The 115,343-nt window shown below is 36.2% G+C and carries 114 protein-coding genes and 1 tRNA gene (2 of these 115 running past the window's edge); 43 read left to right on the forward strand and 72 right to left on the reverse strand.

Annotated elements, in window-relative coordinates:
- The 3 genes from BMX24_RS06295 to BMX24_RS21145 all read right to left on the reverse strand — a co-directional run.
- Window positions 1-128: the start of an Ohr family peroxiredoxin gene (locus BMX24_RS06295; RefSeq protein WP_089791196.1), read on the reverse strand. The gene continues 301 nt to the left of window position 1, outside the view; 128 of the gene's 429 nt are visible here — the first part of the coding sequence; it begins with the start codon at window positions 126-128; its stop codon lies beyond the left edge, outside the window.
- A gap of 193 nt (window positions 129-321) precedes the next feature.
- Entirely contained in the window at window positions 322-780 is a 459-nt protein-coding gene (locus BMX24_RS06300; RefSeq protein WP_089791197.1) for a PA2169 family four-helix-bundle protein, read from the reverse strand.
- 132 nt (window positions 781-912) lie between these two features.
- Window positions 913-1,197 carry a bacteriocin-like protein gene (locus BMX24_RS21145; RefSeq protein ID WP_089791198.1) on the reverse strand — a complete coding sequence of 95 codons (285 nt, stop codon included), beginning with the start codon at window positions 1,195-1,197 and terminating at the stop codon, window positions 913-915.
- 330 nt (window positions 1,198-1,527) lie between these two features.
- On the opposite strand from BMX24_RS21145, the gene BMX24_RS06310 reads away from it, so the two are divergent.
- Together BMX24_RS06310 and BMX24_RS21015 are read left to right on the forward strand one after the other, a co-directional pair.
- Window positions 1,528-2,337, forward strand: a complete 810-nt coding sequence (locus tag BMX24_RS06310) for a Cof-type HAD-IIB family hydrolase (protein WP_089791199.1) — start codon at window positions 1,528-1,530, stop codon at window positions 2,335-2,337.
- Window positions 2,338-2,486: 149 nt separating this feature from the next.
- On the forward strand, window positions 2,487-2,657 hold the full coding sequence (locus BMX24_RS21015) for a lmo0937 family membrane protein (RefSeq protein WP_139176765.1): 171 nt from the start codon (window positions 2,487-2,489) through the stop codon (window positions 2,655-2,657).
- A 332-nt stretch (window positions 2,658-2,989) separates the two neighbouring features.
- Here BMX24_RS21015 and BMX24_RS06315 read toward each other — a convergent pair whose 3' ends face one another.
- The 4 genes from BMX24_RS06315 to BMX24_RS06335 form a co-directional block, all read right to left on the reverse strand.
- Window positions 2,990-3,880, reverse strand: coding sequence for a helix-turn-helix domain-containing protein (locus BMX24_RS06315; protein ID WP_089791200.1), 891 nt, complete (start codon window positions 3,878-3,880; stop codon window positions 2,990-2,992).
- A gap of 8 nt (window positions 3,881-3,888) precedes the next feature.
- On the reverse strand, window positions 3,889-4,728 hold the full coding sequence (locus tag BMX24_RS06320; protein WP_089791201.1) for an alpha/beta fold hydrolase: 840 nt from the start codon (window positions 4,726-4,728) through the stop codon (window positions 3,889-3,891).
- A 37-nt stretch (window positions 4,729-4,765) separates the two neighbouring features.
- Window positions 4,766-5,590 carry an oxidoreductase gene (locus BMX24_RS06325; protein WP_089792780.1) on the reverse strand — a complete coding sequence of 275 codons (825 nt, stop codon included), beginning with the start codon at window positions 5,588-5,590 and terminating at the stop codon, window positions 4,766-4,768.
- Window positions 5,591-5,786: 196 nt separating this feature from the next.
- Complete coding sequence (locus tag BMX24_RS06335) at window positions 5,787-6,776, reverse strand: aldo/keto reductase (RefSeq protein ID WP_089791203.1); 990 nt, start codon at window positions 6,774-6,776, stop codon at window positions 5,787-5,789.
- Window positions 6,777-6,954: 178 nt separating this feature from the next.
- Between BMX24_RS06335 and BMX24_RS06340 the strand changes: the two genes are divergently transcribed.
- A complete protein-coding gene (locus BMX24_RS06340) occupies window positions 6,955-8,217 on the forward strand; it encodes an NAD(P)/FAD-dependent oxidoreductase (protein WP_089791204.1) in 1,263 nt (420 codons plus the stop codon).
- Between the two features lie 84 nt (window positions 8,218-8,301).
- Here the strand turns inward: BMX24_RS06340 and BMX24_RS06345 are convergent, their stop codons facing one another.
- Window positions 8,302-9,225 carry a DUF3078 domain-containing protein gene (locus BMX24_RS06345; RefSeq protein WP_089791205.1) on the reverse strand — a complete coding sequence of 308 codons (924 nt, stop codon included), beginning with the start codon at window positions 9,223-9,225 and terminating at the stop codon, window positions 8,302-8,304.
- Window positions 9,226-9,620: 395 nt separating this feature from the next.
- Between BMX24_RS06345 and BMX24_RS21150 the strand changes: the two genes are divergently transcribed.
- Window positions 9,621-9,782: a hypothetical protein gene (locus BMX24_RS21150; RefSeq protein WP_170835668.1), complete on the forward strand. Its 162-nt coding sequence runs from the start codon at window positions 9,621-9,623 to the stop codon at window positions 9,780-9,782.
- 335 nt (window positions 9,783-10,117) lie between these two features.
- Here BMX24_RS21150 and BMX24_RS06350 read toward each other — a convergent pair whose 3' ends face one another.
- Window positions 10,118-10,825: a DUF421 domain-containing protein gene (locus BMX24_RS06350; protein ID WP_089791206.1), complete on the reverse strand. Its 708-nt coding sequence runs from the start codon at window positions 10,823-10,825 to the stop codon at window positions 10,118-10,120.
- A 552-nt stretch (window positions 10,826-11,377) separates the two neighbouring features.
- On the opposite strand from BMX24_RS06350, the gene BMX24_RS06355 reads away from it, so the two are divergent.
- Window positions 11,378-12,391, forward strand: coding sequence for a hypothetical protein (locus tag BMX24_RS06355; protein WP_089791207.1), 1,014 nt, complete (start codon window positions 11,378-11,380; stop codon window positions 12,389-12,391).
- 102 nt (window positions 12,392-12,493) lie between these two features.
- On the opposite strand, the gene bioA is transcribed toward BMX24_RS06355, so the two are convergent.
- The 5 genes from bioA to BMX24_RS06380 all read right to left on the reverse strand — a co-directional run bounded on the left by bioA (window position 12,494) and on the right by BMX24_RS06380 (window position 17,292).
- Window positions 12,494-13,759: an adenosylmethionine--8-amino-7-oxononanoate transaminase gene (bioA, locus tag BMX24_RS06360; RefSeq protein ID WP_089791208.1), complete on the reverse strand. Its 1,266-nt coding sequence runs from the start codon at window positions 13,757-13,759 to the stop codon at window positions 12,494-12,496.
- 94 nt (window positions 13,760-13,853) lie between these two features.
- A complete protein-coding gene (gene bioB, locus BMX24_RS06365) occupies window positions 13,854-14,837 on the reverse strand; it encodes a biotin synthase BioB (protein WP_089791209.1) in 984 nt (327 codons plus the stop codon).
- A complete protein-coding gene (gene bioD, locus BMX24_RS06370; protein WP_089792782.1) occupies window positions 14,837-15,484 on the reverse strand; it encodes a dethiobiotin synthase in 648 nt (215 codons plus the stop codon). The genes bioB and bioD overlap by 1 nt, the downstream gene beginning before the upstream one ends.
- 82 nt (window positions 15,485-15,566) lie before the next feature.
- Entirely contained in the window at window positions 15,567-16,676 is a 1,110-nt protein-coding gene (locus BMX24_RS06375) for an aminotransferase class I/II-fold pyridoxal phosphate-dependent enzyme (protein ID WP_089791210.1), read from the reverse strand.
- Entirely contained in the window at window positions 16,669-17,292 is a 624-nt protein-coding gene (locus BMX24_RS06380) for a hypothetical protein (protein WP_089791211.1), read from the reverse strand. The genes BMX24_RS06375 and BMX24_RS06380 overlap by 8 nt, the downstream gene beginning before the upstream one ends.
- A 65-nt stretch (window positions 17,293-17,357) precedes the next feature.
- Between BMX24_RS06380 and BMX24_RS06385 the strand changes: the two genes are divergently transcribed.
- The 5 genes from BMX24_RS06385 to pdeM all read left to right on the forward strand — a co-directional run bounded on the left by BMX24_RS06385 (window position 17,358) and on the right by pdeM (window position 24,963).
- A complete protein-coding gene (locus tag BMX24_RS06385) occupies window positions 17,358-18,839 on the forward strand; it encodes an aminotransferase-like domain-containing protein (protein WP_089791212.1) in 1,482 nt (493 codons plus the stop codon).
- A gap of 101 nt (window positions 18,840-18,940) precedes the next feature.
- Window positions 18,941-19,966 (forward strand): ligase-associated DNA damage response exonuclease, encoded by a 1,026-nt coding sequence (locus BMX24_RS06390; protein WP_089792784.1) that lies wholly within the window; start codon window positions 18,941-18,943, stop codon window positions 19,964-19,966.
- Window positions 19,963-21,543 (forward strand): ATP-dependent DNA ligase, encoded by a 1,581-nt coding sequence (locus tag BMX24_RS06395; RefSeq protein WP_089791213.1) that lies wholly within the window; start codon window positions 19,963-19,965, stop codon window positions 21,541-21,543. Before BMX24_RS06390 ends, BMX24_RS06395 begins: the two co-directional genes overlap by 4 nt.
- A gap of 232 nt (window positions 21,544-21,775) precedes the next feature.
- Window positions 21,776-24,181: a ligase-associated DNA damage response DEXH box helicase gene (locus tag BMX24_RS06400; RefSeq protein WP_170835696.1), complete on the forward strand. Its 2,406-nt coding sequence runs from the start codon at window positions 21,776-21,778 to the stop codon at window positions 24,179-24,181.
- 137 nt (window positions 24,182-24,318) lie between these two features.
- A complete protein-coding gene (gene pdeM / locus BMX24_RS06405) occupies window positions 24,319-24,963 on the forward strand; it encodes a ligase-associated DNA damage response endonuclease PdeM (RefSeq protein ID WP_089791215.1) in 645 nt (214 codons plus the stop codon).
- Here pdeM and BMX24_RS06410 read toward each other — a convergent pair.
- The 3 genes from BMX24_RS06410 to BMX24_RS06420 form a co-directional block, all read right to left on the reverse strand.
- The gene (locus BMX24_RS06410; RefSeq protein ID WP_089791216.1) at window positions 24,960-25,481 is read right to left on the reverse strand and encodes a GNAT family N-acetyltransferase; all 522 of its coding nucleotides are present in this window, start codon (window positions 25,479-25,481) and stop codon (window positions 24,960-24,962) included. The two genes, pdeM and BMX24_RS06410, sit on opposite strands and share 4 nt — an antisense overlap.
- Window positions 25,482-25,591: 110 nt before the next feature.
- Window positions 25,592-26,173, reverse strand: coding sequence for a 5'-methylthioadenosine/S-adenosylhomocysteine nucleosidase family protein (locus BMX24_RS06415; RefSeq protein WP_089791217.1), 582 nt, complete (start codon window positions 26,171-26,173; stop codon window positions 25,592-25,594).
- 12 nt (window positions 26,174-26,185) lie between these two features.
- Complete coding sequence (locus tag BMX24_RS06420) at window positions 26,186-26,884, reverse strand: DsbA family oxidoreductase (protein ID WP_089791218.1); 699 nt, start codon at window positions 26,882-26,884, stop codon at window positions 26,186-26,188.
- 165 nt (window positions 26,885-27,049) lie between these two features.
- Between BMX24_RS06420 and BMX24_RS06425 the strand changes: the two genes are divergently transcribed.
- Window positions 27,050-27,781, forward strand: coding sequence for an MBL fold metallo-hydrolase (locus BMX24_RS06425; RefSeq protein WP_089791219.1), 732 nt, complete (start codon window positions 27,050-27,052; stop codon window positions 27,779-27,781).
- 16 nt (window positions 27,782-27,797) lie between these two features.
- Here the strand turns inward: BMX24_RS06425 and BMX24_RS06430 are convergent, their stop codons facing one another.
- Window positions 27,798-28,139, reverse strand: coding sequence for a helix-turn-helix transcriptional regulator (locus BMX24_RS06430; RefSeq protein WP_089791220.1), 342 nt, complete (start codon window positions 28,137-28,139; stop codon window positions 27,798-27,800).
- A 554-nt stretch (window positions 28,140-28,693) separates the two neighbouring features.
- Between BMX24_RS06430 and BMX24_RS06435 the strand changes: the two genes are divergently transcribed.
- On the forward strand, window positions 28,694-29,533 hold the full coding sequence (locus BMX24_RS06435; RefSeq protein ID WP_089791221.1) for an NAD(P)-dependent oxidoreductase: 840 nt from the start codon (window positions 28,694-28,696) through the stop codon (window positions 29,531-29,533).
- A gap of 6 nt (window positions 29,534-29,539) precedes the next feature.
- Here BMX24_RS06435 and BMX24_RS06440 read toward each other — a convergent pair whose 3' ends face one another.
- Window positions 29,540-30,166 carry a chloramphenicol acetyltransferase gene (locus BMX24_RS06440; RefSeq protein ID WP_089791222.1) on the reverse strand — a complete coding sequence of 209 codons (627 nt, stop codon included), beginning with the start codon at window positions 30,164-30,166 and terminating at the stop codon, window positions 29,540-29,542.
- Window positions 30,167-30,315: 149 nt separating this feature from the next.
- On the opposite strand from BMX24_RS06440, the gene BMX24_RS06445 reads away from it, so the two are divergent.
- The 5 genes from BMX24_RS06445 (at window position 30,316) to BMX24_RS06465 (ending at window position 32,743) form a co-directional block, all read left to right on the forward strand.
- Window positions 30,316-30,906, forward strand: coding sequence for a TetR/AcrR family transcriptional regulator (locus BMX24_RS06445; protein WP_089791223.1), 591 nt, complete (start codon window positions 30,316-30,318; stop codon window positions 30,904-30,906).
- A gap of 70 nt (window positions 30,907-30,976) precedes the next feature.
- On the forward strand, window positions 30,977-31,435 hold the full coding sequence (locus tag BMX24_RS06450) for a hypothetical protein (RefSeq protein WP_089791224.1): 459 nt from the start codon (window positions 30,977-30,979) through the stop codon (window positions 31,433-31,435).
- A 2-nt stretch (window positions 31,436-31,437) separates the two neighbouring features.
- Window positions 31,438-31,740 (forward strand): DUF3817 domain-containing protein, encoded by a 303-nt coding sequence (locus BMX24_RS06455; protein ID WP_089791225.1) that lies wholly within the window; start codon window positions 31,438-31,440, stop codon window positions 31,738-31,740.
- Window positions 31,737-32,108 (forward strand): rhodanese-like domain-containing protein, encoded by a 372-nt coding sequence (locus tag BMX24_RS06460; protein WP_089791226.1) that lies wholly within the window; start codon window positions 31,737-31,739, stop codon window positions 32,106-32,108. Before BMX24_RS06455 ends, BMX24_RS06460 begins: the two co-directional genes overlap by 4 nt.
- A 125-nt stretch (window positions 32,109-32,233) precedes the next feature.
- Window positions 32,234-32,743 carry a pyridoxamine 5'-phosphate oxidase family protein gene (locus tag BMX24_RS06465; protein ID WP_089791227.1) on the forward strand — a complete coding sequence of 170 codons (510 nt, stop codon included), beginning with the start codon at window positions 32,234-32,236 and terminating at the stop codon, window positions 32,741-32,743.
- A gap of 168 nt (window positions 32,744-32,911) precedes the next feature.
- Here BMX24_RS06465 and BMX24_RS06470 read toward each other — a convergent pair whose 3' ends face one another.
- The 8 genes from BMX24_RS06470 to BMX24_RS06510 form a co-directional block, all read right to left on the reverse strand.
- The gene (locus tag BMX24_RS06470) at window positions 32,912-33,223 is read right to left on the reverse strand and encodes a monooxygenase (RefSeq protein WP_089792786.1); all 312 of its coding nucleotides are present in this window, start codon (window positions 33,221-33,223) and stop codon (window positions 32,912-32,914) included.
- 125 nt (window positions 33,224-33,348) lie between these two features.
- On the reverse strand, window positions 33,349-34,008 hold the full coding sequence (locus BMX24_RS06475; RefSeq protein ID WP_089791228.1) for a DUF6766 family protein: 660 nt from the start codon (window positions 34,006-34,008) through the stop codon (window positions 33,349-33,351).
- 159 nt (window positions 34,009-34,167) lie between these two features.
- On the reverse strand, window positions 34,168-34,920 hold the full coding sequence (locus BMX24_RS06480) for an SDR family oxidoreductase (RefSeq protein ID WP_228404707.1): 753 nt from the start codon (window positions 34,918-34,920) through the stop codon (window positions 34,168-34,170).
- Window positions 34,921-34,975: 55 nt separating this feature from the next.
- Window positions 34,976-35,476, reverse strand: coding sequence for a CinA family protein (locus BMX24_RS06485; RefSeq protein ID WP_089791230.1), 501 nt, complete (start codon window positions 35,474-35,476; stop codon window positions 34,976-34,978).
- A 46-nt stretch (window positions 35,477-35,522) separates the two neighbouring features.
- Window positions 35,523-37,664 carry a catalase gene (locus BMX24_RS06490; RefSeq protein WP_089791231.1) on the reverse strand — a complete coding sequence of 714 codons (2,142 nt, stop codon included), beginning with the start codon at window positions 37,662-37,664 and terminating at the stop codon, window positions 35,523-35,525.
- Between the two features lie 272 nt (window positions 37,665-37,936).
- Complete coding sequence (locus BMX24_RS06495; RefSeq protein ID WP_228404709.1) at window positions 37,937-38,551, reverse strand: Crp/Fnr family transcriptional regulator; 615 nt, start codon at window positions 38,549-38,551, stop codon at window positions 37,937-37,939.
- 46 nt (window positions 38,552-38,597) lie between these two features.
- Window positions 38,598-39,194 (reverse strand): Crp/Fnr family transcriptional regulator, encoded by a 597-nt coding sequence (locus tag BMX24_RS06500; RefSeq protein ID WP_089791232.1) that lies wholly within the window; start codon window positions 39,192-39,194, stop codon window positions 38,598-38,600.
- A 617-nt stretch (window positions 39,195-39,811) separates the two neighbouring features.
- Complete coding sequence (locus BMX24_RS06510) at window positions 39,812-40,696, reverse strand: DMT family transporter (protein WP_089791234.1); 885 nt, start codon at window positions 40,694-40,696, stop codon at window positions 39,812-39,814.
- A gap of 94 nt (window positions 40,697-40,790) precedes the next feature.
- On the opposite strand from BMX24_RS06510, the gene BMX24_RS06515 reads away from it, so the two are divergent.
- On the forward strand, window positions 40,791-42,203 hold the full coding sequence (locus BMX24_RS06515; RefSeq protein ID WP_089791235.1) for an aminotransferase-like domain-containing protein: 1,413 nt from the start codon (window positions 40,791-40,793) through the stop codon (window positions 42,201-42,203).
- 82 nt (window positions 42,204-42,285) lie between these two features.
- Here BMX24_RS06515 and BMX24_RS06520 read toward each other — a convergent pair whose 3' ends face one another.
- The 4 genes from BMX24_RS06520 to BMX24_RS06535 are packed head-to-tail and all read right to left on the reverse strand — an operon-like array spanning window position 42,286 to window position 44,247.
- Entirely contained in the window at window positions 42,286-42,882 is a 597-nt protein-coding gene (locus BMX24_RS06520; RefSeq protein WP_089791236.1) for a Crp/Fnr family transcriptional regulator, read from the reverse strand.
- Window positions 42,882-43,259, reverse strand: coding sequence for a bacillithiol system redox-active protein YtxJ (gene ytxJ, locus BMX24_RS06525; RefSeq protein ID WP_089791237.1), 378 nt, complete (start codon window positions 43,257-43,259; stop codon window positions 42,882-42,884). The genes BMX24_RS06520 and ytxJ overlap by 1 nt, the downstream gene beginning before the upstream one ends.
- On the reverse strand, window positions 43,256-43,672 hold the full coding sequence (locus BMX24_RS06530) for a DUF1569 domain-containing protein (protein ID WP_089792790.1): 417 nt from the start codon (window positions 43,670-43,672) through the stop codon (window positions 43,256-43,258). Before BMX24_RS06530 ends, ytxJ begins: the two co-directional genes overlap by 4 nt.
- Before the next feature lie 38 nt (window positions 43,673-43,710).
- Window positions 43,711-44,247 carry a YfiT family bacillithiol transferase gene (locus BMX24_RS06535; RefSeq protein ID WP_089791238.1) on the reverse strand — a complete coding sequence of 179 codons (537 nt, stop codon included), beginning with the start codon at window positions 44,245-44,247 and terminating at the stop codon, window positions 43,711-43,713.
- A gap of 109 nt (window positions 44,248-44,356) precedes the next feature.
- On the opposite strand from BMX24_RS06535, the gene pncA reads away from it, so the two are divergent.
- Window positions 44,357-44,962, forward strand: a complete 606-nt coding sequence (pncA, locus tag BMX24_RS06540; RefSeq protein WP_089791239.1) for a bifunctional nicotinamidase/pyrazinamidase — start codon at window positions 44,357-44,359, stop codon at window positions 44,960-44,962.
- 256 nt (window positions 44,963-45,218) lie between these two features.
- Here pncA and BMX24_RS06545 read toward each other — a convergent pair whose 3' ends face one another.
- Complete coding sequence (locus BMX24_RS06545) at window positions 45,219-46,352, reverse strand: pseudouridine synthase (RefSeq protein ID WP_394332539.1); 1,134 nt, start codon at window positions 46,350-46,352, stop codon at window positions 45,219-45,221.
- A 148-nt stretch (window positions 46,353-46,500) separates the two neighbouring features.
- On the opposite strand from BMX24_RS06545, the gene aroB reads away from it, so the two are divergent.
- From aroB to BMX24_RS06575, 5 genes are all read left to right on the forward strand, one after another.
- Window positions 46,501-47,547, forward strand: coding sequence for a 3-dehydroquinate synthase (gene aroB / locus BMX24_RS06550; protein WP_089791240.1), 1,047 nt, complete (start codon window positions 46,501-46,503; stop codon window positions 47,545-47,547).
- 272 nt (window positions 47,548-47,819) lie between these two features.
- Complete coding sequence (locus BMX24_RS06555; RefSeq protein ID WP_089791241.1) at window positions 47,820-48,479, forward strand: porin family protein; 660 nt, start codon at window positions 47,820-47,822, stop codon at window positions 48,477-48,479.
- Between the two features lie 296 nt (window positions 48,480-48,775).
- Window positions 48,776-49,453, forward strand: coding sequence for a porin family protein (locus tag BMX24_RS06560; protein WP_089791242.1), 678 nt, complete (start codon window positions 48,776-48,778; stop codon window positions 49,451-49,453).
- Window positions 49,454-49,609: 156 nt separating this feature from the next.
- The gene (locus BMX24_RS06565; RefSeq protein WP_089791243.1) at window positions 49,610-50,194 is read left to right on the forward strand and encodes a porin family protein; all 585 of its coding nucleotides are present in this window, start codon (window positions 49,610-49,612) and stop codon (window positions 50,192-50,194) included.
- A 337-nt stretch (window positions 50,195-50,531) separates the two neighbouring features.
- Entirely contained in the window at window positions 50,532-51,251 is a 720-nt protein-coding gene (locus BMX24_RS06575; RefSeq protein WP_089791245.1) for a porin family protein, read from the forward strand.
- Window positions 51,252-51,334: 83 nt separating this feature from the next.
- On the opposite strand, the gene purF is transcribed toward BMX24_RS06575, so the two are convergent.
- From purF to BMX24_RS06600, 5 genes are all read right to left on the reverse strand, one after another.
- Window positions 51,335-52,834: an amidophosphoribosyltransferase gene (gene purF / locus BMX24_RS06580; protein WP_089792794.1), complete on the reverse strand. Its 1,500-nt coding sequence runs from the start codon at window positions 52,832-52,834 to the stop codon at window positions 51,335-51,337.
- 121 nt (window positions 52,835-52,955) lie between these two features.
- Window positions 52,956-53,675 carry a phosphoribosylaminoimidazolesuccinocarboxamide synthase gene (gene purC, locus BMX24_RS06585; RefSeq protein ID WP_089791246.1) on the reverse strand — a complete coding sequence of 240 codons (720 nt, stop codon included), beginning with the start codon at window positions 53,673-53,675 and terminating at the stop codon, window positions 52,956-52,958.
- Between the two features lie 21 nt (window positions 53,676-53,696).
- Window positions 53,697-54,392, reverse strand: a complete 696-nt coding sequence (locus tag BMX24_RS06590; protein WP_089791247.1) for a DUF3307 domain-containing protein — start codon at window positions 54,390-54,392, stop codon at window positions 53,697-53,699.
- Window positions 54,393-54,394: 2 nt separating this feature from the next.
- Entirely contained in the window at window positions 54,395-55,000 is a 606-nt protein-coding gene (locus BMX24_RS06595; RefSeq protein WP_089791248.1) for a SatD family protein, read from the reverse strand.
- A gap of 145 nt (window positions 55,001-55,145) precedes the next feature.
- On the reverse strand, window positions 55,146-57,008 hold the full coding sequence (locus tag BMX24_RS06600) for an endonuclease (protein ID WP_089791249.1): 1,863 nt from the start codon (window positions 57,006-57,008) through the stop codon (window positions 55,146-55,148).
- 194 nt (window positions 57,009-57,202) lie between these two features.
- Between BMX24_RS06600 and BMX24_RS06605 the strand changes: the two genes are divergently transcribed.
- The 7 genes from BMX24_RS06605 (at window position 57,203) to BMX24_RS06635 (ending at window position 64,504) form a co-directional block, all read left to right on the forward strand.
- Window positions 57,203-58,342: an acyl-CoA dehydrogenase family protein gene (locus BMX24_RS06605; RefSeq protein ID WP_089791250.1), complete on the forward strand. Its 1,140-nt coding sequence runs from the start codon at window positions 57,203-57,205 to the stop codon at window positions 58,340-58,342.
- Window positions 58,343-58,367: 25 nt separating this feature from the next.
- A complete protein-coding gene (locus tag BMX24_RS06610) occupies window positions 58,368-58,865 on the forward strand; it encodes a DinB family protein (RefSeq protein WP_089791251.1) in 498 nt (165 codons plus the stop codon).
- A 204-nt stretch (window positions 58,866-59,069) separates the two neighbouring features.
- Complete coding sequence (locus tag BMX24_RS06615; protein WP_089791252.1) at window positions 59,070-62,000, forward strand: zinc-dependent metalloprotease; 2,931 nt, start codon at window positions 59,070-59,072, stop codon at window positions 61,998-62,000.
- 601 nt (window positions 62,001-62,601) lie between these two features.
- Window positions 62,602-63,069: a pyrophosphohydrolase domain-containing protein gene (locus BMX24_RS06620; RefSeq protein WP_089791253.1), complete on the forward strand. Its 468-nt coding sequence runs from the start codon at window positions 62,602-62,604 to the stop codon at window positions 63,067-63,069.
- Window position 63,070: 1 nt separating this feature from the next.
- Window positions 63,071-63,637, forward strand: coding sequence for a TlpA family protein disulfide reductase (locus BMX24_RS06625; protein WP_089791254.1), 567 nt, complete (start codon window positions 63,071-63,073; stop codon window positions 63,635-63,637).
- Window positions 63,638-63,640: 3 nt separating this feature from the next.
- Window positions 63,641-64,249, forward strand: coding sequence for a DUF4230 domain-containing protein (locus BMX24_RS06630; RefSeq protein ID WP_089791255.1), 609 nt, complete (start codon window positions 63,641-63,643; stop codon window positions 64,247-64,249).
- A gap of 69 nt (window positions 64,250-64,318) precedes the next feature.
- Window positions 64,319-64,504 (forward strand): hypothetical protein, encoded by a 186-nt coding sequence (locus BMX24_RS06635; protein ID WP_089791256.1) that lies wholly within the window; start codon window positions 64,319-64,321, stop codon window positions 64,502-64,504.
- Between the two features lie 172 nt (window positions 64,505-64,676).
- On the opposite strand, the gene leuB is transcribed toward BMX24_RS06635, so the two are convergent.
- From leuB to BMX24_RS06660, 4 genes are all read right to left on the reverse strand, one after another.
- Window positions 64,677-65,801, reverse strand: coding sequence for a 3-isopropylmalate dehydrogenase (leuB, locus tag BMX24_RS06640; protein WP_089791257.1), 1,125 nt, complete (start codon window positions 65,799-65,801; stop codon window positions 64,677-64,679).
- Window positions 65,782-66,390, reverse strand: coding sequence for a 3-isopropylmalate dehydratase small subunit (gene leuD / locus BMX24_RS06645; RefSeq protein WP_089791258.1), 609 nt, complete (start codon window positions 66,388-66,390; stop codon window positions 65,782-65,784). The genes leuB and leuD overlap by 20 nt, the downstream gene beginning before the upstream one ends.
- A 314-nt stretch (window positions 66,391-66,704) precedes the next feature.
- Window positions 66,705-68,087 (reverse strand): 3-isopropylmalate dehydratase large subunit, encoded by a 1,383-nt coding sequence (leuC, locus tag BMX24_RS06655; RefSeq protein WP_089791260.1) that lies wholly within the window; start codon window positions 68,085-68,087, stop codon window positions 66,705-66,707.
- A gap of 29 nt (window positions 68,088-68,116) precedes the next feature.
- Window positions 68,117-69,280, reverse strand: coding sequence for a 2-isopropylmalate synthase (locus BMX24_RS06660; protein ID WP_089791261.1), 1,164 nt, complete (start codon window positions 69,278-69,280; stop codon window positions 68,117-68,119).
- A gap of 147 nt (window positions 69,281-69,427) precedes the next feature.
- Between BMX24_RS06660 and BMX24_RS06665 the strand changes: the two genes are divergently transcribed.
- The 8 genes from BMX24_RS06665 (at window position 69,428) to BMX24_RS06700 (ending at window position 78,827) form a co-directional block, all read left to right on the forward strand.
- Entirely contained in the window at window positions 69,428-70,972 is a 1,545-nt protein-coding gene (locus tag BMX24_RS06665) for a hypothetical protein (protein WP_089791262.1), read from the forward strand.
- A gap of 159 nt (window positions 70,973-71,131) precedes the next feature.
- Window positions 71,132-73,051 carry a threonine--tRNA ligase gene (gene thrS, locus BMX24_RS06670; RefSeq protein ID WP_089791263.1) on the forward strand — a complete coding sequence of 640 codons (1,920 nt, stop codon included), beginning with the start codon at window positions 71,132-71,134 and terminating at the stop codon, window positions 73,049-73,051.
- A gap of 167 nt (window positions 73,052-73,218) precedes the next feature.
- The gene (infC, locus tag BMX24_RS06675; RefSeq protein ID WP_089791264.1) at window positions 73,219-73,719 is read left to right on the forward strand and encodes a translation initiation factor IF-3; all 501 of its coding nucleotides are present in this window, start codon (window positions 73,219-73,221) and stop codon (window positions 73,717-73,719) included.
- Window positions 73,720-74,336: 617 nt separating this feature from the next.
- Window positions 74,337-75,158 carry an alpha/beta fold hydrolase gene (locus BMX24_RS06680; RefSeq protein ID WP_089791265.1) on the forward strand — a complete coding sequence of 274 codons (822 nt, stop codon included), beginning with the start codon at window positions 74,337-74,339 and terminating at the stop codon, window positions 75,156-75,158.
- A 463-nt stretch (window positions 75,159-75,621) separates the two neighbouring features.
- A complete protein-coding gene (gene rpmI / locus BMX24_RS06685) occupies window positions 75,622-75,819 on the forward strand; it encodes a 50S ribosomal protein L35 (protein ID WP_002979658.1) in 198 nt (65 codons plus the stop codon).
- A gap of 122 nt (window positions 75,820-75,941) precedes the next feature.
- A complete protein-coding gene (gene rplT, locus BMX24_RS06690; RefSeq protein WP_034694451.1) occupies window positions 75,942-76,286 on the forward strand; it encodes a 50S ribosomal protein L20 in 345 nt (114 codons plus the stop codon).
- A gap of 108 nt (window positions 76,287-76,394) precedes the next feature.
- A complete protein-coding gene (locus BMX24_RS06695) occupies window positions 76,395-77,567 on the forward strand; it encodes a M28 family peptidase (protein WP_089792796.1) in 1,173 nt (390 codons plus the stop codon).
- 90 nt (window positions 77,568-77,657) lie between these two features.
- The gene (locus tag BMX24_RS06700; protein ID WP_089791266.1) at window positions 77,658-78,827 is read left to right on the forward strand and encodes a M28 family peptidase; all 1,170 of its coding nucleotides are present in this window, start codon (window positions 77,658-77,660) and stop codon (window positions 78,825-78,827) included.
- A 63-nt stretch (window positions 78,828-78,890) separates the two neighbouring features.
- Here the strand turns inward: BMX24_RS06700 and hisIE are convergent, their stop codons facing one another.
- From hisIE to BMX24_RS06770, 14 genes are all read right to left on the reverse strand, one after another.
- Window positions 78,891-79,487: a bifunctional phosphoribosyl-AMP cyclohydrolase/phosphoribosyl-ATP diphosphatase HisIE gene (gene hisIE / locus BMX24_RS06705; RefSeq protein ID WP_089791267.1), complete on the reverse strand. Its 597-nt coding sequence runs from the start codon at window positions 79,485-79,487 to the stop codon at window positions 78,891-78,893.
- Entirely contained in the window at window positions 79,484-80,236 is a 753-nt protein-coding gene (hisF, locus tag BMX24_RS06710) for an imidazole glycerol phosphate synthase subunit HisF (protein ID WP_089791268.1), read from the reverse strand. The genes hisIE and hisF overlap by 4 nt, the downstream gene beginning before the upstream one ends.
- Complete coding sequence (hisA, locus tag BMX24_RS06715) at window positions 80,229-80,951, reverse strand: 1-(5-phosphoribosyl)-5-[(5-phosphoribosylamino)methylideneamino]imidazole-4-carboxamide isomerase (RefSeq protein ID WP_089791269.1); 723 nt, start codon at window positions 80,949-80,951, stop codon at window positions 80,229-80,231. The genes hisF and hisA overlap by 8 nt, the downstream gene beginning before the upstream one ends.
- A 2-nt stretch (window positions 80,952-80,953) precedes the next feature.
- A complete protein-coding gene (gene hisH, locus BMX24_RS06720) occupies window positions 80,954-81,532 on the reverse strand; it encodes an imidazole glycerol phosphate synthase subunit HisH (protein ID WP_089791270.1) in 579 nt (192 codons plus the stop codon).
- 1 nt (window position 81,533) lies between these two features.
- The gene (gene hisB / locus BMX24_RS06725; RefSeq protein WP_089791271.1) at window positions 81,534-82,628 is read right to left on the reverse strand and encodes a bifunctional histidinol-phosphatase/imidazoleglycerol-phosphate dehydratase HisB; all 1,095 of its coding nucleotides are present in this window, start codon (window positions 82,626-82,628) and stop codon (window positions 81,534-81,536) included.
- On the reverse strand, window positions 82,625-83,656 hold the full coding sequence (hisC, locus tag BMX24_RS06730; RefSeq protein ID WP_089791272.1) for a histidinol-phosphate transaminase: 1,032 nt from the start codon (window positions 83,654-83,656) through the stop codon (window positions 82,625-82,627). Before hisC ends, hisB begins: the two co-directional genes overlap by 4 nt.
- Window positions 83,653-84,936, reverse strand: a complete 1,284-nt coding sequence (gene hisD, locus BMX24_RS06735; RefSeq protein ID WP_089791273.1) for a histidinol dehydrogenase — start codon at window positions 84,934-84,936, stop codon at window positions 83,653-83,655. The genes hisC and hisD overlap by 4 nt, the downstream gene beginning before the upstream one ends.
- 1 nt (window position 84,937) lies before the next feature.
- On the reverse strand, window positions 84,938-85,795 hold the full coding sequence (hisG, locus tag BMX24_RS06740; RefSeq protein WP_089791274.1) for an ATP phosphoribosyltransferase: 858 nt from the start codon (window positions 85,793-85,795) through the stop codon (window positions 84,938-84,940).
- Between the two features lie 249 nt (window positions 85,796-86,044).
- Window positions 86,045-87,145: a glycosyltransferase family 4 protein gene (locus BMX24_RS06745; protein WP_089791275.1), complete on the reverse strand. Its 1,101-nt coding sequence runs from the start codon at window positions 87,143-87,145 to the stop codon at window positions 86,045-86,047.
- Window positions 87,142-87,918 carry a polysaccharide deacetylase family protein gene (locus tag BMX24_RS06750; RefSeq protein WP_089791276.1) on the reverse strand — a complete coding sequence of 259 codons (777 nt, stop codon included), beginning with the start codon at window positions 87,916-87,918 and terminating at the stop codon, window positions 87,142-87,144. The genes BMX24_RS06745 and BMX24_RS06750 overlap by 4 nt, the downstream gene beginning before the upstream one ends.
- 1 nt (window position 87,919) lies before the next feature.
- Window positions 87,920-88,849 (reverse strand): glycosyltransferase family 2 protein, encoded by a 930-nt coding sequence (locus tag BMX24_RS06755; RefSeq protein WP_089791277.1) that lies wholly within the window; start codon window positions 88,847-88,849, stop codon window positions 87,920-87,922.
- A 2-nt stretch (window positions 88,850-88,851) separates the two neighbouring features.
- Window positions 88,852-90,024, reverse strand: coding sequence for a glycosyltransferase family 87 protein (locus BMX24_RS06760; RefSeq protein WP_089791278.1), 1,173 nt, complete (start codon window positions 90,022-90,024; stop codon window positions 88,852-88,854).
- 31 nt (window positions 90,025-90,055) lie between these two features.
- Window positions 90,056-90,868 (reverse strand): 2,3,4,5-tetrahydropyridine-2,6-dicarboxylate N-succinyltransferase, encoded by an 813-nt coding sequence (locus tag BMX24_RS06765; RefSeq protein ID WP_089791279.1) that lies wholly within the window; start codon window positions 90,866-90,868, stop codon window positions 90,056-90,058.
- A 188-nt stretch (window positions 90,869-91,056) separates the two neighbouring features.
- A complete protein-coding gene (locus tag BMX24_RS06770) occupies window positions 91,057-91,596 on the reverse strand; it encodes a C40 family peptidase (protein ID WP_089792798.1) in 540 nt (179 codons plus the stop codon).
- A 193-nt stretch (window positions 91,597-91,789) separates the two neighbouring features.
- Between BMX24_RS06770 and BMX24_RS06775 the strand changes: the two genes are divergently transcribed.
- On the forward strand, window positions 91,790-92,434 hold the full coding sequence (locus BMX24_RS06775) for a hypothetical protein (protein ID WP_089791280.1): 645 nt from the start codon (window positions 91,790-91,792) through the stop codon (window positions 92,432-92,434).
- A gap of 140 nt (window positions 92,435-92,574) precedes the next feature.
- On the opposite strand, the gene BMX24_RS06780 is transcribed toward BMX24_RS06775, so the two are convergent.
- Window positions 92,575-92,949 carry a hypothetical protein gene (locus BMX24_RS06780; RefSeq protein WP_089791281.1) on the reverse strand — a complete coding sequence of 125 codons (375 nt, stop codon included), beginning with the start codon at window positions 92,947-92,949 and terminating at the stop codon, window positions 92,575-92,577.
- A gap of 209 nt (window positions 92,950-93,158) precedes the next feature.
- Between BMX24_RS06780 and BMX24_RS06785 the strand changes: the two genes are divergently transcribed.
- On the forward strand, window positions 93,159-93,533 hold the full coding sequence (locus BMX24_RS06785) for a DoxX family protein (RefSeq protein ID WP_089791282.1): 375 nt from the start codon (window positions 93,159-93,161) through the stop codon (window positions 93,531-93,533).
- Between the two features lie 15 nt (window positions 93,534-93,548).
- Here BMX24_RS06785 and BMX24_RS06790 read toward each other — a convergent pair whose 3' ends face one another.
- The 11 genes from BMX24_RS06790 to amaB all read right to left on the reverse strand — a co-directional run bounded on the left by BMX24_RS06790 (window position 93,549) and on the right by amaB (window position 105,968).
- The gene (locus BMX24_RS06790; protein ID WP_089791283.1) at window positions 93,549-93,941 is read right to left on the reverse strand and encodes a winged helix-turn-helix transcriptional regulator; all 393 of its coding nucleotides are present in this window, start codon (window positions 93,939-93,941) and stop codon (window positions 93,549-93,551) included.
- Between the two features lie 152 nt (window positions 93,942-94,093).
- Window positions 94,094-94,167 (reverse strand) — tRNA-Ala (locus tag BMX24_RS06795).
- Between the two features lie 191 nt (window positions 94,168-94,358).
- The gene (locus BMX24_RS06800; protein ID WP_089791284.1) at window positions 94,359-95,174 is read right to left on the reverse strand and encodes a hypothetical protein; all 816 of its coding nucleotides are present in this window, start codon (window positions 95,172-95,174) and stop codon (window positions 94,359-94,361) included.
- A 205-nt stretch (window positions 95,175-95,379) separates the two neighbouring features.
- Window positions 95,380-96,795 carry an efflux transporter outer membrane subunit gene (locus BMX24_RS06805; RefSeq protein ID WP_089791285.1) on the reverse strand — a complete coding sequence of 472 codons (1,416 nt, stop codon included), beginning with the start codon at window positions 96,793-96,795 and terminating at the stop codon, window positions 95,380-95,382.
- Between the two features lie 88 nt (window positions 96,796-96,883).
- A complete protein-coding gene (locus tag BMX24_RS06810) occupies window positions 96,884-100,030 on the reverse strand; it encodes an efflux RND transporter permease subunit (RefSeq protein WP_089791286.1) in 3,147 nt (1,048 codons plus the stop codon).
- A gap of 1 nt (window position 100,031) precedes the next feature.
- A complete protein-coding gene (locus tag BMX24_RS06815; RefSeq protein WP_089791287.1) occupies window positions 100,032-101,216 on the reverse strand; it encodes an efflux RND transporter periplasmic adaptor subunit in 1,185 nt (394 codons plus the stop codon).
- A gap of 1 nt (window position 101,217) precedes the next feature.
- Entirely contained in the window at window positions 101,218-101,673 is a 456-nt protein-coding gene (locus BMX24_RS06820; protein ID WP_089791288.1) for a transcriptional regulator, read from the reverse strand.
- Between the two features lie 117 nt (window positions 101,674-101,790).
- On the reverse strand, window positions 101,791-102,303 hold the full coding sequence (locus BMX24_RS06825) for a GNAT family N-acetyltransferase (RefSeq protein WP_089791289.1): 513 nt from the start codon (window positions 102,301-102,303) through the stop codon (window positions 101,791-101,793).
- A 393-nt stretch (window positions 102,304-102,696) separates the two neighbouring features.
- The gene (locus tag BMX24_RS06830) at window positions 102,697-102,927 is read right to left on the reverse strand and encodes a DUF2007 domain-containing protein (protein ID WP_089791290.1); all 231 of its coding nucleotides are present in this window, start codon (window positions 102,925-102,927) and stop codon (window positions 102,697-102,699) included.
- Window positions 102,928-102,989: 62 nt separating this feature from the next.
- Window positions 102,990-104,315, reverse strand: a complete 1,326-nt coding sequence (lat, locus tag BMX24_RS06835; RefSeq protein ID WP_089791291.1) for an L-lysine 6-transaminase — start codon at window positions 104,313-104,315, stop codon at window positions 102,990-102,992.
- A gap of 102 nt (window positions 104,316-104,417) precedes the next feature.
- Entirely contained in the window at window positions 104,418-105,968 is a 1,551-nt protein-coding gene (gene amaB / locus BMX24_RS06840; protein WP_089791292.1) for an L-piperidine-6-carboxylate dehydrogenase, read from the reverse strand.
- 137 nt (window positions 105,969-106,105) lie between these two features.
- Between amaB and BMX24_RS06845 the strand changes: the two genes are divergently transcribed.
- Window positions 106,106-106,303, forward strand: coding sequence for a hypothetical protein (locus tag BMX24_RS06845; protein WP_089791293.1), 198 nt, complete (start codon window positions 106,106-106,108; stop codon window positions 106,301-106,303).
- 177 nt (window positions 106,304-106,480) lie between these two features.
- Here BMX24_RS06845 and BMX24_RS06850 read toward each other — a convergent pair whose 3' ends face one another.
- The 5 genes from BMX24_RS06850 to BMX24_RS06870 form a co-directional block, all read right to left on the reverse strand.
- Window positions 106,481-106,669: a type II toxin-antitoxin system antitoxin gene (locus tag BMX24_RS06850; protein WP_089791294.1), complete on the reverse strand. Its 189-nt coding sequence runs from the start codon at window positions 106,667-106,669 to the stop codon at window positions 106,481-106,483.
- A gap of 228 nt (window positions 106,670-106,897) precedes the next feature.
- Window positions 106,898-107,764 (reverse strand): SPFH domain-containing protein, encoded by an 867-nt coding sequence (locus BMX24_RS06855; RefSeq protein ID WP_089791295.1) that lies wholly within the window; start codon window positions 107,762-107,764, stop codon window positions 106,898-106,900.
- Between the two features lie 176 nt (window positions 107,765-107,940).
- Entirely contained in the window at window positions 107,941-111,207 is a 3,267-nt protein-coding gene (gene ccsA / locus BMX24_RS06860; RefSeq protein WP_089791296.1) for a cytochrome c biogenesis protein CcsA, read from the reverse strand.
- 195 nt (window positions 111,208-111,402) lie between these two features.
- On the reverse strand, window positions 111,403-111,984 hold the full coding sequence (locus tag BMX24_RS06865) for a Crp/Fnr family transcriptional regulator (RefSeq protein ID WP_089791297.1): 582 nt from the start codon (window positions 111,982-111,984) through the stop codon (window positions 111,403-111,405).
- A 79-nt stretch (window positions 111,985-112,063) separates the two neighbouring features.
- Complete coding sequence (locus tag BMX24_RS06870; protein ID WP_228404713.1) at window positions 112,064-112,624, reverse strand: cysteine hydrolase family protein; 561 nt, start codon at window positions 112,622-112,624, stop codon at window positions 112,064-112,066.
- 238 nt (window positions 112,625-112,862) lie between these two features.
- Here BMX24_RS06870 and BMX24_RS06875 point away from each other — a divergent pair, with 238 nt between their 5' ends.
- Window positions 112,863-115,343: the 5' portion of an FtsK/SpoIIIE family DNA translocase gene (locus BMX24_RS06875; protein WP_089791299.1), read on the forward strand. It continues 63 nt past the right edge of the window; 2,481 of the gene's 2,544 nt are visible here — the first part of the coding sequence; it begins with the start codon at window positions 112,863-112,865; the stop codon falls past the right edge of the window.

The raw sequence follows: 115,343 nt of genomic DNA on the forward strand, positions 1-115,343 counted from the left end.
ATGGCTCCGGGAGCTGTAAGTTTCACGTTCAGTTTTCCGTCTGTACTTTTTGCTGAACCTCCTCGTCCTCCAATGGTAATGGTGGATCCTGTGTAAATTACTTTTTCGTTTTGAGTTGCATTTTCCATTGTCTTAAAAAATTTTAGTTAATATGTTTCTTGCTGATTTAGAGATACTTCTAAATTGCTCGACAAAGGTATTGGTACGATGCAACGATCCAAATGACAATGATGTTCAAACGGACAAACTAGACTCCGAAACAGACATTTTGTATGGTGAAGTCTTATTTAATTTGGTAAAGAATAATTGAGTTTTGTGTTTTTAATCTTTCTTTTTGTACTCTTCAATATTTTTAAACTGATGATAAGAATCTCTGATGTGTTTTAACTGATCGGCGACGGTTTTTGAACTTTCAGAGGAAAGATCTCCGCTGCTCAAGGCGTTTTCATAGGCTTCAATAGCTGCTTTTTCGCCAAAAACTACATTTCCTAAGGTAGATTCTACGTTGGCAGACATGAAAGAGTTTTTAATGTCAATCCAGGTTCTGTGCAGCGCTCCGGCTACGGACGGCGAATCCTGGGCATTGCCTCCTCTTTCTGTGATGAGGTTAATGAGTTCGTTCTTCATCACTTTCGAGAAAGAAATCATGCGGGCGTATTCGTCTTTTACATCAGGATAATTTTCCCAGATTTTTCCTTCTACTTTTGCAAAACCTTGAATCCTGTCGTTGGTAATGTGAAGCAGGTCATTCAAGACCGATATTTCTTGTTGATTTTCCATGATAAAATATTTTTGTGGGTGTTGAAAAATTTGTACAAGAATTATGCCTTCAGGTTAAAAATTTACATTATAAATTCATGAAAAAACCGCCCTGGAAAAGAGCGGTTAATCCTTATGTAGCATGTTGTTATCTTAGCAAGTAGATCCGCATGCAAGAACTTTGATTGTTACAACACCATTTATGACACACTGTACCTGGCATAATGTCGTTTCCACAACACCTCCAAGCCCCGCAACAGCACCACCTACAGTAGTTACCACACCGGTTCCAACACCATTTACTACACCGCCAAGACCAGTTACTGTGTTGCCTGCAACAGTTCCAACACCATTCACAACTCCTATGACGTTGTCAAGAATTCCGTTTCCATTGATTGTTTTCAATTCAGTTCTGTTCAATTTTTTTAAGTTTTTCATGATTTAAATATTTTGTGATTAATAATTCACTAATATATGAATAATTACAGTCTGTTAAAATAATTTTCAAAAAAATAATTAAAATTTTATATTAATTAATATTCAATTAACATAATTAATATTTAGTATTTATTTCGTTCCCTATCTATTAATTTATTCCTTTTAAAAATAGATTAGAAATGATGTGTTTTTTTGTTTAAGTCATTTTACAAAGCTCAATTAAGTAATCGATTTATTTTACATTAATTTAAAAGGTTAAACCATTAATCAGAAATTTAATTGTCGTATTTTTGTTTATATAAATTCACGATATACTCAAAACGATTTTAAATGATGGATACTTTTAATGCTGAAAACCCTACCCCAATAAAAGCTGTATTTTTCGATATCGACGGAACTTTAATAAGTTTTAAAACCAATAAAATCCCCGATTCTACCAAGAAAGCGATTGAAAATCTACGTCGTAAAGGAATTAAAGTGATTGTCGCAACAGGCCGTTCTATCAATACCTTGGCGCATATCTCGCATATCGAATTTGATGGTTTTATTACTTTTAATGGAGGATATTGCGCGACGACTGATGGTGAAATTTTATCTAAAAACATAATTGACCCGAATGATATTAAGAATTTAATCAATTACGCTGAAAATTTTCCTTTAAGCTATTCGCTCATGTACGAAGATAAAGTGGAGATCAATGATGCGACTCCTGAAGTTGTTGGGATGTATGCTCATGTGAATCTTCCGGTTCCTCCTATTCATGATAAAGAAAATATTGATATTGAAAATGTATTTCAGGCGAATATTTTTCTTGGTCCTGATGCTGAAAAAGAGTTCATGGAAACGGTAATGCCTAACAGTGTGGCTTCAAGATGGACGCCTTTATTTGCCGATGTGAATCCGGGAGGAATTAGTAAAAAGGTCGGTGTACAGACTTTTTGCGATCATTTCGGGATCGATGTTTCAGAAACCATGTCTTTTGGAGATGGTGGAAATGACATTTTTATGTTAAAATTTACGAAAATCGGAATTGCAATGGGAAATGCCAATGAAAATGTAAAAGAAATCGCCGATTATATTACGGAAGACGTTGATAATAACGGTATTGAAAAGGCTTTGCTGCATTTTGGACTTATTTAATTATTATTAAATTTTTCCTTTATTTTAAGCGTTTAAATGTTAAATTTTCATGTAAAAATTGATTTTGTGGTATTTGTTTAAGTTTTGTTTTTCACAAAAGGCACAATATGTGTATTAAAACTAACAGATAACATTAAAAATTTTTAGTCATGAGAAGTATATTATGGTTAGTCGCAGTCATTTGTATTGTAGTATGGCTTTTAGGAATGTTAGGTATTGTACCGGGAATGAGCACGGGGTACCTTGTTCATGTTTTATTGGTAATTGCCATTATAGTAATTCTATACAATATTATTACAGGCAGAAAACCCTTAGATTAATGTAAAAAACTGAAGATAAAAGCTGGAAATGGGAAAACATAAATTCTTAATTTCCAGCTTTTTTTATTAAAATCTAACAGTTGTTGTTTTGTTGTTGGTCAATCGCTAAGGCGCAAATTTTTAATAATTTAAATACTGTTTTAAGGCGCAAGGATTTTATCTTCGATAAAATTTAGTAACGCACATTTATTCTCGACTTCGCTAATTGAAATCTTTGATTTCTTGCGCCTTAAAATATAATAATTTGATTATAAAACTTGCGCCTTAGCGATTGACCAACAACAAAACAAAAACTACAAAAAAACGTCTATATTTTTATTTAAAATTTAAACTTAATTCAAGTTTGTTTTTCTGAATTCCAAAGGCTTCATTCCCGTCTGTTTTTTGAAAAGACGTGTAAAATAAGAAGCATTCTCAAATCCCAGTTCATAAGCAATCTCCGTTACTCCTTTTTCTCCGATTCGTAGCAAATTTTTCGCTTCTGAAATCAGGAAAATATGAATCAGCTCAATAGCTGTTTTACCGGATTCCTGCTTCAATAGATCACTTAGATAACGGGGTGAAATAGCCAGTTGCTCAGCAATATAGCTTACATTCGGAAGTCCTTTGTTCTCTAAGTTTCCTTCGTTAATGTATTTTTTTAATACATCATTGAATTTTGATGTAGTTTTTCCTGTAATCTGTGCACGGTCAATAAACTGTCTTTTGTAAAAACGCTGAGAATATTTTAAAATGGATGAAACATGGCTTAAAATTATTTCACGGCTGTATTCATCGGGGTTATTGAAATATTCATTCTGGATTTTTTCGTGAAGCTCAAGAATGATCTGCTCCTCTTTCGGTGAAAGATGGATGGCTTCCGTTACCTCATAATCAAAAAATCCGTATTGATCGATAGTTTTAAACAACTCATGACCGTTGAGATAATCAGGATCAATCATTAGCATAAAACCATTTTCCTCAAATTTCAGGTCTTTCATTTCAATCACCTGTCTCGGCTTGGTAAAAAACAGACAGCCATTGTCGTGGTCATAAGGCGTCCTACCGTACATGAAAATCCCGGATTTTATTTTTTTGAATGCAATAATGTAGCAGTCAGCAGTAAATTCCTGATTACCTAGAGTACAGGTTGAAAGACAGCCCACCAAACCCAAAAGCGGATGCTGAGGCGGATCCCAAAGATTTCCTGCATGAAGTTCTGTGATGGTTTTATAATGTTTCATGAAAAATTTTAATTTGATGCTAAAAATAAGTTGATATAATCTGCTGTTAACTCAGGGAACTGATGCTGCGGCCCATGTCCCGATCCGTGCAGAATAATATGCTGCATACTGGGAGCATTCTGCAATAATGGAAACCAATTATCTGTCGCAAAGCTGATATCATGATCGCCTGAAACCACCAAAACCGGAGTTTTTAAGGTTTTATAAGCTTCTCTGAAATTGAGTTTATCTTCTTTAAAACTTGCTGTTCCCGAAAAATACCTTTGAAAAATGTCCATTGTAGACGGAATCAAGCTGACATCCAGTCTTTGGCTGATCCTGTTGTGAGACTCTACGGCAGCAATTTTACTGGCTTCCAATGCCGGTTCGAAGAATAAATAATATTCATCATCTAGGTCATTAACAGGTTTCAAAGCATGATCATAGAAAACCTCCTCGATCGGAATTTCGTTTTCCCCGGGAGGATTTGTTCCTATTAATACCGTTTTCAACACCCTGTCCTGGTTCTGGAACATCACCGTCTGCGCGACCAATCCACCATAAGACCAGCCCAGAATATTGAATTTTTCAATCTCAAGAAAATCTGCCAGTTGAGGAACTGTGGCTGCAACTTCTGCGATATGTAAAGGAAGTTCTCCTTCCGAACTCCCGATTCCCGGATAATCCAACAAAATGATGGTATTATTTTCTGCAAGTTTATCCAAAAACAAAGGATCCCAGGTATCCATTATTCCTCTGAAACGATTGGTAAAAAACATGGGCATTCCTTTTCCAAACTTACGATAAGCGATGTTGTGACCATTAATGGGCGCAAATTGCGTTGCTGATGTTAAAGCATTTGAATTCATAGTCTTATGATTAAAAGTCTATATCAAATGTAAGAAATTAATGGCCATGTGCAGCAATGCTTACTTCTTTCCATTCTTCAATGTCTTTTAATCTGTTGTTATACATCTCATGAACGAATTGATAGGCTATTTTTCCTAATAATAATCGTAACGGAGGATTTTCGCTGTCCACAACTTTTAAAATAGGTTCGATGGTAGCATTCGGATCTCCCCAAAGTTCTCCATTTTCTCCTGTTGCTGCAAAACCTTCACGTACAGGATTATAATCTGCAATATCTGAAGTAGTTTGTGTTGCTGAGCTTCCCGCCCATTCTGTAGCGAATCCGTTGGGTTCGATTAAAGTGAATTTTATTCCTAAATGTGCCACTTCTGATGCAATAGTTTCACTTAAACCTTCCACAGCGAATTTTGAAGCATTATATAAACCTAGCATGGGTAACGTTTTGATTCCCAGAAAGCTGGAAACCTGAATGATATGTCCGCTTTTTTGAGCTCTCATTACCGGTAATACAGCCTGGGTCACCCATAACAATCCGAAAAAATTGGTTTCCATTTGAGCTCTTGCCTGCTCTTCTGTCGTTTCTTCCACTGTTCCGAAAAGTCCGTAACCTGCATTGTTAATTAAAATATCAATACCTCCGAAATGTTGCTGAATGGTATCGACTGCCTGCTGAACCTGTTCTTTATTCGTCACATCCAATTGTACCGGAAGAATATTATCTCCGTATTTTTCCACAAGATCATCCAACGCTGCAATATTTCTGGCGGAAGCGGCCACTTTATCACCTCTTTTTAAAAATGCTTCCGTCCATAGTTTTCCGAATCCTCTTGATGCTCCTGTTATAAAAACTGTTTTTGCCATTATCTTTCTTTTTTTATTGTTAAAAATTTTGTTTGTTTTTTGATAAGGCAAAGTTATCTGGAGAAGCAGGTAAAAATTTAACCCATTTTAGCGGAATATTAGCACAGAATTACGTAAGAATAAATTATAAAAAATTAAAAATAGTTTTAATTGACCAGTTCTTTAATCTCAGAACCGGCCAATTAATGAAAGAAAATTATGCCGGAGTCTGAGCTTTTTCATAAATCAATCCTTCTGATTTTAATTCATTCCAGAAATCGGTAGGAATTTTTTCGTTTAAGGCATTGACATTATCCTCAACCTGTTCCGGTCTGCTTGCGCCGGGAATAATGGAAGCAAATTCATCCGCAGCCAACACAAACTGCAAGGCAGCATGAACGGCAGTGGTATTGTATTTTTTTGCTATTTCATTGATTTTATTAAGCTTTTCTGTCATCCCCTTCGGAATCACATCCACATAATTGTAGCGGTTTCTTCCGGCGATAAAACCAGAATTGTATCCCGCTCCGGAAACAAGTTTTACTCCGGCTTTCTTTACAGCAGGAAGTAGTCTGTCGACCGCATCTTCATGATCCAGAATAGAATATTGCGTCGCCGAAAGACAAATATCAGGATCGGCAGAATCCAGGCAGTCGAGGATCGGTTCTATTTTATTCACGCCCATTCCCCAGGCTTTGATCACGCCCTGATTCCTTAATTCCGATAATACTTTAAAAGCGCCTTCTCTCGCCTGTTTTAAAAAATAGGGATAACGGTCACCCACCTGATCTTCAGACAAATCATGAACGTAAACAATGTCGATATGACTGAGCCGCGTTCTTTCCAGACTTTCTTCGATGGATCTTTTGATGGCATCTGCGGTATAATTATGTTCAAAATCATAATTCAAAGGTGCTTTCCACATGGTTGGAGGGACTTCATTTTCAGGAACTTCCACGAATAGTCTTCCCACTTTTGTTGAAAATACAAATTCATCTCTGTTTTGCCCGTGAAGAAAATTTCCGAAGCGTCTTTCACTTTTCGTCAATCCGTACCAGGGCGATGTATCGTAATAGCGTATTCCCAGATCCCATGCTTTCTGCAAAACTTCATAAGATTCTCCGTCGGTTAGTTTCTCAAAAGCGGTTCCTATAGCTACTCCACCTAGACCTAACCGGTGTTTTTCCGTTAAAATGTGTGATTTCATATATGGTGATATTTAAGATTTGGATTTTATTAAATACAAACATCATGCAGAGCTTTGTTTAGAAAAATTTTAATTATAAAATGATTAATATATTTTAATTTTAATTTAAATACCCCTTCTAAGCTGTCTTTGGCGTTATTCTTGAATTAAAATGAGTACCACATCAATATCAATTTATATGAAAAAGCATATCGTCATTGTAGGCGGAGGTTTTGCCGGAATCAATCTGGTAAAATCTTTGGTGAATGATAACAGATTTCAGATTACGCTGGTTGATAAGAACAATTACCACTTTTTTCCGCCTCTTATCTATCAGGTGGCCACTTCTTTTATTCAGGCCTCAAATATCAGTTATCCCTTCCGCAGGCTGTTTTCCAACTATGAAAACGTCCATTTTCACATGGGAAAACTTGTAAAAGTAGATTCGGAAACTGATTCCATTGAAACCGATACCGGAAGAATCCGATATGATTATCTGGTGCTTGCTTTGGGAACGGAAACCAATTTTTTCGGAATGGAAAACGTGCAAAAATGCGCCCTTCCGATGAAAAGTATTGAAGAAGCCCTTTATCTCAGAAATTATATGCTGCTCACTCTCGAAGAAGCGGCACGAAATAAAGACGCAAAAGAAGCCGAAAAATTACAGAATATTGTGATCGCAGGTGGCGGACCGACCGGTGTGGAACTTGCCGGAATGATGGCTGAAATGGGAAGATACATCGCACAAAAAGAATATCCTGAAATAAAATTAAGATTTTCAAATATCTATCTGATCGATGCGCTTCCTTCCCTGCTTTCCCCGATGAGTAAACTCGCTCAGGAAGCGGCTTACAATAAATTGGAAAAACTGGGCGTGAAAATCATCCTGAATGTAGCAGTGAAAGATTATGTGGATAATAAAGTGATTTTAGCGGACGGAAAAACCATAGAAACCGAAACCCTGATCTGGACTTCCGGTGTGATCGGGCGTGAAGTTCCGGGAATTCCTGAAGAAAGTGTGGGAAAAGGCAGAAGATTGCTCGTGGATGCTTATAATAAAGTTCAGGGAACGAAAAATATTTATGCTTTAGGCGATATTGCTTTACAACTTACCGAAGAAAAATATCCGAAAGGTCATCCTCAATTGGCTCAGGTGGCGATTCAGCATGCTAAAAATTTTGCGAAAAACCTGAAACGTATCGAAGACGGAAAAGTTCTTATTCCTTTTAAATACAATGACAAAGGAAGTATGGCGATTATATCGAAATACAATGCGGTGGTCGATCTTCCGAAGTTTTCGTTTAAAGGTTTTTTTGCTTGGCTTACCTGGCTGTTTATACACATTATTCCGTTGGTAGGATTCCAAAACAAAGTGCGTCTGGCACTGGATTGGCTGAGATTGTTCATTACCAATAACCCTTCCATCAGGCTGATTCTTCAACCGAAAAGAAATAATATTTAAAAAGTGAATGGTGAATAGTGAATTTTGCTTCGCGAGTGAATCTTTAAAATTGACAGCGCAGCAAAATTCACTATTCACCTTCATCTATTTCTTAAACCAAGACTGATTATCCTTATTGTCAGAGCGTTTTTTACCTTTCTCGATATTATAGGCAAAACCTACTCCCAACGTCTGTTTCAGCTGGGTTCTTCTAATCTGATTATGATCGTAAAGAAGATCCAAAGTAATATTCGTAGAAATAAATTTATTGATTTTCATATTTAAAACTCCGCTGTACGAAAGTACCAGCCTTTCCGGATGGTCGAGATAATTTGAGAACACGGAACCTGTGTTGGTAAGCGTAATATTCTCCATAATTTTCAGTTTATAAATGGCCGTTCCCAAAAAACCGAACTGGAATAATGAGGAATCTCCGTCGTTTTTTAAACCATATGTTCCGGCGTGCTGCAGGTCTTCATCCAAAACGAAAGTCCATCTTGCATTGGCAGGGCGCAAAGTCACGGTCAGGTTATCATTCGGCCTGTAAGTAACTCCGGCTCCAATATTGAAATAGCCGGGAGCCATAAAATTGGAAATTTTTGCAGCTTCAGGGTTGTTTCCGTCTGCATAACCTGCTGCAAACTGTGTCTGCAAGCTTGCTCCGCCGGAAATATACCAGTGTTTTGCAAATTCCCTTCCGTAATTGGTAGAAAGGTTGATGACATCCTGGGTTTTTCTGGTTCCTATGCCTTTTGTATTGTTTTGTCCGTAGCCGAGAATGATAATATTTTCCCAGAGATCTTTGCCTTTTTCGTAGGTAAGATTGTAATTTACTCCGGCAAGCCATCCCACGTTGTTGGCTCCACCGCCTACCCAGTTTGAAAATGCGGACTGATTGAGCATTAAAGTATTCTGCCCCTGAATACTCCAGGCTTTTGTAGTATCTACAGCCGGTGCTTCAGTTTTTATCTCTTGTGAAAAAGCAAAAATTCCCAACGACAGGGAAAGGGGTAACAAAGTTTTTTTCATAATAATAAATGTTTGGTGCAAAATTATAAATAAAGTTTTTGTTAAAAAATATTAAATAAACTTATATAAAATTTAAAATAATACTTTTTATTGACAGAATAATAATTTTTAACCAAAATTTTACTTTGGATATATAAAATAATTTGGATTTTGAATTTGAATGAAAATTAACAATAAAGCAAAACCCCTCTAAAAAAGGGGTTTTTCGTTTTTTACAACGTAGAATATGGATTTTTGTGTTTACTGCCCAAATCTAATAAGTCTTGCATAGTTTTTTTATGACCTCGATCATAAAAATTATCTTAAAATTTCATAAATTTAAATAACTGATTATCAGATGGTATTAATTTACTCTTATGGAAAGAGTATGGTTTAAAATTTGTTGATTTTACATTATGAAAACGAAGAAAATATTATCTCCGATTTTGGGAGAACATATTGGAACGAAAGGAGTTTCCAAAGGAATCGAAAATGCTGCCAAATATGTTGCAGTCGGCTTTCTGGCCTTGTTTGCACTAGGACTTTTTACAACTTCACAAAAAATAAATGCAGGATAAATATAAGAAGCGGATTGTTCATCAATCCGTTTTTTTATATAATGAACTCGTTTAAACTTTAACCACAAAAGAAATAAAAAAGTTTTAAAAAATATTTGATTTTTATTCTTTTGCAGGCTTTTGTTTTCAAATAGCTAAACTTTAAATAATTCAATTTAGCTTTTGTATCTTTTGTAGTTGAATTTTTAAACAGACTTAATACATTCTAAATAGATTTTATTAATTATTATTATGTGCTATGTTTCACATATGAATTTTTAGTATATTTGCGAATCGAAATAATTTTTTTTCATCATTTGTGTTTTTTTAGGCTCCTTTTAGGAGCCTTTTTTTATTTATGTAATTCGTCTTTTATTGCTTGAGTGAACCCATTCATCTTTTTCACACTTAGGGCAGATTCCTGCATTACCTATCTGTTTTTCTTCGGTATGACCACAAAATATACAGGAGTAATACCCTTCTTGTGTAATATTTTTCAAAGTATGATTAAGAGAATCGGGCATGATGGGAAGACCATATTTTACATTTTCATTCTCGTAATAAAAAACACTGATCTCACCCGAAATTTCTTCAATCGCTTTTTCTATCTGGCCTAATTGCGAAATACTTTTTAATCTTAATTCAGCAAAAAATTCATCGCTTCCCAGATTTTCCTTTTTAAAGTTTTCAATGGCAAATTCTCCGTTTTCGACAAGACAAATGGATTTTCCTTCCACTAATTTTTCGAAGCCTTTACTTTTCCCAATGAAATACGTCACGACTGAATATAAAACAATAATCACCAGAAACACAATGATCGAAGACACAATTCCCACATCTTTATTAAACATGGGATCTCCCGCCGCCGAACCCAGGCCGATGATAACGACCAGTTCAAAAAGAGAAAGCTGCTTCACTCCCCGCTTCCCTAAAACCCGCAGCCCGATGATAATCGTTATAAACATAATGAAAGTCCGGAGGATAATTTCCAGAAGAAAGGACCATTCTTCGTGTCCCATCAATAATTCTTTCCAGTCGAGTTTTAATAAAAATACGGATAACATAGAAAATTATTTATTATCCAACGTTCAAAAAATACGCCAATACAAGGCTTTGACTTTATCAGGATACTTTAGCTGAGCTTTGCTATTTCATAATTTATTCTTTTCAGACTCTTTAGAAGTCTATTTTTGGAAAAATTGCAACCCAATCTGAATAATTTTTTTTCATCATTCTGTGTTTTTTAAGTTTTTTAAAACTCTTTTTATTAAATGAGCGAGTAAAATTTTAATTCACGCAATAGTTAATTATTTGGTTTTTGCGAGTTTATTTTTTTTTTAATAAATAAATATTTTTTGAAAATTAAATAAGTCTTTTTTTAAAACCGAAGTACTTTTTTTCTTAAATAATTAATTTTAAATATTTATTGCATATGGATAATTTTTGATTAATCACTTTTAGCATGTTATTTTTTGATACAATCTGCTTAATAATGTGATTTTCTTATGTATTTATGAGATAATTAAGTTTATTTATATTAAATTTATATTAAATAAAAATTATGTTTATGCATTTTTAATATTAAAATTTACCAAATCAAACAAACAAATGAAGCTATGAAAAAAAAATTATTATTCGGGATTATGATAATCCCTTTATTTACGTATGCTCAGGTAGGAATCAACAATACTTCTCCTGCATCGACATTAGACATCACTGCAAAGAACGCAACCGGTACTTCTACCAATGTTGACGGGCTCTTGGTTCCAAGAGTAGACAGACAGAAAGCCCAATCCATGACTTCAATTCCGATTTCTACCCTGATTTTTGTAAATGACGTTTCCACCGGAACCCAAACGGGAACAGCCATAGATATGGATGCGATGGGATACTACTTTTACAATGGTACGTCCTGGACAAAACTGAATCCCAATGTCACTATTTACAATTCGGATGAAACACTTACCAGCAATCGTACTGTAAAGCAAAACACTAATACATTAGCATTTAAAGGAACGGTAAAGAACTTATTTTCAGTGGATGGAAACACTTTCTCTGTAGATGCTGCCAATGACAGAGTGGGTATCGGAACTGACTCACCAACCTCCAAGCTAGAAATCAACTCCGGTGTTGCCAATGACTCCGGGATGAAGTTTAGTAATATCAATTCCTCCTCACCGATCTCCAATGGTAAGGCATTGGCCGTAGATGCTACAGGGAAAGTCGTTACGATAAGCACATCTGCACCTCTTGCAACGATTGTGGCCAATAATACGGCTCCCAATACGGGAAGTGGTACCAATTCGTCATGGACTTATACTTACAATCACTCAGGCGGACTTGCCTATATTACGGCAATGGCTACGTGTTGGGCGAACGGTGCAACGCCTTCCAATGGTACTGCACTCTCTTTCACCATGACCAATTCTGCTGGTACAGTTGTCGTCAATAGAGTTTCACATCTTCCGGCTGCCGTACCGATCAATGTAAGGATTTCCATGCCTCCTTTTTTCCATGCGGTAAATTTGCCTGCGGGAACGTACACGATCAGGATATTTAAGGAGGCTGCCCATCCGCTGACTTTAGTAGATGCCGCCGATGTAGCTTCTATTACGATTTTAACATTTTAATTTTAATTAAACAAAAAATAATTCCTCAGAGCAAAACTTTGAGGAATTATTATATTTAGACTTAAACATTAAACCTTAAACCTTAAATCTAGAACTTTAAACTCAAACCCCTTCCAAAACCTCTAAAATAGCAAGATAAATAAAATCCAATTCCTGAGAAGTAATGCAGTAAGGAGGAACCAGATACATGACATTTCCCAAAGGTCTCATGATAATTCCCTTGTTTAAAAATTCTTCATATAAAAGTTTTCCAATAGTATTGAAATAAGAAGTTCCGTGTTCTGTTTTAAAATCCCATGCTAAAATTGTCCCCATTTGACGAATATTTTCAACTTTAGGATTGATTTCTAATGTCCTGGAAAATTCCGAATGCTTTTTACTTATTAAATTAATTTTTTCCTGAGTCTCTTCATTCAATAAAAGCTCCATACTGGCCAACGCTGCGGTACAGGCCAAAGGATTTGCTGTAAATGAATGCCCGTGAAATAATGTTTTATATTTATCTTCAGACAAAAAAGCATTAAAAATTTCCTTAGAACAGGTTGTGATTCCCATAGGCATTGTTCCACCTGTTAAGCCCTTCGAAAAGCACATGATATCAGGTTTTTCGGAAAAATAATCGGCAGCGAATAATTTTCCGGTTCGGCCAAAACCAGTAAAAACTTCATCCTGAATCATTAAAATTTCCTGCTCCCGGCAGAATTTCATTAGTTCTGATAAATCTTCCGGATTGTGCATCAACATTCCTGCAGCTCCCTGAACAAGCGGTTCATAGATAAAACAGGCGATATCATCTGCATTGTTTTTAATAATTTTTTTTAAATTTTCAAGATTTTCAGAAGTCGGTGTATCGATAAAAATCACTTCAAAAAGCATTTCCCCAAAAGGTTTTGTCCAGACACTTCTTCCGCTTACCGACATCGCCCCGAATGTATCGCCGTGATAAGCATTTTCAAACGCCAAAATTTTTGTTTTTTCCTTCCCCTGGTTATAGGCAAATTGAATACACATTTTCAGCGCCACTTCCACCGCAGTCGACCCATTATCCGAATAAAAAACTTTCTGCTGATTTTCAGGAAGAAGCTTTAAAAGATTTTCTGAAAGCCGTATTGCAGGCTCATGCGTGAATCCCGCGAATATGACCTGTTCCAAAGTAGTAAGTTGTTCAAAAACTTTTTGAGCAATATAAGGATGCGAGTGCCCGTGCAAGGTTACCCACCACGAAGAAACGGCATCGATGTACTTTTTTCCCTGATCATCAAAAAGATAAACACCTTGCCCTTTTACAATAGGAATGGCATTTCCCGCTGTTTTCATCTGTGTGTAAGGATGCCAGTTGACGGCCTGGTCGCGCTCGGATAGATTCATGAATTGTTAATAATAAGTAAAGTAATATTGTCAATGGTGAATGGTGAATTAATGATGTGAAAAAAAATTACAATTCACATTCACCATTCACTTTCTAGCACATTGTTTTTTCTCTCATCATGGGCTTTAATCCTAAAGTTTGCAGCATTTGCATATCTTCAGAAACACCCGGATTTGGGGTTACCAATAAAGTTTCTCTTTCTCCTGTAAAGATTGAGTTGGCTCCGGCCATAAAACACCATCCTTGCTCAAATTCTGTCATTTCGATTCTTCCCGCGCTCAGACGAACCATGGATGAAGGCATGACAATTCTCGCTGTAGCAATCATTCTTACCATTTCCCAGGTGTTTGTTTTTTCGTTGTCCTGAAGCGGAGTTCCCTCTACCCTCGCCAATGCATTGATCGGAACGGATTCAGGATGTTTCGGCATCGTTGCCAGTGTTAAAAGCATGGAAATTCTGTCTTTATGAGTTTCTCCAAGACCGATAATTCCTCCTGAACAAACGGTGATTCCCGCTTTTCTTACATTATTAATAGTGTTGATTCTATTATCAAAAGTTCTCGTTGAAATGATTTCTTCATAATATTGCTCAGAAGTATCCAGATTGTGATTGTAGGCGTAAAGACCGGCTTCCTGAAGGCGAACGGCTTGTTCTTCTGTCAGCATTCCCAGAGTGCAGCAAACTTCCATTCCAAGTTCATTCACCCCTTTTACCATGTCGATTACCCTGTCGAAATCACGGTTATTACGAACTTCACGCCATGCCGCAGCCATGCAGAAACGGGATGAACCGCCTTCCTTAGCTTTTTTGGCATGTTCGATCACTTGCTCCGTTGGAAGTAGAGCCTGAACTTTAATATTGGTGTGATAACGGGCTGCCTGTCCGCAATACGAACAATCTTCAGGACAACCTCCGGTTTTTATCGATAGTAAAGTCGACATCTGAACTTCTTCCGGATTGTGCCATTCGCGGTGAACGGTTGCTGCTTTATAGATAAGTTCGAGAAGGGGAAGATTGTAGATTTCCTCTATTTCTTCTTTGGTCCAGTCGTTTCTGATTTGATTTTTTTTATCCATTATTCTATTTTTTCTAATTGTTTTGTAGTATTTTCTATTGTTTCCGGTGTTATATCTTCAATGTCCGGAATTCGTATAATCTTTGTTTCCGGTTGAATATTTTTACAAATAATTCTTTCTGAGTCAGGTGGAAAATTTCCGTTAAGAATTAAATATTCCAGTTTTATTTTTCTTTGGTTTAAAGCTAAAATTGATAACAAGCTATGATTGATACAGCCCAAATAATTTCTCACGACCAATGCGACAGGAATGCTTAGTTTTTCAATTAAATCAATCATAAAATCCTGATCATTAAGCGGCACCATCAAACCTCCTGCTCCTTCTATGATAAGATTATTTTGAGTTTTCGGTATTTTGAATTGATTTAAATTAATTACTTTATTTTCCTCAAAAGCCGACTGGTGCGGCGATGCAGCCAATTGAAAACGATATGTTTCAGGATGGCAAACTACATTTTCTCCCACCCAATCTGTAATTTTCATACTGTCAGAATGATGCAGATCTCCGGACTGAACGGGTTTCCAGTAGTCTGCCTTAAAATATTTTGTTAAAACAGCCGAGCAGACCGTTTTTCCAATTTCAGTTCCAATTCCTGTAACGAAAAGGAGTCTTTGTTCCGGGTTTTGTGTTTCGGGTTTTGTGTTCATTTTTTTATATCCGTTATCATTGTCATTTCGACGTAGGAGAAATCTGTCAATCAATATAATTCACTGTTAAACTACTTTTGCACTAAACAAATTTTTTAATAATTCTCGTCAATTCTAGAATTTCCTCTTCTGTATTAAAGCTATGCAGACAAATTCTCAACCTTTCTGTCCCTTCTTTCACCGTCGGACTGAAAACTGCATATGTCAAAAATCCATTAACCAATAATGTTTCTTTTAATGCCTTCAATTGATGATTATCAGGAACAATAATCGCCTGAATCGGGCTATTTTCCGCAGATGGACTTTTCAAATGCTGATCACGAAAAATTTTAATATTTTCTTTAAGCTTAATTGATAATTCACTATTCATATTTAAAAAATCATATCCTTTCTTGACGCTCATCCATAGAAAATCATGCGCTGAAGTCGAATAGATAAAAGGTGATGCAAAATTGATCAGGTAAGATTTTACAATGTCATGAGTGAGAATAGCAGCACCATGAGTTCCGAGAGCTTTTCCGTAGGTAACCACTGTTGCCAGAACTTTTTCCTGCAACTGAAATTTATCAACCAAACCATATCCAAAAACTCCAAAAGCATGTGCTTCATCAACAATTAATTTTGCTTTATATTTTTCTATAATTTCAATAATTTCCTTAACAGGAGCCATATCTCCATCCATCGAATAAAGACTTTCGATTCCCACATAACATGATCCATCCTGCCTTTTTAAAATCTGTTCTAAATGCTCAGGGTCATTATGTTTAAACTTTAATTTTTTCGCTAATGACATTTTACAGGCATCATGTACAGACCGATGAATTTGTTCATCAACGATAATTGTATCATGACGGTTCGGAAGCGTTGAAAATAAAGCCAGGTTTGCACTATACCCCGAAGGAAAAAGCAATGCAGATTGATATTGATGTTCTTTTGCAATAAAGTTTTCGGTTTCAGTAACCATTGTACTGTTCCCGCTAATCAGCCTGGAACCGGTACTTCCGGATAACAATTGCGGATTTTCTGAAATATTTTTTAATAATACCTTTTGAAAATCTTTATTTCCGGCCAATCCCAAATAATCATTGGAATAAAAATCTATACCTTGCTCTTTTTGCCTTAAAATTCTTAAGGTTCCGCTTTCTTTTCTTTTTTCTAAAGCTTCCTGAAAATGGTGAAAATCATTAAGCATAATGAAGTTCTAAAACTTCTTTCGAAATGGCATTGATCCATTGCTCATGAAGGTCTTTTTCAATCGCTAAAACTGTTTCTGCATGGGTTTCCCAGTCATCAGAAAATTCATTTAGCTGATTAATCATTTCTTCCAAATGTCCTTCTTCTTCCAGAATGATAGATTTTACCATAACTTTAGAAGATGTTTTGGTAAGAATCTCCTGATAAACAGGATAAAGTTCATCGGCGCGTACTTCAATGGCATAAGTTACAAACAGATAAGCCGCATATTTCAATTCTTCTTTGGTCAATGAAAATGTTTTTTGAAGATATTTGCAAGCTTTGATATCTAAAGAGTGAAGATATTGCCTTGTCGCTACGGAAGCCAAAAGCTCATCTTTTTCATACGTTTTGCAGCTTTCCGGACTGATTTTTCCTATTTGTTTTTTTAGATAATAAGCATGGCGATGCTCTTCTGCCGCATGCTTCAGCTGTATAAGATCAACTTTTGAAGGATGTTCGCACGCGGAAATTTTCCTTGCTCCCGCATTTTCCATGAATGAAAGGGTGTTTAGCCATTTTGCGTGGGTTAGATGATGCTGAACTATTTTTTCTAAAAGATTGTAGAATTCCATTCTTTTCTGTTTTGGTTCAAAAGTAGTATATTGCCGGATGGTTCAGTGGTGCCAGTTTTTATATTATGAATAGTCCGGTTGAGATTCCTTACCAAAGTTTTATTAAAATCAACAGAAATTCGGAAGTTGCCATTTATATGCAGGTGACCAATCAGTTAATTAATGCAATCCAGCGTGGCTTTTTACCTTTCGGAACAAAACTTCCGGGAACAAGAGCTTTGAGCCAACTTTTACAGGTTCACAGAAATACGATTGTTGCGGTTTATGACGAACTTTTTGCGCAAGGCTGGGTCGAAAGCTTACCGAATAAAGGAACTTTCGTGATTAGAAAAAATGATGAAAAACCTGTCAGTTTTAATGATTTTAATCAAATAAATCTTAAAAATTATCCTAAAACCACCGGATTTACCTTTAAGACTTCCAATATTTTAGATAACCCTTTTGAACGGTCAGACTGCGAGTTTGTTTTCAATGACGGAGTTCCGGATATCCGGCTTACCCAAATAGATCAGCATTCACGGATTTACAGTTCAACATTAAAACGGAGGGCTCACAAAATTTCCCATTACAATCAGGATGGAAGTGAATTTTTTAAAAAGAATCTTTCTCAATATTTAAATTTATCAAGAGGATTGCCGATTTCGACTCACAATATTCTGATTACAAGAAGTACGGAAATGAGTATTTATATCGTTTCGGAAATTCTGCTTTCTGAGAACGATACGGTTTTGATTGGGGCTTTAAGTTATTTTTCCGTCAACATGATTTTTCAGAAAACCGGGGTGAAAATTGTTACCATTCCGATTGATGATGAAGGAATTGACGTAGAAGAAGTAAGGAAAATCTGTCAAAAACAGAAGATCAGGATGCTCTATCTTACGCCGCATCACCATTATCCGACAACCGTGACATTAAGCGCTCAAAGGAGACTGGAGCTTTTAAATCTTGCCAATGAGTTCGGATTTATTATTCTGGAAGACGATTACGACTATGATTTTCACTATGATAAAAGCCCGATTCTTCCGTTGGCAAGCGCTGATACCAATGGAATGGTGATTTACATAGGCTCTTTCGGAAAGTCCCTTGCTCCGGGTTTTCGCACCGGATTTATCGTGGCTCCGGAAAATCTGATGACCGAAATGAGGAAATATCTTGGCATCATTGACCGGCAGGGAGATATTTTAATGGAACACGTTTTGGGAGAAATGATCGCAGAGGGAGAAATTAACCGTTATTTGAAAAAATCGGTAAAAGTTTATCAGGAGAGACTGGATTATTTTGTTCGCTTAGTTGAAGAAAATCTAGGAAATTATTTACAATTTAAAAAACCTTCGGGCGGACTTGCCATTTGGGCAGAATGGAAAATCCCGATCAATCTGATGCAGCTTTCCAGAAATTGCGGTCAAAATAACCTTTTTATTCCTAAAACTCTCCTCTACCAAAATAAAGACCTCACAGCCATGCGTCTAGGTTTTGGAAATTTTAATTTTGATGAAATGGAAAAATCTATCGAAATTTTTTCAAAAACGGTAAAACGGATGTCCTGATTAATAACAATTTCAATAATTAAAATTTTATTTTTCTTACATATCATAAGGATTGGTTAGATTTTTGAATGGTATTTTTTAAATCTAATTCACAAAAACCATTGAAACTAATCACATTTACAAATAAAGGTATTTACTGTCCACAGGGAAAATTTTATATTGATCCTTGGCGACCGGTAGATTTGGCGGTCATTACGCATGGTCACGCCGATCACGCCCGTTGGGGAATGAAAAAATATCTTTGTCATCATTTTACCAAACCAATTCTGCATCAGAGAATCGGGCAAGATATTGAATGTCAGAGTGTAGAATATGGTGATGTTATCAATATGAACGGCGTGAAACTGTCCCTTCATCCTGCCGGTCATATCATCGGATCTGCGCAGATTCGCTTGGAATACAAGGGTTATGTGAGTGTGGTTTCAGGTGATTATAAAGTTCAGGACGACGGTTTAAGTACCCCTTTTGAGTTGGTAAGATGCAATGAATTTGTGACAGAAAGCACTTTCGGGCTTCCGATTTACAATTGGCTGGAAGTTGATGATTTAAATAAAAAACTCCAGAGCTGGGTTTTAAAAAATAAAGAAAACGATAAAACCTCAGTGTTCATCGGGTATTCTTTGGGAAAAGCCCAACGGATTATGAAGGCAGTTGAAGGTCTGGGAAAAATCCATGTTCATTACTCTATCGGCAAATTAAATGAAGCTTTTGAAAACGTCGGAATTCAGCTTCCTGACTATGAAATTCCGGATTTTAGGGAGAGTGTAAAGCATGTTCAGGGAGAGATTGTTATCGTTCCGCCCGCTTTGCTGGATAGTAATGTCATTAAGAAAGTTCCGAATGCGGCAACAGCAATTTGCTCCGGCTGGATGCAGGTTCGTGGAGCCAGAAGATGGCGCAGTGCAGACGCAGGATTTCCTATGAGTGATCATGCCGATTGGAAAGGCTTATTGCAGGCTATAAAAGCGACGGAAGCAGAAATTGTTCACGTTACGCACGGACAGACGGAAATTTTTTCTAAATATTTAAATGAAATTGGAATAAAATCCGATGTTGTGGAAACTTTGTACGGAGATGATGACGAGGAAGTAACGGAAAAAGAAATCATTGAAAATCCTGAGTCATGAAAAACTTCGCAGATTTGATCAATGCTTTGGAAAGCACCAATAAAACCAATGCCAAAATTGATGCGATCATCGATTATCTGGAACGCGCTCCGGATGAAGATAAAGTGTGGTTCATTGCTTTGTTTACAGGCAAAAGACCTAGGCGGAACGTGAATACAAATTATATGAAAGAATGGGCACTGGAAATTACAAAACTGCCTTTCTGGCTGTTTCAGGAAAGCTATTCTTCGGTGGGAGATCTGGGTGAAACACTTTCGTTAATTCTGCCTCCCCCAACGAAAAAAATTGAGCGTACACTTTCTCAATGGATGAATGATATAATTGATTTAAAAAATAAAACCGACCTCGAAAAAAAAGAATTTGTTTTAAACTCCTGGAACGGTTTGGATTACACGGAACGATTGATTTTCAATAAATTATTAGGCGGAAGTTTCAGAATCGGGGTTTCAGATAAGACGTTGATTAATGCCTTGACAAAATTCTCAGATCAGGAATCAAGCACCTTAATGCATAGTTTAATGGGAAAATGGCTGCCTGATGAAATTTCATTCAAAGAGTTGATTTCGGCGGAAAAAATTAACCCTGATAATTCAAAACCCTATCCTTTCTGCTTGGCCTATCCTCTGGAAAAAGAACTGGAAGAATTGGGAACTCCCGACGAATGGCTGATCGAATATAAATGGGATGGAATCCGCGGACAAATCATTAAAAGAAACGATGAAGTGTTCATCTGGTCAAGAGGTGAAGAGCTGATTACCGAACAATTTCCCGAAATTGCAGAAGCCGTACAACAGATGCAGGGCAATTTTGTGATAGATGGAGAAATACTTGCGGTAAAGGAAGGTAAGGTTTTAAATTTTAATGAATTACAAAAAAGATTAAACCGAAAAACACTCACCAAAAAAATGCTTTCGGAAATTCCTATTGAAGTTTTTGTTTACGATTTGCTGGAGCTTGAAAATAATGATTTAAGGGAAAAATCTATTTCGGCGAGACGGGCAATGCTGGAAGAATTATTGTTAAATGAAAATCCTCAAAACATAAAAATTTCCCAGGTTATAGATTTTGAAAAATGGGAAGAACTTGATCAGATACGGGAAAACTCCAGAGAAATTAACAGTGAAGGATTAATGTTAAAGCAAAAGAATTCGCCCTATCATTCGGGAAGAAAAAAAGGTGATTGGTGGAAATGGAAAATCAACCCGTTAACCATTGATGCCGTGCTCATCTACGCTCAGAAAGGGAGCGGACGAAGAAGCGCCTACTATACCGACTATACTTTTGCTGTGAAAAACGGCGATTCTCTGGTCACGATTGCCAAGGCATATTCGGGATTGACCGATAAGGAAATTATGGAGGTAAGTAAGTTTGTCAATAAAAATGCTATCGAAAAATTTGGACCCGTGCGAACGGTAAAGGCAGAACTCGTTTTTGAAATTGCCTTTGAAGGAATTGGGTTCAGTAATCGTCACAAAAGCGGTGTAGCACTGCGTTTTCCAAGAATCGTACGATGGCGGAAAGATAAAACGGTCGAGGAAATTGATGATTTGGATGAGATCAAGAAATTGATACAATAACTTTAATTTATAAACACAAAGAATTTATTTATAATTGAAAATATTTTTCGTTGGCAAAGGCACTTCGTTCAGCAATGATAACAGAAAGCCTTATCTGAGTGAAACGTCTTTGCGAATGAAAAATATGCAGAGAATATTTCAAAAAATCCTTGCGGACATTGCGTTAAAACAAAAAAAATAAATTTTGAGCAACTTTGAAAATACCAGCGGATTCAGAGTCATTCACGAGTGGATGGCGGATAAAGGTATTTCCCCTTTCAAATTTCAGACCGATACATGGCAGAAATTCGGAAACGGATACAGCGGAATGGTGGTTGCTCCGACAGGTTTTGGAAAAACTTTTTCCGTTTTTTTAGCGTTAATTGCGGATTTTTTAAACCAGCCTGAAAAATATAAAAAAGGTCTCAAAATGCTTTGGATAACTCCTCTCCGCTCCCTTTCGAAAGATATTGCAAAAGCGATGCAGGAAGCGATTGATGAGATTGGCCTAGATTGGAGTGTAGGTGTGAGAAACGGTGATACAGATCCAAAAGTCCGGCAACAGCAGGTGAAAAGTATGCCTGAAATTCTGGTTGTTACACCCGAAAGCCTACATCTTTTGTTAGGTCAAAAAAATAATGCAAGATTTTTCAATGAAATGAAATGCGTCGTTGTTGATGAATGGCACGAACTCCTGGGCTCAAAGCGCGGTGTGATGGTTGAATTGGGCATTTCCCAGTTGAAAAAATATGTTCCGAAAATTAAAATCTGGGGAATTACGGCAACGATCGGAAATATTGATGAAGCGATGGATGTTTTAATTCCATATGATATTAAAAAAACAAAAATTACAGCCAAAGAACATAAAAAGATTGATATTCTCTCAGTTTTCCCTGATGAAGTTGAAATTTTACCGTGGGCTGGTCATTTGGGAGCAAAACTTGCAGATAAAATTGTTCCGATAATTCTTGAGTCAAAATCCACGATTGTCTTTACCAATACGCGAAGTCAGAGCGAAATGTGGTATCAGCTGCTGCTCAATGCTTATCCTGATTTTGCGGGACAAATTGCCATTCACCACAGCTCAATCGACGCTCATTTGAGGATCTGGATTGAAGAAAATCTGAGTTCAGGCAAACTGAAAGCCGTTGTTTCCACTTCATCTTTAGATTTAGGTATCGACTTCAAACCTGTTGATACTGTGATTCAAGTGGGTTCTGCAAAAGGCGTTGCGAGATTTTTGCAAAGAGCCGGGCGAAGTGGTCACTCCCCTTTTGAAACCTCAAAAATTTACTGTGTTCCGACACATTCTTTGGAATTAATTGAAGTGGCAGCGCTGAAGGAAGCTGTTAAACAAAAAGTAATCGAACCCCGCGAACCGCAGGTTCTGTGCTTTGATGTTTTGGTTCAGTTTTTAATGACTTTGGCTGTTGGTGACGGATTTTATGCTGAAGAATTACATGAAAGGATTAAAAAAGTTTATGCTTTTCAGGAAATGACTGAAGAAGAATGGAAAAGTATTTTGGATTTCCTTACCATAGGCGGAAGCGTTTTGAAAAGCTACGAAGAATTTCATAAAATCGTTATCATGGAAGACGGGCTGTATAAAGTGACTTCACGAAAAATAGCCATGCTTCACCGGATGAATATGGGGGTAATTGTAAGTGATGCCATGCTTAAAGTGAAATTTATTTCCGGCGGATATATCGGGATGGTGGAGGAATATTTTATATCAAAATTAAAAAAAGACGAAAAATTTATACTTGCCGGAAGAGTTCTTGAAGTGGCGATGATTAAAGATATGACGGTGTATGTGAGAGCGGCGAAAGGGAAAGCTTTTGTTCCAAGTTATTTGGGAGGAAGACTGCCGTTGAGCTCTAATTTAGGACATTTTTTAAGAGAAAAATTGTCGGGAGCCCTTAATCCGAAAGCTTCAGAGAAAGAACTGAAATTTTTACATCCATTATTGGCTAATCAGGAAGAACGTTCACATATCCCGAGAGAAGATGAGTTTTTGGTTGAATTAATAAAAAACCGTGAAGGCTATCATTTGTTTATGTACCCTTTTGAAGGGCGTTTGGTGCATGAAGTGATGGCTGCTTTGGTTGCGTATCGAATTTCAAAGCTGGCTCCGATTTCCTTTTCAATGGCGATGAATGATTATGGTTTTGAACTGTTTAGCGATAAAGAAATTCCTTTAAATGAAGAAAATTTAGATAAAATTTTAACCAGGGAAAATTTAATGACCGATGTGATTTCCAGTATCAATTCTGCGGAGATGGCCCGTCGCAAATTCCGGGATATCGCGGTGATTTCAGGAATGGTAATTCAAAATTATGCAGGAAAACAGCGGTCTAATAAATCGCTGCAAAGCTCTGCGGGATTAATATTCAAAGTTTTGGAAGATTACGATTCGAATCATTTTTTGGTAAGACAGGCTTATACAGAGGTTTTCAACGCACAATTGCAGGAACAAAGACTGGTGGAAGCATTCATGCGGATCGAAAAATCAAAAATTATTTTGAAATATGCTAATACTTTCACACCTTTGAGCTTCCCGATTAAGGTTGATAGTTTGCGTCAGACCCTTTCCAGTGAAGGTTTGGATTCGAGGATTCAACGGATGCTGGAACAGGCGAAGAAATGGAGAGGAATGTAAATTATCAAGAGTTAATGTGAATTTTTACATGACTTTGTTTTTAAAATAAAGCGTGGTGGAATGAAGAATCTACAACCCAGATCAGATTTCTCTTGACTTCGAAATGACAAAAATGACGTAGAATTTTTTTAATTAAAATGAAATTAGTAACAAAAAATATAAACATTCAAAACGAAACTTTTACTTTAACCAATCAGCGGGCTGTATTTTGGAAAAAGGAAAAAGCACTCATATTATCTGATCTGCATATCGGGAAAACGGCTCATTTCAGGAAAAACGGAATTGCATTGGCTAATCATATTATGAAAAATGATTTGGAACGTTTGTCGATTTTGATAGAATATTTTCAACCTGAAAAATTTATTGTTGTTGGGGATCTTCTTCACGCGGGTGATAATTCTGATGTGGATGAATTTTGCGAATGGCGAAATCAGTATCCGGATTTACAATTTTATTTAATTGAAGGAAATCACGATAAAATTTCAAAAAAATTGGAATCCAAATTATGCTTAAATCTAAAAGTAGAAGTCCTTGAAATTGATAATTTTATTTTCATCCATGATTTTGAAAAAAATCAACCGAAATTCCAGATTACGGGTCATATTCATCCGGGTTTTGTCATCAATTCGCCGGTGAAAAATATTAAGCTGCCGTGTTTTGCAATCAGCCCGGATCAATTGCTGCTTCCGGCTTTCAGTGAATTTACAGGATTGGATACAAAAAATCTCCCTAAAAAAGGAAGATTCTATGTTTTTACGGATTCTGAAATCTATGAGATTTAATCCAACGTTTTTTTCATCATAAGATCAGTTTGCTCATCATCTCCCAATCGGAAAATGTGTTTGTCAAATTCTACAAAACCGTTTTTCTTATAAAAATTTACCGCTCTTACATTTTCTTCCCAAACACCCAGCCAAATGTATTTTTTATATTGCTGTCGGGCGATTTCCAGGGATTTATCGTATAAAAGCTGTCCGATTTTTTTTCCGTGATATTCGGCTTTTACATAAATTCTTTCAATTTCAAGGGACAATTCGTCCTGTAATTCTGTCTGAGCTTTTCCTGAATTTAACTTCAGATAACCAATCGGGTTGTCTTCTTCCCAGGCAATAAAAAACTGAGAATCAGGGTTGTTGAGTTCGGTTTTTATTTTTTCTGTAGCAAAACTTTCATCAAGGTATTTTTGCATCGCTTCTTCCGAATTGCTTTTTGCAAAGGTTTCATAAAAGGTTTCTCTTCCTAGTTTCTGAAGGATTTCCAGATCTTCCGGATTGGCTTTATTGATGATAATTGCTGACATTAGTTGGTATTAATTTATGAATTGATAATGAAATTATTTCTTTAGAAATCTATTTTAAATGAATAATATTCTTTGATAAAAATTTAAATAAAATGCTTCAAATTGTAAAATCAGGAGAATAAAATTTTATCAAAAGCTTCTGCTGCCAAATGTACCTGAACCGTCCAGTCATCCGCAGCCTCACTACCCGCATCATCCGAAATATATTTTAAACAAAGAAACGGAATCTTCTCCTTCATAGCAATCAAAGCAAGAGGATAGGCTTCCATATCAACAATATTGTAATCGGTTTCCGAGTGGTTCATTTCAAAGCTGTCACCGCTTCCGCAGATACCTTCCGGTAGGTCGTTTTTTCTAAGACCATACTCCAAAATCGGCGGAATTCCGGAAAGCGGAGTTTCGTATAAACCAAATCCGAGACCTCTCACATCCATATCTCGCTGGATGAATTTTGTACAGCAAATAACCTCTCCTTTATGAAAATTTTTACTTCCGGCAGATCCGAGATTAACAATCAGTTTTGGTTTTCTGCGATGGATTTCTTTGGTTAATTCCATGGCAGCATTTACTTTTCCGATGCCTGTAATTAATTTATTTTTATCGTTAAAAACCTCTCCCGCTTCAGAATCCAGGGCAAAAACAAAAAGCGTTTCTTCCACCGGAAATTGATGTTTTTCGTTTATTTTTATCATTCTATTAAAAAATTAAATTTCACAACCTTCTGTATCACAGGAAGCTCCATTGTCTGAATCCTTCTTCAAAGGAGAAACGGTTTCATCATAAGTTTGCTGAAGTGCACTGGCGAAAAGTTCCACAGGCTGCGCTCCTGAAACGGCATATTTTCCATTTAAAATAAAGAAAGGAACGCCTGAAACTCCATTATTTCTGGCTTCCATAATGTCCTGATTTACATCGTAATCAAATTCTTCGGAAGTTAAAACTTTTTCCGTTTCAGTGCTGTCAATGCCTAAACTTTCAGCAATGGAAATTAATGTCTGCAGGTCGCCAACGTTTTTTCCGTCAATGAAATGAGCAATAAACAAAGCCTCTTCCATTTCATTGGACTTGTTAAATTTTTTAGCAAGATGAAGCAATTTGTGGGCTGAAAAAGTATTGGTAATTAATGCTTTATCAAAATTAAAATCAATTCCGGCACCTTTACCCATTTGCTGCACCTGACCGATCATTTGCTGAGCCTGAGCTTCCGGAAAACCTTTCTTCTCTTTAAAATATTCGATGGTATTTTTGGTTTCCTTCGGATCTAAAGTCGGATCGAGCTGGAAGCTTTTCCACTCTACCTGAACTTCATCTTTGAAGGGCAATTTTTCCAAGGCCTGTTCAAAATTATTTTTACCTATATAGCAAAACGGACACATCACATCCGACCAGATTTCTATTTTCATTGTCGTTAATTGAAATTTATTTTAAAATTAAATCAAATTGAAATAATTTCACTCCAAATATACTTATTTCATGATAAGAATTTAATATGCTTTATCGGTTTTACCGATGATGGGTATTGAAAAAAAACGTTTTTAAAATTTAAAAATAATGAAGAATTTTGCAGTATGAAAATTATACCACTCAAAGAAGGAAATTTTTCTACAAATGAGACAAAAGACTTTACACTTTTAACAAATGAAAATGTTGAAACTGCTAAAGGAATAAAGATGTCTGTACAGCCTTTTCTTATTATTACCCATAAGGATATTATTCTTCTGGATGCAGGAATCGGATGGAAAAATGACAACGGGAAAACGGTAATTTCTGCTATTCTCGAAAAGGAAAATATTCACCCAAATCAGGTAACGAAAGTATTGCTTTCACATCTTCATAAAGATCATATTGAAACTGTAATAAGCCGTACGGAAAACGGTTTCCAGGCTACCTTTCCCAATGCTGAAATCTATATTCAAAAACGGGAATTGGCTTTCGCAATGGAAAATACGGGAAGCTATTCTTTTGATTTTGATACCCTTGAAAAGCTGATCGAACTTGAAAATATTGTCTGGATGGATGATAATAAAGGAAATATCACAGATGAAATTTCATTCGAGGTTGTGGGTGGTCATACCCCATTCATGCAGGTTTTCTGGATCAGGGAAAATGATGAAACTGTCTTTTACGGTGCAGATGATCTTCCACAGGAATCCTACCTGAAATATCATCTTGCCTACAAGAGTGATTTCGATGGCAGAAAAGCAATGGAGCTGAGATTAAAATGGCAGAAAGAAGCCATTGAAAATCACTGGAAAGTGCTGCTGTACCATGATCTGGATAAAGCTATCCTGGAGTTTTAGCCGAAAAAAAAATGGTTTAAAGATCATTAAACCATTTATAAATATCTACCTCAGAAGGTATGCTGAGCTTTTTTCTAAGCCTGTTTTTTCTGTTTTGAATGGCCTTTGGAGTAACAAAGGTATAAGTGGCAATCTCTTTGGTCGTAAGGTTTAGTTTTAAATAAATACAAAAAATCAGTTCCGAATTTTTAAGATTGGGCTGAATAGCAGATAACTTTCCGAAAAAATCCGGATCTACTAATCTGAATTTGTTCAGCAAGCGCGGAGAATTTTCTTTGGCCAAAGTTAAAATCTCGTCTTGAACAAAAATCTTTTGGTTTATATCGTCTAAATTGAATCCTGGTTTATCGTTTCTCATAATAATTTCTCATCTCTACTAAGTTCTGTTGTCCAAACGGAGGCTCAGAATTAAATCTTCTATACTTATTTTTTCAAATTTTAATAATAATTTGAACCTTGAAGTTTCAACTTTTATTAAATCTTTTACATGAGCTAAGTATTGCTAGTCCTTCTATACAGGCGTTTTCTTTATTTTTATAATTAGTCTTAAAAATTTTCTTAAAGAGAAATAAAAGCAAAGAAAGAAAAAATGATTAAAATTTTCTCGAATTGAAATACCACATACATACCACGCGAGCCTTTAAATGCTATCCTTGATTTACTTTTGTGCTTGTTCTCTTAAATTGTGAATATGCCTATATATTACTATGGATCAAAAGTAGCTAATATTCGCTTCTCTTTTTATGATCGTAATCAACACCCGGATAAAATTTTAGCAGGTCTGTAATGGTAAATTTTCATCATTAAATTTCTATAAAAAGTAAGATTTAATAAAAATTATATTTAATTATTTTGGATGGCTATTCTTTAATTTTTAAATTGAAATTAATTTTTAGATTAAATTATTACATCATGGAAAAAGTTGGATTTATAGGCCTTGGAAATATGGGACACCCGATGGCAAAAAATTTAGAAAAAGCAGGATTTTATTTATCTGTTTACAATAGAACTGCAGAAAAAGCAGAAGATTTTAAAGAAAAATCTAAAGTTTGTAGTACGGTGAGTGAGTTGGTACAAAATAGTGACATTATTTTTACTATGCTTACCAATGACACGGCTGTGAAGGCTGTTTACGAAGAAATTTTTACACAGAATATTACCGGAAAGCTTTTCATTGATATGAGTACGATTTCGCCGGAAGCATCCAGGGAAATGGCCGATGCCATCAAAATAAAAGAAGGCAGATTCATCGATGCACCGGTTGCCGGAAGTACAAAACCTGCTGCCGAAGGGACGTTGATCATCTTGGCCGGAGGTGAAGAAAAAGATATTGAAAGGGCAAAACCTTATTTGCAAAAACTGGGAAAAGTTATTAAACATTTAGGCAAAAATGGAAAAGGAATTGCAGCGAAACTTTCCGTTAATTATTTTATTTCAATAATTTATCAGGGATTGGCGGAAACTATTTTATTTTCTGATAAGCTTGGAATCGACCGTAAAGATATGCTCGAAATCATCAACGAAAGTGCAAGCGGAAGCGGCGCCACAAAAGTGAAAACTCCCCTATTGATCGATGATCAGTACGAACCGGCTTTTGCTTTAGATTTAATGCTAAAAGACATATTGCTGGCAAAAAATGCAGGCGCAGATTTTCCTTTGTCAAAAACTTTGATTGAAACGTACCAGTCTGCGCATGATGCAGGTTTCGGAAAAGATGATGTGATCGGAATTATTAATTATCTGAAAAAATAATTTTCGTTACATATCAAGTTGTCGTTGAAATTCTTCAATATACTTGGCCAGATGAATACCGTCTGCCAAACCATGATGCGCTTCAACAGAAACAGGAAGGAATTTCTTTCCGTCACGGATATTAAACTTCCCAAAAGTGATTTTTGGGATACATTCTTTCGGATCAAAATTGGTCGGATGCAGCAAGGCACTGAAAGAATTCCACGGAATGGTGGTGTGTCTGATATGGTTGATCGGCAAAACATCATTGCTGATGCCTAATCCTGTAGAGTTCTGCACAGATTTTATTTCTTTCTGCAAGCCTTGGTTGAACGTTTCAAAATCTTCAGAATAATGGAAGAATGAGAAGCCAAATGTTCCGTCTGCCCTTCCGATCGTGCTTCCACCGTGCACTTCATCGTACAAAATCACCTGATCACCGACGATTCGAAGCTTTAGCTCTTCTACAGAATTTACGGCAACCATCGATTTGTGAAGGTAATAAGCAAAGAACGAATGGCCGTTTTCTTTTGCTTTTTCGTACGCTTTGGTGCATTCGACCTCAGTCGTGAAGCCGAAATACGGACTTTTCATTTTAGAGAAAAATTCAAAATGTTCTTTTCTTTTCCAGCTCGCGATATCTATTACCTTCATTAAATTTTTTTTGCAAATTTCAGGAAGTTTTATGATTTTAAAAAATTGTATCAGAAATTTTTGATGTTAATATTCTAAAATCTCTATAAAAAGATCCTTTTTTGTTTAAATAAAATATTGTTCCTTTGTATTTATCATCTGGTATTTTTATGAAAAAATCGGAAGCAACCCGCCTTACTATTCTTCAAAAAGCATTTGAACTGATCTATGAAAATGGCTATCAGACAACCAGCGTGGATGAGATCATTGCAACAACTCAGGTGACGAAAGGGGCCTTCTATTATCATTTTAAAACTAAGGACGAAATGGGGCTTGCAATCATCAGAGAGCTCATGATTCCTAACTTCAAAAATACTTTCATTGAGCCTTTTCAAGATTCTGTGAATCCGTTAGATACGATTTATAATTTAATGTATAATTTATTAATGGAAAATGAAGCTTTAAAGGTTGAATACGGCTGTCCCGCTTCCAATTTTACGCAGGAAATGGCTCCTTGGAATATTGATTTTACCAAAGCTTTAAACGAACTTTCTCTGCAGTGGGAAAAAGCGATGATTGACGCGATTGAAAAAGGAAGAAAAAATGGAGTTATTAAATCTTCAGTCAATGCAAAAGAAGTGGCTGTTTTTACCCTTTCCGGGTATTGGGGCGTAAGAAATTTAGGCAAACTGGAAAATTCTAAATCTGTATATCTTGTTTATTTAAAAGGACTTAAGTCTTATTTTGATTCATTGAAATAATTTTTTTCATTAAAAACATACTAGTTAGTATGTTTTTATTTTACCTTTGTCTTATTCTTAAAAAATAATCATGTATCAAACGCTTACATTTTTACATTCACTGTTTCGATGGCTGGTTTTATTGAGTTTAGTCTACTCGATTTTCATCGCTTACAAAGGGTATTTTTCGGATAAAAAATTTTCAAAAACTGATGATTCGGTGAGACACTGGACGGCGACAATTGCCCATATTCAGCTGATTTTAGGAATAACTTTATACTCTCAAAGTCCTATCATCAGGTATTTCTGGAATAATTTTAATGAAGCTAAGGAATCTTTTGATCTTTTATTTTTTGGATTAATTCACATTTTTCTGATGCTGTTTTCGATTGTTTTAATTACCATCGGATCAGCAGTTTCAAAAAGAAAAAACACTGATAAAGAGAAGTTTAAAACGATGCTCATTTATTTTATTATTGCTTTACTTATCATTTTCATTGCGATTCCATGGCCTTTCTCTCCTTTTGCTAACAGACCTTATTTCAGATAATTATGATTGACTTATTTAAAACAAAAATCGGACGCTTACGGATCATTGCAATTCTTGAAGGAATTTCTTTGTTAACCTTAGTATTTATCGCCGTCCCAATGAAATACGGATTTGATAATCCTGCTTTCGTGAAGATGATGGGGCCAATTCATGGTTCATTATTCCTGCTGTTTCTATTCAATACTTTAAGTGTGGGTGTCGAGCAAAAATGGAAGTTTAAAGAAATAACCTGGAAGGTACTTTTGGCGTGTATTATTCCGTTTGGAACTTTTTATATTGACAGAAAAATTTTAAATAAACTATGAAAAATATAGTGATTTTTTTAGGAATTGTTCTGGTAATTTATGTTGTGTACAGGATTTATAAATACCAGACATTGGATAATGGTTTGGACCAGCTCATCAAAAACGGAGCGGTCATTTTAGATGTAAGAACCGAAAAAGAATATGAAACAGGTCATATTGCGGGTTCTCAGAATATTTCACTTGGAACAATTAGAGAAAGATATGTAGAACTTGATCCGGATAAGACATACATCACTGTTTGCTCTCATGGACTGAGGAGTGTAAAAGTTGAAAATATTTTAAAGGAAAAAGGATTCAGAAAAGTCTATAATGGTGGTGCGTGGAGTGATTTGCAGAAAAGCTTTAACCTGAAAGTTTCTGAAAAATAATCACTATTCAATTTATTTTTTTAATTAAAATTCTTTTTTGATATTAATATTTTAAGATGGTAGGATTTTTGAATTATTACAGGTAATTCTTTTATTCAAAACCAATCACTTTAAAATATAATATTATGTCAACAGAAAATCTTACCAATCAGGACGCGATTAAAAAAATTAAGGAATTATCGGAAAATGCAAAAATCTGTATGTTTTGTACAGAGCTGGATGTTGTTCCGATCAATTCCCGCCCGATGACGCTTCAGGAAACGGATAACGAAGGAAATCTCTGGTTCATCAGCAGCGACACCAGCAACAAAAATTTTGAAATTAAAGATGACCGCAGGGTGCAGTTATTTTTTATGAATAATGGTGATTATCAGTATCTTTCAGTGTACGGAGATGCTACTATTTACAAAGACAGGTCAACTATCGAAGACAAATGGTCACCTATGGCAAAAGCATGGTTTGAGGATGGGAAAGATGACCCGACGGTTTCGATTATCCGTGTAGCGCCGAAGCAGACGTATTATTGGGATACAAAAGCCGGAAAACTGGTCAGTCTTTTCAATTTTGTAGCCAATGCTGTTACGGGAAATACAACCGATAATTCTGATGGTGTTGAAGGGAATGCAACGGTTTAGAAAATATTAAATAACAAAATAAAAAGCAGTGAAAATTTTTCATTGCTTTTTTTATTTATTTTAAAAGTTTATAATTTTAAGTTAAATTAGACTTAATTTTATCATCAATTCATTTCCAAAAAAATTAAGAAATTGAAAACTCCAATTGAGAAACGATTTTGAAAAAAATTAATAAAGAATCGGTGAATGATTAATTTTTGTCAGCTGTTCATTGATTTCAAAAATTTTGTAAGTCACATCTTCATATCCCCATTGGGAAAGCCTTACCATGTGCTTTTCGAGATAAATTTCCGCAGATTTTCTATTGTCAAAGAGATAAACCCCTCCTACTTCCTTATTTTTTTCATTTTCAGTCCACATTTTCCATATAAAACCTGGTTCTTCATTAATACTTTCCGCAAGTGTTTGTAAGTTTTCTGCCATTTCCTTTCCAAAAGGACCCTGATGTTGAAAATCAACATAAAGAATTACTTTCTCCATTTTATTTATTTTTGTTGAATATTTTAACTTCTGCATTGCCTATAAACAGGCACTTTTTGTTTAAATATACCAAAAATAAATCACACTATTTTGATAATTGTAGCATAAAAAATGTTAAACTTGTCTCATGGCATTTCATCGTGAGACATATTAACCGGTTTGGATTGCGGTGAACCTTTTTCCCGAAGCCAGATCGAAAGAATCACAAGAGAAGCCACTGCCAGAAACTCACTCTGCCAGTTTTGAAACGATTCAAACCAAAATCTGGAATCTGTAATATAGTGTGAAGCGGTAGTGGTTGGCTTGTTTTTCGAAATCTGTTCTTCGTTGTAATCCTTCAAACTGCCGTAAAAATGTAAGGAAAAGCTTGCTAAAAATAAAAATGCAAAAGCTAATGACAAAGAATGCTTATAAATTTTCAACCAAATTCCTCCTTTTTTCACAGGCCATGGAGCGTTGGGATGCGGCTCGGGGTCTTTGTCTACATCTTCTTTTTCATCCAAAGATTTCGATTCGCTGGAACCCTTCTGTCTCAATGAAATTGTCAGCAAAACATACAGCATCATCTGCAGGAATTCACTTTCCCAGTTTTCAAAAGTCGCCTGGATAAAATGTCCGCTGTAAACGTATTGTCCCAGACTCAACATGGCTTTTCCGTTTTCGGCAAGCTCTTTATTTTCTGTTTTCCAGCCCGTTAAAAACTGAGCGGCAAGACAGCAAATCATTAATATCAGCAAAACAATACTTAAGCTGTTGCGATATATAAAACTTGTTTTTTTAGACATCTTGTACTGGGATTTTAAGTTTATTTTTTGCATTTCAGATACTGAATATGACTTGTGGTTCCGAATCTAATGTTCGAAGCTTCAACGATATATTTTTCCCTGATTGCTGCAGTTTCAAGACAGTTGAAATATCCGTAAAAGTTTGATGTTTAATTTCTTTTATCCATTGACGATCAGGCCTCCGTTGGGATGGAAAACTTGCCCTGTAATCTGGGCAGCATCATCGCTTACCAAAAAAAGAAAGCTGGTGGCCACTTCTTCCGGTGAGGCGTTTCGTTCCAAAGGTGGTTTGTTTTCATCTTCTTCTTTTTCTCCAAAAGTTTTCTCGGTTAAAGGTGTTGCTACAGGTCCCGGAGCTACGGCGTTGATGCGGATTCCTTTGGGTTTTGCCTGTAAGGCCAATGATCTTGTGAAAGAAACAATGGCACCTTTTGTCGCGGAATAATCCAATAATTCCGGATGTCCCTGATAGGCTACTGCAGACGTTGTATTGACGATGGAACTTCCCTCTTTTAAATAAGGAAAAACAATTTTCGTTAACAAAATCATCCCTACAATATTGGAATCAAAGGTTTTTCTGATGTTCTTTTCCTCAAGATTTTCAATATTATCGGAAGGAAACTGCATTCCGGCGTTGTTAATTAAAATATCAATTCCTCCGAATTCGGAAGCTGTTTGTTTGGCAGTTTCTTCGCAGAATTCATAATCATTAATATCACCCTTGAAAATAATGCATTTTTTTCCGAGATTTTCAATTTCAGATTTAGTTTCTTCGGCATCATCGGTGTTGGAGTGATATATAATGGCAATATTAGCTCCATGACGTGCAAAAAGTAAAGCTACGGCCTTACCTATTCCACTGTCTGCTCCGGTAATGAGAACGGATTTGTTTTCTAATTTTAATTTTCCCATAATTAAAACTACTTTTTATAACTTAATATATTGTTTTCTGAGTATCTGCTAAGTTTTATTTTAAAATTAATAACTGGTTAATTTCGCTTTTGAAGCACCCCAGAATGAATTCTGTATAATACAATTGAGCATTCAGAGCTTGGGTTTTTGGGTGTAATTCCAATTTTTTGGTCATAATAATTTCCCCTTTGTAGGCAAAAGAGAAATACGCGAAAATCTTGTAAGAAGAATTCCTGATGGGTGTGCAATAGCCTGTTGTGGCAATCGACCAGTCGGATTCGAAGAGCTGGGCTACATTTAAAGCCATGGTTTCCACGATATTTTCTGAAACGCAGTCGCATTCTTCTGCTTCCGCTTTATTTACATTTAATAATCTGACTTTTTCGGGTAACGTATAGGCCGTCATACCTCCTTTATAAAACAAAGAAGCATTGGGCATTTGTGAAAAAGCAAGCTGCAAACAGCCTGAAGTTACACTTTCTACTACTGAAATCGTTTCGCCTGTTGTTAATAATGACTGGCTGATGTATTCTAGAAGGTTTTTTTGAAATTCCATAATTAAAAAATTTAGTGTGGTGTGAGGGGTTATTTTAAGTTTTAGTTTAATTCTGAGCATTTCTTTCGAGTTCCAATTCCCAGACTCTGTGTTTGGCTATTGCTTCAATAAATTTCTCAGGACTTTTTTTGTTTTCCCACGTAATGATGGCGGGATCTTCATGTTTCTTTAATCCGACATTACTGCTCATGTAGAGAGCTTCTGTTCCGTCGCCGAAATAGATGGCTTTACAATGTTTATAAGCTTCATTAATAAAACGCAATACAAGAGGTTTGTTTTCCGGAGTCAGCAATTCTTTGGTAGAATCTTCGCCTGTTCCGATGAATAAAGCATCAAAACAAACACTTGCCGTACTGCTCAAAGAATGTTTCGGAGTTAAAGATGATCCGTCGCTTGTCTTTACCGGAGCTAAACTTGGTGCGATGATTTCCACAACAGCGCCTTCTGCTTCCAGTTTTAATTTTAAATCATTTACAGCTTCTGCATCTACTCCATTACCCATAATAAAACCGATTTTTCTTCCCAGGATGGTATCTTTAACGGTATTCTGCATGCTCAAAGCTTTTGAGATTTTTGTATTGGGCTCTCTTTCCTCGCTTTGTAAGTCAGCAGGATTGGCATCTGCGGGAATGCTTTGATTAGGAAATTCCAATTCCTTTACCGTAACACCGATTTTTTCTGCCACTCTCCATGCTAAAGATTTATCAATGAATGCCAATTGCCCTACCACTCTTTCTCTTATAGCAGGAATAGTCACTTTTGACAATTCGAATATCAAGGCATTTTGAAGATGTATTTTTTCCGGTGTCGACTGGCTGTTGTAGAATAATTTTGCCTGAGAATAGTGATCTACGAAACTTCTGCTTCTTTCTCTCACTTTTGCGCCTGAAACTCTGGCTTCCTGGGATGCAAAACCACCCTCTGACATCATCGCCTGGAAAGGACATCCGCCGCCGATGGAGTTTGGCTCGTAGCTTACTTTTCCTTTGGGGATCTGTTGTCTCATGTATCCGTCGCGCTGGTTGTTGTGAACCGTGTTTACGGATCTGTTGATCGGAATTTCATGGAAATTTGGCCCGCCCAGTCTTATCAGCTGAGTATCTGTATAGGAAAATAGTCTTCCCTGCAGCAGCGGATCGTTGGTGAAATCGATTCCGGGAACGATATGTCCGGGATGGAAAGCCACCTGCTCTGTTTCTGCAAAAAAGTTTTCAGGATTTTTATTTAAAGTTAATGTTCCTACAAGCTGTACCGGAACTTCTTCTTCAGGGACGATTTTTGTAGGATCGAGAAGATCAAAATCATATTTGTCTTCATCTTCTTCAGGGATCAGCTGTACACCGAAATCCCATTCAGGGAATATTCCATTTTCGATGGATTCCCAAAGATCTCTTTTGTGAAAATCAGGATCTACCCCCGAAATTCTCTGCGCTTCATCCCAAGCTACGGAATGGACGCCTAGTTTTGGTTTAAAATGAAACTTTACAAAATGTGCTTTTCCTTCATCATTAATAAATTTAAAAGAGTGAACTCCAAATCCTTCCATTCTGCTGAAACTTCTGGGAATAGCCCTATCGCTCATCAGCCACATGATCATGTGCATACTTTCAGGCATCAGTGAAATGAAATCCCAAAAAGTATCGTGAGCAGAGGCAGCTTGTGGAATTTCGTTGTGTGGTTCAGGCTTTACGGCATGTACAAGATCCGGGAACTTCATGGCATCCTGAATAAAAAATACGGGCATATTGTTTCCTACAAGGTCATAATTTCCTTCATCGGTGTAAAATTTTATTGCAAATCCTCTTACATCTCTCGCAAGATCGGTACTTCCCCTGTTTCCTGCAACGGTTGAAAACCTTACAAAAACAGGTGTTTCTTTTCCTACTTCCGTTAAGAATTTTGCTTTTGTATATTTGGCCAGGCTTTTATTTAGTTTAAAAACACCATGTGCTCCGGAACCTCTTGCGTGTACTACCCTTTCAGGAATTCTTTCATGGTCGAAATGGGTGATTTTTTCTCTTAAAATAAAGTCTTCCAGTAAGGTCGGTCCTCTGTCTCCGGCTTTTAAGGAATCCTGGTTGTTATTAATCTTAAGACCTTGATTGGTAGTAAGCTTTTCCTGATCGTTGGAAGTGCTGTGCGATTCAAGCTGATCCAGCTTTTTGTTGGTTTTCTTAGGGGCTTTCATAGTTCTAATATTTTAGTGGTTGGGTTATTTAAATGGTTCAAATAAAAAATTATGCTGATAAGTAAATTAATTAATATTTAGTGATAGTATTTCCAGCTGTGACTAGTATTAGACAGCAATAAATTGATATTAAAACTTGAATTTTTTTTTAAAGCTAAAAAGCTTATTGTGTTTCCTCGGTCTGAGGTTTATGGGAACATGGATAATTTGTCACCTCAAATATATGCCTTAAAGCGTCTACTTTCTTATGACCCAAGTCATGTTGATTAATATTAATATAAAATTTTCCGGTTTTCAATCTTAAGATTACCTTCTTTTTCCATTTTTTTTAAGGCTCTGATTACAGTTTCCACTCGTAAGCCTGTCAAATTCGCAATCTGTTGTCTTGTAAGCTCCACCTGAAAGCATTGCCCGCAATCGCCATCGTGATAACTTTTAAGGTAATCCAGCAATCCTTTCAACCTTAAAGCAGGATTTTGAGAAGACATACTTTGCAGCATAATTGCCTTGAAATAAAGTTTTTGCGAAAGACATGCATTCATTTCCAGTGAAACATGCGGATGTTTTTCCAGCATGTCCATAAAACTGCTTTTGGGAAGCCTGATGATTTCGCATGTGCTAAGACATACCGCGTTCATCACATAAAATTTTTCTAAAAAAAGCATGGAATCTCCAAAACTCTGGTGTTCTCCCAAAATATTATGAATAAATTCTTTGCCTTCTTCATTGTAATTGTTGAGCTTTAGCTTCCCCTTTAGAATTTGATAATAATAAACCACATGATCTCCTTCTCTATAGATCAACTCGCCAGGTTGATATGTTTTTACTTCTGCACCGAAAGAATACAAAAGTTCAGGCTCAATATTCATACAGCTTATTGTTTTCATGCTTAGTAAAAGTTTTAATAAAATTGGAAAATTTGATATTGATTTTTTAATATAAAATTTTACGATCTTTAATTTTTAATATTTTATTTCTTTCCATTACTTTAATGGTTCTTATTGCAGTTTCTACGCAAAGGCCTGTAAGACCTGCCATTTGCTGCCTTGTGAGTGGAACCAGAAAAGAATATGGCGCTTGTTCTTTTTGAAAGCTTTTAAGGTAATCCATTAATGTTTTTAATTTTGAAACAGGATTGTGAGTATTCAAATTCTGTTTCATTACCAAGGCGTAGTAAATTCTTTGTGAAAGAAATGTGTTGATATCGCGGGATATTTCCGGATATAGTTTCAGAAGATCCAAAAAAATATGCCTTGGAAGCCTGAGAATTTCACAATTGGTGATAGCAATTGCGTTCATTGGATAAGGTTTGTTTATAAAAAGCATCGATTCGCCGATACTCTGTCCGGCTTCTAATAAAGTCTGGATGCTTTCCTTCCCATCTTTGTTGTAGTTGTTCAGTTTTACGTCTCCGGTAATGATCTGATAATAATAATTAGCAGGATCTCCTTCACTGAAAATGATCTCAGTGGGTTTATAGGTTTTTATACTTGCTCCTACTGAATGCAAAATTTCTTCTTTGATAACCATAAATAGTTGTTTTAATGTTAGTAATGTTTAGCATCTTATTAGAAAAAATTGGGCACTACGTTTTATTATATACAAATATTGAACCTTGTTGATTTCTTAAAATGTTAAATTATGTTAATTCTATTATTGATTTTTATCTTTTGTCCGTTATTTTTTTGATTTTCAATATAAATTATTAAGAAAGATTATTTTTATTAATTTATATTTACCTCTGAAATAAAAATAAGATTTACCAATTAAAAAATCTGAAAAATCTGGTAACGGAAATGAAAATGAAACCCGCTTTTTTCTAAACGGGTTTTGTAAATCTATGACGTGTAAATTTATTTTGTAACTTTAGTGGTATCCGCAGTATCTGTACGGTTTGTTGCTGTACTGTCTACTGAGATTGTATCGGCCGGAACCGGTGCTATTGTACTGTCTGCAACTATCGTTGTGTCAGATGCCGAAGTGGTGGAGGTATCTGCACTTTTCTTACAACTCAGGACTATAAATCCGAGTATCGTGAGTGTTAATACATATTTCATAACTTTATATTTTATTGGTGTTATTTCAAATGTATGGAAACATTTAGTTAAAAATTTATGATCTCGATCATAATATTCATTTATGTTCGTTTATTTCGTAAATTTTTTCGTTCCTGCCACACAAAGAATAACTCCTACTGTGATCCCTAACATTCCTAAGCTTACCTGCTCATTCAGGAAATACGCAGCCAATGCCAATCCGAAAAAAGGCTGTAAAAGCTGCAGCTGTCCTACAGTGGTAATTCCGCCCTGCGCGAGACCTTTATACCAGAAAATAAAACCAATAAACATACTGAACAAAGCAATATACCCCAAGCCAAACCAGCCCTGAAAGCTTACAGTTTCGATATTTTTTGGAAAGTAAATAAAAAATAACGGCATCATTAAAGGAAGAGCCAAAACCAATGCCCAGGAAATCACCTGCCATCCTCCTAAAGTTTTTGACAATTTTGCACCTTCGGCATAGCCTAATCCACAAAGGATTACACCAAGCAGCATCAAAATATCGCCAATCGGAGAAGCTGAAATTCCCTGCGAGACAGCAAACCCAATCACCAATAAACTTCCGATAATGGAAAAAAACCAAAACACTGGATGCGGTCTTTCTCCTCCGCGAAATACCCCGAAAATAGCAGTCATTAAAGGTAACATCCCCAAAAAGACGATGGAATGAGCAGACGTTAAATACTGCAAAGCCAGAGAAGAAAGTAAAGGAAATCCTATCACACAGCCTATCGAAACTAAAACTAAAGAAAAAATCTGATCTTTTGCAGGACGTTTTTCTTTATAAATCAATAAAACAAAAAGAGCCAGCACACCCGCGATTCCGGCACGTGCGATTGTTACGAAAATGGGATTCATCTCTGTCACCGCCAATTTTGTAGCCGGTAACGAACCACTGAAAAGCAAAACCCCGATAAAACCGTTGATCCATCCGTTGAGTGTCTGATCTTTTGATAGTTTATGTGTTATCATTGTATTGAAGATTAATTTTAATAATTCAAAATTATAAAGGTTAAAAAGATAAACACAGTCTCAGTTTTGTATATTTGCATGAGTACAGTTTATTATGAATAAAGAATATTTATACACCGAAATAGCCAACGGAATCGCTTCACAAATAAGAAACGGGATATTAAAATCTGGCGATAAACTCCCTTCTGTAAGGAAATTATGCAAAGAACACCAGATCAGCATGAACACCGCAAAACGTGTTTTTTTGGAGTTGGAATCGCAGTCTTTGGTAGATTCTAAACCGCAGTCGGGATATTTTGTGAGCAATATTCTTTCCGTAGAACTGCCGCTTCCTGAAGTGAGCAAACCTTCATTAATTGCCAATAATGAAGAACCTAATGAATTGATCAATAAAGTATATGAAAACATCGGAAAGAAAGAAGTAACGCTTTTTTCCATCGGAATTCCGTCGGGAGATCTTTTGCCACAGGCTAAACTTAAAAAAGAAATCATCAACGCTACCCGAACTCTAAAGGAAGGAGGAACGGAATATGAAGAAATACAGGGAAATCTGAAATTACGAAGAATGATTTCCATGAGATCATTACAATGGGGCGGAAATTTTCATGAAAATGACCTGGTAACAACCAATGGCGGGATGAATGCACTATCTTTCTGCTTAATGGCTTTGGGAAAACCCGGCGATACTATTGCCATTGAAAGTCCGTGCTATCCCGGGATTTTACAGTTGGCGAACGGATTAGGTTTAAAAGTTCTCGAGCTTCCGACCCATCCCACGACGGGAATTGAAATTGATGCTTTAAAAAAAGTCATTCCAAAGATTGATCTGTGCCTTTTAATTCCGAATTATAATGCGCCTCTGGGAAGCTGTATGCCCGATGAAAATAAAAAGGAGGTGGTGAAAATCCTTTCAGAAAACGGAATTCCTTTAATTGAAGATGATGTCTACGGCGACCTTTATTTTGGCTCCGACCGCCCGAAATGCTGCAAATCTTTTGATAAAGAAGGAAATGTATTGTACTGCAGCTCGATTTCAAAGACATTGGCTCCCGGCTATCGTGTGGGATGGATTGCTCCGGGAAAATACAAGGATAAAATTTTAAAGCTGAAATTCCTCCACTCTACTTCATCTATCTCAATTGTAAATGAAGCGGTGGCTAATTTTTTAAAATCCGGGAAATATGAAAAGCATCTTCAGCAGATGAGAAAATCTTTGCAAAATAATTATCAGAATTACGTACAGACGATCGCAGAAGCTTTTCCGCAGGGTACAAAAACCAGCCGTCCACAAGGCGGACTTTCCCTTTGGGTAGAATTTGATAAAAATATTAAAACAACGCAATTGTACGACCTTGCGATCAAAGAAAATATAAGTATTGCCCCCGGAAGAATGTTTACCTTACAGGATCAGTTTGAAAACTGTATGCGTCTTTGCATCGGTTTGCCGTGGTCTGAGGAGACACAGGCGAAGCTGAAACAATTGGGGAATTTGGCGAAAAGAGTTTGAGTTTGATTAAGCTTAGGATGGATGTTGGAAGCTGGAAGTATATCATTGTAAAACTTCCATCCTCCAGCTTCATATCTTCCCGCTATTTATTATCCGGAACGAAATTTTTTCTTGCTAATTCTTTTCTTACGCGGCTCAAACTTTCAGGAGTGATTCCCAAATAAGACGCGATCATCCATTGCGGAACTCTCAGTAATAAATCAGGGTACATTTTGATGAATTTCATGTAGCGTTCTTCCGCTGTTTCGGCCAGTAAAGAATTGATCCTGTCCTGTAAACTTTTAATATGTTTTTGTAATAAAATATCGCTTTTTTCCAGACTGTTCGGAAATTCTCCCACTAATTTGCTGATAAAATCTGGGTGCAGCAAAAGCACCTCGGAATCTTCAACAGCTTCAATATAATATACAGACTTTTCATTGAAATAAAGACTGCTTCGGTCGGAAATCAGCCAGCTTTCAGGAGCAAACTGAATAATGTGTTCCTTACCGTTTTTGTCGATAGAATACATTTTGATAAGTCCTTTTTCAACAAAGTAAATATATCGGCAGATCTCACCATATTGCAAAAGAAACTGATTTTTCGGTATTTTCTTTACTTCATAGTGTAAACTGCACATGTTCACCTTTTCAACGGGAACACTTAAAACTTTTGCTAAATAATTATTAATATTTTTCATTATACAATTTGATCTGCGGATATATGCTGATGTGAAGCATTGCTTATGGCTTTTCCGTTTTCTATTACTATTAATTGAGGGCTTTCGTGTCTTACACCAAAATCTTCGGCAATTTTATTGGAGAGAGATCTGTGTGCTAGCAAATCTAAGTAATATAACTCTACTTTTTGATCTAAGTTTTCTATCTCTTTTTCAAAATTTTTCAATACGGTCTTGCTGATGAAGCAGCTGGTCGAATGTTTAAAGATAGCAATCCTGTTGTGGAAAGAGCTTTCAATGGCTTTTTGAAGATCTTCTTCCGATTCGATCTTTTTCCAGAAAGATTTTTTTTCAGATTCTTCTCCCTTTCCACTAAATATTTTATCAAAAAAACTCATACATTAAATTGTTTCAGGTGATGATGAAGATGTTTATATTCTAAGAATCCCCAGTCTTTTTCGGTCATTTTTCCGAAAAGAACGTGATGATCAGGCAGTTTTCCTTGTTTGAAAGTGTTGCGGTATTCATCAAGTGTTTTCAGTAGGTTTTCTTTTTCATCATTAAAATCACATTCAAAATTAACGATAAGTTTTTGAAAAGTAGGCATATTTCTGGGAATTCCGTTATTAAAAATCTGCATTTCTATTTTGGTTATGATGCCTATTGTCTTAAAAAGAGCATTGACAGGAGGAAGTTCTATTTTCCCCAACGGAATTTGAAGGACATAATTACAATGTCTCATCATTTGGCATACATCCATTTTTCCCCATCTTTTCTGGGAATTTTCAGACAAATTGGAAATTCTTTTCATAATTTCCTCAAAATAAATACTGCTATGAAGACTTTTTTTTACCAACCTTTTTCTTTCTTCAAATTTTCGATGTGAGCAAAATGATGGTTGCAGTGCCACGCGTACACTGCCAGGTAACTTCTTAGATCATAATCTTTATTTTGTTCAGGGTGATGAAAAGTTCTTTCAAACTGTTTGTTGGTCATGGTTTTCAGCAAGGTAGTCCATCTTTGGTGGGTTCCTTTGATCATTCTCATAGCTGGTTTTATCGGCATATTGCGGCTGTCCTGCAGTTCTGCCCATTTTGCTTCATCGTACGGTCTGATGGTAGGATTATCTTCCGTGAGTGCTAATTTGAGTCGGATAAAGCTGTTGATATGGCTGTCTGCAATATGGTTTACGAGCTGTCTTACCGTCCATCCTCCTTCCCTGTATTGGGTGTCAAGCTGATCGTCGGTGAAATTTTCGATCAGGTTTTTCAGTCTGCCCGGAAAATCTTTAATCACATTAATATATTCATCAAGTTTGATATCGCAGATATTTTCAGGCTGCTCGAATTGCCCAATAGGAAATTTCTTATTCTCTAAATTGCTCATTTTATTAGATTTAAAATTTTATGTTGTCGATTTGTCCGATAATTCGGTTTTGGACAATTTTTTGCGTGTTAGTTTTTGTAAATTTATCAAAAATTCGAGAAATCTAAATATGAAAAAAGCGTTAATAATCGTAGATGTACAGAATGATTTTTGTGAAGGCGGCGCATTGGCAGTTCCGGAAGCAAATGAAGTAATCCCATACATCAATGCTCTGATGGAAGAAAATGAGTACGATCAAATAGTTTTAACACAGGATTGGCATCCTGCAAATCATAAAAGTTTTGCCAGCAACAACGGGAAAAATGTTGGAGAAAGTATCATTCTGAACGGCGTTCCGCAGTTTATGTGGCCGGATCACTGTATTCAGGGGACTTTCGGGGCAGAGTTTCATAAAGACCTGAACAGGGATAAAGTCACTCATATCATTCAAAAAGGAAAAAATACCGAGATTGACAGCTACAGTGGTTTTCAGGACAATAATCATTTTATGAAAACGGGATTGGACGATTTCTTGAAATATCACGATATTCAATTATTGGAAATTGTAGGTCTTGCGATGGATTATTGCGTGAAATTTACCTGTCTTGATGCAGTTGCCAACGGATATATCACATGTCTGCATTTCAACGGAACTCGTGCGGTGAATGTAAAGCCGGATAACGGAAGGGATGCGATTTATGAAATGATTCAGAAAGGGGTGACTGTTTTGGGGTAATTTTTTAATTATAAATAAAGACTTTTCATATATTAAGGCTTCGAGAGCCTCAGCCTGACACTGGATAAAACTTACGGATAGTATTAGCGTTGTCAGGCTGAGGCTCTCGAAGCCTTTAAATTTAAATAATAGTTTCTTCTTCGCCAGAATGACACACTCAGAAAATACATAAAAAAGACGTTGAAAAAAATCAACGTCTTTTATTTTTTAGCTTAAAAAAACTCTAAAATCCCGAAACACGAATCCCGAAACCCCACTAAAGCATTTTAAGATTATTCACTTCCAGTTCTGTAAGGATTCTCCAGTGTCCTCTCTTTATGTTTTTCTTCGTCAATCCTGCAAACATGACACGATCAAGAGCTTCCACTTCATATCCTAATCTTTGGAAAATTCTTCTGATCACGCGGTTCCAGCCAATGTGGATCTCAATTCCGATCTCATTTTTCGGTTTTCCTTCAATGAACGAAATCTGATCTACAACAGCCACTCCTTCATCCAGACGAATTCCTTCGGCAATTAACTTCATATCTTCATGAGTTAGTTTTTTATCCAAAGTCACATGATAAATTTTTCTTGCATCAAAAGATGGATGCGTAAGTTTTTTTGTCATGTGTCCGTCGTTCGTAAGAAGAATAACCCCAGTCGTAGAACGATCCAGCCTTCCTACAGGAAACAAACGGTAAGGTGAAGCATTGGCTACAAGATCCATTACTGTTTTTCTGGCTTTGTCGTCTTTTGTAGTAGAAATATAACCTTTTGGCTTATTTAAAAGAACATACACAGGCTTTTCGGGAGTAATGTTTTGTCCGTCAAATACTACTTTATCCGTTTTTTCTACCTGATAACCCATTTCCGTAACGACTTTTCCGTTTACTTCTACCAGTCCCTGAACAATCAGGTCATCAGCTTCTCTCCTGCTACAGATCCCTGAATTGGCGATGTATTTGTTGAGACGGATGGTATCTTTGTGGATATCCTTGTCAATCTTGTTGAATTTTCTTTTCTGTACGAAAGATTTTGCTCTGTCCTGTCTTTCTTCTCCAGCCGCAGCAGGTCTTCTCCCGTATTTCAGGCTGCCTCTTTCATACTTATCTCTGCTGTCGAAGCTTTTGCCGCCTCTTTTTGGAGCCGATTTCCCGAATGGCTTTCTTTCTTCACTATTATTCGTGATATAAGGCTTTCTCTCAGATTTAGAATGTTGATCGTCGTCTTGTCTGTCAAAACTTCTTTCCGTTTTTTTGAAAGGCTTTTGTCCAAACTTTGTATTGGATCCTCTGTGTTCAGAATTTCTTTCGCCTGCTTTAGGGAAAGATTTCTTGAAAGGTTTTGATTCTGAAGAATTTCCAGAACTGGAAGCACGAGAATTGCCAGAATTTTTCTTAGTTGAAATTCTTGGTCTCTTTGGTCTTTCTGAATTATTGTTATCTCTGCTCATTCTAAAAATTTCTGCAAAGATAGTATATTTAATAACGAGTTAAAAATTAAGAATCATAACTTTGCAAGATAGTATTACAATTAACTTTACAGAAAATCTGAAAATGATAACAATAGTAGACGATAATTTTTCTCAATTAAATGACTTTTTACACGAAAAATCTTTCAGCAAAATCTTTATTTTGGTTGATGAAAATACGCATGAATATTGTCTTCCTACCCTGTTGGGAAATATGCAGACGGATCTTGGATTTGAAATTCTTGAAGTGGAAGCCGGCGAGGAAATGAAAAATATTCAGACGGTGAATCAGTTGTGGGAAATCCTTACGGAAATGCAGGCGGACAGAAAAGCGTTAATGATCAATCTTGGAGGCGGCGTGATCACAGATATGGGCGGTTTTGTGGCTTCTACCTATAAAAGAGGCATATCTTTCATCAATATCCCGACTACCCTATTATCGATGTGCGACGCATCAATAGGCGGAAAAACAGGAATTGACCTTATGAATTATAAAAATATGATAGGAACTTTCACTTTTCCGGAACATATTTTTGTGTATCCTAAATTTTTAGAAACATTACCTTTTAAAGAATTAAGAAGTGGTTTTGCAGAAATGCTGAAACATGGCTTAATTGCCGATAAAGCTCATTGGGAAAGCCTTACGCAGATTCACAAGCTTGATATAGACGGAGTGATTCCGCATATCCAGACTTCGATGGATATTAAGCAAAATGTGGTTGAGGAAGATTTTCACGAAAAAAATATCAGAAAAACTTTGAATTTCGGGCATACAATAGGTCATGCGATTGAAAGTTTATATTTAAGTCAGGGAAATCCGATTCTTCATGGGGAAGCTGTGGCGATGGGAATGATTTCAGAGGCGTATCTTGCGTATCTGGAAGGCTTAATTTCGGAAGAAGATTCAACATTAATTATCGAAAACATTCAGAAATACTATCCTTACTTGGATATAAGTGATTTTAAAGATGAAGATATATTTGATTTATTATTAAATGATAAAAAGAATGTAGACAGTAACATCAACTTTTCCCTGCTTTCAGGAATCGGTTCGTGTGCATTTGATCATAAGTGCAGCAAAAAAAACATCACGGCTTCGCTTAAGTTTTATAGAGAATTGAATGATGCTTGATTGAAATTATCCTATTTTCTGACAAATTTTGATTAAATTTTAAATAAAAAATATAATTTAGACTTTTTATAAACAAATGTTTAATTAACTTTTATAATATTGATTAATAGTAAGTTAATTATCAAAACTATTAGCTCAAACGCCTGTTTTTAAGTTTATTTTCAACCTTAATTTTAATTTTGGCAAACATTTTGAAAGATACTCTCCGTCAAATGAAAAACTGACAAGTAGTAAAATTTAAAATTAGGAAATAGTAATTAAAAATTTAAGTTATGAAAAAGTTAATCTTAGGAATAGCAGTAGCTGCAAGTTCATTAGCATTTGCTCAGGAAACGACGACAACAACAGCTTCATCTTCTAGCCCGGTAAGATTCGGTATCAAAGGGGGAATGAACGTTTCTTCACTTTCAAATGATGCGGGACTGGATGATTCGAAGTCTAAAATCGGTTTCAACGGAGGGGTGTTTGCTAATATTCCGGTAGCAAGTTCATTCAGTATTCAGCCGGAGGTTTTGTACAATAACCTTGGTTCGAAAGTTACCCTTACAGACGTAAACATCGGAGGAAACAATTATACAGCAGAATACGCAAGACATTTAGATTATATTTCAGTGCCATTGATGTTCCAATATAATTTTGTTCCTAACTTCTATCTAGAAGCAGGTCCGGAGTTCAGTTTCATGATTGATGCTAGAGATAAGTATAAAAATACTAAAAACGGAAGTACGACAGGAGCAGAATCATACAGCTTAAACAAAGATGATTTCAACAAATTCAACCTTGGGATTGGTATTGGTGCAGGATATTATTTTACGGATAATATTGGTTTAACGGCGAGATATGTTGCAGGAACAACTGATATTTACAAAAATAACAATGGAGATGCTGTAAGAAACAATAACTTCCAGGTAGGTTTAGCATTCAAATTTTAAATAATTAAGTAGTTTTATTTAGAACAAACAGATTTCAATACGGGTCGGACTTTTATAAGTCCGACTTTTTTTTATTTTTTAACAAAAAAAATATTTTACGTTAAAAATAGCGAATGGATAAGCAGATTTTATGAGATATTAAAATATGAATTAAAATAAATGTAAAGGAAAGGAATAGCTTGTTTAAATAATTTTCAAGGGTAAAAATGCGGTTTGGTTTTGTTTTCTTATTTGGCAAACAATTTGTCTGGCCTTAGCGTCAAACAAAAATACAACTGACAAAAAACAATTAAATTATGAAAAAATTATTTTTAGGATTGGCACTTGTTGCTGCTTCATTTACATTTGCACAGAAAAAAGGAACTTCACCTATAAGCTACGGTTTGAAAGCCGGAATGAACGTATCTTCATTTTCAAAGGATAGCGGATCGGATGTTCAGGAATCAAAAGTTGGATTCTATGCAGGTGGTTTTGCAAACATTCCATTAAGTGCACAATTCAGCGTACAGCCGGAGTTATTGTATAGCGGATTAGGAGCGAAGAAAGTAGAGACATTCTCAGGACAATCTCAAAATACTACATTTAATAGTACAAGAAAATCAACGGCATCTCTTGACTATCTTACCGTACCGGTAATGTTTCAATATAATGCAACACCAAAATTATATTTAGAAGCGGGACCTGAGTTTGGATTCATGTTGAGCGCAAAAGAAAAAGTATCAACTACAATGGTTGCTATGACTGGAAACTCTTCTTCTACTACCACGACAGAAACTTCAGGTAAAATTGACAAAAAAGACTTAAAAACTTTCAATTTCGGTCTTGGTCTTGGAGCAGGGTATTATTTTACTCCAAACATTGGGGTTACTTTAAGATATGTTGCCGGTCTTACGGATGTTGTCAAAAACAGACCTAGTGGTTCTGATGCTGTGAAAAATAACGTATTGCAAGTAGGAGTAGCTTATAAATTTTAATCCTAATCGGCTATTTACTTTATGAAGTCAGGTTTATTTATAGACCTGACTTATTTTTTTACTTATTTTTTAATCTTTTAATAAAAATTGGCAAGAATTTTGTACTATGGAGGTTGAAATTTTATAAATTATTAATTAAATTTAAAACTATTGACTATGAAAAAATTATTCTTAGGATTCGCAATCGCCTTAAGTTCACTGACTTTCGCTCAGGAAAATGCAAAAACTTCTTCACCTTCTTCGCCGGTAAGATTCGGTGTGAAAGCTGGTCTTAATATCTCTTCTATTAATGAAGATGGCTTTAAAGCTAAAGCTGGAATTTACGGAGGTGTATTTGCCAATATTCCTGTTGCAAGTTCTTTCAGCGTTCAGCCGGAAGTTTTGTATAACGGAATGGGAGCAAAAGCAGAAAGTAATTCTGATGTGAAATTAAATCTTGATTATATTTCAGTTCCTGTAATGTTCCAGTACAATGTTCTTCCAGAATTGTATCTTGAAGCAGGGCCTCAGTTCAGTTTTGCTATTAACAGAAAGATAAAAGGTAACGGTGGTTCTTTAGACGTTAATGATTCAATCAAAGGATTTGATTTAGGTATCGGCTTAGGTGCAGGATACTACATCGTAGACGGATTCGGTGTTACGGCAAGATTTGTAGCCGGAGTTACAGATATCGCTGAAGACAATCCTGGTGATGCTGTAAGAAACAGCGTATTCCAGGTAGGAGTTGCTTACAAGTTTTAAACAATTTTGATTCAATAGAAAAGGTCAGGTTTTATTCGTAAAGCCTGACCTTTTCATTTTTTTGGTGTTTTTAAGAATAAGAAGAAAAAAAATAATAAAAAATTTAAGTATTTTATTTTTAACATAATTTAATTTAAAAAAGAAATCAGAAGTTTTAGTTTTAAAATATTTTTTTGAAATATAATGGTTTTTTATGTAAAATATTAACCAAGTAGGAACTTGTAAATCCTTTAAATACAGGTGGTTTATAATTTTTGGCAAAGTATTTGCGAAGTACTCCAAGTCTAAATGAAAGTTTAGATTTAAAAAGTAAATAGGAAATAAAAAAAACAAGATTATGAATAAGTTATTTTTAGGACTAGCATTAGTCGCTGGCTCATTAGTCGCTGCTCAGGAAACAGTTGTTGTAGAAACTGCTACTATTACCCCGGTACCGGAAAAACCACATGCAAGAGTGGGAATCAAAGGAGGTGCTAATGCGTCACAGTTCAGTGATCAGAAACTAAGCCTAAACAACCAGAAAGTAGGATTCCACGCAGGTGTTTTTGTGAATGTGCCGCTTTCTAATAAAATCAGTGTACAACCAGAAGTTTTGTATAACCAGATGGGTGCAAAAACCATCACATCATCTTCAGAAATCACTTCACCCACTACTACTACGAAAACTGTAAGTGATGTGAAAAACTATCTGAATTATATTTCAGTTCCTTTGATGTTCCAGTTCAGACCCGGAAGCTTTTATATGGAGGCAGGGCCGCAATTCAGCTACTTCCTGAACGGTAAAAATGAAGGTGAAACTACAATTACAAAAACTACAGGATCTAGTACGTCTACAGAAACGATATCTAATTCAGGAAGCGTTAATAAAGATATTGTAAGAAAGTTTGATATAGGATTGGCCCTTGGTTTAGGTCTGGATATTACTCACAATTTGGGTATTAATGCAAGATATATCAACAGTTTGACGCATACTTATAACAATTATATTATGCCGGGTGTGGAATATAACAGCAAAACCAACAGAGTATTCCAGTTAGGATTGAATTACAAATTTTAATATACATAACCAATTTAATTTCAATGAAAAGGTCAGACTTAATATTTTTAAGTCTGACCTTTCGCTTTATTTTTATTTAAATTTTAATTAAATAATTCTACCTCTTCTCCTTTTTCTACAGGATATTCTTCTGTGAAGCAGCCGAAGCAGTGGTTGGAAGAACCTAAAATTTCTTTTAAGTTTTCCACGCTTAAAAATTCTAAAGAATCAACTCCTAAATAAGCTCTAAGCTCTTCAGTGGTCATATTTGCAGAAATAAGATCGTCTTTTGACGGGGTATCTATTCCTAAATAACAAGGTGCAATGATTGGTGGAGAAACACTTCTGAAGTGGATTTCCTTCACCCCTGCATCTTTTAAGATTTTTACCAATCTCTTGGAAGTCGTCCCACGTACGATAGAATCGTCGATGATCACTACTCTTTTATCTTTAATTTCGGAAATAATAGGATTTAGTTTCAGGTTCACTACCCTTTCTCTCATTTCCTGAGTCGGTACGATGAAACTTCTTCCGATGTATCTGTTTTTAATCAGAACCGGACGGAAAGGAATCCCCGAAGCCTTCGCAAAACCAATCGCAGCCGGAACTCCCGAATCCGGAACTCCGATTACCACATCAGCTTCTACCGGAGCCTGGTGCCAGATTTTCTCTCCCGATTTTTCTCTGATTTCGTAAACATTGATATTTTCCAGATAAGAGTCAGGTCTTGCAAAATAAATATATTCAAAAGAACAGATTCTCTGCTTTCCTTTCATTTCATCTGCCATGTAAGAATGAAGTTTTCCGGGTTCGTTTTCATTGGTGTAAACAATTTCTCCCGGCAAAATATCACGTACATACTGAGCTCCCACAGCATCTAAAGCTACAGATTCTGAAGCGACAACGTAAGATTTTTCGTCAATAGCTCCTAAAACCAAAGGTCTGATCCCGTTGAAATCCCGGAATGCAAAAAATTTATTTCTTGTCATTCCCACCACAGAATAAGCGCCTTCAATTTTCTCCATAGTAGCTTTGATAGCACTACGAAGCCCCAAATCAAGGTTTTTCTGGATTAATCTTAAAATGACCTCAGAATCGGAAGTTGCTCTGAAAACTACGCCTTCAGCCTCCAACTCTGCTTTTAGTTCTTTGGCATTGGTAAGGTTACCGTTATGCGCTATGGAAAGGATAATCTGGTCATATTCGTTTTTCGCGAAAAATGGCTGGAAATTATACTTCTTTTTATCTCCTGCAGTCGTGTAACGGGTGTGCCCGATTGCAGAATTTCCCATAAAAGCTTCAGGATCATGGATCTCTTTATAAACGTCCAAAACCAACCCTTCGTCTTTCATATTGGTGATTCTTCCGTTTTTTAAAACAGAAATACCACACGCTTCCTGACCTCTGTGCTGTAACGCAAAAAGCCCGAACTGTGAAAGAGAAAACGTATCCAGATCGTTATCAGAATACATTCCGAAGATACCGCACTCCTCATTCGGAGCATCCAGTCTTTCTTCTTCCTGCGTTCTGAAAAGATTTCTTCCGTAGGTTTGAGTTTCAAACTGTTTTAAATATTCACTTTTATGAATGTCTAAACTTTTCATTTCTATTTTTTCTAAATTTTGATGATGGAAGCTGGGAGCTTGAAGTCTGAAGTTTACAACTAAACTTTTTAAGTTTTCAGATAAACTTCCAGCATCCAACTTCTGGCTTCTGGCCTAATAATTATTTAGCAAGTACAGCTTTCAATCTATTGTAGATCTCAACATAAGCTTCAGTAACTTCTCCTAAGTCTCTTCTGAATCTGTCTTTATCCAACTTCTTCATGGTATCTTTATCCCAAAGTCTGCATGTATCAGGAGAAATTTCGTCTGCTAAAATGATCTCTCCGTCTGAAGTTTTACCCAATTCGATTTTGAAATCAACAAGGATAATATTCATTTTGTCGAAAAGATCGATCAGGATTTCATTGATATCTGAAGTCAATTCATACATCTCATCAAGCTCTTCATACGTTGCAGCACCTAAGAAAACCGCATGGTGATCATTGATAAGCGGATCTCCCAACTCGTCTTTCTTGTAGCAGATATCGAAGATCGTTACCGGAGATTTTATTCCTTCCTCCACTCCTAATCTTTGAGCCATACTTCCTGCAGAATAGTTTCTTACAACCATTTCCAAAGGAATGATGGATACTTTTCTTACCAATTGCTCTCTTTCGTTCAATTGTTTAATGAAATGAGTCTTAATCCCTTTTTCATTTAAATATTCAAAAATAAGAGTCGTGATGGCGTTGTTCATCTCACCTTTCAAATCAACAGAACCTCTTTTTTGAGCATTAAATGCAGTAGCGTCGTCTTTGAAACGTACAATTACCTGATCAGGATTATCGGTTGCAAATACTTGTTTTGCCTTACCTTCGTACAACATTTCTTTCTTTTCCATTTCTTACTAGATTTATTTTTATTATTTAATTAAAATTCCTGTTAAAACTGCCATTCCAAAGCTCAGTAAAGTACCTATTAATACATACTCTGTGAGTTTTCTCTGTTTGGCCTGTGCAAGGTCGCTGAACCTGAAAACAGATTTTGCAGCCACCATAAAACCAACGCCTTCCCAGTGATCCACCAAAATAAAAGCGAATACCAGTAAACGTTCTAAAATTCCAATATATTTTCCGGCACTTGATAAAGATTCGGTTTGTATATTACCTGCAGTCTCCGGAACGGGTGTCCATGAAGACAATAATATTTTAATAAAAATCGAAGCAGGCGATGTTAAAAACAAAGCTGCCATTATTATTTTTAATGTTTCCTGATCTTTTAAAAATTCAAAATTGAATTCATTAAAATAAAAAGAAATCCCTGCAATCACTAAAACATGCAAAGCCTGATCTATAAAAAACCAGCCTTTTTTATTTTTAACCGTTTGAAAACTCAACTTACATGCATCAATAATAAAATGCGAAACTCCCACCAAAACGGCGACCCACCAAAGTTGTACATCCCAAAGGAAAATAAAACTTAAAGCAGTGTGAATCAGAACATGAAGGTACAAATATTTGCTCTTCAGTTTACGGTTTTCCTTATCTGCAACCCAAGAATTTGGCTGAAGAACAAAATCTCCGAGTAGATGTGCCAATATGAGTTTGATAAAAATCATGCTTACAGTTCCGAAATTTTCTTTTTAAAATATAGATTGGTTTCTACGATCAGGTCATAGTTGGCGCGCTTCAGTCTCTGGCTTACAGACGACTGTGAGATTGCAAACTTTTTCGCAAGATCTTCCTGCGTGATATCTTTATTCATGATCATCTCGTGGATGATTTCTGCGGTCGCCATCGTCCAGTTATCAAAATCTTTGGATGACCATTTCAGTAAAATATTCAGATCTCTGTCTACAGAATCGTTAGATGTTTTGATGGATACGGTGTGTCCGTCATTCTTCAGATCATTCAGCAATCTTCCGGAATAGACATATGCCGTTCCGTTGGATTCTGTGATTTTTTCAGACGAAAAATTTTCTTCACCAATACCGATGGCAATTCTTACATCCAGATTTTCCTGACTTCTGATAAGTGATTTTATGGCTAAGAAATGCCAGAAAACGTCATCGATATTACATTTGAACTGAAATTCATCTCCCCTGTAGATTTCCCATGTTTTAGGAGCGCTTCCCCAATTTTCGAGAAGATTTTTAAGTCTGGTGATCCAAACCTCCGTTTCCGCATGTTGTGAATTTATAATATCTCCGGTAATGACCGCTATCATTTTGCAAATATAAGCATAATTACTTATAAATAAAAGATATAAGCAGAAACACTTATAGATATTGGTTATTAGTGAATCTGCTTATATCGATGATGTTGTAAAACAGTCTGTTTTAAAGACTTTTTTGTAGAGTTATATTGTAAAATTATTTTTTAATAAACTGATAAACCCTCTCATCCAACTTCAACAAATAAGAACCCGCCGTCAGGTTTTGAACAGCAATAGTTTTCTTATTTTTAAAAGGTAAATTTTCAGAATAAATCAATTTTCCGGAGAAATCCAGAATCTGAGCAGATTTTACATTTTCAACCTTTCCATTCACAAAAATATGGTCGTAAACAGGATTTGGATAAATTTTAAATTCATTTCCGGCTAAGATCACATCAGAAGCAGAAAGCGTTCCTAAATTCTGGCAATAATTGCTTGCATAAGAGTCCCACTCGGAAATGTTAAAACTTGTGGTTGGCTGATTGACACTCGCCTTTCTATACAGAGAAACATTTCCTAAAGTTGAAGAATTATTCGTGCTTGAAATACCGATCGCGTCAACGGTAGAGTTTTTATATCTCAATTCCAGATACTGACTTCCGGAAAAGGTCATTTGCGGAGCTGCCGTTACAAATTTAGCCTGATTAATGGTATAGCATGAGAAATTCGCGTCAGGATGCAGCACGACAAAAGTTTCATTGTTCTGAACAATACCTTCCAACTCGTAAGGATCAGGAAAATAATAATTGCCTCCGCTCGGGAATTGAATGGATAATCTGTAGTCGTTCAAATTCACAGGATGCCCTGTTTTATTGGTGATTTCCAGACCTTTATTGTTTGAAGTCCCTTCCAGATATTTTGAAACAAATAAATCTTTAGCATAAATATCAGAAGTCATAGTTGTTGTAGAAACCGTATTGCTGTCAGGTGAAAGCAGATAGCCGTTATCATAAGCCTTTACCGTAAAATTATACGTTGTAGAAGGCGTTAAATGATCTATACTGAACGTGGTATTTTTCGTTGCGCCAACCAAAGTTCCGTTTTGGTAAATTTTATAGCCAATCACATCCGTGCTTGAACTCGGAGCCCAGCTCAGGGTGGCAAAATAAGCGCTGTTTTGGGTAACCGCTACATTTGTCGGGGTTTCAGGAGCCGCAGCATCAGGAGTTTGTCCCCAGATTGTATTGACCCAGGCAGGATTATCGATGAAAGGATTTCTGTTTTTTTGTAAAGTATACACCACATTATTCCTGTCGATTTCCCTTTGAGAAACAGGATCCTGATTGTGCCACTGAAGAAGCATTGCAATGTATGCAGGATCGTAAGAACGCTCTTCCGTTCCATCAAGCGGATTGGTATCAGAAGCAGGATTTGCATTATTATTAAAATTAAAAGTACCCAATTTTCCTTCATATCTTACCGCAAAATAGAGTAAACTTCTCGCTACATCTCCTTTAAATTCATTAATTGGTTCATAAACCCGACCAGTGTAAGTCACACCGGGAATGGCACAATTTCCGATTCTGGAAGTATTGGTAAACGTATAATATATAGTAGAACCTACAATTCCATAGGGATAATTGCTTCGCAACTGATTAATTCTCGCATCCGTCGGAACTACATAAAACATATCGGAATACATCGGATAATTGCTGTAAAATGTACTTTGAGGCATCATATGTTCCCTATTCCATCCTAGACCTTCCGATCCTGCACTTCCAATAATATTTGCCGTTGTATATTCATACGAATCCGGACCTGTCGGGATCTCAGAATAGATATCTAATAATATAGTAGTATTGGTAGCATCGTGATCGTAATATTTATCCAAATCTGTCTGATTATAGTAATTGGTAAGGTCACCATAATGCCAGTTGATATTCTTCGCCGAAATAATATCATGAAGTTTCGATTTCAAGGCATAGCCCGTTAAACCTGCTGTTCCATCGTAATATCCTGCAGGAATCTGTGCCGCAAAATAAGATGAAATTAAAAGTAAAGGAAATAAAAGTTTTTTCATGCTCTTAAAAAAATGGGTGACTAAAATAGTAAATAAATATACTTAAAGTTCGGAATTTTTTATTAAAAAATGGTTAATTCTTAAAATATAAAAAATTGAAAATTAAAGTTTTGCGAAAGGCGTGCTATGGTTTGAATAATTTTTTTGGACGTTCAGCCAATTTGGTTATCTTTGGGAACTAACTATTTATCTATATGAATACAGAGACTATTGACAATATCAAAATGATAGCGGAAACGGCAAAAGAATTTGCTGAAAAGAATATTAGACCTAATATTATGGAGTGGGATGAAAGTCAGACTTTCCCGAAAGATTTATTTCATCAGTTAGGAGAAATGGGTTTTATGGGGATCGTGATTCCTGAGCAATATGGAGGTTCTGGTCTTGGTTATCATGAGTATGTCACAATCCTTGATGAGATTTCTCAGGTAGATCCGTCTATCGGGCTTTCGGTAGCAGCGCACAATTCACTTTGTACTAATCATATTTATGAATTCGGAAACGAAGAACAAAGAAATAAATGGCTTCCTCAGCTGGCTTCTGGTAAAGTAATCGGAGCTTGGGGACTTACGGAGCACAATACAGGTTCAGATTCAGGAGGAATGTCTACTACAGCCGTAAAAGACGGTGACGAATGGATCATTAATGGTGCTAAAAACTTCATCACTCATGCTATTTCCGGTGACATCGCCGTGGTAATGACAAGAACGGGTGAAAAAGGTGCAAAAAACAATTCAACAGCTTTCGTATTAGAAAAAGGAATGGCTGGCTTCACTTCCGGTAAAAAAGAAAATAAACTGGGAATGAGAGCTTCTGAAACAGCGGAATTGATTTTCGATAACGTTCGTGTTCCTGATTCTCACAGATTGGGAGAAGTGGGAGAAGGTTTCAAACAGGCTATGAAAATCCTTGACGGAGGTAGAATTTCTATCGCTGCTTTAAGTTTAGGAACAGCAAGAGGAGCTTACAAAGCTGCTTTAAAATATGCTAAAGAAAGACACCAGTTCGGAAAATCGATTTCAGAATTCCAGGCGATCAACTTCATGTTGGCAGATATGGCAACAGAAATCGACGCTGCAGAACTTCTTATCCACAGAGCTTCTACTTTGAAAAATGCGAAACAAAAAATGACAAGAGAAGGAGCTATGGCAAAACTATATGCTTCAGAAGCTTGTGTAAGAATTTCAAACAATGCAGTTCAGATTTTCGGCGGATACGGATATACAAAGGACTTCCCTGCTGAAAAATTCTACAGAGATTCTAAGCTTTGCACGATCGGTGAAGGTACTTCTGAGATCCAGAGACTGGTAATCGGAAGAGATATCACGAAATAAAATTATTTTAAAAAAAAACATACAAATGATCAAACAGGCATTATTAGGTGAGTTTCTGTATGAAGCAGAAAGCACAAGAAAACTTTTACAGGCAATTCCGGACAGCGCTTTGGATTTTAAACCTTCTGAAATCAACTGGACAACAGGTCAATTGGCTTCTCACATTGCAGAAGTTTATAATTGGTTTGATTCTACTTTTAATGAGGATGTTTTCGATATGGGAACATATCAGTATGACAAAGGAGATATCTCTAAGGCAGAAAATATTGTAGCAAAGTTTGAGGAAAATGTTGCTAAAGCTAAACAAGTTTTAGAAAACTCAGACGAAAATACTTATTTTAATGAATGGAGAATGGAAATGGGCGGAAATACACTCTTCCCTCCTATGCCGAGAATTCAGGTGATTCGCTCGTTTTTGTACAATCATTTGTATCATCACAGAGGTGAGTTGGTAGTTTATTTAAGATCTACAGGAAATAAAGTTCCCGGATTGTACGGACCAACTGCTGACGACAAGTTCTAAAAATTTAGAATTATCATTAATAAACCAAATAGCACACGTATTTCGCGTGTGCTATTTTCTTTTTTTGAGAAAATAAAAATTCAAACATATTCAATGTATTGCATAATATTTTAAATGAATAGTCTAAAATTTTCTTAAAAAATTTTGTTTTTCATAATTAAATTTTTATTAGCTTTGATATTCCACAATCAAAAGAGAATTTATATGAAAAAACAATTATCCATGATTGGAATGCTTCTGATAACGGGCATTTCTTTCGCGCAGACCGATCGTCTCTGGTCTGAAAGTTCAAGAAAAACAACATCTGAGATCTTTGAAAACAAAACAAACATTATCAATCCTAAGGTTTACAGCCTGAACATTAACGGATTGAAAAATGCTCTGGCCAACGCACCAAAAAGACTTGCAGCCGGAGAAAAATCAGAGATCATTATTTCTTTCCCGAATTCTGAAGGGAAAATGGAAAATTTCAAAGTAAGAGAAAATTCCAACTTCGATCCTGAACTGGCGGCAAAATATCCTGATATCAAATCTTATGTTGGTGAAGGATTAAATGACCCAAATTCTACAGTTTATTTCAGCGTTTCTCCACTTGGGTTATCATCAATGGAGATCTATGGCGACAAATCTGCCGTTTTTATCGAACCTTATACCAAAGATCTTTCTACCTATGTGGTTTATAAAAAATCAGATAAAAAAGATGATCTTAATAAATTTGAGTGTACCGTAATTGATGTTGCTCAAAAAGGGGTAGCTAATACCAATGTGGCTGCAAGACCCAACGCAGATGATGCAAAATTAAGAACCTTCAGATTGGCACTTTCCAGCACAGGAGAATACACCGCTTATTTTGGTGGTACAAAAGCCAATGCTTTAGCCGCAATGAACAATACGATGACTCGTGTAAACGGAGTTTTTGAAAAAGATTTTGCAGCAAGAATGGTTTTAATTGCCAATAATGATGCTGTAATCTATACAAGTGCTTCTTCAGATCCATATTCTCCTGCAGCACAGATGAACAACTGGAATTCTCAGTTGCAGTCTACTTTAACATCCGTTATTGGTGAAGCAAACTACGACATCGGTCACTTGTTCGGAGCTTCAGGAGGTGGCGGAAATGCGGGCTGTATCGGCTGCGTGTGTACAAACGGTTCTAAAGGAAGCGGATATACGTCTCCTGCAGATGCTATTCCATCCGGTGATAATTTCGATATCGATTATGTAGCTCATGAAATGGGGCATCAGTTCGGCGGAAATCACACTTTCTCGATGAGCAATGAAGGAACAGGCGCCAACATGGAGCCGGGATCCGGATCAACCATCATGGGATATGCGGGAATTACTTCTCAGGATATTCAGCCGCACTCAGATGCGTTTTTCCATGCGATCAGTATTCAGCAGATCACCAATAATATTAAAGCTAAAACCTGCCCGGTAAGCACAAACACAGGAAATTCAATTCCAACAGCAAACGCAGGGTTAGATTATACCATTCCAAAAGGAACACCATTTATGTTAACAGGAACCGGAACAGATGCCAACGGAGATTCTTTAACATACATCTGGGAACAAATGGACAATGCTTCATCTTCCCAAACAGGAGCAAGTTCCGCAGCAAGCGCAACAAAAGCTTCAGGACCAACTTTCAGATCCTGGACGCCGATAGCTTCTCCAACAAGGTATTTCCCAAGAATGGCTTCAATTTTAACGGGAGCAACAACGACTGCCGGTTCAGAAATCACTGTTGAAGCCTTATCCAATGTGGCAAGATCATATAATTTCAGATTTACTGTTCGCGACAACAGAGCCGGAGGTTCAGGAAATAATTCTGATGATGCATTAATCACTGTCAACGGAACAGCAGGACCTTTCAGTGTAAGTTCACAAAATTCAGCGACAACATATACGGGAGGAACTTCTCAAACCATTACATGGAACGTTGCAGGAACTACGGCAAATGGCGTAAATGCTGCCAACGTAGACATTCTTTGGTCTACAGACTCAGGAACAACATGGTCTACTCTATTGGCTGGAACTCCAAATGACGGTTCTCAGGCGGTAACAATTCCAAATTCTGCAACAACTACCGGAAGAATTATGGTAAAAGGTTCAAACCATATTTTCTTTGACGTAAATAATGCAAATATCACTGTAAATGCAGGTTCCGGAGGAACAGACACCGTCGCTCCTACTGCTCCTGTATTGGCAGCTTCAGGCACTACTTCTACAAGCACAAATCTTTCTTGGTCAGGAGCCACGGATAACGTAGCAGTTACGGGTTACGATGTTTATCAAGGGGCTTCACTGATCGGTTCCACAGCTTCGACTTCTTACACTGTAACCAGCTTGACTCCTTCAACAACGTATAGCTTCTCTGTAAAAGCAAAAGATGCGGCAGGAAATGTTTCGCCATCAAGCAACACGGTAAGCGTAACGACTCTTGCGGGAAGTACAGTAACTTATTGTTCAGCTTCTGCAACGAATACAGGTGACGAAAGAATCGGAAATGTGAAGTTCGGAACCATCAATAATACTTCTACAGGTACGGCAGGATACGAAGATTTTACTTCTGTTTCTACCAACGTAACCAGAGGTTCTGCTTACACGATTTCCGTAACTCCGGTTTGGACATCAACAGTGTACAGTGAAGCATATGCAGTTTATATTGATTACAATAAAGACGGCGATTTCACAGACAGTGGTGAATTAGCTTGGTCTAAAGCAGGTTCTACAACGACTCCGGCTACAGGGTCTATCACTATTCCGGCAGCGGCATCTCTTGGAACAACAAGAATGAGAGTGATGATGAAGTACAGCTCTGTACCTACATCTTCTTGCGGGTCTTATACGTACGGGCAGGTTGAAGATTATACATTAAATATTGTTTCATCAGGTAAAGGAGAAATCCTTGATATAAAAGATCTGCTTACAGATATTAAACTGTATCCGAATCCTGCAAAAGATATTTTAAATATTTCAAACACGACGTCAGAAGATTACAAAATCTTCGATATGGGTGGAAAACTAATCAGCTCAGGAAAACTTCAAAGAGGATCTGTAAATGTAAGCGGACTTATTAAAGGAGCTTACATGATTCAGATAGGGGAAATCACGAAGAGATTCATCAAAAACTAATGATCATTACTCAATTACAATCTTGAGATAAAAGGCTGTCCGGAAACGGGCAGTCTTTTTTTGTTTCGGGTTTGGGGTTTCGGGATGCGAGTTTTGAGTTTTGAGTTTTGAGTTTCGGGATCTTACTGTATCTTTTTTTCGCACTGTCATGTTGAGCGCGAAGCAGTCGAAACATCTGTTTCTGTATAATTTAATTGTATTAAAATTTTGCTGCTCTGTTTGTCATCCTGTCAAGGATCTAGGCATGATTCTTTCCATTCTTTTTTTCTAAACTACACTTAGATTCTTGACACGATGACAAACTTTGTGGATTCAAACCTAACAGGTTTTTAAAACCTGTTAGGTTTTGATTGGCAGAACTTTATCCCTAGCTCTGAAAAAATATTTAAACACAAATATTTTCACCAATATTCACAATAATCTGTGTAAATCTGAGAGATTTGTGGGAAAAACTATACATCTTTTGGCTGTTGAGATTCTTGCTTCATCAGAATGACAAACCGAACACAGCATTAACAAAAATAATTCAACAAAAAACCTAAGCCCTAATTCCCCATATCTAAAACCTAATATTTATATTTGCCTTAAATAAAAAATATTCATGGATAAAATTGACAGTCTGAACCAGGTAGCAGAATTCCACACCACTTTCAAAGCCCCTATTTTAGAGACACCGCAGATTCCTTCGCCGGAAAGATGCAACCTTAGAGTTGAACTTTTACAGGAAGAATTAAACGAATTAAAACAAGCTATTGCAGATAACGATATCGTAGAAATTGCCGACGCCCTTTGCGATTTGCAGTATGTATTGAGCGGAGCTGTCCTGGAATTCGGACTTGGCAACAAATTTGTAGAGCTATTCAACGAAGTTCAGCGTTCCAATATGTCTAAAGCTTGCGATAATGAAGAACAGGCACAGGAAACGGTAGAATTTTATAAAGAAAAAGAAGTAGAATCTTTCTACGAAAAATCCGGAGAAAAATATAATGTTTACAGACAGGTAGATCATAAAGTCTTGAAAAACAAATACTACTCTCCTGCTGATTTGAAGACAATTATCGAAAAATAATATGAAAAAAATTATTACAAATATTGCTGTTGTTTCCTGCATGGCTTTTACGGCTCAGCAGGTAAATGCTCAAAAAGTTGTGGTAAACCGCGAAGTGGAAACCACCAATGACGGCAAAATGCTTCTGGGTAACCAGCTAAGAGATCAGTTCCTAAAGGCTCCTTACGCAGACTGGTATGTGAAAGAACACGACGAATATGCGGTGGATCAGAAAGCAATCACTGAATTAAGAAAAGATAAGATCAATTCTTACAATATTATCGTATTCATGGGAACCTGGTGCGAAGACAGCCACAGAGATTTTCCAAGATTAATGAGAATTTTGGATGAATTGAAATATCCGGAAAATAAACTGACAATCATAGCTTTAAACCGTAAAAAAGAATCTCCGAACGGCGATGAAGGACTTTTTAATATTCAGAAAGTTCCTACGATTATTGTTCAGAAATACGGCAAAGAAATAGGAAGAATCGTAGAAATGCCTAAAAGCGGCTATATCGAAAGAGATTTGGCAGAGATTTTAAAGAAAGATGATAAGTCTGTTATTGATGAAATTTTTAAAAAATAAGATTTGAAAAATTTCAGAATCATATTAATACCTTTTTTTGCGGGAGTTCTTGTGATGGTGCTTCTGTTTTTTGGCTTAAAATCCTGTTTAAATTTTGGAAAAAAAACGGAACAGTCGGATTATTATATCCTGACCAACCAGATCTCCAAAATGAATAAAATGGTAGTCATCGAACAGAATACATCTTCGATGCAGAAGACCAAAATGGGCTACGAATTTTTTGGTAAAGAAGTTTCCAGCAACAGCATTATCACGTACACCAAAACCAATGCACAGGTTTCTTACGATCTTAATAAAATGAAGCTGGAAGTAGATTCCATTAATAAAAAACTGATAATTAAAGAGCTTCCAGATGCAGACATCAGAATTACTCCAAGCGTGGAAATTCAATCGCTGGATGATTCTTTTATTAACAGGATTTCTGAGAAAGACATCAAAAATGTAACTCAAAAGGCAAAAGAAACGGCAATTAAATCTGTTAATCAAAATCAGCTGAGAACAGAAGGACGTAAACAATTAATGGAAAATCTTGATAATATTTTCGTTTTGGCAAAGGCTTTGAATTATACAATAGAAGATCAGACAGGGAAATTAGGCGTTTTAGGATTATAAAACTTTAAACTCTAAACATTAAACCTTGAACCCGAAACTCTGAACTTCAAACTTTTAAATTTCAAAGTTATGGACTCAAAAGGAAATAAAAAAGGCAAAGAATCTGCAAATACGGCAGAAACAAAAAGACAAAATCAGGATTTCCCAAATATTCCTGCTTCGTCGAAGAAAACAAATCCGCCTGATATTAGTAAAGAAGATGTACAAAAGTCTTCCAAAAACAAATCAGGAAAAACCGACAACACGAAGGAATAATTGAAACATAAAAAAGGTTCTGCCTCATCGAGGCGGAACCTTTTTAGAAAAAAAATATACAAATAAAAGTCAACCAGGTTGATCAATTATCAATTTGCTTCGCTTGCCAGTTCTATGGACTATCTAATTACTAACTATTTGACTCACGAAGCCAAAATTGACAATTTATTTTTTACACAATCGTTGATTTTCCGATTTTTACATTTTCAAAATTATAGTAAGACTTCTCGGAAAATTTAATATAATCGGCGATGAAACTTCCTACTTCACTCGTAGAATAAGGCTGTTCAGCTTTCAGGTCTACGGTGACGTATTTGTTTTCAATCGCATATTCCACCGATTTTCTGAGCTTTTCTGCGGCTTGTTCTAGTTTAAGATAATCAAGCATCATTGCGGTACTCAAAATAGAGGCAATCGGATTAGCAATTCCCTTTCCTTTAGCTTGAGGATAAGAACCATGGATCGGTTCAAATAAAGCATTACTTTCACCAATAGAAGCCGATGGAAGAAGCCCGATAGAACCTCCGATCACACTCGCTTCATCAGAAATAATATCTCCGAACATATTTTCCGTAACGATCACATCAAACTGTTTCGGATTTAAAATCAACTGCATCGCAGCATTATCAACAAACATAAAATCCAGCTCTACATCAGGATATTCCGAGGCAATTTCCTTGCACACTTTTCTCCATAATCTTGAAGTGTCCAGTACGTTGGCTTTATCAATTAAAGTTAATTTTTTCCTGCGTTTTTGCGCTTCCTGGAAAGCCATGTGTACAATCGGAATAATATCTTCGCGGCTGTATTTGCAGACATCATAGGCATATTCCCCATTTTCTTCCGTGAATTTTTCCCCAAAATAAATCCCACTCACCAGTTCCCTGAAAATCTGGATATCAGTTCCTTCAATAATTTCTTTTTTTAAAGGACTTTTCTCTATTAATGAAGAATACATTTTCAAAGGTCTGATATTGGCAAAAAGGCCAAGCTCTTTACGAAGTTTCAATAAACCCTGTTCGGGGCGCACTTTTGCATCGGGATTATTATCAAAAGCCGGATCACCGATGGCTCCGAAAAGCACGGCATCAGATTCTTTGCAGATTTTCAACGTTTCGTCGGGAAGAGGATTTCCTGTCTGGTAGATCGCTTCAGCCCCCATCAATCCGTACGTAAATTCGAATGTATAATGAAAAGCTTCGGCAATGGCATTCAGGATTTTAATACTCTCACCAATCACTTCCGGACCGATTCCGTCTCCCGGAAGCACTGCAATTTTAAATTGATTTTTGTTCATATACTTTTTGTGTTTTTAGTTCAAATTCTTTGATCGCCTGTTTTTTGCTGATTAGAAAGTCGATATCATCGTACCCGTTCATCAGACATATTTTTTTATAAGAATCCAGCTCAAAATTTTCTGTGGTATTGTCGAAAGTGATGGTCTGGTTTTCCACATCCACCGTAATTTCCTTTTCGGGATTTTCAGTAATACCGTTTAAAATTTCCTTTAAAAAACCTTCGGAAACTTTTACAGGCAGCAATCCGTTGTTCAAAGCATTGCCTTTAAAAATATCAGCATAAAAGCTTGAAACAACAACCTTGAAACCAAAATCCGTCAAAGACCATGCCGCGTGTTCCCTGCTGCTTCCGCAACCGAAATTGTTTCCGGCAACGAGAATTTCACCGCTGTATTTCGGGTTATTTAAAACAAAATCAGGATTCGGCTCATTCGTATGAACATTATACCTCCAATCCCTGAAAAGATTATCTCCAAAGCCGTTTTTATCGATACTTTTTAAAAATCTGGCAGGAATAATCTGGTCTGTATCTATATTTTCCATCGGCAACGGAATTGCCTGAGATTTTATAATGACTAATTTTTGCATTTTAGTTTTAATTATTTTTTATTTTTTTAGAAGCTTAATCCCGCTTGGAATTTATGCTGAGCCTGTCGAAGTGCTGCATCTTTTTTATTACGGCTTCCGCTTTGCTCCAGCCGCAATAAAAAAGGATGCCGTTCCTATCGGGGTTAGAGTTGCAGTCATCGTTGCGATGAACGAAGTGAAGAAGCAATCCCTTGAAATGAAACACAAGATTTTTTGACAAACTTCTTGGAAAAATAATTTTAAAAAAGTTTAAACAAGTTTATTTTTTAATTAACAATTGACTTTTAACTTATGAAATAAAATTTACTTTATAATCAGTTTTCAAAGACTGAAATTTTCCCTTCGATAGCAACTTTCGCCGCAGTCAGCGGACTTGCCAGAATCGTTCTTGCGCCCTGCCCTTGTCTTCCCTCAAAATTTCTGTTGGAAGTGGAAACACAATATTCACCTTCCGGAATTTTATCATCGTTCATCGCCAGACACGCCGAACAGCCCGGTTGCCGGATCTGAAAACCAGCTTCATTGAAAATTTTATCCAAACCTTCCTCAAAAATCTGTTTTACAACCTGTTGCGATCCCGGAACAATCAGAGCCTGAACGTGTTCTGATTTACTTTTCCCTTTAATATAATTCGCTGCAGAACGGAAATCTTCAATTCTCGCATTGGTGCAGCTTCCGATGAAAACATAATTGACTTTAATATCAGAAAGTGCCTGTCCGGCTTTTAACCCCATGTATTTCAGTGCTTTTTCCTCCGATTCATTCTGCGGACTCGGAATATTCTGATTAATGGAAATTCCCATTCCCGGGTTGGTTCCGTAGGTAATCATGGGATAAATTTCAGAGGCATCAAAAGAAAATTCTGCATCAAAAACAGCTTCGTCGTCAGTTTTCAATGTTTTCCAATAGTCTAATTTTTCTTCCCAGTCTTCACCATTTGGCGCAAAAGTTCTTCCTTTAACATAGTTGAAAGTGGTTTCATCAGGCGCAATCATTCCGCCTCTGGCTCCCATTTCGATGCTCATATTGCATACTGTCATTCTGCCTTCCATCGACATTTCTTCAAAAACATTTCCGGCATATTCACAGAAATATCCGGTTCCGCCGTCGGTTCCGACCCTTGAAATGATGTACAAAATCACATCTTTCGGTTGAACATTTTTATTTAGTTTACCATTAACGGTAATTCTCATCGATTTCGGCTTATTCAGCAACAGACACTGGCTCGCAAAAACCTGCGCCACCTGACTCGTCCCGATTCCAAAGGCAATGGCTCCGAAAGCGCCATGTGTAGAAGTATGGCTGTCACCGCAGACAATGCTCATTCCCGGCTGAGTGATTCCCAGTTCGGGCGCGATGATATGAACGATTCCCTGGTATTGATGGCCTAAACCATAAAGCTCAATATTGTTTTTCTGACAGTTTTCTGTTAGCTGCTCCACCTGATTTCTCGACGACTCATCACGAATCGGCTTATCCTGATCCAATGTCGGAACGTTGTGATCGGCTGTTGCGACGATCTGTTTTGGTCTGAAAACTTCGAGATTTCTGGCTTCCAGTTCTGCAAAAGCCTGTGGACTGGTCACTTCATGAATCAGGTGTTTGTCAATATAAATAATTTGAGGCCCGTCGGGAATCGTTTCTACAACGTGAGCATCCCAAACTTTGTCAAATAATGTTTTTTTATCGTTATTCATTTTAATTTTATCTCATTTAATATCAAATCCTACCCTATTTTTCTTGTCACTTTTTCAATGATAGAACTTAGATCATCGTTGTTGACTTCTTTCTTCATGTCAGCGATTTTTAAAAATTCCTGATACAGAAAATCGAGCTCGTTTTTAGTAACATCAAAACCGATATGCTTGAATCTGTATGCTAAAGCAGAACGTCCGCTTCTCGCTGTCAATACAATCGTAGAAGCATTTACACCCACTTCTTCAGGATCGATAATTTCGTACGTTTCCCTGTTTTTGATCACGCCGTCCTGATGTATTCCTGAGCTGTGCGCAAAGGCATTGGCTCCGACAATCGCTTTATTTGGCTGAACGGGCATTCCCATAAGATCAGAAACCAAAATGCTCATAGAATTGAGCATTCTGGAATTGATATCAGTATATAATTGTAGATTTCTGTGTTGTTTTAAAATCATCACGACCTCTTCCAAAGCGGTGTTTCCGGCTCTTTCTCCAAGTCCGTTGATGGTGCATTCTATTTGTCTGGCTCCGTTGATCACGCCGGAAATGGAGTTTGCAGTTGCCAATCCCAAATCATTGTGGCAATGACAAGACAGAATAGCCTTGTCAATGCCGCTGACATTTTCTCTCAAATATTTTATTTTTTCGCCATATTCTTCAGGCAGGCAATATCCGGTTGTATCAGGGATGTTCAGGACAGTGGCGCCGGCTTTGATAACTTCTTCACAGACTCTCGCCAAATATTCATTGTCCGTTCTTCCTGCATCTTCTGCGTAGAATTCTACGTCTTCAACGAATGTTTTTGCGTATTTAACGGCTTGAACCGCACGCTCAATGATATCTTCTCTGTTTGAATTGAATTTATATTTTATATGTGAATCTGATGTTCCGATTCCCGTATGGATTCGTGGTCTTTTGGCGTATCTTAATGCTTCTGCAGCGGTGTCTATGTCTTTCTGATTGGCTCTCGTTAAGCCACAAACTTTTGCATTTTTTACTAATTTTGAAATTTCCGAAACAGAATGAAAATCTCCCGGACTTGAAATCGGGAAACCGGCTTCAATAACATCCACTCCGAGTTCATCGAGCTTTTCTGCAATGATCAATTTTTGTTCTGTATTCAATTTACAACCCGGAACCTGTTCTCCATCACGCAGCGTGGTATCAAAAATTTCAATTTTTTCGGATTTCATAATGAAGTTTTTACTTAATTTTGATTCAAAACTAGAAAGTTGAATTGTTTTTTAATTTTCATTTTTCTTAAAAATTACAATACTCAAAATGTTGATTTTTGATTTTATGTAATTGATAATCAAATTTTTAAATTCTATAAATTTACAATGGCAGAATTGCAGAAAGATTTTTTATTTGTACTGATCAAGTCATTAACAACCTCCGAAAAAAGGCAATTCAAGTTGTATGTAAACCGTCTCGGAATAAATGTAGATGCCAAATTTCTCCTACTCTTTTCAGAAATGGATAAGATGAAAGAATATGATGAAAATATTATTCTTGACAAGAAAATTTCTACGAAACAGCAATTATCCAATTTGAAAGCGCATCTTTATAAACAAATTTTGGTGAGTTTAAGAATGAATCCGAGTCATCAGAATTATAGAATACAATTACGTGAACAACTCGATTTTGCGAATATTTTATATCAAAAAGGGTTGTATAAACAGGCTTTAAAAATTTTAGATAAAACCAAGCATGCAGCGTTAGATTTAGATGAAAAAAGTATTGCTTCGGAAATTATTGACCTTGAAAAAGTAATTGAATCACAATTTATTACGCGAAGTATCGAAGGTCGCGCCGATGAATTAATTAACCAATCTACAGAAATCAGCAAGCAAAATCATTATGCAACCGAATTATCCAATCTTTCGCTGAAATTATATAGTGAAATGCTGACGCACGGATATGTAAAAAATGATGAAGACAGAGCCGAAATCATGGAAATTTTTAATGCCCAGATTCAGAAAATTAACTTTGAAAAACTGAATTTTACGGAGAAATTATGGTATTTCAAAGCCCATGTCTGGAAAAATCAGCTGCTTCAGGAATATAAATATACATTAAAGTATGCTTTTCAGTGGGTGGATTTATTTCACAAAAATCCTGAAATGATTGTAAGCCATCCCGTTTGGTATATCAAAGGGAATACGTACCTGTTGAAAATCCTTTTCCTCTATGGAAATATTGATATTCTGGAAGATAGTTTTAAACAATTTAATGAAACGGTTTCAGATTCAAGTTTTACTCAAAATGAAAATATACAATCGCTTGTTTTTCTGACACATTATAATACTTTAATGAATATTCATTTTGTGAAAGGAGAATTTTTTTCCGGGACGAAATTAATTCCTGAGATAGAATTGAAAATGGAAAAACTCCGGGATAAAATTGATGACCACCATTTTATGATTCTTTACCTGAAAATGGCAGCCATGTTTTTTGGAAGTAAAAAATTTAAAGAATCTGTCCAGTATTCCCGGAAAGTCATTGAATCCAAAGGAAATGTACAGGAAGATTTGCTGTTTCACACGAGAATTCTGATTTTAATGGCAAAACATGAATCGGGGAATGATGAAGATTATGACGAGTTTATCAAAACAACGCTGAAGTTTGCGAGAAAAATGAAAAAGCCTGATGAGTTTCATTTTGAAAGCATCACATTTTTCAAAAACCTCAATAATCTGACGCCGGATAAGCAGGTGGAAGCTTTCAAAGAATTTGATAAAAAGCTTGAAATTTTTTCCGGAAACGAGTACTACAGAAGATCATTATTGTACATCGATATTCACGGTTGGGTAAAATCTAAGGTGAGAAATGTTGATGTAATTGAAATTATAAAAGAAAAAGTTCGATATAAGAGAAAGAATTAAAAATTTTAACTCATTTGTAATGAATGCTTTGAAATTTTCTTAATTATTAAAAACAAATTTTATTGGCAATTCGTATTAAATCTTATCTATAGGAAGCATAGATGTAGTTTTTTATCTAAAAATTCCGTATTTTTGCATTTTAAAATTTCTTAGTAAACAATGATAAAAATTACACTTCCAGACAATAGCGTCAAAGAATTCGAGGCGGGAGTTACTCCGCTAGATGTGGCAAAATCTATAAGCGAGGGATTGGCTAGAAATACCATTTCCGCAGTTGTAAATGACAAACAAGTAGAGACGACCACACCTATAACCACGGATTCTACGGTACAGTTATTGACATGGAATGATGATCTTGGAAAGAAAGCTTTCTGGCACTCTTCTGCCCACCTTTTGGCGCAGGCTATCCTTGAGTTTTATCCTAATGCTAAGTTGACCATCGGTCCTGCTATCGAAAGCGGATTCTACTATGACGTAGATTTCGGCGACGAAAGTTTATCTGAAAAAGACTTCGAAAAAATTGAGAAAAAAGTATTGGAAAATGCTAAAAAAGCTTCAACTTTTTCATTATACCCTGTTTCTAAGGAAGAGGCGTTGAAAGTATATGCAGATAATCCTTATAAAGTAGAACTGATCTCTAATCTTAATGACGGAGAAATCACTTTTGTGACTCACGATGATTTCACAGATCTTTGTCGTGGAGGACACATTCCAAATACGAGTATTGTAAAGGCGGTTAAGATTTTAAATGCAGCCGGAGCATACTGGAGAGGAAACGAAAAAAATCCTCAATTAACGAGAGTTTACGGTATTTCTTTTCCTAAACAGAAAGATTTATCAGAATATCTTGAAAGATTAGAAGAAGCAAAAAGAAGAGACCACAGAAAACTAGGTAAAGAACTTGGGATTTTTGCATTCTCTGAAAAAGTAGGTGCCGGTTTACCACTTTGGTTGCCAAAAGGAACTGCTTTGAGAAGAAAATTAGAAAATTTCCTTTCTGCAGCTCAGAAAAAAGGAGGTTATGAATTTGTAATGACGCCTCACATCGGGGCAAAAGAATTGTATGTAACTTCAGGACACTGGGATAAATACGGAGCAGACAGCTTCCAGCCGATCAAAACTCCGAATGAAGGAGAAGAATTTATGCTGAAGCCGATGAACTGCCCTCACCACTGTGAAATTTACAAAACTTCACAATGGAGCTACAGAGATTTGCCGAAAAGATATGCAGAATTCGGAACTGTGTACAGATATGAGCAAAGCGGAGAGCTTCACGGTTTGACAAGAGTTCGTGGATTTACTCAGGACGACGCCCACCTTTTCTGTACTCCGGATCAGCTATTGGGAGAATTTGAAGCGGTAATCGATCTTGTATTGTACGTTTTCAAATCTTTAGGTTTTGAAGATTTTGTGACTCAGGTTTCGTTGAGAGATCCTGATAACAGAGAAAAATATATCGGTTCTGATGAGAACTGGGAAAAAGCGGAAAACGCGATCATCACAGCAGCAAAAAACAAAAATCTGACAACGGTTATTGAATATGGTGAAGCGGCATTCTACGGTCCGAAACTGGATTTCATGGTGAAAGACGCCTTAGGTAGAAAATGGCAGCTTGGAACTATCCAGGTTGATTATAATTTGCCGGAAAGATTCGACCTTCACTATATCGGAAACGATAATGAAAAACACAGACCGGTAATGATCCACAGAGCGCCGTTTGGTTCTATGGAGCGTTTTATCGCGATTTTGCTTGAAAATACTGCGGGAGATTTCCCACTGTGGTTGAGCCCGGATCAGTTTATCATTCTTCCGATCAGTGAAAAATATGTAGATTATGCTAAAAAAGTTTCACAATTTTTAGAAAATCACGATATTAGCGGTCAGATTGATGACAGAAACGAAAAGACAGGGAAAAAGATCCGTGATGCGGAATTGAACAAGATCCCATTCATGCTGGTTGTAGGTGAAAATGAAGAAAAAGACGGCACAATTTCTGTAAGAAGACGTGGCGAAGGAGATCTTGGAGTGATGAATATGGAAGATTTTGTAGCTTACTTTAAGAAAGAAGCAGCAATATAAAATGATATTTAAAAATTAAAGATTTGAAAATTTTAAAGCAATTAATCTTTTGATCTTAATTTTTTTAATAATAAAATTTAGTAATTAACCAATAAAATTATAATACAATAGCACAAAGATTTAACAACAGGGGCCCACAGAGACGTCCGCAACAGGAGGACGCTCACATGATTAACGAAAAAATTCGAGTAAGAGAAATTCGTTTGGTGGGAGACAACGTAGAGCCGGGAGTATATCCGATTGACAAAGCAAGACAAATTGCTGAAGAACAGGAATTGGATCTGGTAGTAATTTCCGATAAGGCTGAACCGTTCATTGCGAGAATATTAGACTATAAAAAGTTCTTATACGAGCAAAAGAAAAAGCAAAAGGAACTAAAAGCTAAACAAGTAAAAGTGGTGGTAAAGGAGATCCGTTTCGGGCCTCAGACCGATGAGCACGATTACGAGTTTAAGAAAAAGCACGCTGAAAAGTTCCTTGAAGAAGGTTCAAAATTAAAAACCTACGTATTTTTTAAAGGACGTTCTATTATCTTTAAAGATCAGGGAGAGATTTTGCTTCTAAAACTGGCTCAGGAACTGGAGCATGTTGGAAAAGTAGACCAGCTTCCTAAACTTGAAGGAAAGAGAATGATTATGATGATGAGTCCTAAAAAACCTGCTAAATAATCAACAGACAGATCATAAAGATCTGATTAAGAATAGTAAACCTCAAAGCAATTTGAGGTTTTTTTGTTTTAAAGCCGTTAAAGAAAGTATTAAAGAAGAATATTACCCATTACTCATTATTTATTACTTATTACTCATTTTCAGGAGCTATTTCCAGCTATCCACTCTTACTCCTCACGCCAGTGCTTTCCATCTCCCAACCCTCCAACTCTCCTACCCAAGTTGCGGGGTAACCGTTTCTATCTGGGCTAGGAACTTGCGACCGGAAAGGAATTACAAATTGTGAAATCTAAATGCGAATTGTGAATCGTCAATTATTGCGCTGAAAAAAACCTGTTAGGTTTGAATCTCTTCAAACAAGAAAACAAGGGAAGTAAATATTTTTAAGATTTTTCATTTTTCATGTCACGGAAATCAGTGAAATTGGCTCATTAATTAAATTAGTTTAATCAATTATTAAAATTTGTTTATTATTTTCCATAAATTTATAATACTTATTAAATATTTATTAAAATTTAACCTAGATCAAGATTATGGTGAAAATTTTACTATAAATTTGCTTTAGAAATAAGAAAGGAACCTTATTCAAATCATCAACAAATTAAAACAATACAACAATGAGCACACTTAAATTAAAAGACGGAACTGAAATTTATTACAAAGATTGGGGAACAGGACAACCTATCGTATTTCATCACGGATGGCCTTTATCTGCTGACGATTGGGATGCTCAGATGATATTCTTCGTTCAGCAGGGATATAGAGTAATTGCTCACGACAGAAGAGGTCACGGACGTTCCAGCCAGACAACGAGCGGACATGAAATGGAAACCTATGCAGCAGACGTAGCGGAACTTACTGAATTTTTAGATTTAAAAGACGCGATCCACGTAGGACATTCTACAGGTGGTGGTGAAGTAATCCGTTATGTAAATAAATACGGTAAAAACAGAGTTGCGAAAGCTGTTTTAATAAGCGCTGTTCCGCCTGTAATGGTGAAAAGTGAAACCAATCCCGATGGTGTGCCTATTGAAATCTTCAACGATATCAGAAACCAGACGATGAATAACAGACAACAGTTTTATATTGATCTTACTTTCCCTTTTTACGGTTACAACAGAGAAGGTGCTGAAATAAAAGAAGGTGTACAGAGAAACTGGTGGAGACAAGGGATGATGGGAAGTATTCTTGCTCATTATGAGTGTGTAAAAGCATTTTCAGAAACTGATTTTATAGAAGATTTGAAAGCTGTGGATGTTCCTGTTTTGGTGCTTCATGGAGAAGATGACCAGATAGTTCCTTACCAAAACGCAGCATTGAAATCAGCTAAGTTGTTGAAAAACGGTAAGTTGATCACTTATCCGGGTTTCCCCCACGGAATGCCGACAACTCATGCAGATGTTATCAATAAAGATCTTTTGGAATTTTTTAAATCATAATTTTTCCTACGCATATTAAAGAAAGACTACAATCGGAATTTTCGGTTGTAGTTTTTGTTTATATAAGTTATTCATTTGTTTCGCGTGCATTTTGTCATGCTGAAAGTATGTAAGCAACGTTTGAAGTATAACTGTCGAGATGCTTTCAGTATGACAATTTTGTGAAAAATTGAATTATCGACTTCCACCCTAGCCCCGATTGTAACGACATCCTTTTGGGTTGCGGCCGGAGCAAAGCGGAGGCCGTAACCCAAAAGATACAGAGGAAAGCGGGAAATAGCTACAAATAAAAAGGTTAAAATTAATAACTTTTAAAACCTCCGTCATCCAACTTCCCTCTTCCATCCAAAAAATTACTTTCAACTCTCAGTTTTTTTCCGTAATTTTGCAAACTATTATTCCTAAAAATGTTTGGGAAAATAGCCAAGACAGATATTGATAACAAATAATAAAAAGCAAAACAATGCCAAAATTAAAAACGAAATCAGGTGCTAAAAAGCGTTTTGCTCTTACTGGTTCTGGTAAGATCAAAAGAAAAAATGCTTACAAAAGCCACATCTTAACTAAAAAAGAAACTAAGCAGAAGAGAAATCTTACTACTACTTCTTATGTAGCTAAAGTGGACGAAAAAAGTGTTCAACGTCAATTAGCAATTAAGTAGTTTTTATAAATCTATATTCGGTTTATAAGAATTCAAAACAAATTCAAAATTTTAACCCTGAAATGGAGCAGCTAAGTACAATGAAACAGTTTGTCGCACATTTCAAAAAAACAATTTAAATTATGCCAAGATCAGTAAATGCCGTAGCTTCAAGAGCTCGCAGAAAGAAAATTTTTAAGCAAGCTAAAGGTTTTTTCGGTAGAAGAAAGAACGTTTGGACTGTAGCTAAAAACGCGGTAGAAAAAGCAATGCAATATGCTTACCGTGGTAGAAAAGAGAAGAAAAGAAACTTCAGAGCACTTTGGATCACTCGTATCAACGCGGGAACCAGAGAGCACGGAATGTCTTACTCTCAGTTTATGGGAGCTCTTAAAAAGAACAACATCGAACTAAACAGAAAAGTTTTAGCAGATTTAGCAATGAATCACCCTGAAGCTTTCAAAGCTGTTGTAGATCAAGTAAAATAATAAATGTAGAATTTTTGTTATCAATATAAATCCTGAGTTTTTTGCTCAGGATTTTTTTATTATATACATTTGCTAATAATTATTGATTATATAAAATTTTCTTTAAAAGTGAAAAAATTAACTACTCTTCTACTCTTTTCATTAGCAACTTATGGCTTTCAGGCTCAAAGCTTTATTCAGGCTTACCAAAACAGAGCCAATATGGTTTCTCAGACCAATATCACGACCATATTGCAGGAATTTGAAATTCTTGGCGTGAAAACCACCGGTTCTGCCGCTAATACCAATGCACTAAACTGGTTGAAGGCAAAATATCAGTCTTACGGATATACAGCAGGTCAGATCACGGAAGATCCTTTTACTTTTGGAGGTAATATAAGCTCTAAAAATCTGGTGATAACGAAAACAGGAACCGTTTATCCTAATACTTACGTCATCATCTGCGGACATTATGATACAATAAATGGCCCCGGTGTAAGTGACAATGGAAGCGGAACTTCAATTATTCTGGAAGCAGCGAGAATTTTAAAAGATATCCCAACAGAATATTCGATTAAATTCATTCATTTTTCAGGAGAAGAACAAGGTTTACAGGGAAGCGCGCATTATGCGGATAATGTTGTTTTTCAAAATAATGTTCGTCTGTTGAATGTGAAGCTGGTCATTAATATCGATCAGGTTGGCGGTAAAATCGGGAATACCAATAATGCGATCAAGTGTGAAAGTGACCAAGCCGGATTATCGGGAAATAATGCTCAGTCTCTGACATTTACACAACAACTGGCAACTTGCACGACACTTTATTCTCCGCTTCAGACGGTGATGTCTAACGCTTACTCGTCCGATTACGTCCCTTTCGAGCAAAATGGTGATATCATTACCGGTTTTTATGAAAATGTAAGAAGCTATAATGAACACACATCGAATGATACTTTTGCAAACGTAGATCCGACTTATGTATTTAACGTTGGTAAAGCTGCAGTTGGAGCATTACAGCATTTTGCCGTTGCCACAAGTGTTTTAGGAACCAATGAAACGGTTGCAAATACTTTGGAATCCGTAAGAGTTTATCCTAATCCGGCCAAAGATATTCTAAATGTTGAACTTCCAAAGGATATTAAAAACTTCAGTTTGGAGATCACAGACCTTAACGGACGTTTAGTTTTAAACAAAGAAAATGAAACAAAAATTAATGTTTCAGGATTAACTAACGGCGCTTATCTATGCACAATTAAAGCCAATGATAAAACTGCCGTAAGGAAAATTATTATAGGAAAATAAATTTAAAATTTTAAATATTGAAATCCTGAGCAATACTCAGGATTTTTTTTATATTTGCAGATTACAAAAATTTAACAAAAAGCAACACAAATGAAAAAACTCACAACATTATTACTGTTTTCTTTGTCAACATTGAGCCTAAATGCACAGAATTTTATTCAAGCTTATCAGACAAGGGCTAATATGGTGACCCAATCCAACATCACGACCAACTTACAGCAGTTTGAAAATTTAGGAGTGAAAACGACCGGTTCCGTAGCAAATAACAATGCTTTCAACTGGCTTAAAGACAAGTATCTGGCGTTTGGATATTCTGCCAGTCAGATTACTGAAGATCCTTTCACTTACAACAACAAAAGTTCTAAAAATTTAATTATAACAAAAACAGGAACCGTTTATCCTAATAAATTTGTCATTATCTGCGGGCATTTCGATACTATCAACGGTCCCGGAGTGAATGATAACGGTAGCGGAACTTCGATTATTCTGGAAGCTGCAAGGATTTTAAAAAATGTTCCAACGGAATATTCGATTAAATTCATTCATTTTTCCGGTGAAGAACAAGGACTGCTCGGTAGTGCTCATTATGTAGACAATGTGGTTTATCAGAACAACGTAAAACAGCTGGATATCAAATTGGTTTTCAATCTTGATCAGGTTGGCGGAGTAATGGGAAATAATAACAATACGATTTATTGTGATGAAGATCAGGACGGTTTGTCCAGCAACAATGCGGCTTCAGCAGTGATTACACAAGAGTTGAGAAATTGTACGCAGCTATATTCACCGCTTCTTACTGATGTCGATCCGGCGGAAGACACAGATTATATTTCTTTTGAAGAAAAAGGTGAAGTGATTACGGGGTTTTTTGAGAAAATCAGAAGTTATTACCCTCACACAGCCAATGATACTTTTGCCAATACAGATCCGGTCTATATTTTCAATGTTGGAAAGGCTGCTGTTGGGGCTTTGCAACACTTTGCCGTGGCATCGAGTTCTATTTTAGCTACTGAAGAAGCCAATGTAAATGCTTTGGAATCGGTGAAAATCTATCCAAATCCGGCAAAAGATTTCCTGAATATTGAACTACCAAGGGATATCAAGGATTTCAATTTTGAGGTTACGGATTTGTTGGGACGCGTCTTAATAAAAGATAAGAATAATACGCATATCAACGTTGAAGGTCTTGCTAAAGGAGCTTATATCGGTAAATTGACATCGAAAGATCATGTTGCGGTAAGAAAAATTTTAATAAAATAATTTAAGTTTAAAATAATTGAGGTTTCGGCGGGCAAAGCCCGCCGAAACTATTTCAAATGATGCTCAACAAGCTTTTCGATCACGAGACATCAAAACTTCTTCAATATTTTCTAAGGTCATATTTTTAGATTTAAGCAAAATTAAAAAATGAAAAAGCAGGTCTGCCGCTTCATTTTTAAACAGATCATTGTTATTATCTTTCGCTTCAATGACCAGTTCTACAGCTTCCTCTCCTACTTTTTGAGCGATTTTATTAATGCCTTTTTGATATAAAGAATAGGTGTATGAATTTTCGGTTTCCTCATCAATTCTTTGGGAAATTTTTTCCTCCAGTTCGTATAAAAATCCTTTACAATTTTTTTCTCCAAAACAACTGAAACTTCCCGTATGACAAACCACATTTTTAGGATTGACTTTAATTAAAAGTGTATCCTGGTCACAATCAATAGTCATGCTTTTTACAGTTAAAAAATTTCCTGACTCTTCACCTTTCGTCCAGAGTCTGTTTTTAGAGCGACTGAAAAAAGTGACTCTCCCTTCTTTTTTTGTTTTTTCAAAAGCTTCTTCATTCATATAACCAAGCATTAATACCTGTAATGAATTGTTATCCTGTATGATAACCGGAATAAGTCCGTTACTTTTATCAAAATTAATTTTCATCTTATTGCCAAATTTTTAGATTTTAATTCTCTTTTTAAGTCCAGAATTTTAATTTCTCCAAAATGAAAAATACTTGCTGCCAAAGCTCCGGTTGCCTTTGTCTCATTAAAAATATTTTCAAAATCTCCTGTATTTCCGGCACCTCCGGAAGCAATGACGGGAATATTCACATTTTCAGAAATTGATTTTGTAATTCTTATATCGAAACCTTTTTTTGTACCGTCGCCATCCATGGAAGTCAAAAGCAACTCTCCTGCTCCCAATTCTTCAGCTTTTTTCGCCCATTCCAGGGTATTCAATTCGGTCTTTTCCCTACCTCCTTTTATATAAACCCAATCAGAATTATTACTGAATTTTGTATCAATTGCAACAACAATGCATTGATTTCCAAACTCTTTTGCCAGCTGAGAAATCAAATTAGGATTCTTAACAGCAGACGAATTGATACTTATTTTATCGGCCCCGGCTTGTAATAATTTTCTGACATCTTCAACTGTAGAAATTCCACCTCCGACAGTGAAAGGAATGCTGAGTTCTTTAGCAATGTTTTTCACCAATTCAACGAAAGTTTTTCGCTTTTCAATGGTAGCCGTGATGTCAAGAAATATCAGTTCATCCGCACCATCTGATTCATACTGTTTTGCCAAATCTATTGGATTTCCGGCATTTCGCAACCCTTTAAAATTGATTCCTTTTACCGTTGTTCCGTCTTTGATATCCAAACACGGGATGATTCTTTTTTTAAGCATTTGTAATAAATTTTTGAATTTCTTTCAGGTTGATTCTTCCTTCATAAATTGCCTTCCCGATAATCGTTCCGGAACATCCGATTTCTTTCATCCGATACACATCTTCCATCTTAGAAATCCCGCCACTGGCTGTTAATTTAACTGATGTTTGATTTAAAATATCTTTATACAGATCAATGGAAGGACCTTCCAACATCCCGTCTTTTGAAATATCGGTACAGATTACATTTTTTACACCTTTTTTATGATATTGAAGAATAAAATCAATTACATCTTCATTGCTTTCTTCCAGCCAGCCTGAAGTTTTTATTTTTCTATCATAACAGTCAGCTCCTAGAATAATTTTCTCTGAACCATATTTTTCAATTAAATCAAAACAAAACTCAGGATCTTGAACGGCAATACTTCCGATGGTGATTTGTCGTGCCCCGGAATTAAAAGCAATTTCAATATCCTGTAAACTTTTCAGGCCACCACCAAAATCAACTTGTAAAGATGTTTCTCTTGCAATATTTTCCAATACTTTTTGATTAACAATGTTCCTGGATTTTGCACCGTCCAGATCAACCAGATGTAGAAACTGAATTCCAAAGCTTTCAAATTCTTTTGCAACCTCTACAGGGTTTTGATTGTAAATTTTCTTTGTATGATAATCACCTTTTGTCAGACGTACACATTTTCCGTCAATAATGTCAATAGCAGGAATAATTTTCACATTTACAATTTTAAAAAGTTTTTTAATAATTCATTACCTATCCTTCCCGATTTTTCGGGGTGAAACTGCATTGCAAAGAAATTATCCTTTTGCAAAGACGCGCTGAATGGCAAAATATAATCACAGACAGAAGTCGTATATTCAGACAATTCACAATAAAAACTATGAACAAAATACACATCTGATTTCTCCTCAACACCGGAAAAAACTGAAGATTTAAAGCCTGAAATAGTATTCCACCCCATATGCGGAACTAAATTTTCACGTGGAAATTTTTTAATATTAATATCAAAAATTCCCATCCCTGTTGTATTTCCTTCTTCATTGTTTTTACACATCAACTGCATTCCGAGACAGATTCCCAAAACCGGTTGTGTGAGTGTAGGAATTAAATCATTCAAACCTTTTTTATTTAAATTTTTCATTGTAGAAGATGCCTCTCCAACTCCGGGAAATATAACCTTATCAGCTTTTTGAACGATCTCAAAATCGTCGGTGATAACAGATTCTGTTTGCAATCTGTCTAAGGCATTTTGCACGGAATTTACATTTCCGCCGTTGTATTTTATAATAGCAATCATCTTATAAACGTCCTTTAGTTGAGGGTAAATTGAAATTTTGATCAGTCTGTTTTACTGCCATTTTTATGGTCTTTGCAAAAGCTTTAAAAACGGATTCGATTTTGTGGTGCTCATTCTTTCCTTCAGCTTTAATATTTACATTACATTTGGCCGAATCGGTGAAAGATTTAAAGAAGTGATAAAACATTTCCGTTGGTACGTCACCTATTTTTTCACGATTAAAATCAACATTCCAAACCAGCCACGGTCTTCCGCCAAAATCAACGGCAACCTGCGACAGACAATCATCCATTGGAAGCAGAAAGCCATATCTTTCAATTCCTTTTTTACTTCCCAAAGCTTTTAAAATAGCCTCACCTAAAACAATTCCGGTATCTTCAATGGTATGATGTTCATCAACCTGAAGATCTCCTTTTACTTTAATTTTTAAATCTAAATTTCCGTGTTTCGAAATCTGTTCAAGCATATGGTCGAAAAAATGTAAACCTGTTGAAATTTCAGAATTTCCGTTTCCATCGAGATTTATTTCAATTTCAACTTCTGTTTCATTGGTTTTTCTTACAATTTTTGATTTTCTCGGAATTTGCTTTAAATAAGAATAAATTTCACTCCAGTCTTGAGTCGTTAAATCAGCATTTTCATTATGAATATTATTAATGAAAATCGCTTTTGTACCTAAATTTTTTGCTAATTGAATATCTGTACTTCTATCACCAATCACAAAAGAATTTTCAAGATCATAATTCCCATAAATATATTTTCCCAACATGCCTGTTCCTGGTTTTCTTGTGGGTAATTTCTCATGTTCAAAACTTCTGTCAATTAATATTTCGCTGAAAAAAATCCCTTCATTTTCAAAGGCTTCCAACATTTTTTCGTGTGGTTTTATAAAGTCTTCAAAAGGAAAACTTTCTGTTCCCAAACCATCCTGATTGGTGACCATTACCAATTCAAAATCAAGCTCTTTGGCTATTTTTGAAAGATTCTGAAAGACTCCAGGATAGAACTCTAATTTTTCTAAAGAATCGACCTGAAAATTTGTTGTGGGTTCAATGATTAATGTTCCGTCACGATCTATAAACAGTACTTTTTTCATGATTCCATCTCTTTTAAAACTGTAACCAACTGAATATTTTCCTCTCTATTTCCCACATTAATTCTAATACAATCTGGAATTTGGGGCGTTCTTTTGCTTGTCAGAATTTCTTTTTCCAATAATTTCTGATAAACTTTTTCGACATTTTTAAATTCAATTAAAAAGAAATTAGCATCACTCGGATATACTTTATTGATGTATTTTATTTTTTGTAATTCATTTTTTAGCCAAGATTTTTCTATTAAAGTATTTTCTAAATTTTGATTTAAAATTTCTTGATTATCAATGTTTTTTAATAGTAAATCTAAACTTAAAGAATTTACATTGTAAGGAGCTTTTACAGTATTAATGAGTTTAATAATTTCTTTTGACGCATAAGCAACCCCAACTCTTGCCCCTGCCATTCCCCAAGCTTTGGAAAAAGTCTGAAGGACGATGAGATTAGGATATTTTTCCAACAATTTGATACTGGATTTTCTTCCGGAGAATTCAATATAAGCTTCGTCAATAACAATAATTCCATTAAAATTTTTCACGTAAAACTCAATATCATCTACACTGTTTCCTGTTGGATTATTTGGTGAACATAAAAAGAAAATTTTTAACTGACCTTGCTTTATTGTCTTTAAAAATTCATCTTTTATCATTTCAAAATTTTCATTTAAATCCAATTTTATTACTCTGTTTTCATTAACTGAAGCATAAAAACCGTACATCGCAAAAGATGGATTCATCATCAGAATAGAGTCTTTCTTAGGTTCACAAAACACCTTGATAATCAGATCTATTAATTCATCACTTCCATTTCCAACTGCAATTTGATCAGGTGAAATATTTTTTAATTCTGATAATTTTTGCTTAATTTTTTTCTGCGTAGAATCCGGGTAACGATTAAATTCTCCAAACGGACTTTCATTGGCATCCAGCAAAACCGGTTTTTCAAATTCATTATGGTCTCTGAAACTGATATAAGGCTGCAATTCTAATATATTTTTTCTTACTAATTGATTGATATTAAATTCTTTCATTTTTCTTGTTTTAATCGGATGGATACGGCATTTTTGTGAGCGAATAAACCTTCTGCTTCTGCCATGATTTCTATTGTTTTTCCTAAATTTTGAAGACCTTTTTCAGACAGATGTTGGAACGTAATTTTTTTTACAAAACTATCTAGAGAAACGCCACTGTAATTCTTTGCAAATCCGTTGGTTGGAAGGGTATGATTAGTTCCACTAGCGTAATCTCCTGCACTTTCACAGGAATAATTTCCTAAAAAAACAGATCCTGCATTCTGAATTTCAGGAATATATTTTTCAAAATTTTCTATGGCTAAAATCAAATGTTCAGGTGCATATAAATTGCTGAATTCCAGAGCTTCATCTATTGAATTCAAAAGGAGGAAATGGCTGTTTTTTAATGACTGCCGAGCAAAATCATTCCGCGGAAGTTCTTTAATCTGTTTTTCCGTTTCTTTGATGGTTTCATTAAAAATTTTCACATCTGTTGAAATGAAAATTACCTGGCTGTCATTTCCATGTTCGGCCTGTGAAAGAAGATCTGCTGCACAGAACTCAGGAATAGCCTGTTCATCGGCAATTACTAATACTTCGCTTGGTCCTGCAGGCATATCGATAGCAACATTGTACGTTTGCGCATATTCTTTTGCTGCGACAACATATTGATTACCAGGGCCGAAAATTTTATAGACGTTTGGAATATTTTCAGTTCCCAATGTCATGGCTGCAATGGCCTGAGCCCCACCAACTTTAAATATTTTTGAGACGCCACAAAGCTGAGCGGTGTACAAAATCGCAGGATTTATATTTCCATTTTTATCGGATGGAGAACATAATATAATTTCTTTACAACCAGCCAGTTGAGCAGGAATTGCAAGCATTAAAACCGTTGAAAATAAAGGAGCCGTACCTCCAGGAATATAGATCCCGACTTTTTCTATAGCCCGGTTTTCTCTCCAGCATATTACATTGTCTGATGTTTCAATTTTCTTAATATCAGTGATTTGCGATGTGTGAAATTGTGTAATATTTTCTTTTGCCTGATGAATGGCATTCTTCAATTCTCTACTGAGAAGTTGTTCTGCATTTTCTATTTCTTCCTTAGAAACGCGAATATTTTTAACTTCAGCTCCATCAAATTTTTTGTTGAATTCAAGTAAAGCTTGTTCGCCTTTTTTTTCAACCTGATTAAAAATATCAACAATAATTTCCGAAAGCTTTTCTCTTTTTAATATGGGTCTTTTGATGAGTTCAGACCATTCATTTTTCTGAGGATATTTACTGATCTGCATTTCAAATAACCATTTTATCGATCGGAATTATTAAAATATCTTGTGCGCCTTTGTCTTTGAGCTCGTCGATGACTTCCCAAAATCGTTCTTCATCAATTACGGAATGGATACTGCTCCAACCCTCTTCTGCCAAAGGAATTACGGTGGGACTTTTCAAAACGGGAAGAACATCGGATACTTCCTGAATCTTATTGTCAGGAACGTTCATGAGAATATATTTGGAATTTTTTGCTTTTAAAACTGCTTTAATTCTGAACAGAAATTTATCCAGAATAAGTTCTTTTTCTTTGAATAATTTTGAGCTTTTAGCTAAAACAGCTTCAGATTTTAAAAGTGTAACGGTTTCTTTTAAGCCATTTTTAAACAAAGTACTTCCCGAGCTTACAATGTCACAGATTCCATCTGCAAGGCCGATATTGGGAGCTATTTCTACTGAACCGGAAATCACATGGATATCTGCTGAAATTTGATTGTTCTGTAGAAAATTTTTAAGGGTATTAGGATAAGATGTAGCAATTTTTTTACCCTGAAAATACGCCAGACTATCAGTTTCAACATCCTTTGGGATAGCGAGAGAAACCCGGCAATTTGAGAATCCAAGCTTTTGAATGATTTTAATATCTTTCTGTTTTTCAACTAAAATATTTTCACCGACAATCGCGATATCTACTACTCCGTCTTCCAGATATTGAGGAATATCTGAATTTCTTAAATACATAATTTCCATCGGAAAATTATCTACCGAAACTTTCAGCTGATCTTTTCCATTATTAATAAAAATTCCGCAGTCTTTGAGGAGCTGGAGAGATTCTTCGTAAAGTCGTCCGCTTTTTTGTATTGCAATTTTTAATTTACTCATTTTATTTTGATTGAGTCTGAGCAAGTAAAAACAGCATTATGTTGAAAAATTTTCCGGATAAATCTTAGAAACAAAAAAACCGTCTATTGCTCAGACGGTTTTTATTATTTTGATTTTTAACATAGTCATATATCAACAATTCCGTCTAGCAGAGATGATGATAATAATGATGTACTGTTAAAAAATTCGGTTTCATTGTTGAAATTTTGTGGTACAAATGTAGGACTTATTTTTAAACTTCCAAGAAATTTACGAAATAATTTTTCTGTAAAGATTCATCAATTCGTTGGCAATGGGTTCATCATTAAACTTTTGAACAAAGTCAAAACCCTTATCAGCACGGCGTTTTCTCTCGGACTCATTATTCCATAAAAATTGTATTTTCGATTGAATATCCAAATAATTTTGAGGATCAACGTAAACCGAATCCGGACCTCCTGCTTCCGGAAGACAACTTGTGTTGCTTGTAATGGTCACTGTTTTTGAAAATAATGCTTCAATAACCGGGATTCCGAAGCCTTCAAAAAAGCTCGGATACACGAAAATATCAGCCAATTTATAAATCACAGCAAGTTCATCCATTGAAACGCCTTCCAAAAAATGAATCTGTTTTTCCAATTTATTTTTCTGAATAAAATTCGCTATTTTCTGGAAATACTTTGTTTTTTTTCCGACGACTACTAATGGAATCTGAGTGTCTTTTAGTGCTTTGACCAGATTTAAAAGATTCTTGCGTTCTTCAATCGTTCCTACGTTTAAAATATACCTTTCGGGAAGGTTAAATTTTTTTATAATCTGCTCAATAAATTCTTCTGACTGCTGTTCTTTAAAGGCTTTATGACATCCCTGATAAATGACTTCAATCTTACTTTCCGGAACTTTTAAAAACTGAATAATATCCCGTTTCGTCTGTTCTGAAATGGCGATGATTTTATCAGCAGAATTTGCCGCTTTTTTGAATTTCCAAAGGTGAATTTTTCTGTCAAAAAAAGAATAATACTGAGGATATCTTACAAAGATCAGATCATGAATCGTAACAATTTTTTTGATCGGTTTTTTATCCCATTTTAAAGGCAATTCACCGGATAAGCCATGAAAAATATCTGCATTTTGTTTTTGCGCATCTTTTCCCATTTTGAATTGCCGGGACATTGTTCCTTTGGAAGTTTCAACAAACTGAACATTGGTATTTTCTAAAATATCAGCTCCTCTTTCCGACTTGTTTTTATTTAACAGAATATAATCATTTTCAGGAAAATATTTCGCCAGAATTCGCACAAGGTCTCTAGAATAATTGCCTAAACCCGATGTATTGTGAAAAAAACGTTTGGCATCGAAAGCTATTTTCATGACTCAATCTGTTTTTGAAATTCCTGAAATGTTCCGAATGAATAATTTTCGCTTTTTAACCAGGAAACAAATTCATCAAATCGATTAATCATATCTTTTCCTGTATTTTTTACTGTAAATCCAGGTAATTTAAATGTTTCATCTTTAATTTCAGCAAACTCCCAGGGATGAAAGTAAATATTTAAGTAGTTATCTTTTTTTAATGTATCTGAAGCCAGTTTTTTATAGAAAGATAAAGGGAAATTATGAAAACTCAGCCAAAATAAAGGTATTCTGAAATTTGGAGAAACCGAAGCCGGAATCTGCGTGACTTTTCCTTCTTTAAAATACGTTCTAGAAATTTTTAAGTTATTGTATCTTCCCGGAAGAAACGTCGGATTGATCGATGAATTGTAAGAATATCCAGCATTTTCTACCGCATTTTTGCTTACGGGCATCATTCTCGGCATTCGCAATCCTGTTACTTTTGTAGAAAATAATTCTTCTAATCGGTCTTTGGATTCCTTCAGATGCTTTTCTTCAAAATCGGAATGAAACCATGTGTGAGAAGCCAGTTCATGCCCCTCATTTAATAGTCTTCCGATAAGATTTTTGCTGTTTTCCGCAAAAACTACCGTTGAAAAAAAAGTTGCTTTTACGCTATGTTTTTTAAGAATATCTAAAATTCTTTCGAGACCCGTCTGTGAGAGTGAAATTTGCTTTTCAAAAGGAATTTCTCCCTTGTATTCTAATGGCATATCAAATTCCTCGATGTCAAAACTTAATAAAACCATTTTAAAAATTTTTGTTTTTTATGATATAATTAGGTCTTTCTTTCACCTGTTTAAAGATTTTACCTAAATAAATTCCCATGATTCCCATAATAATTAATTGTAACCCGCCAAAGAATACAATGGTCATGATCAATGATGCCCAACCTGAAATTTCGGTTTCCACGACGAATGAATAAATTACGTATCCAACGTATCCGACAACAGAAAGTGCCGAAAAAAGAAAACCGAGATAAGCCGCAATATAAAGTGGTTTCACACTAAAAGCCGTGATTCCGGTAAAGGCAAAAGTTACCATTTTTTTGAGATTGTAACTGCTTTCCCCTGCGATTCTTTCGTTTGCGGTAAATTCAATTCCGGTTTGTCTGAAGCCCATCCAGCTTGTGAGTCCTCTTAAAAAAAGATCGTCTTCCGTGAAGCTGCGCATGACTTCAACAGCATTTGCATCTAACAGTCTGAAATCTGATCCGCCTCCTTTTGTAAGATCAACATCTGAAAGGCTTGAAAGCATTTTATAGAAAAAATCTGAGGTTTTTCGCTTAAAATAAGAAATCTGTTTCGGATAAGTCCGGATTGTATAAACAACATCATATCCTTCTTCCCATTTTTTTATCATGTGGGGAATCAGTTCCGGCGGATGCTGCAGATCTCCGTCCATAGAGATTACCGCGTTTCCGTGAGCATGGTCAAGACCAGCTTTTACGGCAGGCTGATGTCCGAAATTTCTTGAAAATTCAATGAATTTTACTTCGTCATATTGTGCTGAAAGTTCTTCCAGTTTTTGCTGGGTACTGTCGCGGCTGCCGTCGTTAACGAAAATAATTTCAAAATCATAATCGTGTAATCCTGAAAAAACTTCTTTAATTTTTTCATGAACCAAAGCAACGTTCCCTTCTTCGTTGTGGGCAGGAATGACGATTGAAATTTTTTTCATATTTACTTATTCAGGCTGTAATTTTTTTCAAAATCTTTGGTTAAAAGTTCATAAGTTACCCTCAACCAAACCACAATGCAAGGTACAGCTTTTAAAGAATATTTTTTGATATAATTCTCTTTTACAAACTTCGGAAATAAATCTGAAGTCGAAAAACATGTGAAAATAATTACAAAAATGAGCAAACCAATGACGAATGGGGTTCTTTCTTTCTGAAGGAAAAACCAAACCAGAACTCCCACAACAGCAATGATATACGTCGGAGATTCTGAGCTTGAACTGAACAATACCAAAAACAATAGCGATGAAGCTAAAATCATTAATTGAAAAGCATAATGCTGATATTGTTTAATTCTGATATAAGGCAAAGCAAAAAACGGTAAGCCAAACGCTAAAAATACCAGATTGGAAATCGAAGCATCACCTAAAATTCTTCTGAAAAAGCCCATCAATGAAATGTCCTGCATATTTCCCAACACCTGATTTTCATTGTTTTTTTCAACGATTGACTGGAACCAGTCGGAGTAACACTGAATCACAAATTTCGGACTGGAATAAGCCATCGGAAGGACGAAAAATAATACAGCGATAATTAATCCTGATAGAATAAATTTAGCCTTATTTTTAATAAAGAAGAATTGAGTAAGACCTACAATTCCATAGATTTTTACGAAAACGCCCACTAAAATTGCTGTAACCGATTTTACTTCTTTTCTTTCGTAAATGTAAACTGCGGACAGCAATAAAAGCCCTGTAAGAGCTACATTGAACTGTAAGCTTAAAGCCGCGGTAATGTATTCCTGCAAACAGAGAATTCCGAAAATCGCTTTTTTTGAATCGGAAAACGGAAGCTTGTAAATTCCGTACACGAAGATGAATGTATTGGCCAGATTCCATAATGAAATCCCCAACCAATCGGGCATCACAGCAAACGGAGCTATCAGTGCACTGAAAAAAACGCCGTAATGATTTAGATCAAAAAAAAGATCTGGATAGTGAATGAATAAATTTTTCTGATTGACGGTATTAAAAAATACACTTTTGAAAATCAGATAATTATTAATGGCATAATCTCCCCTGAAATATTTGGAAATCGCCGTGACCACTGATATAATAAGATAAACCCCAAATATATATTTAGGGTTTAATAGTATTTTAAGGAATTTTTCTTTCAAGATTGTGAGGTTTTAGTTTAAAATAGTAATCTTAAACAGCAACATTATTTTCTCTCAACGCATCATTTAAAGACGTTTTCTTGTCTGTAGATTCTTTTCTCTGACCGATGATCAAAGCACATGGAACCTGATATTCTCCCGCAGGATATTGTTTTGTATAACTTCCAGGAATTACCACAGAACGCGCAGGAACTCTTCCTTTGATCTCGATGGGTTCAGGACCGGTAACATCAATGATTTTCGTTGAAGCCGTCAACACAACATTAGCTCCCAAAACTGCCTCTTTTTCAACGTGAACACCTTCTACAACGATACATCTTGACCCGATAAAACAATCATCTTCAATGATTACAGGAGCGGCCTGAAGCGGTTCCAAAACACCACCGATTCCAACTCCACCGCTCAGGTGAACGTTTTTACCGATCTGTGCACAGCTTCCAACCGTAGCCCAGGTATCAACCATTGTTCCTGAATCTACATATGCCCCGATATTTACATAAGAAGGCATCATAATCACTCCTGAAGCCACAAAAGAACCTTCTCGCGCGATCGCATGAGGTACAACTCTCACTCCTTTTTCAGCATAATTTCTCTTCAAAGGAATTTTGTCATGAAATTCAAACGGACCTACCTCGATAGTTTCCATTTTCTGAATCGGGAAATACATTACTACAGCTTTTTTCACCCATTCATTTACCTGCCATCCGTTTTCTGTAGGCTCAGCAACACGAAGTTCCCCGGAATCCAATAAAGAAATAACTTCTCTGATTGCTTTCTGGCTGTCTTCATTTTGCAAAAGATCTCTATTATCCCAAATGTTTTCAATTGTTTGTTGTAACGACATGTTTCTAGTTTAAAATTATTCGCGAAGATACAAAAGTTTTAGTTTAAGGTTTAGGATAAGATTAATTTTAAGTTAGAAAATCTGGTTGAAATTAGCGACTTATTTGTCATTCCGAATGAAACACAGTGACGTGAAGAATCTATTTTGCTGTAATTGAGATTCTTTTTTTAATAAGAGTTAAAATTTATTTACAAAACCCTTTGCGCGTGCAAATATGCTTTATTCCAGTATTTTTCGTTTAAAGAAGAAATAATTACGCCTTTTGATGTAGATGCGTGAATAAATTTCACTTCGCCGTCATTTCCGATATCATGAACGATTCCGACGTGTGAAACCCTGCTTCCGCCCGCGGTTGCAAAGAATAAAAGATCGCCGGGTTTTACCTCTTTAATATCAATTTTTTCTCCAGCTTCAGCCTGATCAGAGGATCTTCGGGGTAATTTGAAATCATTTTCCTCGAAAACTTTTACCGTGAAACCGGAACAATCGAATCCTGAAGATGTATTGCCCCCGAATTTATAAGGTGTCCCAATATATTTTTCGGCATCCTTTAAAATTTCGTTGATTGATTTTGAAACCGTTCCATCAAATTTTGAGTCCAGATTTCGAAGATTCTCAGATTTTGTAATGGTCTTAGTATTTGTATTTTTCTTTGTAGCAACACTTTTTGAGCTTCCGCATGAAATAATAAGTGAAGATGCAATCAGCAAAACAGACAACTGTTTCATACTATAGGGTTTTCCAAATATTTCCGTTTTCATATCCTCCTGATTTTTAATAGAATACTAATGTAGTACAAATATATACATTTATATTTTAATTATACTTAAACTATACTAGAACTATATTATAAAATTATGTTAAAATATTATATTCAATTAATAATCATTATATTTGACTTTTATTAAACACAAATAAAATATGGCAACTTACGAGAGCTTAATTAAAATAAAAGGTGCTGTTGGCGACCTTGTTTTTTATGAACTGAACGGTAAAAATGTTGTTCGGAAGAAAAGCGGGTTCAATAAAACAGCCTTTAAAAAAAGTCCGACTTATGAAAAAGTAAGACAAAACAGCTCGGAATTCGGTCATTGTTCCAAAGTCGGGAAAATGATACGACAGGCTCTTGTTCCATATATTAAAAAAGCCGGAGATCCTCTGCTCTATCAGAAATTTGCAAAGGTTATGACGGAGATTAAAGATTTGGATACTGTTTCGGAAAGAGGAAAAAGAACAGTGAAAAACGGTTTGTCAACGGAAAAAGGAAAAGAAATTCTGAAAAATTTTCAGTTTGGGAATTATTCTCATATAGGGAATGAGGCTTCTATTTCTTCGGATTTATGGGAGGTAAAATTAAATTTAAATAAAGAAATCCAAGCAGATGAAGTTTCACTGGTGATGCTGAAAATTGATTTTGATAATTATTTAACCGAAAGTTTTGAAGATAAAAAAGCATGGAATAAAGAAGAAATCTCGTTTCAAAAGCATTATTCCGATGATGACTTTGTGCTGTATTTTATAGCTATATATAATGAGAAAAAGATTGTGAGAATGGGATTTTTGTAGGTAGGAGGCGTGAAGATGGAGGCTGGAGGTTCATTTTGGACTTCATTAAACTTCCTGCTTCAAGCTTCCCTCTTCCAGCCTTTTAAAACAAAAAAAAGCCATCCATAAGGACAGCTTTTTATATTTCGTAAAAATCTTATTTATTTAGAATTTTTTTCACCTTTCCATGTTCCTGCTATTGCGGGTGTGGGAACTGAATTTGTCCAGCCTCCGCTTCCTGTTTTCTCTCTTGTTAAAGATCCTTTAAATTCTCCGTCTGCCGGTGAACCAATAGAAGCAGCAAGATCTCCGGATTCAGTCAGATGTCCTGAAATATAATAATTTTCGTTGGTCTGATCAGAATGCATTGTTCCTGTTACTTTTCCGTCGGTTGCCACTACAATGTTCCAGTCACCTTTATCGCTTCCTTCATAAGTTCCGGACCACGTTCCGATGAAATCGTAGATTGTATCTTCATCTTTACTGCATCCGATGAATAAAAAAGCAGTTAATAAAAGTAAAAAAAGTTTCTTCATATTATTTCAAATAGTTATTATTCGTTTTAAAAACCTTACAAAAAGACAAAAATTAGTTTAATATACAAAATTCAAAAACGTTAAAATTAGTTAAATTTATAAAAATTTATAAATCAGTAATTTTCATTATCGGTTCATACATACAATTTTGTCTGTTATTCTTTATAATTTTTATACTATTTAATTTTGCACAATAAAATTTTTAACAAATGGAATTAGTAAGCAAAATAATTTATTGGGCAAGTTATGCCTATTATTTATATGTATTTGGATATGCATCATTATTTAAAGTTTTTCAGAAAGAATCTATGATGAAGAGTATGCAGTCGCTGGGCTTTAATAAAACATGGACGATGCTGATCGGTGCAGGAGAACTGATTGGTGTTATATTGATTGTGATAGGATTATTCAAACCACAATTTAGAAACCTGGGTGTTCTTTTTTTATTTCCTTTTGCCATAGGAGCGTTTACTACACATATGGCTCACGGAGAGTATAATCACTACTATAACTCTTTAATAATGTGTATACTTTCTGTCGTTTTATTGTTTTTAGATAATAAATTTAAAATAATTATTCAATAATTTTTATTGTAATTTTTAACCTAAATCGCGGCTAATGTGCTGCGGTTTTATGTTTTTATCATATCTCGATTCTCCCCATTCGTCCATAGATTTGATGATTTCATTAAGGGAATGGCCAAGTTCTGTAAGCTCATACTCTACTTTTCGGGGATACTGCTGGTAAATGATTTTGTTAATTAATCCGTTATTTTCCAATTCTTTAAGACTTTTGATGAGCATCCTTTCAGAAATTCCCTCAAGTTTATTTTTGAGCTCACCAAATCTCAGTTTCTGATCTTTCAGAAGATAGGCTAAAATATTGATCTTCCATCTGCCGCCAATCATTGCAAGCGTATATGAAATACCACAAAAGTTGTTCAGATACGTAAGATTGATATTGTTCGTAGAGTTTTCCTTTCTTGTTTCCATATGAAATAATTTCAATGCTTAGATTAATGGAGAGTGAGTATGACAAAATTATGTAATTAAGCCTCGGAAACAAAATAATATGGAAAAAGCTATTATTTATGCAAATAAAAAAGAGTCACAAACTGAAAATTTGCAACTCTCTGATTATCAAGTGGAGAATACGGGATTCGAACCCGTGACCTTTTGACTGCCAGTCAAACGCGCTAGCCAACTGCGCCAATCCCCCTTTTTTGAAGCCGTACAAAAGTAAGTATTTAAAATATATGTACAAACATTTTGTTAAATTTTCTTTAATGAGAATAATAACTGGCTATATTATGAATACTCTTTTATCATTTTTTGATTAAAAAGCAATTTAAAAATATCAAAACCTCGACTCAATCAAGTCAAGGTTTGAAATAGTATAAAATTTTAAAATTAATTGGTGGCGATAGCATAAATGGCATTTTCAGACCATGAGCCTCCTACACCGCTCAGTTGAGCGCCTGCCACAGTACCGCTGGCCTGGGTAGCTCCTACAATATATCGATATGTTTTTGTGGTTCCCGAAGTATTATTAATTTGAATGGTGCCTGTTGCGACATTATATTTTTGTCCTCCGGTATACGGACCAACGACCTGAAAACTCATCAATGTAGGTCTTATCACATCTGGAGACTGTACCCCAACATCGCCTATCGTTGTTAAATTCTGCTCAGAAAAAGTACTTCTTACAAACATCCAGTCGTTGGCTCCGAGAGTTCCACTGGGTATTAATAATAAAGATATGGTGAGCATCCATTTTCCCGGCGGTAAGGTTATGGAAGATCCTGTATATGACATGGTAGAAGTTTGAGCAAAAGGAAGATTATAGCCCCCTCCTAATGTACCTGTGACTACGTTGGATGCTGCTCTTTGCCATGTTGCAGTTCCTAAGTTATCGTTGGAGGTTAATACCATTCCCGATGCTTGTCCGGCATTTACCCCTTCAAACCTTAAAGTTCCGATAGAATGGAGCGTATGCTGTGGTGCAGAAGTTCCGATACCTACTCTTCCGGCATCAGTTACGGTAACAATTTCAGTATTACCGGAATTGTTGATTCTCATAGCTTTCGTTGCCCCGGTGTTGCCTTTGCTTAATACATCTAACGAGGCTTGCGGATTACTTGTATTAATGCCTATCTGTGCAGTAGATTGAAAAAATCCGCATACAATCAGGGCTAAAGTCATAGGTGATAAAAAATTTGTTTTCATTGTAATATTTAATTTAGGTAATCAAAGGTAAGCAATAAATGAGAGATTGAATTATCAGGTTAATGAAACTTATAATTGATATAATCTAATGATAATTAATACTTTAACACATGAATTAAATCATTGTAGTGAGATTAATCAAAACAAAAACGCATGCTAAAAATTAATTAACATGCGCTTTTCCGATTTACTTTTTATTTTGAAATTATTTCCAACCGCCGCCCAGAGCCTGATACAGCTCTACTGCAGCTTTCATTTTACTGTATTGTGCATTGGCGATATTCAATTCTGCGTTTAATGAATTTACGCTGGCATTCAAAACTTCAAGATAGTTGGCCATACCGTAATTTACCAATTCCTGAGAATAATCTACGGAATTTTTGTAGTTCATCAACTCTTTCTGTTTCAGGTCGATATACTGATCCTGAACCGAGAAAACCCTGATCGCATCCGAAACTTCTTTTCCGGCTGTAAGCACCGTTTTTCTGAAGTTCAGGTAAGCCGTTTCCTGATTGGCCAGACTTACTTCATAGTTTGTTTTAATCGTTCTTCGGTTTAAAATCGGCTGAGCCAACCCACCTACAACACTTGCAAACAATGAATTTACACTGAACAAATGATCAATATCCATCGACTGAAGTCCACCGCTTCCCGTAATTCTTAATGTAGGATAAAACTGTGCTTTTGCAGCGTTTGTCAGTTCAAAAGCATTCATTAAATTGTATTCCGCTCTCATCACATCCGGTCTGTTGGCAAGCAATTGAGCAGGATATCCTAATTTTAAATCGCTCGGAACATTTTGTGATTCCAATGTAGATCTTTCAATCGAATGAGATGGCTCTCCCATCAAAAGACTCATCGTATTTTCCAATAACTGGATTTGAGTGTCTATGTCAATTAACAAAGATTTTGCATTGTAAACAAGCGCTTCACTCTGCTGAACGGCCACTTCCGTTAATGTTCCTGCAGTTTTTAACGCTTTTGTTGTTTCTAAATTTTGTTCACGAACTTTAATCGTTTCCGTGATAATTTTCTTCTGTTCGTCGAAAGTCAATAATTGATAATAAGCAGAAGCAATCGATGCAACAAGATCACTTTTTACCGCTTTATGAGCTGCTACAGTTCCCAAATATGTTGCCAGCTGAGCTTTTTCCTGAGCTTTCAGTTTTCCCCAGATATCAGCTTCGAAAGCAACACTGGCCGTGATGTCAAGCTGGTTGATATAACGTCTCTGTCCGAACAATTGTCCGGTCTGCGTATTCAAAGACTGGGTCTGGAAAGTGTAGCCGGGACCTACCGTCACTGTTGGTTCGTAGGCTGCTTTACTTTGTTTTAAATAAGCTTCCGCAGAAGTAATGCTTTGCAAGGCAATTCTTATATCTAAATTATTTTCCAAAGCCTTCGAAATATGCCCCTGAAGTATAGGATCTGTGAAGATCTCCTTCCAGGAAACATTGGCAATATTGGTACTGTCGGAAGGCAGCATATCTGTACGGAACAGCTTTTCGTCTACAACATTATTCGGTCTTTGGTATTCTTTTCGCGCCATACAAGATGATACGAGTGCAAGAATTGCGACTGAAAAAGTTATTCCTTTTATGATGTTTAATAAACTCTTCATTATTTAAAAGTTTAAAGTTTTATGTTTAAGGTTCTGAGTTTTTGGTTTAATTAACTTTAAGCTCAAAACCTTAGACTAACTTAATTTTTTATTCTGCTAAATTGATTTCTTCTTTTTTAAGAGGTTTCACTTTTTCCTGCAGGTATTCGAAAATAACAAACAGTACAGGAATCACGAAAAGTCCTAAAATGGTTCCTATTAATAAACCGATTGCCGCTCCGGTTGCGATGGATCTGTTACCCACAGCACCGATTCCGCTGGCCAAAACCAATGGTAATAAACCGAAGATGAAAGCAAAAGATGTCATCAAAATAGGTCTTAACCTCGCTTTTGCAGCATTAATTGCAGCCATAACGATAGATTCACCGTGATGCCTTCTCTGAACGGCAAACTCGACAATCAAAATTGCATTTTTCGCTAATAATCCGACCAACATGATCAGGGCAATCTGGAAGTAAATATTGTTTTCCAAGCCCATGATTTTCTGTCCGAAATAAGCTCCCATTACCCCAAGAGGAAGTGAAATGACCACAATTAAAGGAAGAATATAACTTTCGTACTGGGCAGAAAGGATGAAATAAACGAAAACTAAACTTAATGCAAAGATTAAAACCGTTTGCGATCCGGAATTCAATTCCTCCCTTGTTAATCCCGTAAATTCTACATCATAGTTTTGATTCAATGTTTCTTTTGCTACCGCCTGCACCGCAGTAATCGCATCCCCGGAACTGAATCCTGCCGAGTTGGAACCTGTAATTTTTACCGAAGTAAACAAGTTGTAGCGGCTTACAGATTGAGGTCCATAGGCTTTCTTTAAAGTCACAAACTGAGAGATTGGCGACATGATACCTGAACCTGTTTTTACATACAATTCATTAAGATTATCAATGTTTTGTCTGTTTTCAGGAAGCGCCTGAACCATTACCCTGAACTGTTTTCCGTATTTCGTAAAATCGGCAGTATAAATTCCCCCGATATATCCTTGCATGGTAGAAAGGATGTCACTTACAGAAACTCCCAATTGTTTTGCCAGAGGAACGTTGATCTGCATTTCGTACTGAGGATATTTTGTATTAAATGAAGTCTGGGCAAATTCAATCTCCGGTCTTTCCATCAATTTTGCGATAAATTCGTTTGTTTTGGCATCCAGATCGGCATATTCGCCACCGGATTTATCCAAAAGAACCATCTCAAAACCTGCACTGTTACCAAAACCGGGCACACTCGGCGGCTGGAAAAACACGATTTTTGCATCCGGAACTTTTCCTGAGATTCCGAATAATTTTTTGGTGATATCTTCAGAAGTTTGTCCGTCTTTTTTCCTTTCGTCAAATGGTTTTAATTTAACAAAGGCAAGACCGTTATTACTTCCGTTTCCGGATAAAAATCCTCTACCTGTCGAGATCGTCACGTTTTGTACTCCGGGAACTTTTAAAGCATTTGCCTGTAAAGTTTTCAGAGCATTGTACGTTCTTTCCATCGAAGCTCCGGGAGGAAGCTGAACATCTGTAAAGATAATCCCTCTGTCTTCCGTCGGTACGAAACCTTTCTTCATGGAAGTACTTGCCCAATACAGGATAGCTCCCGTGATCGCGAAGATGACCAAAGTAACCCATTTATGTCTCAGTAAAAATACAAATCCTCTTCCGTAACGGTCTGTCGTTGTTTTGAAAGCAATATTAAACTTGTAAAAAAACTTTTGAAGAAAATTTAAATTCTTATATTCTTTGTGATGTGCATCGTGAGGTTTTAAGAATAATGAACATAAAACCGGACTTAATGTCAATGCATTTACCGCAGAAATGATGATCGCCACAATTAATGTAATCCCGAACTGCTGATAGAATACACCGGTAGGACCCGTAATAAACGTTACCGGAATAAACACCGACGCCATTACCAAAGTAATTGAAATGATCGCTCCTGTGATCTCGTCCATGGCTTCTACCGTTGCTTTTTTGGCATCGGAAATCCCATGTTCCATCTTGGCATGAACGGCCTCGACGACGACAATGGCATCATCCACCACAATACCGATCGCAAGAACGAGGGCAAACAACGTTAATAAGTTTAATGAATATCCAAATAAATTCAGGAAGAAAAAGGCACCCACAATCGAAACCGGAACCGCAATTGCCGGGATCAACGTAGACCTGAAGTCCTGCAGGAAAATATACACAACGATGAATACCAGGATAAATGCTTCTATTAAGGTATGAACCACCTTTTCAATAGATGCTTCGAGGAATTCGTTCGTATCAAAGTTGAAAGTATATTTAATACCCTGTGGAAAGCTTCCTTCCGCTGATTTCAGATATTCTTTAATATTTTTAATAATCTCCTGAGCATTAGAACCCGGCGTCTGGAAAATCCCCATACTGATCGATGGATTGTTCCCGTTTTCCCCGATTCCTGTGTAAGACTGCCCTGCCAATTCTACTTTGGCAACATCTTTCAACATCAGGTTTTGTCCGTCTCCAAGAGATTTAATGATAATATTATCGTACTGACCTTTATCGTTAAATTTACCTACATATTTAATAATATATTCGAAAGAGCTTCCGCTGTTTTGTCCGATAGAACCTGCCGCAGCTTCTCTACTCTGCTCGTTGATGGCATTGGTAACATCGGTAGGAGTTACTCCATAAGCCGCCATTTTCGCTGGATCCAGCCAGACTCTCATCGAATAGTTTTTACCTCCGAAAACGTTGGCGTCACCTACCCCATTAATCCTTTTTAAATTTGGAATAATATTGATATTCAAAAAGTTTTGAAGATATACATCATCCAGATCCTTATTTTCGGAATAGAAAGACATATACATCAGCGCACTTGTCTGCTGTTTCTGGGTAACAACCCCTGAACGCGTAACTTCTGCAGGCAGCAAAGGCGTTGCTCTGGCTACACGGTTCTGTACGTTTACCGCAGCGATATCAGGATCAATTCCTTGTTTAAAGAACACCTGGATCTGGGCAGAACCGTCGTTTCCGGCAGAAGAAGTAATGTAATCCATACCTTCCACCCCATTGATCTGCTCTTCCAAAGGAACCACAACACTTTTCATAACAGTTTCCGCATTGGCTCCCGTATAGTTGGTAGAAACACTTACCGTAGGAGGCGCAATATCCGGATACTGGGTAACCGGCAATGAGATCAGTCCTAAAACACCGAGAATCACAATTAAAATTGAGATAACGGTAGATAAAACCGGTCTGTTTATAAAATTTTTAATCATTTTAGAATTTCGGTTTTATAGATTGAACAAGACTATCCATTTTTACAGGTTTCTTTATCACGGCTGTTCCTGGTTTTAATCCTCCGATTCCTGCGGCTACTATGACTTCACCTTTATTAACACCGGATTTTATTAAAGCCATATTGTCGATTCTGTCGATCACATTAATAACCACATTCTTGGCGGTATCTTTTTCAACTTTATATACGTAAACAATTCCCTGCTGTTCGTAAGTTGCACTTTCCGGAACGACAAGAACGTTATCGTAATATTGTGGGAATCTGATGGTTCCGCTGTTACCGTTGCTTAATAATTTCTGAGCATTCGTAAAACCAACTCTGAACTGGATCGTTCCCGTTGTAGGATCAATCTGCCCTGTAATAGCTTCAATTTTACCCTTTTCAGGATAAAGACTTCCGTTTGCCAGCTGCAATTCTACCATTGGCAGGTTTTTGATTTTGTCCGGCATCGACATTCCCGGAGATTTTTCAAGGAAATCGAAATATTCTTTCTCGTTCATTGAAAAATAAGCGTAAATCTGGGAAGTATCGGAAATGGTTGTCAGTGGAGTCTGATCCGTAGGTCCCACCAAGCTTCCTACTTTTAAAGGAAGTTTACCGATTACCCCGGAAATAGGAGCACGAATAATAGAATATTCGATGTTTGCTTCTACTCCTTTATAATTGGCAACAGCCTGGCTTTTTGCTGCTCTGGCTTGTTGAAGCTGAGCCTGAGCCTGTGCAAGATTTGCCTGAGCGGTCTGTAACTGAACGTTACTGATGATATTTTTCTGAACAAGTGGTTTTAATTTGTTTACCTCCACATTTGCGGCATTTACAGCAGCCTGAGCAGCGGCAATATTAGATTCTGCAGCACCGATTCCGGCTTTGGAAGCTGCTGCGTTTTCGTTCAGAATATTGGTTTCCAGACGGAAAAGAGGCTGTCCTTTGGTGACATATTGCCCTTCATCCACCAAAACCTGAGTGATATATCCCTGTATTTTAGCACGAACATCATTATTTACTCTCCCTTGAATGGTAGCAGGAAAAGTCTGATAGCCTACTATATTTTTCGACTCCACCTGTACCACAGGATATGGTTTCGGGCCATCCTGTTTCGGAGCTTCTTTTTTGCAGGCTGTCAAAGAAAGTGCTGCAATAGAAAGTATAACCAGCTTATTATTCATTTTATAGTTTATTAAGAGATTCCTGAATATTTTTAATGTTTTTGTTTAAAAGAGCTTTGTAAGCTTCAATTCTTTCATTGTACCCATCGTCATGATTTTTTTTAAAATTGTCTAAATCGTCTAGTAGTTTTAATTCGTCTTGCATCTTTTGAACTATTTTTTCAAATCTTATCTTTTTATATTCTTCATTGATGAAAAAATACCGTTTCCGCTCATCCATTTTGTTGTGGTCTACGATAAGCTCGGCATTCAACAGAAGTGAAATACTCGTGGAAACAGAACTTTTGCTTGCTGAAAGCACTTCCACAAACTCGTCGAAAGTAATGCCTACTTTGTCGTAATCGAAAAGCAGATAAGCATATATTTTTGAGGCTAACGGTGGAAGGCTGAAAACGGTGCCATAGAACTTTACGGCATCCTGAAAAATCTTTTCATCAATTTCTATACTCTTATGCATGGTATATAAATTTGAAGCAAAAGTATCATTTAGTTCTGAACTAAACGAACAAACTCGATAGAGTTTATAAATTCCTAGTGTTTTAAAAATTCAATGAAAATGGATTTAACTTTTTACTCAAATTATAATCTTCTCAAAGGCCTTTCTCATTCCGCCTGCCAAAAATACTTCTCCACAATAAGAATATCCCTTGCTTTCAAGGATTTTCAGCATGGCGATATTGTCATAATTTGTGTCTACCTTAACACTTTGAATGCCATGTGATTTCGTGAACTCTTCAATATGATCGAATAATTTTTTTACCATTCCCTGCCCTGCAAATTTTTCGTCGACAGCCACTCTATGTACCACTACAAACTCGCCGTTACTCAGCCATGCTCCTTCGATGGTGCTGTAAGCCGGCTCATCATTGAGAATCAGAGCTGCATATACTGCAATCTCGCCATCTACCGTCATTACATAACCGAAACCTTTTGCAATATCACTTTCTACCGTATCAAGATTCGGATACCCTTGCTGCCATTGTGTACTTCCGTCTTTTCTTCTTCTCTCAATTGCCTGTTGTAAAATGTTCCAGATAATGTCTCTGTCTTCAATTTCTGCCTTTCTTAGTTTGATTTCTGAATTCATTGCTGTGAAAAATTTATTTAAAATATAAAGATTAAGGATTGAAAAATTTTCGTTTTTACTATTGATTTATATTTTTATTGTTTTTAGGTTTTGACTAAAGTCAACTTGAGCGTTTGTTTTAAGGCGGGCTAAAGCCACCTCTATTGAATGAATGCTTTTATTTGGGATGCTTCGACGGGGCTCAGTATGACATCTCTAATACTAACAGTTTTTATCAGCGAAATCATTTGTAACGATGTCATGCTGATGCTCTCGAAGCATCTATTACAATTTCTACAACTTCAATCCTTTAAATTTTACGATAAAGGTTAAAATTTTGAATTAAAAAACCGAAAACTAATAAAAATTAATTTTCGGTTCGAAGTAGTAAAATTTAAAATTATGAAATTGTTTTTATTGATTTTCATTTTGTTGAAGATAAGCGTCGATAATCTCGAAGGCTTTCTTCTCGTCTTCCAAATCTACCATTACTTTCAGCGATGTTGCTGTGGGCGTAGTCGTAAATGTAAGGTAATTGTTTTCAACACTGTTGGTGATCTGTGCGTCTTCCAATTTTGATTTGATTAATTGTATTTCTGAAGGTTTATCACTTTCAAAAACTGATACTCTGGTACTTCTTTCCATATTCTATCCCGTTTGAGTATCTAAATATATGACGTTTTTTTGAAAATTACAAATTTTGAGTTTCAAATTTTGTTAATATTGTTTTCAATTTTATCTAAGGCAAGCTGGATTTCTTCCTTGGTAACGTTCAGATGCGGTCTGAAACGAAGCGACAGATCGCCGCAGGCCAGAATGATCATTCCATCGTTCCAAAGCTCATCTCTCAGGGCATTTCTCTCTTCGTGAGTCGGCAGGTCGATGGCACACATCAACCCTCTTCCTCTTGCGTTTAAAAGTTTTTCAGGATATTTTTCTGCTAATTTTTTTAATCCTTCCAATAGATAGTCTCCTACCACTCTGGCATTTTCTACAAGGTTTTCTTTTTCGATCACTTCCATTATCAATTGGAAACGAAGCATATCAATAAAATTACCTCCAAAAGTAGAATTGATCCTTGAGCTTTCTCTGAAAACATTATCCGGCACTTCATCAAATTTTTCTTTATTCGCCAAAACTCCGCAAACCTGCGCTTTTTTACCAAAAGAAATAATATCCGGTTTTGCTGTGAAATGCTGGAAAGCCCACATTTTACCGGTAATTCCGATACCTGTCTGAACTTCATCAAAAATTAATAGCACTTCATTCTGATCACATAATTTTCTTAATTCAACGAAAAATTCGTCTCTAAAATGGTTGTCACCACCTTCAGCCTGAATCGGTTCGATAATGATACAAGCCACTTTATCAGGATGCATCAAAATTGATTCTTCAATGTGAAGCAGAGCTAATTTTTCATTTTTAATTGTTTCTTCCAGATTTTCTTCCGTGATTGGGAATGTTAATTTTGGATTAATGATTCTTGGCCAGTCAAACATCGGGAAATACTGATATTTTCTTGGATCAGCAGTATTGGTCAAACTTAAAGTATAACCGCTTCTTCCGTGGAATGCCTGTCTGAAATGAATGCAGATTCCCGCTTCAATATTAAGGCCTTTTTCAAAATTTTTGCGTGTTTTCCAGTCAAAACAAGCTTTCATGGCATTTTCAACACCTAGAGTTCCACCTTCGATGAAAAAGGCATACTGCAGCTCTTCAGGGATCACCACTCTTTCGAAAACTTCTAAAAAGTGAGCATATTCCTCAGAATACACATCTGCCAAAGTAGGTTTATTGACTGCCATTTTCCCTAACCAAGCTGATTTTTCAACTATATAAGGGTGATTGTAACCGACAGACGCCGAAGCGAACATCGAAAACATATCTAAATATTCTTTATTGGTAAGCTTGTCGTAAAGCCATGAGCCGTGGGATTTTTCAATATCCATCACGAAATCGAAACCGTCTGCCAAAACGTGTCTGCCTACTGTTTCTTTAACTTTATTTGCTTGTATATCAATTGTTTGTTCCATATTAAATAAAAATCTTAGGGGTGATTGGATTAAAAGCCCCGTCAACAGAAAATTGCTTAGGGATAATTTTCATACGGTGAACTTTTAATTTTTTAAATTATTTTAAAGGTCAAACTTAATTCCCTGTGCCAAAGGAAGTTGAGTTGTGTAATTAATTGTATTGGTTTGTCTTCTCATATAGTATTTCCATACATCTGAGCCGGATTCTCTTCCTCCTCCAGTCTCTTTTTCGCCACCGAAAGCTCCACCGATTTCCGCACCTGAAGTTCCGATGTTTACATTGGCAATTCCGCAATCTGAACCTGCCTGAGAAAGGAATAACTCCGCTTCTCTAAGATTTTGCGTCATAATCGCAGACGACAACCCTTGAGGCACATCATTCTGAATGGCAATTGCTTCTTCTAACGTTTTATATTTAATTAAATACAAAATCGGTGCAAAAGTCTCATGCTGAACGATTTCATAAGAATTTTTCACTTCAGCGATGCAAGGTTTTACGTAACAGCCGGATTCGTAGCCTTTTCCTTTTAAAACTTCACCTTCAACAATGAATTTTCCGCCTTCTTTTTTACATTTTTTGATAGATTCCTGATATTGGTTTACGGCATCCGTATCGATAAGCGGTCCCACATGATTGGTCTCGTCTAAAGGATTTCCGATTTTCAGCTGCCCATAAGCCTTTACCAATCTTTTTTTCACTTCGTCATACACACTTTCATGAATGATCAGCCTTCTTGTGGAAGTACATCTCTGTCCTGCAGTACCAACCGCTCCGAAAACAGCACCAATAATTGACATGTCGATGTCTGCATCTTGAGAAATAATAATGGCGTTGTTACCTCCTAGTTCAAGGATAGATTTCCCGAATCTTTGAGCAACATTTGTAGAAACCATTCTTCCTACCCTTGTAGAACCGGTAAATGATACTAGAGAAACTCTTTTATCATCAACCAGTTTTTGTCCGATCTCATGATCTGCTACCAAAACGCTTGAAATCCCCTCAGGAAGATTGTTTTCCTTTAAAACTTCAGCCATAATATTCTGGCAGGCAATAGCACAAAGCGGAGTTTTTTCTGATGGTTTCCAGATGGTAACATTACCGCAGATCCATGCTAGAGCTGTATTCCACGACCAAACAGCCACCGGAAAGTTGAAAGCAGTGATAATTCCCACGATTCCCAACGGATGATATTGCTCGTACATTCTGTGACCCGGTCTTTCCGAATGCATGGTGTACCCGTGAAGCTGTCTTGAAACACCGACTGCAAAGTCGCAGATGTCGATCATTTCCTGTACTTCACCCAGACCTTCCTGTAAAGATTTTCCCATTTCATAGGAAACAAGCTTACCCAAATCGTCTTTATATTCCCTTAGTTTCTGACCCAATTGTCTTACAATTTCCCCTCTTTTAGGAGCCGGAATCATCCTGAATTCTTTGAAAGCCTTTTCTGCAGTTTCGATTACCTTGTCATAATCAGATTCTCCGGAAGTCTTTATTTTAGCAATTAAATTACCGTCTACAGGTGAATAACTTTCTATGGTTTTCCCTGAAGCAAAGTATTTTCCGCCTACTGAAGTTCCCTTATTTTCATCTTTAATTCCTAGATTTTTGAGCGTTTTTTCGATCCCAAAATCCTTTACTTTTTTAGACATAAAAATTTTACTTTTCGTTTTCCCTAAAGTTAAAAATATTACGCGAACTGCAAAATTTTAATTTTTTTAACGTGTTTTTTATTTGGACTAATTATAAACATGCTTATCTTTGTAGGGTAATCATTTGAATTTCAGAAATGGAAAATAATAAGACAATCAACGAACCTGCAGAAGAGAAGAAAAATTCTAAATGGAAAAGTCTGGTGAAGAAGTTTGGAATTGGCGGAATTATATTCTTTACCGTGAAGGGAATCATCACTTCTACCCTTATTTATTTTCTTGGAAAGAATTTCTGGACGGTGATTACTAATTATTTCGCAACGATATTTGATTAATTTAATTGATATATGGAACAAAAAAAGCAGAGAAATTTTCTCTGCTTTTTCTTTTGTTGAATGGTTGATTTTATTTAATAAAGTCTTCGACTCCGCTCAGACTGACATCTCTAATACTATCTGCAATTTATCCATTGTTAGTCTGAGTGGAATCGAAGACTTGAACCAATAGTAATTTTATTCCTTTTTCTTCCTCCCCGAATTAACCAGACTTTGATGAAGCAAATACTCAATCTGTCCATTTACACTTCGGAATTCGTCATTTGCCCATTTTTCCAGAAGCTTGTAAGTGGACTCATCTATCCTTATCACGAAAGATTTTTTGCCTTTGTTTTCGGGAGAGTTTTGAGTTTTTTCTGATTTCATTTTTTTTGTTTCTAATGCTTTTGTTTTAACGCAAAGAGCGCTAAGATTTCTTTAAATTATTGTGAATATTTTTCGTTCGCAAAGGCGTTGCACTCAGTGAAGGGTGTTTGTACTGTCATTCTGAATGGGAACGAAGTGGGATGAAGAATCTGTTTTTTTACCCTTTATGTAAACGAATCTCTTCTTCATCAAAATGACAAACTTTGCGAAAATTTTAATTATTCACTATTAATTATACAAAGTTCCCGCATTCAAGATCGGCTGCGCTGCTTTTTCACCACAAAGAACGACCATTAAATTACTTACCATCGCTGCTTTTCTTTCGTCATCCAATTCTACGATGTTTTCTTCTGAAAGTTTTTTTAATGCTAAATCTACCATGCCTACAGCTCCTTCTACAATCTTCGTTCTGGCCGCTACGATGGCTGTTGCCTGCTGTCTTTGAAGCATGGCTCCCGCAATTTCCGAAGCATATGCCAAGTGAGAAATTCTGGCTTCCTGAATGGTAATTCCAGCCTTTGAAAGTCGGTCTGTCAATTCCTGTTCCAAAATAGCATTGATTTTATCGCCACCTTCTCTTAAAGTAATCGGTGCATGATCGTCTTCCAAATTGTCATACGGAAAACTCATCGCTAAATGACGAACTGCCGCTTCACTCTGCATTTTCACAAAATCTGAATACCGCTCAACATCGAAAGCCGCTTTGTAGGTATCTCCTACTTTCCAAACGATTACGACTGCAATTTCGATCGGATTTCCCATCTTGTCATTAACCTTCAACGTTTGCCCTTGTAAATTTTCAGAACGCAAGCTGATTTTTTGTGATGAATACAAAGGATTAATAAAGAATAATCCGTTGTCTTTCACTGTACCGACATATTTTCCGAAGAAATTTAGAACTCTTGAGTGATTCGGCTGAATGATCATCAACCCTTTTAAGAAAAAACAAGAAAGAATAAATGCCAATAAAGCAATAACAACAAAAGTAATGTTATTATCAACTCCTATTACGAATAAGTAAATTGACGCTGCAAATAACCCCAAACAGATAACTAAAGTAAGATATCCTGACATTGGTTTTAAAACTTTTTCCATGATATGATTTTTTTAATTTGATATTATTTTGATATCATAAAGATATGGAGAAGTTTTGAATTATGAGTTATTAGTTTTGAGTTTTTTGATACAAGATTAAAATCTTAATGGATAATATTTCAATAAAAATCCCTGAAAAATTAATTTCAGGGATTTTTATTTATGATTTTTTAAATCTATTTTTTATTTAAAGCTTTAAACTTGAAATAAGATACGGCCGATAAAAGAGCCATTGTTCCAAGTCCGATATACACCCAAGCCGGCACCGGAACAGGATCTCCTGCTGCGTAAGAGTGAAGTCCGCTCAGGTAGTAATTTACCCCGAAATAGGTCATTACCATCGAACAGAATGCAAACATCGTTGCTACGTGAAATGCCCATCTGCTTCTTAATCCCGGAACCAATCTCATGTGAAGTACAAATGCATACACCATAATTGATATGAAAGCCCAGGTTTCTTTCGGATCCCAGCTCCAGTATCTTCCCCAAGATTCGTTTGCCCAGATTCCTCCTAAGAAGTTTCCTACTGTTAAGGCAAAAAGACCGATTGTAAGAGACATTTCTGAAACGATTGACAATTCCTTCAAAGTCGTATCATGATGAATTTTATAGGTTTCTTTATTTGAAATAATATAGAATACCAAACTGATTACCGCAATGATCATCGACAGGGCAAAGAAGCCATAACTTGATGTAATAATCGCTACGTGAACGATCAGCCAATATGATTTCAATACCGGAACAAGCGGTGTAATCTGCGGATCAAGCGCTGAACCTCCGTGAGCAAATCCCATCATAATTACTGCAACCATAAATCCTGCGGCAGGAATTAATGCATTGGAATTTCTATATAATATTAAACCAGCTGTAATACCTACCCACGAAATAAAGATAATCGCTTCGTAACCATTACTCCAAGGCGCATGTCCTGAAATATACCATCTTGCCACCAATCCTAAAAAGTGAAGAATATATCCTGCAACTCCTAAATAAATAATGGCTTTAATAATTTTATTTAAAACTTTATTCGGCTTGAATAACTCAACAAAACCTAAGATTAATAACAATCCTCCGATTAAAGTATAGAAAATTAATAATTTGAAATTTAGATTTACTTCATTCATGAAAACCTCCAAATCAACTTTAGATTTTGAAGGAACTACAGCTTTACCCCATTTTTGCTGATAAGCTGAAAGTTTTGCCAGTTCAGCATCTGCTTTGCTCCAGTCACCTGTTTTCTGAGCCTGAAGAACTTCTGCAAAATATGGTCCCATCACTTGTTGAGATTCCATATCTGGTTCAAACTTCTGATCCAGCCAAGAATGCCACGTGTGATTTGCATCATTTTTCACAGGAACAATTCTCATAAACTGTCCGCTGAAAAATTCGTTGAAAATCTGTACTCTTTCGTTTACAGAAATTACTTCTTTATCGTAATTTGTCTGTTCAGCAGGCTTTTTACGGAAAGCTGTGTTGTAATCGTGTTCAAGAATGTAGGTCAAATTTCCGTTGGCATCGGCCGGGAAAAGATTCATTAATGAAGTGTAACCTTCATCATTAGCCTTCGTTTTATTTTTTAGCTCGTCACCACCTTTAGAACCGATCTTAATCATCGGAACCATCGTCCAGCTCGGAGTATCTGTATTAATTGACAGGAACCATTGGTTGGCCGTCAGAGACTTTCCGTCTGTTCCTTTAAACTCGTCTTTTTTGTATAATTTTCTTAAAACATCTAAAGCTTCTGTATTGATAGGAACAATTCTTCCTTCAAAATTCTGAACCAACAGATATCCGAATTTATCGGCATGCTCTTTACTGATTTTGTTTCTCGCAATGATTTCGTCAGCAGAAATTGATCTCATTTTGCTCAACGGAGCAGCCAGAGAGTTCTGTTGTGGTGCTTGCTGCACCTGTGCAGATTCCGGAGCCGGAGCATGATTGTGAGCTTCACCTTCTACGTGGATATGTTCTCTGCTTCCGTCTGTTGTACCATGTGTCTCAATTTTCTGAGCCTGTAAGCCTAAACTTAAGAATAATAAAAGTACAGCAGCCCCTCTTTTCTTATTAACATCTGCCAATATTTTATTTAATTTCCAGAAATGAGTTCCTTTCCAGAAGAACATCACAAACATTCCTAAAAACAGGAACGTATACCCGATATAAGAAATCAAAGTTCCCCAAAAATCGTGGTTTACAGAAAGTACGGTACCCATTCTGTCCGGATCAAAACTGGACTGGAAGAAACGATACCCTTTATGATTCAAAACGTGATTCATATAGATTTTATACGGTGTTTCTTTTCCTTCGTCTACAATTTTAACATGACTTTCATAAGCGCTCGGAGATGAACTTCCCGGATATGTTTCCATAACGAAATCATCCAGTTTAAGCGCGAAAGGTGTGTTATAAATTTTCGGTCCGAAACCAACCATGATGTTCAGTCCATCCATTGTTACTTGTTTGTAAGCGTTCGGATTTCCTTTTTCTACGGAAAGATCTACCAATTGTTTTGTTTTTGGCCCCTGAATTTCAACAGTCAACATATCCGGAACATTCGCATCCTTCTTTCTGTCACCTTCAAAAGCCATTAATTTTCCTTTTTTAAGACCTTCAGGAACAACAAGTTTTAATTCATTAATGCTATATAAACTTCTCAAAGCTAAAGGCTGGAATTCGTCTTTCACGGTATTTCCTGTCGCCTGAGTTGCCATCGTCATATAGGATGCATCCACAGGAGTTTTAATAAATAATTTTCCGCCTTCATTTTTGAATTCTACCGCCCCTTCAATCGCTCTGTTGAATGTTACCAAAGTTCCGTTGACAGACTTCGTTTCACCTGGTTTGATGTAAATATTCTGTCTTCCGGTTTGTCCCGTAGAAACCAAATGCAGATATTCCGCACCGTTCGGATCAGCAATTAAGCTGTCTTTTTTTCTTTGAACATACTCTTTTGCAAAAACTTTCACCTCCTTTCCATGGAAATCATAGGTTGCGCTGAAATCTTTGTGCAGTGGAGACATTAAATAAGGTACATCCTGATAATTAAGCACATCACCTTTTTCTTCAATCTGAATTTTAAAGAAATTTTTGTCGGTTACGATTTCGTTTGACGTTTCCCCTTCTCTGATGTGCATCGTTCCTTCGAAACTGATGTATCGTGTGATCGCACCCCCAATGAAAATAAGGATAAAAGCAAGGTGAAATACCAAAACCGGCCATTTTTCCCGTCTCCAAAGTCTGTATCTTCCGATATTTCCGATAAAGTTGAGAATAAGCAGGAACATGATGAGTTCAAACCATTTTGCTTCATAAATTAGTGCTTTTGCTGTGGGAGTTCCGTAGTCGTTTTCTAAGAACGTTGCATATGCCATTGCAAATGCGTACACCAGTAGCAACACAGCCATTGTCCTGGTCGAGATAAGAATATCCTGGAGCTTCTTCATGATTTATATACTTGACATGCAAAAATAAGGATGATAAACCACAAAGCGGATAAAAAAAGCTGTTTTTTATCACTTTACGGCCAATAAGTCTTATTTTGAATCGTTCTTAATAATTCGGATCTTATTGAGGAAAATTTAAATTGTAATACGCTTGAATTTAGAATTAAAAAAAGCTATCTGGATGATCGGATTTGTCTATTTCCCCAGAGCGATTTTCTTTCTGATTTTACTTAAAAATTCATGGGAGATTCCCAGGTATGATGCGACTTGTTGCTGTGTCAGGCGTTGTTCCAGCGTTGGATATTTTTCAAGAAACTCATGATAGCGTTTGTCTGCGGTCTTGTTCATCAAAGATAAAATCCGTCTTTGTAAAGCGATGGAAGACTGCTGATTCATTATTCTGAAAAGTTTTTCAATTTTCGGCATGGCTTCATAGAGGTCCTCTTTTTCTTTTTTTGAAATCATTAAAACTTCACTGTCTTCCAAAGCTTCAATGTTCAAAGTGCTCGGTACATTGTTGATTAAACTGTCCAAATCTGTGATCCACCAGCCTTCTACGGCAAAATATAAAGTCTGCTCAGATCCGTCTTCATTTAAAAAATATACTTTAAAGCATCCGTTTAAAACAAAACCCTCAAAACTGCAATACTCTCCTTCTTGTAAAACAACCTCTTTTTTCTTAAAATTTTTAAGTTGAAAAGGTTTTGAAAAACGTTGAAATTCTTCCTCAGAAAGCTGGATATGCCTGGATATATTTTTATAAAGCAAGTCGTTCATCCTTGATATTTAAGCAAAATAAAGATACCAAATATAATTGATATCTTTATTAATCTGATTCTTTAATGAAGTTTAAAGATTATTTTCCGTTTAAAAAATCATTTGTATTAACAATTTGGGCGTACAAATTTCCCAATGCTGAAATTCCTGCTAAAAATGATCGTTGAACTTCTGCCGCTTTTACAACCTGTCCGTTCACTTCCCTGTCTCTAGTTGCAGTGGCATCACCGATAATGGTATTGGTAAAACCTAAATCAAAAGCAGCTCTGGTGGTAGATTCTACACATACATCCGTCATCATTCCGGTGATGACAAGGTTTTTGATTTGTTTTGACTGTAAATAAGCCAAAAGTTCTGTTTCCCTGAAGCTGTTGGGATAATGTTTAACCATTACCTTTTCTCCATTTTTGGGTTCAACTAAAGAATTAATTTCCGCTCCTTTTGTATCTGGTAGAAAGAAAGTTGCGCCATCATTGGTAGCAATATGCTTGATGTTGATCACAGGAAGATTATTCTTTCTGAAATATTCTAACACCTTCTGAGTGTTTTTTCCGGCTTCCTCGGCTCCTACTAAAGGCATATTTCCGCCTTTGAAATAATCATTCTGTACATCGATGATTAATAATGCTGTATTTTCCATGTTTTTTCTTTTTTGTGCGTTAATAAATAATGAAATTAAAGTCAGGCAAATAATCAATGTGCTTTTAAATACATTTTTCATAATTTTTATTTAAATTTTAATGAGACAAAATTATATAGAAGAAAAATCCTGACATTTGAACTAGTTCAAAAAATAAGAGGAAAAATTAACACTTCTTTTAAGGAAAAAAGCATTCGTTTAATGTCGAAAAAACATTAAATTTGCCCACACTGATATTATGGATAAAAACACACAAAACAAACAACAGGACTCGCCTGAGAAAGGCAAAATTTTATCTAAGCCGCGTATATTTTTCGGGCTTACTTTTATACTTTTTTCTGTCGTTCTTACCTTTTCATTTGTCTCATACTTAATGAATTGGAAGGCCGATCAGAGCCAGGCAGGAACAATGCTTGACAAGAGTATAAAATCATCAAATCTTTTCGGAAAACTGGGCGACTGGCTTGGGAATATCTTTATTTTCGAGAGTATTGGTGTTGCTTCGTTCATTATAGCTTTTCTGTTTTTGGTTTTTGGAACCATTATTCTGAAAAAGAAAATATTCAAACCATGGAAAACAGTGGGACATTCTTTGTTTTTTATCTGCTGGCTTCCGATTTTTATGGGGGCAATTACCAAAGGACAGGGCGTTTTGGGCGGTGTTTACGGATATCAGATCATGGATTCGCTGAACGCGATTATCGGAACAGTGGGACTTTGGCTGGTTTTGGCGGCAAGTGTTGCGTTATACTTTATCCTTGAATTTAATCTTCGTCCGAGTTCAATTAAATCTAAACTTAATGACATCAATGAAAATACCATCGGAAGAGTAAAATCTATGATGCCAAGTTCTGATGAAAATTTTGAAGCAGATGAAGAACTGATCGAGGAAGCTGCAAACGCAGAAGAAAATCCGTCAAAAATTACGGTTACGGAAGTGGTTGAAAAACCAACAGTGAAGATGACAGAGCCAGAGCATGTGAGCATTCCGAAAGGGTTTCCTGAAGTTCCGGTTTCTACCAATTTAGATCCTATCGTTACTCCCAACCAGACTTCGTTTGAAGAGGAAAATAAAGATGATTTTTCACAATCTTTAAATATAAATCTTAATACGAAACCTTCGATCCCGACTTCAAGTCCGGAACAGGCTTTTGATATTAAACCATCCAATAACGCTCAGGAAAACATTAAGTTTAACGTAGAAGTTGCGCCTGTAGTAGATGTTCTGGACGATACAGAAAAGAAATCTCAGGAATTAATTGAAAAGCACGGGCTTTATGATCACAAACTGGATCTGGCCAAGTTCCAGATGCCGACTGTAGATCTTTTGAAAGATTATGGAAGTGAAGAAATTTCTATTAATAAAGAAGAATTAGAAGAAAACAAAAATAAAATTGTCGGATTACTGAAAAACTTTAATGTAGGCATTGCTGAAATTAAAGCAACTATCGGCCCTACTGTTACTTTATACGAAATTGTACCCGAAGCCGGAATCAGAGTTGCTGCGATTAAAAAATTGCAGGATGATATTGCGCTGAATCTTTCGGCATTAGGAATCAGGATTATTGCACCGATGCCGGGTAAAGGTACGATCGGGATTGAAGTTCCGAGAAAAAATCCTACGATGGTTTCTATGCGTTCGGTGATTGCTTCACAAAAATTCCAGAATACAGATATGGATCTCCCGGTGGTTTTCGGGAAAACGATTTCCAACGAAATTTTCATGGCAGATTTATCCAAAATGCCTCACTTATTGATGGCGGGTGCAACGGGTCAGGGAAAATCGGTGGGTATTAATGCAATCCTTACTTCCCTGCTTTATAAAAAACATCCGAGCGAATTGAAATTCGTCATGGTGGATCCTAAAAAAGTGGAACTTTCATTATATTCAAAAATTGAAAGACATTATCTGGCTAAACTTCCGGATGCGGAGGAAGCGATCATTACAGATACCAATAAAGTAATCAATACCCTGAATTCTCTTTGTATTGAGATGGATACGAGGTATGATCTCCTTAAAAATGCTTTCTGTAAAAACCTGAAAGAATACAACAAAAAATTCACGGAAAGAAAATTAAACCCTGAAAACGGTCACCGTTACCTTCCTTATATTGTACTGGTGGTTGATGAGTTTGCAGACCTTATCATGACAGCCGGAAAAGAAGTTGAATTACCGATTGCGAGATTGGCACAGCTTGCAAGAGCAGTGGGAATTCACCTGATCGTTGCTACACAAAGGCCGTCTGTAAACGTAATTACAGGTATGATTAAGGCCAATTTCCCTGCAAGAGCGGCATTCAGAGTAATTTCAAGTGTCGATTCGAGAACGATTCTGGATTCTCCGGGAGCGGATCAGCTGATCGGTAAAGGTGATATGCTTTACTTTAACGGAAATGAAATCTTAAGACTTCAATGTGCTTTCGTTGATACTCCTGAAGTGGAAAGACTGGCTGAGTTTATCGGGGAACAAAAAGGATATTCTTCGGCATTCCTTCTTCCTGAATATGTTTCTGAAGATGCTACAAGTACAGTGGGAACTTTTGACCCGAATGAAAAAGATGCTTTATTTGAGGAAGCGGCAAGAATTATCGTTTCTACTCAACAGGGCTCTACTTCAATGCTGCAGAGACAATTAAAATTAGGCTACAACAGAGCGGGAAGAATTATGGATCAATTGGAAGCAAGCGGAATTGTGGGCGGATTCAACGGGGCTAAAGCA

Source organism: Chryseobacterium wanjuense (assembly GCF_900111495.1).
Taxonomy (GTDB): domain Bacteria; phylum Bacteroidota; class Bacteroidia; order Flavobacteriales; family Weeksellaceae; genus Chryseobacterium; species Chryseobacterium wanjuense.

Excerpts from the sequence above, each read along its gene's own strand:
- ccsA (WP_089791296.1), bottom strand. The coding sequence starts at position 111,207 with ATGAAGAAGCTCCAGGATATTCTTATCTCGACCAGGACAATGGCTGTG.
- BMX24_RS06430 (WP_089791220.1), bottom strand. The coding sequence starts at position 28,139 with ATGAGAAACGATAAACCAGGATTCAATTTAGACGATATAAACCAAAAG.
- rpmI (WP_002979658.1), top strand. The coding sequence starts at position 75,622 with ATGCCAAAATTAAAAACGAAATCAGGTGCTAAAAAGCGTTTTGCTCTT.
- leuC (WP_089791260.1), bottom strand. The coding sequence starts at position 68,087 with ATGAATAACGATAAAAAAACATTATTTGACAAAGTTTGGGATGCTCAC.
- BMX24_RS06745 (WP_089791275.1), bottom strand. The coding sequence starts at position 87,145 with ATGAAAATAGCTTTCGATGCCAAACGTTTTTTTCACAATACATCGGGT.
- BMX24_RS06765 (WP_089791279.1), bottom strand. The coding sequence starts at position 90,868 with ATGTCGTTACAACAAACAATTGAAAACATTTGGGATAATAGAGATCTT.
- BMX24_RS06420 (WP_089791218.1), bottom strand. The coding sequence starts at position 26,884 with ATGAAAATAGAAATCTGGTCGGATGTGATGTGTCCGTTTTGCTATATA.
- BMX24_RS06445 (WP_089791223.1), top strand. The coding sequence starts at position 30,316 with ATGAAAAAATCGGAAGCAACCCGCCTTACTATTCTTCAAAAAGCATTT.
- BMX24_RS06395 (WP_089791213.1), top strand. The coding sequence starts at position 19,963 with ATGAAAAACTTCGCAGATTTGATCAATGCTTTGGAAAGCACCAATAAA.
- BMX24_RS06345 (WP_089791205.1), bottom strand. The coding sequence starts at position 9,225 with ATGAAAAAAACTTTGTTACCCCTTTCCCTGTCGTTGGGAATTTTTGCT.
- BMX24_RS06790 (WP_089791283.1), bottom strand. The coding sequence starts at position 93,941 with ATGGAAACAAGAAAGGAAAACTCTACGAACAATATCAATCTTACGTAT.
- BMX24_RS06315 (WP_089791200.1), bottom strand. The coding sequence starts at position 3,880 with ATGAAACATTATAAAACCATCACAGAACTTCATGCAGGAAATCTTTGG.
- BMX24_RS06825 (WP_089791289.1), bottom strand. The coding sequence starts at position 102,303 with ATGAATTCAGAAATCAAACTAAGAAAGGCAGAAATTGAAGACAGAGAC.
- BMX24_RS06335 (WP_089791203.1), bottom strand. The coding sequence starts at position 6,776 with ATGAAATCACACATTTTAACGGAAAAACACCGGTTAGGTCTAGGTGGA.
- BMX24_RS06510 (WP_089791234.1), bottom strand. The coding sequence starts at position 40,696 with ATGATAACACATAAACTATCAAAAGATCAGACACTCAACGGATGGATC.
- BMX24_RS06440 (WP_089791222.1), bottom strand. The coding sequence starts at position 30,166 with ATGAAGGTAATAGATATCGCGAGCTGGAAAAGAAAAGAACATTTTGAA.
- purF (WP_089792794.1), bottom strand. The coding sequence starts at position 52,834 with ATGAAAAGTTTAGACATTCATAAAAGTGAATATTTAAAACAGTTTGAA.
- BMX24_RS06465 (WP_089791227.1), top strand. The coding sequence starts at position 32,234 with ATGTCAACAGAAAATCTTACCAATCAGGACGCGATTAAAAAAATTAAG.
- BMX24_RS06615 (WP_089791252.1), top strand. The coding sequence starts at position 59,070 with ATGAAAAAACAATTATCCATGATTGGAATGCTTCTGATAACGGGCATT.
- hisC (WP_089791272.1), bottom strand. The coding sequence starts at position 83,656 with ATGAAAGAATTTAATATCAATCAATTAGTAAGAAAAAATATATTAGAA.
- BMX24_RS06320 (WP_089791201.1), bottom strand. The coding sequence starts at position 4,728 with ATGAATTCAAATGCTTTAACATCAGCAACGCAATTTGCGCCCATTAAT.
- aroB (WP_089791240.1), top strand. The coding sequence starts at position 46,501 with ATGATAACAATAGTAGACGATAATTTTTCTCAATTAAATGACTTTTTA.
- bioD (WP_089792782.1), bottom strand. The coding sequence starts at position 15,484 with ATGAACACAAAACCCGAAACACAAAACCCGGAACAAAGACTCCTTTTC.
- BMX24_RS06340 (WP_089791204.1), top strand. The coding sequence starts at position 6,955 with ATGAAAAAGCATATCGTCATTGTAGGCGGAGGTTTTGCCGGAATCAAT.
- BMX24_RS06665 (WP_089791262.1), top strand. The coding sequence starts at position 69,428 with ATGGCAGAATTGCAGAAAGATTTTTTATTTGTACTGATCAAGTCATTA.
- leuB (WP_089791257.1), bottom strand. The coding sequence starts at position 65,801 with ATGAACAAAAATCAATTTAAAATTGCAGTGCTTCCGGGAGACGGAATC.
- BMX24_RS06490 (WP_089791231.1), bottom strand. The coding sequence starts at position 37,664 with ATGAAAGCCCCTAAGAAAACCAACAAAAAGCTGGATCAGCTTGAATCG.
- amaB (WP_089791292.1), bottom strand. The coding sequence starts at position 105,968 with ATGTCTAAAAAAGTAAAGGATTTTGGGATCGAAAAAACGCTCAAAAAT.
- BMX24_RS06870 (WP_228404713.1), bottom strand. The coding sequence starts at position 112,624 with ATGGAAAATACAGCATTATTAATCATCGATGTACAGAATGATTATTTC.
- hisD (WP_089791273.1), bottom strand. The coding sequence starts at position 84,936 with ATGCAGATCAGTAAATATCCTCAGAAAAATGAATGGTCTGAACTCATC.
- BMX24_RS06590 (WP_089791247.1), bottom strand. The coding sequence starts at position 54,392 with ATGATTTTTATCAAACTCATATTGGCACATCTACTCGGAGATTTTGTT.
- BMX24_RS06435 (WP_089791221.1), top strand. The coding sequence starts at position 28,694 with ATGGAAAAAGTTGGATTTATAGGCCTTGGAAATATGGGACACCCGATG.
- BMX24_RS21145 (WP_089791198.1), bottom strand. The coding sequence starts at position 1,197 with ATGAAAAACTTAAAAAAATTGAACAGAACTGAATTGAAAACAATCAAT.
- BMX24_RS06680 (WP_089791265.1), top strand. The coding sequence starts at position 74,337 with ATGAGCACACTTAAATTAAAAGACGGAACTGAAATTTATTACAAAGAT.
- BMX24_RS06605 (WP_089791250.1), top strand. The coding sequence starts at position 57,203 with ATGAATACAGAGACTATTGACAATATCAAAATGATAGCGGAAACGGCA.
- thrS (WP_089791263.1), top strand. The coding sequence starts at position 71,132 with ATGATAAAAATTACACTTCCAGACAATAGCGTCAAAGAATTCGAGGCG.
- BMX24_RS06495 (WP_228404709.1), bottom strand. The coding sequence starts at position 38,551 with ATGAAAACAATAAGCTGTATGAATATTGAGCCTGAACTTTTGTATTCT.
- bioA (WP_089791208.1), bottom strand. The coding sequence starts at position 13,759 with ATGAATCTATCCGAGCGCGACCAGGCCGTCAACTGGCATCCTTACACA.
- BMX24_RS06355 (WP_089791207.1), top strand. The coding sequence starts at position 11,378 with ATGAAAAAAAAATTATTATTCGGGATTATGATAATCCCTTTATTTACG.
- BMX24_RS06530 (WP_089792790.1), bottom strand. The coding sequence starts at position 43,672 with ATGAAAAGAATTTCCAATTTGTCTGAAAATTCCCAGAAAAGATGGGGA.
- infC (WP_089791264.1), top strand. The coding sequence starts at position 73,219 with ATGATTAACGAAAAAATTCGAGTAAGAGAAATTCGTTTGGTGGGAGAC.
- purC (WP_089791246.1), bottom strand. The coding sequence starts at position 53,675 with ATGGAAAAGAAAGAAATGTTGTACGAAGGTAAGGCAAAACAAGTATTT.
- BMX24_RS06600 (WP_089791249.1), bottom strand. The coding sequence starts at position 57,008 with ATGAAAAAACTTTTATTTCCTTTACTTTTAATTTCATCTTATTTTGCG.
- BMX24_RS06455 (WP_089791225.1), top strand. The coding sequence starts at position 31,438 with ATGATTGACTTATTTAAAACAAAAATCGGACGCTTACGGATCATTGCA.
- ytxJ (WP_089791237.1), bottom strand. The coding sequence starts at position 43,259 with ATGAGTTTTTTTGATAAAATATTTAGTGGAAAGGGAGAAGAATCTGAA.
- BMX24_RS06610 (WP_089791251.1), top strand. The coding sequence starts at position 58,368 with ATGATCAAACAGGCATTATTAGGTGAGTTTCTGTATGAAGCAGAAAGC.
- hisB (WP_089791271.1), bottom strand. The coding sequence starts at position 82,628 with ATGAAAAAAGTACTGTTTATAGATCGTGACGGAACATTAATCATTGAA.
- BMX24_RS06560 (WP_089791242.1), top strand. The coding sequence starts at position 48,776 with ATGAAAAAATTATTTTTAGGATTGGCACTTGTTGCTGCTTCATTTACA.
- BMX24_RS06500 (WP_089791232.1), bottom strand. The coding sequence starts at position 39,194 with ATGGTTATCAAAGAAGAAATTTTGCATTCAGTAGGAGCAAGTATAAAA.
- BMX24_RS06575 (WP_089791245.1), top strand. The coding sequence starts at position 50,532 with ATGAATAAGTTATTTTTAGGACTAGCATTAGTCGCTGGCTCATTAGTC.
- hisG (WP_089791274.1), bottom strand. The coding sequence starts at position 85,795 with ATGAGTAAATTAAAAATTGCAATACAAAAAAGCGGACGACTTTACGAA.
- BMX24_RS06535 (WP_089791238.1), bottom strand. The coding sequence starts at position 44,247 with ATGAGCAATTTAGAGAATAAGAAATTTCCTATTGGGCAATTCGAGCAG.
- BMX24_RS06470 (WP_089792786.1), bottom strand. The coding sequence starts at position 33,223 with ATGGAGAAAGTAATTCTTTATGTTGATTTTCAACATCAGGGTCCTTTT.
- BMX24_RS06425 (WP_089791219.1), top strand. The coding sequence starts at position 27,050 with ATGAAAATTATACCACTCAAAGAAGGAAATTTTTCTACAAATGAGACA.
- BMX24_RS06810 (WP_089791286.1), bottom strand. The coding sequence starts at position 100,030 with ATGATTAAAAATTTTATAAACAGACCGGTTTTATCTACCGTTATCTCA.
- BMX24_RS06385 (WP_089791212.1), top strand. The coding sequence starts at position 17,358 with ATGAATAGTCCGGTTGAGATTCCTTACCAAAGTTTTATTAAAATCAAC.
- leuD (WP_089791258.1), bottom strand. The coding sequence starts at position 66,390 with ATGCAAAAATTAGTCATTATAAAATCTCAGGCAATTCCGTTGCCGATG.
- BMX24_RS21150 (WP_170835668.1), top strand. The coding sequence starts at position 9,621 with ATGAAAACGAAGAAAATATTATCTCCGATTTTGGGAGAACATATTGGA.
- BMX24_RS06755 (WP_089791277.1), bottom strand. The coding sequence starts at position 88,849 with ATGAAAAAAATTTCAATCGTCATTCCTGCCCACAACGAAGAAGGGAAC.
- BMX24_RS06350 (WP_089791206.1), bottom strand. The coding sequence starts at position 10,825 with ATGTTATCCGTATTTTTATTAAAACTCGACTGGAAAGAATTATTGATG.
- rplT (WP_034694451.1), top strand. The coding sequence starts at position 75,942 with ATGCCAAGATCAGTAAATGCCGTAGCTTCAAGAGCTCGCAGAAAGAAA.
- BMX24_RS06565 (WP_089791243.1), top strand. The coding sequence starts at position 49,610 with ATGAAAAAATTATTCTTAGGATTCGCAATCGCCTTAAGTTCACTGACT.
- BMX24_RS06410 (WP_089791216.1), bottom strand. The coding sequence starts at position 25,481 with ATGTCAGCAATTATCATCAATAAAGCCAATCCGGAAGATCTGGAAATC.
- BMX24_RS06700 (WP_089791266.1), top strand. The coding sequence starts at position 77,658 with ATGAAAAAACTCACAACATTATTACTGTTTTCTTTGTCAACATTGAGC.
- BMX24_RS06620 (WP_089791253.1), top strand. The coding sequence starts at position 62,602 with ATGGATAAAATTGACAGTCTGAACCAGGTAGCAGAATTCCACACCACT.
- BMX24_RS06775 (WP_089791280.1), top strand. The coding sequence starts at position 91,790 with ATGGCAACTTACGAGAGCTTAATTAAAATAAAAGGTGCTGTTGGCGAC.
- BMX24_RS06380 (WP_089791211.1), bottom strand. The coding sequence starts at position 17,292 with ATGGAATTCTACAATCTTTTAGAAAAAATAGTTCAGCATCATCTAACC.
- BMX24_RS06850 (WP_089791294.1), bottom strand. The coding sequence starts at position 106,669 with ATGAAATCAGAAAAAACTCAAAACTCTCCCGAAAACAAAGGCAAAAAA.
- BMX24_RS06480 (WP_228404707.1), bottom strand. The coding sequence starts at position 34,920 with ATGGGAAAATTAAAATTAGAAAACAAATCCGTTCTCATTACCGGAGCA.
- BMX24_RS06800 (WP_089791284.1), bottom strand. The coding sequence starts at position 95,174 with ATGAAAACAAATTTTTTATCACCTATGACTTTAGCCCTGATTGTATGC.
- BMX24_RS06815 (WP_089791287.1), bottom strand. The coding sequence starts at position 101,216 with ATGAATAATAAGCTGGTTATACTTTCTATTGCAGCACTTTCTTTGACA.
- BMX24_RS06855 (WP_089791295.1), bottom strand. The coding sequence starts at position 107,764 with ATGGAAAAAGTTTTAAAACCAATGTCAGGATATCTTACTTTAGTTATC.
- BMX24_RS06625 (WP_089791254.1), top strand. The coding sequence starts at position 63,071 with ATGAAAAAAATTATTACAAATATTGCTGTTGTTTCCTGCATGGCTTTT.
- BMX24_RS06400 (WP_170835696.1), top strand. The coding sequence starts at position 21,776 with ATGGCGGATAAAGGTATTTCCCCTTTCAAATTTCAGACCGATACATGG.
- pncA (WP_089791239.1), top strand. The coding sequence starts at position 44,357 with ATGAAAAAAGCGTTAATAATCGTAGATGTACAGAATGATTTTTGTGAA.
- hisF (WP_089791268.1), bottom strand. The coding sequence starts at position 80,236 with ATGCTTAAAAAAAGAATCATCCCGTGTTTGGATATCAAAGACGGAACA.
- BMX24_RS06785 (WP_089791282.1), top strand. The coding sequence starts at position 93,159 with ATGGAATTAGTAAGCAAAATAATTTATTGGGCAAGTTATGCCTATTAT.
- BMX24_RS06780 (WP_089791281.1), bottom strand. The coding sequence starts at position 92,949 with ATGAAGAAACTTTTTTTACTTTTATTAACTGCTTTTTTATTCATCGGA.
- BMX24_RS06750 (WP_089791276.1), bottom strand. The coding sequence starts at position 87,918 with ATGGTTTTATTAAGTTTTGACATCGAGGAATTTGATATGCCATTAGAA.
- hisIE (WP_089791267.1), bottom strand. The coding sequence starts at position 79,487 with ATGAAAATTAATTTTGATAAAAGTAACGGACTTATTCCGGTTATCATA.
- bioB (WP_089791209.1), bottom strand. The coding sequence starts at position 14,837 with ATGGATAAAAAAAATCAAATCAGAAACGACTGGACCAAAGAAGAAATA.
- BMX24_RS06845 (WP_089791293.1), top strand. The coding sequence starts at position 106,106 with ATGGAAAATAATAAGACAATCAACGAACCTGCAGAAGAGAAGAAAAAT.
- BMX24_RS06820 (WP_089791288.1), bottom strand. The coding sequence starts at position 101,673 with ATGCATAAGAGTATAGAAATTGATGAAAAGATTTTTCAGGATGCCGTA.
- BMX24_RS06635 (WP_089791256.1), top strand. The coding sequence starts at position 64,319 with ATGGACTCAAAAGGAAATAAAAAAGGCAAAGAATCTGCAAATACGGCA.
- BMX24_RS06520 (WP_089791236.1), bottom strand. The coding sequence starts at position 42,882 with ATGAAAAATATTAATAATTATTTAGCAAAAGTTTTAAGTGTTCCCGTT.
- pdeM (WP_089791215.1), top strand. The coding sequence starts at position 24,319 with ATGAAATTAGTAACAAAAAATATAAACATTCAAAACGAAACTTTTACT.
- hisH (WP_089791270.1), bottom strand. The coding sequence starts at position 81,532 with ATGATTGCTATTATAAAATACAACGGCGGAAATGTAAATTCCGTGCAA.
- BMX24_RS06415 (WP_089791217.1), bottom strand. The coding sequence starts at position 26,173 with ATGATAAAAATAAACGAAAAACATCAATTTCCGGTGGAAGAAACGCTT.
- BMX24_RS06310 (WP_089791199.1), top strand. The coding sequence starts at position 1,528 with ATGATGGATACTTTTAATGCTGAAAACCCTACCCCAATAAAAGCTGTA.
- lat (WP_089791291.1), bottom strand. The coding sequence starts at position 104,315 with ATGGAACAAACAATTGATATACAAGCAAATAAAGTTAAAGAAACAGTA.
- BMX24_RS21015 (WP_139176765.1), top strand. The coding sequence starts at position 2,487 with ATGAGAAGTATATTATGGTTAGTCGCAGTCATTTGTATTGTAGTATGG.
- BMX24_RS06450 (WP_089791224.1), top strand. The coding sequence starts at position 30,977 with ATGTATCAAACGCTTACATTTTTACATTCACTGTTTCGATGGCTGGTT.
- BMX24_RS06475 (WP_089791228.1), bottom strand. The coding sequence starts at position 34,008 with ATGTCTAAAAAAACAAGTTTTATATATCGCAACAGCTTAAGTATTGTT.
- BMX24_RS06770 (WP_089792798.1), bottom strand. The coding sequence starts at position 91,596 with ATGAAACAGTTGTCTGTTTTGCTGATTGCATCTTCACTTATTATTTCA.
- BMX24_RS06515 (WP_089791235.1), top strand. The coding sequence starts at position 40,791 with ATGAATAAAGAATATTTATACACCGAAATAGCCAACGGAATCGCTTCA.
- BMX24_RS06555 (WP_089791241.1), top strand. The coding sequence starts at position 47,820 with ATGAAAAAGTTAATCTTAGGAATAGCAGTAGCTGCAAGTTCATTAGCA.
- BMX24_RS06325 (WP_089792780.1), bottom strand. The coding sequence starts at position 5,590 with ATGGCAAAAACAGTTTTTATAACAGGAGCATCAAGAGGATTCGGAAAA.
- BMX24_RS06595 (WP_089791248.1), bottom strand. The coding sequence starts at position 55,000 with ATGATAGCGGTCATTACCGGAGATATTATAAATTCACAACATGCGGAA.
- BMX24_RS06460 (WP_089791226.1), top strand. The coding sequence starts at position 31,737 with ATGAAAAATATAGTGATTTTTTTAGGAATTGTTCTGGTAATTTATGTT.
- BMX24_RS06660 (WP_089791261.1), bottom strand. The coding sequence starts at position 69,280 with ATGAAATCCGAAAAAATTGAAATTTTTGATACCACGCTGCGTGATGGA.
- BMX24_RS06375 (WP_089791210.1), bottom strand. The coding sequence starts at position 16,676 with ATGCTTAATGATTTTCACCATTTTCAGGAAGCTTTAGAAAAAAGAAAA.
- BMX24_RS06830 (WP_089791290.1), bottom strand. The coding sequence starts at position 102,927 with ATGGAAAGAAGTACCAGAGTATCAGTTTTTGAAAGTGATAAACCTTCA.
- BMX24_RS06485 (WP_089791230.1), bottom strand. The coding sequence starts at position 35,476 with ATGGAATTTCAAAAAAACCTTCTAGAATACATCAGCCAGTCATTATTA.
- BMX24_RS06865 (WP_089791297.1), bottom strand. The coding sequence starts at position 111,984 with ATGAACGACTTGCTTTATAAAAATATATCCAGGCATATCCAGCTTTCT.
- BMX24_RS06300 (WP_089791197.1), bottom strand. The coding sequence starts at position 780 with ATGGAAAATCAACAAGAAATATCGGTCTTGAATGACCTGCTTCACATT.
- BMX24_RS06805 (WP_089791285.1), bottom strand. The coding sequence starts at position 96,795 with ATGAAGAGTTTATTAAACATCATAAAAGGAATAACTTTTTCAGTCGCA.